The organism is Roseobacter sp. OBYS 0001 (assembly GCF_019654895.1).
In the GTDB taxonomy this organism is placed as follows: domain Bacteria; phylum Pseudomonadota; class Alphaproteobacteria; order Rhodobacterales; family Rhodobacteraceae; genus Roseobacter; species Roseobacter litoralis.
The window spans coordinates 1-105,144 of the sequence record NZ_BPES01000014.1 but is presented as its reverse complement, the minus strand read 5'-3'; the positions used below and the strand labels follow the sequence as shown (position 1 = coordinate 105,144).

Here is a 105,144-nt window from a genome sequence, read left to right as displayed (position 1 = left end):
GGCTTCGACCTCATGCACCAAGGCAAATCAATCAGAGCCGTCGTGGAGTTTTGAGAACAGGGATGGAGTTGGTATCAGAAAACCGGAGTTTTGGCGGCAGCCAGCAAGTCTTCAAGCACCCGTCGAATACATGCGGGTGCGAGATGACATTCGCGGCCTATCTGCCGCCTCAGGCGCAGGACGGACCCGTCCCGGTTTTGTGGTATCTCAGCGGTCTGACCTGCACCCATGAAAACGCGATGACCAAGGGCGGTTTTCAGGAACATGCAGCCAAGAACGGTCTGGCGGTCATCTTTCCCGACACCTCACCGCGCGGCGAAGGCGTAAGTGATGATGAGGCCTATGATCTGGGCCAAGGTGCGGGTTTCTACGTCAATGCGACGCGGGACCCGTGGAAGACCAACTATCGCATGTATGATTATATCGTGAGCGAATTGCGGTCGATCATCGTGGATAATCTGCCGGTGCAGGACAGGCACGGCATCACCGGCCATTCGATGGGCGGGCATGGTGCGATCACGATCGCCATCCGCAACGCAGGCCTGTTTGATTCCCTCTCTGCCTTTGCGCCCATTGCCAATCCGACGCAGTCCGACTGGGGTCGTAAGCAACTCAGCGCGTATCTGGGGGATGACGAAAGCAACTGGGCGGATCATGATGCGACGCTCTTGCTCGAAGAGCACGGCTGGAAGGGTGATTTGCTGGTCGATCAGGGCGCTGCGGATCAGTTTCTTGATCTGCTCAAACCCGAAGCACTCGCTGATATGATGGCCCGGCGGCGTCAACCCGGACAGGTCCGGATGCAGAGCGGTTATGACCATTCATATTTCTTCGTGAACAGTTTCGCGCGGGATCATGTCGCGTGGCACGCGGAGCGACTACACTGACTGTTCGACCAAGGTGAAACCAAGGAAGGTACTATATGCTGAAGAAAATTCTATCCGTCGCCTGCCTGATGGCACTGCCTGCCGCCGGCTTTGCGGATGGACATATCACGGGCGATGCAGCAGCAGGTGAAAAGGTGTTTCGCAAGTGCAAAGCCTGCCATGCCGTTGGTGAGGGGGCTGAGAACAAGATCGGCCCCGCCCTGAACGGCGTTGTTGACGCCGCTGTCGCGGGCAAGCCTGATTTTAAATATTCGGATACGCTGATGGCGATGGCCTCTGAGGGTAAAACATGGACACCCGAGGAACTTGCCGGTTTTCTTGAAAAACCACGCAACTACGCAAAAGGCACCAAGATGGCCTTTGCCGGATTGCGCAAGGAAGAAGACCGTATGAACGTAATTGCATATCTTGCGTCTTTCCCTGCGGAAGGATCGTAAGACACTGAATTTCTTGTGGTGTGGGATAGACCTACTCCACAGGGATAACCCGGTACCCTGACCGTTTCATGGACAGGTGTATCAATCTGGCGGCAATCCTGCCGCATTCTAGGGAGGTACTTTAGATGAGAAAGCTATCGCTTTTGACTTCTGGGATCGCTCTTTGCGCGGCCAGTATGGCTTTTGCAAATGACGATCTAATGACCCAGATGAGTGATTCCAAACAATGGGCCATTCAGACGGGTGACTATAAAAACCAACGCTACTCTGCGCTTGATCAGATCAACACTGAAAACGTCGGTGATCTGCAGGTGGCATGGACATTCTCCACGGGTGTCTTGCGCGGCCATGAAGGCTCGCCTCTGGTGATTGGCGACACGATGTATGTGCATACGCCGTTCCCAAATATCGTTTATGCGCTTGATCTGGCCAACGAAGGTAAAATCCTTTGGAAGTATGAGCCAAAGCAGGATCCGGATGTTATTCCGGTGATGTGCTGTGACACTGTCTATCGCGGTGTGGCCTATGCGGATGGCAAGATCTTCCTGCACCAGGCGGACACGACAGTCGTCGCACTGAACGCCGAAACCGGTGCCGTGGAGTGGTCGGTTGTAAATGGTGATCCGTCCATCGGTGAGACCAACACAGCTACGGTTTTGCCGGTAAAGGACAAAGTGATCGTCGGGATCTCCGGCGGTGAGTTTGGTGTACGCGGTCACACGACAGCCTATGATATGGCAAGCGGCGAACTCGTCTGGCGCGCCTATTCCATGGGGCCGGACAGCGACATACTCGTCGATCCGGAAAACACGACCCACCTTGGGAAGCCAGTTGGTGAGAACTCCGGTACGAACACCTGGGAAGGCGATCAATGGATGATCGGCGGCGGCACCACATGGGGCTGGTTCTCGGCGGATATGGATGAAAACCTGTTCTACTACGGCACAGGTAACCCATCCACATGGAACCCCGCACAGCGCCCGGGTGACAATCGCTGGTCCATGACACTGATGGCACGTGACATCGACACTGGTGTGGCCAAGTGGTTCTACCAGATGACCCCGCACGATGAGTGGGATTATGACGGTGTGAACGAGAACATCCTGACCGAACAGATGATCGACGGTGAAGAGCGCAAACTGCTTACTCACTTTGATCGCAACGGTCTGGGATATACGATGGACCGTGTGACGGGTGAGCTTCTCGTCGCAGAAAAGTTCGATCCAGTTGTTAACTGGACATCGGGTGTGGATATGGACCCAGATTCGGAAACCTACGGGCGCCCGGCAGTAGTGGCTCAATACTCCACGGCGCAAAACGGTGAAGACGTGAACTCCACCGGTATCTGCCCGGCGGCTCTTGGGACTAAAGACCAGCAGCCTTCCGCCTATTCGCCCAGAACGGAAATGTTCTATGTGCCGACGAACCACGTCTGCATGGACTATGAGCCCTTCCGCGTGTCCTATACCGCAGGTCAACCCTATGTCGGTGCGACCCTGTCGATGTACCCTGCCCCTGACAGCCATGGCGGCATGGGTAACTTCATCGCCTGGGACGGCGTCAATGGTGAGATCAAATGGTCAATCCCCGAGAAGTTCTCGGTCTGGTCAGGTGCTCTGGCAACTGCGGGTGACGTGGTGTTCTACGGAACGCTCGAAGGTCATCTGAAAGCTGTCAGCGCTGAAACCGGTGAGGAGCTATACCGCTTCAAGACGCCATCGGGCATCATTGGCAACGTCATGTCCTATGAGCACGACGGCCGTCAGTACATCGGTATCCTATCCGGTGTCGGTGGCTGGGCTGGTATTGGTCTGGCAGCTGGTCTGACAAACCCGAACGATGGTCTGGGTGCTGTGGGCGGCTATGCAGCCCTGAGCGACTATACCGCGCTGGGTGGGCAACTGACCGTATTTGCCCTGCCTAACTAAGAGGTCGCTTGACCTGAAATGAACGAATGGCGCGGCCTTTCACAAGGTCGCGCCACTTCATCAAACCAACGGGTGACAGCGATGTGCTGGCCCAGTGATCACGGGTAAATCTTATGAAAACCACACACTGCATTATTGCACTTTGCCTTGCCGCAGGTCTGCCAATGACCGCCATGGCGGAGGAGCCAGTGGATCCGGCAGTCTATGAAGCGGCCTACAATGAAGACGGCCGATACTTCAACGCCGATGATATCCCGACTTTCAACATAGCCGAAGATGGTACAGTGGACTGGCTGACCTTTTCCGGTTTTCGCCGCTATCACGCGGAATGCCACGTTTGTCATGGTCCGGATGGCGAAGGGTCGACCTATGCACCCGCCGTTAAAAATGCCGCCGTTGACCTTGGCTATGAAGGATTCTTCGACGTGGTCGTGAATGGCCGTAAGAATGGAAACTCCGTCATGCCCCATTTTGGGGAAAACCGGAATGTCATGTGTTACCTTGATGACATATATGTCTATCTGAAGGCGCGTGGAACAGATTCAGTGCCGCGCGGACGTCCGGCCAAGAAGGAAGCTAAATCCGATATGATCCGCGAGGACGAAAATGCCTGCATGGGCTGATAAATACCAGCGCCTGGTTGTGACCCTTCTCCTTGGGTTCTGCCTTGCGGGGTCTGTAGGCGCACAAACGTCTGATCTGGTCTCTAGCAGCGCCTTACGCGTTTGCGCGGACCCCGCAAATTACCCCATGTCGTCGCGTGATGAAGATGGGTTTGAAAACAAGCTGGCCGAGTTTGTCGGCGCCAAGCTCGAACTGCCAGTGCAATACACCTGGTATCCAATGGCCACGGGCTTTGTGCGCAATACTCTGAACGCTAAACAGTGTGATCTGATCATCGGATATGCGCAGGGCCATGAGTTGGTGTTGAATACAAACCACTATTTCACCTCTGTCTACACACTGATCGTCCCTAAGGATGCTGAGATTTCAGATGTGAAAACGCTTGCTGACCCTGTCCTGAAGGGCCGCAAACTAGGTATCATTGCGGGCACGCCACCGTCGGCGCATCTTGCGCGCAATGGTCTGATCGCGAAAGCCAAAGCTTACAATCTGGTGGTGGACCGCCGCCATGAGAGCCCGGCAGTGGACATGCTGGATGATCTCGGCGCAGGTGAGATCGATGGCGCTATTCTGTGGGGACCGCTGGGTGGCCCCTTGGTCAAATCCAGTTATCCCGATTTTAAAGTGATCCCCCTTGTCAGCGAGCAAACGCCGCCGCGCCTGTTTTTTCGGATCACGATGGGCGTGCGTTTGGGCGAAAAGGTGTGGCAGCGCAACCTGAACTCCTTGATCCGCCGCAATCAGGATGAAATCAACAGTTTGCTGGCGGATGCCGGTGTGCCGCTGGTGACTGATCTTGGCACTGAGGTCATGGAGATTTCAAATTGATCAAAGCTTTGCTTGCAGCGACATTAATTTTCGCGTCGCAGCAAGCAGGGGCGCAAACTGTGCCCGAACCGACAGACTATCGCATGGATCACTATCGCAGTCCCATACCTGCAACCCTGCAAGGCGGTACTGTTGTCGGACCCGAAGAGGCGCATGCGTTATGGGTATCGGGGCAGGCGGCCTTCATTGACGTGATGCCGCAACCGCCCAAACCGGCGAACCTGCCGGCGGGAACCATCTGGCGGGACAAACCGCGCATCTCGATCCCCGGTGCGATCTGGGTGCCGAATGTGGGCTATGGTGCGATTGCCGATGTGACCGAAGCCTATTTTCGCGACGCACTCGACGCGGCCACGCAAGGCAATGCAGATCATCCCATCGTTCTGTTTTGTCTGGAAGACTGCTGGATGAGCTGGAACGCCGCGCGCCGTGCGTTGGAGTGGGGGTACACATCCGTTTACTGGTTCCCCGAGGGCACTGACGGCTGGGGCCTGTGGGACTATCCGCTGGAGCGGGTCAAGCCCCGCGACGGCCAGCCCCAAACGCAGTAATTCAGAAGCCCGGCAAGTCCTTGCGCAGATGCGCCACGGTTCCATTCGTATCTGTCATCGTGACATCAACGGACCGCGTGCTTTGCGGGACAGCCAGACCGAGGCGTGGGTTTTCTGACAGTGAGATCGACCCAGTCAGATCGACGTAGCCTGCGCCATCAAGGTCAATTTCGACATTTTCCACGTAACGCATCGGGATGAACAACAGCGAGATCTGATCCCTTTGCATGCCGGAATGTGAGGGATGCGAAATGTCCACGTCCATCCGACCAAGACGCGCAGAGAGGTTTTCTAGCTTGCCCCCACCGACACCCGGCAATGTGCCTGCTATTTCGATGTTCATCTCACCAAGAGACGCCAGCGCGAGTTCGGGATCGGTACCCGGCGGCGCTGCACAAGCGCCAGTGCCTGAGGTTTTCACAAAAGTCTCTGAAACGAACAGCCGACCGTCCGTCGTCTCTGCGATCACATGCATTGGAGTTGGACCGTTTACGCGCATCGTGATGTCAAAGTAAAAGCCGGATTGTGGGGTTTCTAAGTCAAAAATGGCAGAGACGGGCATCGGGTTTTCGTCCAGAACGACCGTCACCTTTGCCAGTTGTGCACCATCTGGTGCCTTGATCTGCGCGGCGAGGTCCGTGCGGGCATCATCCGGAGTTCTGTAAGGGGCGTCGATTGCGATGATGCCGTCGCCATCAAGCATGAAGCGTTCGCCATAAAGCTGGGCCTTTACGGCTTCCCATGCTTCGTTACTTGCCAGCGCAGGGAGCGCCACACAGCACATCAGCGCTGCTGTCAATCCAATACGTTTCATTCAGTTCCTCCCAGAATAAATGTCCCGAATGCACGGGGGCCGTCACAGGTTTCGATGTGTTGTACCACGGAAAGTGCATCCGCGTCGAATACTGTCACTGTATTTTCAAACCAGTTGGCAACAACGACGTGCCGACCATCTGGGGTGGTGTCAATCCCTTCGGGATATTCGCCTGTATTGAGCGTCGCGATATTACTCAGCGTGCCAAGGTCGATGACGCTGAGTGTGTCGGCGTATTGATTGGTCACGAATGCCCGACCCTCGGCAAAAGCCACGCCGTAAGGGCGCGCACCGACCGCGACCGTTTCAATAATCTCGCCGTTTGCGGCATTAATTACGCTGACGTCATCACTGCCCACATTGCCTACAAATAGCCGCCCATCCGGTGCAAAGCGCAGGCCAAAGGGGCGGGTGCCCACATCCACGCGGTGCAAAAGATCAAGCGTTTCAGCATCAAAGACAGAAACCTGATCCGCATCCCTGTCCGCCGAGGCCAGCCAACGCCCGTCATCCGACAGGGCCAACCCGGCGGGGGCCGCGCCGACTTTAAGTTGCGCGACCTGCGTCAGGTCCGTTGCGTCCAGCACCCAGATGCGGGCGTTATACCAATCGGATACGAACAGCCGATTACGCCGGGGGTCATGGGCAACACCGATCGGACCCCCATCCAGAACGACTTGCGCAAGGACTTTGCCCGTCAGCGGATCATGTCGCCTGACCGTTTTGCTGTCCGCGGCAACCGTAAAGGCGGAGTTCGTGCCCACCGCCACTCCGGCTGGTTTACCCGGCACGGTCCAGAGGTGTTGCTGCACGCCTTTCGACAGGTCGAGAACGCTCAGCGCGTCCCCGTTCTGGCACGTGACATAGGCAAGATCACTTGCCGCAACCGGGGTCGCGACAAGCATCAAAACGAGGGTCAGCTCACGAGTCAGGCGCACCGAAGGCCGTCGTCAATGCGTCCAACCCAGCCTGATAGACGGCTGAGACAGCGGCAATGGCCGCCTCATCGTTCAGGTCCTCGGGCGGGTCATTGTTGGGATAGCCTCGGTAAAATGCGCCGCGCCATTCAATCAACGATCCGCCCCCGTCGCGGGCTTTGACCGTCAGGTGGGATGAATAATTGGTGACGGGCAACACCTCGACCAGAACATCGGTGATGCGGTACGAGTAGCTCATTTTCTCAGCGCTGTATTTATACAGGATTTCAGAAATCGTGGGCCCGTCGGCGGCCCCGAGCGACAATACGCGGGTGGCATCTATCTCGTTGCCATTCTCGCCTGTGCTGCTGTGCACTGCCGGATGCCACGACATGTCCTGAAAATCACCAATCCGTGCCCAGACCTCTGCCGGTTCGGCGGCCACCTCAGTGGTCAATGTGATCTTCTGACGGGTTGGACCATGCGCAAGCGCCACTCCCGGCACCAGCGTAGCCGCCAGAGCCATCGCCATAAAACTTCGTTTTTTCATCATTCCTCCGCTACAAAAAATCGGTTCTTCAGGATATACCGCATACCGCGCTGCCAGCTGTCATCGGTGTTGCCTCTGATATCGACCACACCACCTTTCACCATCTCACCGGTGTCGGCATCACGCAGTTGCAGGTTCATGGCCAGGATGAGGTCCGAGACTTTCTGAACCTCCCCGACCAGCGAATAATCCGCGCCAAGGTCCGCCGCGATGCGGGTGTCGCATCCATAGCATTTGGCCACATTGGCGACCCGGTCGATCTGATCGCGTGCGGGTTCTATATCGACGAGCACGTAGCCTTCTTGGGTAAATCGGTCGGCCACCATGGCCTCAAGCGTGGCGATCCGCGCCAGTTCGTCAGGGTTGGTGTCGGACGTGTTCATCTGCAACGATGTATCCAGCAGGGTCAGCCCAAAGAACGCCACTTTTTCCTGTGCCTGAGCACCGGTGGCCGCCAGAAGAGCAAGAATTATCAGTCGCATAGGCACATTCTTAAAAAATAAGAGTCGTGCTTTATGGTGCGACTGCTAGGCTCTTTATCACAACCCGGCCAAAAGTATCGGTTCACGCCGTGCGATAGGCCGGGAACAAAGGGAGGCCCGGATAACAAGCGGGCAAGGGAGGTTCTGGTGCCACGATTGCACATGTCGCTTTTGGCGGCTCTTGCGTTTTTCATGTCGGTCAGCACGGCGCAGGCGATTGATGTCAAAGCAGCCGTTCTGCGCATTGATTACCCGACGCTGCTGCCCATCAGCCGCTATGATCTGCGACCTGATGATCTGGGGTTCGCCGGGGCTGCGCTGGCGGATGAGGACAATGGCACAACCGGCGGATTTCTGGGTCATACCTATGAAACGACACAGGTTGCTGCCACTCCGGAGGAAGCCGATGCCGCCCTTGAAAGAATACTGGCGGAGGGCATCAGGCTCATCGTGGTGCAGGCGCGCAAGGACGATTTGTTGCGTCTGACAGACAAGGCCGCCGAGGCGGGGGCGTTGGTCTTTAACGCCCGTGCTGCTGACACAGCGCTGCGCGATACCGAATGTCGGGGCAATCTGCTGCACACGGCACCGTCTTACGCGATGATGGCGGATGCGGTGGCGCAGTTCGCCGTTTGGAAACGCTGGACAGATTGGTTCCTGATCGCCGGGTCCAACCCGTCGGATGTGCAGTTTGCCGATGCATTCCGCACCTCAGCGCGCAAGTTTGGCGCCAAAATCGTTGAGGATCGCACCTTTGAGGATACCGGCGGGTCGCGCCGCACGGACTCAGGCCACGTTATGGTGCAACGTCAATTGCCCGCTTTCACACAGGATGCGGAAGATCATGATGTGGTGATTGCGGCTGACATGTCTGATTATTTCGCGCGTTTCCTGAGCTATCATCTCTGGACGCCGCGCCCGGTCATGGGGTCAGGCGGGCTTGTGCCGACAACATTCCACGGCGCGCATGAAGCCTATGGCGCAACACAGTTTCAAACCCGCTTTGAGGAACTGACCGGGCGCTATGTCAAACCCGAGGACTACAATGTCTGGCTGGCATTGCGCGTGATCGGCGAGGCGGTGACCCGTGCCAATACGGCCGAACCCGATGGCGTGCGCGACTATGCCAAATCCGACGAATTCGAACTTGCGGCTTTCAAGGGCCAGCGGGTCACGTTTCGCGATTGGAACGGACAGCTGCGCCAGCCCATTTTGCTTTATGATGGAACCATCACGGTCAGCGTCAGCCCACAAGAAGGGTTTTTGCACCAAAGCTCGCCGCTCGACACCATGGGCCTTGATCGCCCTGAATCTCAATGCACCGCTTTTGAATAATAGGAGACACCCATGAAATCTCTGGTCCTTTCCACGGCCTTTCTGGCCCTGATGGCAGCCCCGGCCCTCGCGGGCAAAGCGTTTATCTCAAACGAGCGTGGTAATACGATCACTGTCCTCAATACGGAAACCTGGGAGGTCGAGACCGAGTTTTTTGCAGGCAACCGACCCCGCGGCATCACGGCAAGCCCGGATGGCAAGATCATCTATGTCTGTGCCTCTGATGACAATCTGGTGCGGGTCTTCGATTCAACCACGTACGAGGAACTGCCCAGCTTGCCGTCCGGACCCGACCCGGAATTGTTCATCCTTGAACCCAATGGCGAGCGGCTTTTCATCGCCAATGAGGACGACAATCTGGTGACCGTGACGGATACGAGAACGCGCACTGTTCTGGCCGAAGTCCCCGTCGGGGTGGAACCTGAAGGCATGGGGATGAGCCCGGATGCAAAATTCGTGGTCAATACCTCCGAGACGACCAACATGGCGCATTTCATTTCGACCGAAGACTACAAGATCAAGCACAACGTGCTGGTCGATCAGCGCCCGCGTTATGCGACCTATACCGCAGATGGCACGCGTCTGTTCGTGACCTCTGAGATCGGGGGCACGGTGACGGCGATGGATATCGCAGAGGATGGGGCACCCACGGTCATCGGCAAGATCACTTTCGAGGTCGCAGGGGTTCAGCCGGAATGGCTGCAACCCGTTGGGGCAAAGGTGACATCGGATGGCAAGCGCCTCTTCGTGGCCTTGGGTCCTGCGAACCGTGTGGCGGTTGTCGATGCGCAAAGCCTTGAGGTGCTTGATTACATCCTCGTCGGGCAGCGGGTCTGGCAGCTGTCTTTCACACCAGATGAGAAGTACCTCATCAGCACCAATGGCAATTCCAACGATGTCACGGTGATCGATGTGGCCAGCGAAAAAGCGATAAAATCCATTCAGGTGGGCCAACAGCCATGGGGCGTCGTGACCATTGAGTGATGGTCAACAGAAATTTCGAGGGAGAGAAACGATGAAAAAACTACTGTGTGCCGCAGCCGTGGCAATGATGAGCAGCCCGGTTGTCGCTGCACCGCTCTGCGATGATCTGGGCTTTGCGGGGCTGCTTGCCGCCTGTAACCGGGGCGAAACGATCGAGCTGACACTGGCCTCCGGCCAGCCGCTCGGTGAGGATGTCACGCTGGAATCAGGCGCTTACTACAAACTGCAGATCACGGCGGATGGCTCTGCCGAACTGGCCATCGAGGGGGCGTCGTTCTTTCGCTCCATCTGGATGAACGAGATCGTCATCAACAGTATCGAAATCCGGCCCATGGCCATCGACAGTATCGAGTTTGACAAGGCGGGCGTTGTGGAACTGTCCTTTATCGCCATCAAACCCGGCCGTCATGTCGTGCGTATCCCCGGCTCGACCGGTGATGCGCAGTCCGTCACATTTTCTATTCAATAACCCTGAGGAGACCTGACATGAAAAAGCTTTTTGCATTGACCGCCGCAGTCCTGATCAGCGCACCGGCATTTGCCAGTGAGGGGCCGGATGCCGCGACCGTCGAGAAAATCGAAGCGATGCTGGCAGCCATGGAATGCCAGATGGACCCGGCTGACATCGAAGTCGAAGACGATGGCTACGAGCTTGACGATGTGATCTGCAAGGGGGGCGATCAGTTTGACATTACGTTGGACAAGGACCTCAACGAAACCGGTCGCCGTGCGGAATAGGTTTCGCCTGATTGGGGCGCTTGCCTGCGCCCTTTTCGGTTTTACCGGGCAGGTACTGGCCGAGGACCTGCCCACCCTGCGCGCCGCAGTATTGAAAATCGGGACGGTCAATTGGGAGTTGGCGACAATCAGCGACAACCAACTTGACCGCATAAACGGGTTTGTGCTGGAGGTTCAGCCCTTTGCGGACAATGGTGCCACGCGCATTGCGGTTGAAGGCGGCGAGGCGGATATGGCTGTCGCCGATTGGATTTGGGTCGCACGGCAACGGGCAGCGGGCAAGGATTATGTCTTTATCCCCTATTCCAAGGCCGTGGGCGGCCTGATTGTGCCTGACACAAGTACGGCTGAAACGCTGCAGGACCTGCAAGGCGGCAAAATCGGCATTGCCGGGGGGCCATTGGACAAATCATGGCTGATCCTGCAGGCCTATGCGCAACAGCAATATGGCTTTGATCTGAAGGCTGAGACGGAACAGGTTTTCGGCGCGCCGCCCCTGATTTTTAAATCCGCGCTCAATGATGACTTTGCCGGGGCGATCAATTTCTGGCACTTTCTGGCCAAGGGCAAATCGGCGGGCATGAGAGAGCTGATCTCGGTTCAGAAGGCGGGGGCCGCTTTGGGGTTGGATACCGATACGCCCCTGTTGGGCTATTATGTCAAGGAAAGTTTCCTCGCCGAAAACCCCGATATTGCGCAATCTTTCTTTGAAGCGACGCGCGCGGCCAAGGATATGCTGGCCACGTCTGATGCGGCATGGGAGGCTGTGCGCCCCCGGATGAACGCCAGCACGGATGCCGAATTCGAACAACTCAAGGCTGATTGGATCGCGGGCATTCCGGAACGCGGTCCGGTCAACGGGCAGACCGCCGAAAAGATGCTGGCGCTGATGAAAGACCTAGGCGGTCCGGAGCTTGTCGGCCCGATGACCGCGATGCCACCCGGCCTGTTCGCAGACGTCAAATAGCGCGGTGATGCACAGCGCGCGGCTCACTCCTTTTCTGTCACTGGCCGGGTTACTGGGCATGTGGGTGGTCGCCGCGATGCTGACACAGGATGCGCAAATCCTGCCAACGCCGTGGCAATTGCTGCCGCCTCTGCGTCAGGAATTGGCCTCGGGCGAGTTGTGGACGCATCTGGGCGCGACGATCGTGCGGGTTATCTGGGCTTTTGCGCTGGCGATGTCGCTTGGTACGATCCTCGGTCTGATCATGGGGCGGTCGGTCGCTGTGAACCGCTGGCTTGATCCGTGGCTTGTCGTTTTCCTGAACCTGCCCGCGCTTGTTCTGATTGTGCTGTGCTATCTGTGGATCGGCCTGACAGAGGCGGCGGCCATCACGGCTGTCACGTTGAACAAAGTGCCCAATGTGGCCGTTGTCATCCGCGAAGGTGCACGCGCGCTCGACCCGGATCTTGATGCACTCAGCAAAGTCTATCGGATGTCGTGGTGGACCCGCATGCGCCACGTCGTCTTTCCGCAGCTTGCCCCTTTTGTCGTTGCCGCCTCGCGCTCCGGTCTTGCGGTGATCTGGAAGATCGTTCTGGTCGTCGAATTCCTCGGTCGATCGTCGGGCGTCGGGTTCCAGATCCATCTGTATTTCCAACTCTTCGATGTTGCCATGGTGCTGGTCTATGCGTTCTCCTTTATCACCGTGATGCTGCTGGTGGAGTGGATTTTCCTGCAACCGTTCGAGCGTCATGTGGCGCGGTGGCGCAGCGCATGATCAGCGTCAGCATCAAATCCAAAGTCTATGAGGACAAACCCGTTCTGGGTCAGATCGACTTTGATGTTGCTCGTGGTGAAACGCTGGCGCTGGTGGGCCCCTCCGGGATCGGCAAATCGACCTTGCTGCGTATTTTGGCGGGGATTGATCAGAAATTCGATGGGACGATCAAAAGCTCTTTGTCGCAGGCCATTGTATTTCAGGAACCGACTTTGCTGCTGTGGCGTTCGGTCCTGGATAACCTCTTGATCCTGCATCCAGACCTCAGCGTTGAAGATGGCCGCGCCAGCCTCGAACGGGTCGGCCTTGAGGGCAAAGACACGCTGTTCCCCGGGCAATTGTCGCTGGGCCAACAGCGCAGATTATCGTTGGCCCGTGCCTTCGCGGGCGCGCCGGATGTGTTGATCATGGATGAACCTTTTGTCTCGCTTGATCAGAAAACTGCCGAGAGCATGTTGCGCCTGACCGAAACACTGATTGCCACGCATAAACCGGCGACGGTTTTTGTCACCCACGACGCCCGCGAGGCAGAGCGTCTGGCGGATCGCGTTCTGACGCTGGAGGCGTCACCAAGCGGGGCGCGGCTTTTGCAATAACGCCCCTTGCTAAAGCGTTTCGAGTTGATCTTGGATCACTTGTTCGCTGCCTCTTCCTGCGGTCGAACGCGAAAAGTGATATTCAATGCCTCAAGTTGAACTCGAAAAACTTTAGGAGAGCGAAACCAGGTGGTTGTCAAAGGCCAGTCCGTGGGTGTTTTTTACCCTAAGTTCGTTCATTTCGAGGTCGAACACATTCCCAAACCCGTCGGTGGCAAGGCTGCCGCCTTGCGGAAAGCTGGTGACACCACAGACATCTGTCGCGCGGTGTGTGGCCATCTGCGCGCCTGTTTCATCGAAGGTCAGAACGCATCCACCGCGGGGTGCCGATGCGGCAAAACCACCCTGACCAAGGGTGCAGACGCTGCCGATGTAACCATCGAGCCCATGCGCGGCGCCATCGCTGAACTGCGCAGGCACAAGCTCTCCCGACCCTTTGTGAAAGGCGACAAGAGGGGGTGCTGCAAATGGATCACCTTGCCATTGAAACCCGCAAACGATTGTTCCATCCGCCGTCGCTGCGATGTGGCGCAGTGAGTTCTGATGGATGGCTGCGGGCACTGTCGCGACGTCGATCAACCCACCCGATGGTGAAAATATGCTCAGGTTGGGCTGCATTGTGTCGAGATTCAGTTTTTCGCGACCTGTGTCCGGGTGTGTGCGGATGCCACCATTGGCAACGGCAAGGTTGCCTGATGGGAGTGTCAGAATTTCATGCGGCCCAATCCCGCCCGATGCGAATTCGTCGACACGTTTGTATCTCCCGGCGCGCGCCCAGACGCCAATGCGCCCTTGACCTGAAACGATGTCTTGTTCGGTGGTAAACAGCATCTCACCGTCGGGAGAGAATGCGGCGTGACCGTAGAAATGGTGGTTTGTGGGCGCGGCAATCGTCTGGCGCATGTCGCCGGTTGCGCAATCGACTACCTTGGCAAAGGTGCCTGGCCTGCGGGCGATTGCGACGGCCTCCGCCAGATGGGGATGTGCGGCAGCAGCATGTCCGCGCGCGGGCAGCGGTTGTCTGAATGCAATTTCGCCCGCAGCGGTCAAACCGACGATCAGGAAAGTGCCGTCGGTGGCCATGGCGGCGGTTATCGCAACGGGATTACCCACCGCTGCCCATGTCAGTGACGGCGCGACGGAGGCAAGCGCCATACCTGCCATGAATTGACGGCGCGATGTCATGTTCAATCCCCGTCCAGCGCGTTGAACCCGGCCGAGATACCCAAGGGCGTTCCGATTTCTTCAATCACGGCGACCTGAAGGGTGCGTACGGATTGTTGAAGGGCTTCAATACGGAACCGGGATGCGGGATCTGCCACGCCTGCAAGGGCTGGGTCATCAAGCGCATTGGCGCGGCTGCGCGCCTGTGCAAATGCGGTGCGGGTTTGCGCAAGGTCCGCCGCACCCACATGCATGGCGAGGTCTTCGAGCGCGGTCAGCGACAGGATGATGTGGCGCACGGAGCGTTCAGAACGACGCGCTTCGGCGCGCAGGGGGCGGGGCCGGTCAAAAGTGCCCAAAGGCCGCCCAAGTCGTTGATCATGCAAGAATTCCAGCCCGGTTGAAAGCGCAGTATATAGTGCGCGCTGTGCTTCTTGCGGGGATTGAAAGCGGGCGTTTCCGTCGGCCCCGGCAGATACCATCAGCTTGGCATAGGCGGGCCATGCCTGATTAAGGTTCTCGGATTTCTGCGCAAGGCCCGTGGCGATTGCCCGCGTCAGACGGCAGGCATAGGCCGGATCATCCTGTGGTTCAAAGAGCAGACGTTCAAGTGCTGTGAACCCCTGCGCCGCAACTGAGACCTCGTTGAAGTGCGCGGCATCATCAACGATGCCATCCTGCGCCGCGAACAACCGGGTCAGCGCTTTGCCAGTGCGGTCTTTCGGGTCCGGCCAGAACGCCATGGCGAGCGCCGTGTTTTGATCCTCTATGGGGCCAAACTGGATATGGGCGATGGACACCCAAGCATCATAGGCCGTCGCAAACGCGGGCCGCACCGCATCCGCTGTGCAATCTGCCAGTGCCATGGTCGACAGATCCTCTGTCGCTTCGACAAGCCGGGCGTGACCGGGCAGGATGTGATCAGAAATTGCGCTGCTGACGTCGGCAACAGCAGGCGCGGCAATAAGGGTAAAAATGAGAGCCAGACGCATGAGTTACAGACTTTCCAGAAATTTGATCAGGGCGGCGCGGTCGGCTGACGGCATGTCGATGACCTGCTGTTTGTGCGTTTCGGCTTCACCACCATGCCAGAGCACGGCCTCCAGCAGGGACCGCGCGCGACCGTCATGCAGGAAATAGGTGTGGCCGGAAACTGTTTCGGTCAGGCCAATCCCCCAAAGCGGCGGGGTGCGCCATTCACGCCCGGTTGCGCGTGCTTCGGGGCGATTGTCCGCAAGATCGGGACCCATGTCATGCAGTAACATATCCGTATAGGGCCAGATCAGCTGAAAACTCTGTTCGGGCTGGCTTTCGATGCGATGCGTGACGAATTTAGGCGTGTGGCAGGCGGTGCAGCCCGTGTCATAGAATACCTGTTTGCCGCGCAGAACATCGGGGTCGTCCACGTTTCGGCGTGCGGGAACGCCAAGGTTCGAGGCGTAGAAGGTAACAAGCGCCAAGCCTTCGTCGCTGATTTCTGCATTGTCATGCGCTGACGTGTTGCCATTTGGGGCCGCGCGGCAAGCGTCCTGCGCATTCGTGCATTCGCCGTGCCCGTCCGGAAAGAGCGTTGAGGAGATACCGATATCACCGAGGAACGCCGCCGCAGATTGCTCGCGCACAGAGGGCTGACCCGCCTTGAGCCCGAACCGCCCCAGCATCGGCACGCCATGCGCGCGCGACATGACGATTTGTGCGCGGCCAGAAATGCCATCACCATCTGCGTCGTCCGGGTCGGCAAGGGCGAGAATATCGGCCGCTGGTATCGCATCCAGCAGCCCCAACCCGATCATCTGCGGCGCTATGCGAGGGGACACCATGATATCCGGATGCAACGGGCCATAGCCCGGTTCCGTGATGGTGTATGAGGGCGCACGCAGGCGCGCGGTTTCCCCATCGGAAAGGGCAATCTCAGTCTCGGTATAAGTAATGCTGATCTGGCCTTCACTGGCGTGCCCGGCGACGGAAAAATCCTGAATCTGCTCGCCATAGTTCGGGTCAGGCTGTGTCGCCAGATAGTCCGAAATCGCCTCTGGCGGTGTTCCGCCGGAGATCGAGACGCGCAGCAGCATGGACACGGCGTTGTCTGTCGGGCCCTCGGGCGGGTGGCCGCGCCCGTCTTTCAGGTGGCAGCGCTGGCACGACCGGGCATTATAGAGCGGTCCCAATCCATCTGAGGCCAATGTCGAGGAGGGCGAAGACACCCAGAGCTTTTTGAACAACCCGTTGCCGACCTTGAAATCAAGTTCCTTTTCAAAACTGATGTTGCCGGACGGCTGGCTGAAGGCATTCGAAGTATCGCGTGGACGTACGGTGGCTGCACCGGCTTGATTCGTTTCGAATTGTTCGGGGGCCGTGAAATCGGTTGTGGGTTGCGTGATTTCGGCAATTCGGGCCGTTTCCTGGGTCGTTCGCGGTGTGATCGGCAGGTGTAAATCATGCAGAACTTGATCTGCATCAACCTGAGATGACGCAAAGCAAAGTAAAAGAGTCAGAGTTAGGCTTGTGTAATACTGCATTCCCTATCATTATACTCAGGAATTATGAAATGCGAGTAGATTCTCATCCCGATCCAAGGAGTTTCCCGCGAAGTGTTGCCTTTACACTCTGAAAAGTGGGCGAATGCTGCCCCTGAACAAAAGCTGGAGCCCGAGGCGTTGGGGTTTTTGAACTATCTGCGGTTTGTTGCGATGAACTGTCGTGCAAAACCGCATACGGATTTGTTTGAGGCTTGCGCGCTGTTGCATACGGAACATGACAAAACGCAACAGGCCCATGCCGAAGCGTTGATGCGCTGCCTGAACGAAGCGCTCGGCAAGCCCGCGCGGCTTTATGCACCCGGTGTCTCGGAAATGACATTTGACGAAAGCTGGCTGTTGCAGTTGTGCCTTGCCAGTGCGCGGCAGGATCGCGCCAGCGTTCATTTCCTTGTTCAGTCACGGGTCGCGCGAGAGCACCGCAGGTTGATCACCTTTCTGGTTCACTGGATCACAGGTCGGTTTTCCCGTTTTTAGAATTATTCTAAAAAGCCCTTGCCTTTGCGTCGAGCTTGCCTAAATTATAGCGCAGCAAGCCACGCAAAATGCCAGCCAGCAAATCAATCATCAAAAAAGGAACAAGGGATGACCCAGACCGCCGTTGCGCTAGCCACCGATGCACGTACCGCCATAGCCGAAGCGCTGAACCAATCCGTAGCCGAGACCGCCGTGGCGACGATGCTCGCTCAGAATTTTCACTGGAACGTGACAGGGATGGCCTTTGGCCCGCTGCATGATCTGTTTCAGAAGATGTACGAAGACCATTTCATCGCGCAGGACGATCTTGCAGAGCGTATCAAGGCGTTGGATGCCCATGCTGAAGGCACATTGGCGGGTATGATCAAACGCTCGAAAGTCAAAGAGTTCGAAGGCAAAGCCTCTGACAAAGAGATGATCAAGGTGATGCAGGAGGCGCAGGAAACACTGGCCGCCACGCTCGCTGGTGCCGGGGCCATTGCTGCCGAACATGGCGACACACTGACTGAAGATCTGTGCATCGCTCGTGGTCAGGAGCATGAGAAATTCGCATGGTTCCTGCGCGCGCATCTGGCGTAACGCGCCGGGCGCGCAGGTAACAACGCGTATCGCCCCGACGGGCGATCATCGCACTTAAAAAGGTCAGGCCACGTCCCTTATTGCGGCGATCGGCTTGACCTTTTTCTTGAGGCACTTGCGCAAGTATTTCGGCTTCCAGTGCCTGTATTTCCCCAACAGCGATTGCTGGCCGACAAGCATCTCAACGAATGCCTCGCGGTGTTTGTTTTGCTTGAGCTGCTTGAACAGTGACTTCTGCGCTTTGGTCATCGAACATCCGATACAGTGACCTTCGCGCTTGAATTTACAGACGTCAATGCAGGGGCTTGGGGTCTTACTCATGAGATACCTCGCGAAAGTGACCGGGCAGCAACGGCCCCCCGGTCATGGCTGGGTTTAGAGTTGTCCTACTGAAAAACAGCGTTTGGGTCATCAAGGCTATCAGACCCTTCAAACTCGATCTGATCAACACCAAGAGCGACCACCGCGCGTTCAATAGACCGGGTTTGATCTACCAGTGCATCCACCGCACCCATGATCAAGGCCTCGCCTGCCTCATTTCCGCGTTCCAGCATCATGTCATAGGCAAAGCCAGCCTCGGCAGCGGTTTTCATTTCCGACATCTCAAGCATTGTCTTGTTGAGTTTCGCCGTCAGTTCTGTGTCCACACCTGCGTCTGCGGCGGCAACCAGAGACGAAAGGGACGGTCCGGAAACGATCGTGCCATCAATGCGCGTGTAGCTGCCCAGATAAACATTCCGAATGCCCATCGCATCGTAGAAATGGCTGTTGTGGGTGTTGTCCGCAAAGCAATCGTGCTCTTCTTCGGGGTCGTTCAGCATGAGGCCCAGTTTCATCCGCTCCCCGGCCTGTTCGCCGTAAGAAAGCGAGCCCATCCCCGTCAGGATTGTGGAAATCCCGGCGTTTTCGTCTGCGGTGAGTTGGGTGCGGGCTGCCCCGCCGTCCTGCCATTGCGCGACCATCCAGTCCAGATCGGACACCAGCAGCTCGGTCGCTGCCGACAGATAATCACCGCGGCGGTCGCAGTTCCCGCCCGTGCAGGCGTCGCCAACCGCATAGTCGGTCCATGGACGGTTGCCTGCACCGGGGCCGTGGCCATTCAGGTCCTGACCCCAAAAAAGAAATTCAATGGCATGATAGCCGGTCGCCACATTTGATTCGACCGCGTCGGCCTCATGCAGCGCGCCTTCCAATAGGGCCGGTGTGATCTCTGTTGCGTCCAGTGTTTCGCCCGAAAGCGTGAAGGACGGATTGGCAATCACGTTCAACACCGCATATTCGTTTTCATCCGTGGCGCCGCCATAGGAAGCATCGACATAATCAATCAGACCTTCATCGAGGGGCCAGGCATTTACCTTACCTTCCCAGTCATCGACGATGGCATTGCCGAAACGATAGACTTCGCTCTGCTGATACGGGACACGCGCTTTGATCCATGCCTCTTTAGCGGCCTGCAGGGCTTCGGCGGACGGCGTGGCGATCAGCGTAGCGACAGCCGATTGCAGGGCCTGCGCGGTGGTCAGGCTATCCTCGTATTTCGCGAGCGCGATGTCCGCGTAATTGTCTAGGACCGCGGCTTTATCCGCAAGCGCAGGGGTGGTTGCTAAAAGTGCGCTGCCCAGCGTTGTCGTCAGTATCCGTTTCATTGTTGGCTTTATCCCTTGTTCAGTCAGATTAATGCAGGCGGACGACGTTCTGCGCCGCCTGTGGTTTGGAGTGTGGTGGTCGTCGTCCGATCTTGCGGGCGCACGTGCCGACCTGCCCGGCAAGCAGCGCCACATGTTCAGCCCGAGCAGGCCCCATCAGCAGGGTCGCCACAAGCGCTGCATCGTTCAGATGCCCCTCTGATGCCATTCGGACCAGATTGACAAAGACCGCTTCATCCGCGCCGACGCAGGAACACCCGACCTGATGGCGCACCAATGGGCGATGTGCGGATGAGACGATCGTGCGCACCAGGGTCTCGAACGCATGGCATTCATGGGTCGCATGTTCGCCGGGCAAAGCGTTTCGGTATTCGTTCCAAACCTGCGACTGTCCGGATGATCCTTCGCACCACAGTCGCAGGTTCAGAACGAGGTTGGCTTCCCACGGGTCCATGTCGCTCAGGACGGCAACGGTGGCTGCGCCGCGTTCATTGAGTTCCGGCATCATTTGGTCAAAATCAATTTGCCGGCGCGCGTGATGCGCATGTAGTAGGTTTGACCGTCCAGCACGACACAGGCCTGCACGCCGTTCTTGATCAGCTCGCGCGCATCATATGTGTCCATTTGCGGTGTGATGGTGGTTGCGGACGGGTTGGGTACATCGGTCATGGCATTCATGATGCGCGCTCCAACCGGTCAAAAATGAATTCGATGTTTTGATTGGTCGGGAAAGTATCTGTAAGCACGGTGGCCAGTACTTCGTTCCAGCACGGTTTTTCTAAAGGCTCTTTCGGTTCCATTGGTCGGTCCAAGCGGTTCTTGCCCATGAGGTCTCTCCTGCGATGTGAGGATGTCCGGGCTGCCCGAAACGGGGTGGCTGAGACTCAATAAACTATTGTTGATAGATTTAGTCAGAATAGTCAATCCCGACAAAAACAATCAGGCCTATAAACTGGCAATCTTCCGCGTTACACAGGCATGAAACGAAACATTCTGCGGTCGGGCTTCGAAAAATGGACAAGCAAATTATCAGGGGCATCGCCTTGTTTGTGGCGGCAATTTGCCTTTTGCCGATTGTCGGGGTTATCGCGGCCGCGGCATTCAGCTCTTTCGACACGCTGGGGCAACTCGCGGACACAGTCCTGTGGCGTTACACGTGGACGACGCTTGTGCTGGTCGTCCTTGTGGCCATCGGCAGCATTGTCATCGGGGCGACAACCGCATGGCTGGTTGTGACGTCCGAATTCCGGGGCAGGCGATTCTTTGAGATCGCGCTTGTCGTGCCGCTCGCCTTTCCCGCCTATGTGCTGGCCTATGCCTATACCGATATCCTTGATCATCCGGGCATCGTGCAAACGACGCTGCGCAGTCTGACGGGGTGGGGACCGCGAGACTATTGGTTCCCCGAGATCAGATCATTGGGGGGTGCCGCGCTGATGCTGACGCTTGTGCTGTACCCGTACGTGTATTTGCTGACACGGGCGGGGTTCCGGATGCAGGCGGCAACACCATTCTATGCGGCCCGTTCGCTTGGGTCTTCCCCGCTCAGGGCGTTTCTGCGGGTGTCCTTGCCTATGGCGCGGCCTGCCATCGCGGCGGGCACCCTGCTGGTGGTGATGGAGACGATTGCTGATTTCGGCACCGTGGCGCATTTCAGCGTCCAGACTTTCGCGACCGGTATCTACACCAGTTGGTTCGGCTTGGGGGATCGGGGGGCTGCCGCGCAGTTGGCGCTTGGCCTTTTGGCCTTTGCGCTTCTTGTTGCCATGCTGGAATACATGAACCGTGGCGCTGCGGCCTATGCATCCAAGGGGCGACAGGAACCCTTCGTGCGGTTCGCCCTGACGGGCTATCGCGCTTTTGCGGCACAATTTGCCTGCGCGGTGCCGGTGTTGCTGGGCGTCATCTTGCCGACGATTACCCTGATCCTGATGGGGTTGCGGTCTGAGCAGGACATTTTCAGCCCGCGATACATGCGCTTTATCCAAAGCACGTTGACGCTCGCAAGTATCGCCGCCGTCGTGACGGTTTTCGCGGCGATCCTGCTGGGCACGTTCAACCGTGTGTCGCCGGGGCGCAGTGCGCTGGCCTCTCTGTTTATTGGTCGGCTTGGATATGCCGTGCCGGGGGGTGTCATTGCGATTGGCCTTCTGGTGCCTTTTGCGAATTTCGACAATTGGCTCGACGCCCGGATGGAGGCGTCTTTTGGCATCTCAACCGGTCTTTTGATCTCCGGCTCGATCTGGCTGATGATCGCGGCCTATATGATCCGTTTTCTCGCAGCTGCGATTGGCGCCTACGATAGCGGCCTTGCGACGGTCACGCCGAATGTGGATGCGGCCTCGCGGGTTCTGGGCCGCTCCGCCTGGGGCACGGTGCGCGATATTCACCTGTCGGTTCTGCGACCGAGTATCCTGACCGCGATGCTGATTGTGTTCGTGGATACGGTAAAGGAACTGCCGGCAACGTTGATCCTGCGTCCGTTCAATTATGACACCTTGGCCGTACACGCTTTTCGGCTTGCCTCAGACGAGCGTCTGGAGGGCGCGGCGGTGCCCAGCCTGATGATCGCAGGCATCGGTTTGATCCCGGTCATCATCCTGTGTGCGCAGATCAGCGAGTGGCGCAAGGCACGGGCCTGAAACACGAAAAGGCGCGCCACGAGGGGCGCGCCTTGCTGCTCGACAGAGCTGGATTTATTCCCAGCCGGCTTCGGCCAGAATACGTTGTGCGGCGTCGATATTGTCCGCAATGTCAGACAGGGCAATCGCATCGGCGCGGAATATACCCAAGGCTGCAACCGATGGCGCAAGACCAACACCGGGAACGGCGGGATATTCATCGTTACCAGCCGAGAAATACTGCTGCGCCTGTTCGGATGCGAGATATTCGAGGAATGTAACCGCATTGTCCTTGTTGGGTGCATTCACAGCAATACCACCACCGGAAATATTCATGTGCGCGCCAATATCGTTCTGGTTCGGAAAGACCCAGCCGATCATATCCGCGCTATCTGAAACGCCGGAGACGTCTTTGCGCAGCGCGCGCGAGAAGTAATAGGTGTTGGACATCGCAATGTCGCATTCGCCCGACACGATACCGCGCAACTGGTCGGTATCGCCCCCTTGTGGATCACGCGCGAAGTTGCCCACAACGGCTTTGGCCCACTCGCCTGTCGCCTCTTCACCAAGGTGTGCCACGAGGGCGGCGACGATGTTCTGTGTGTATACGTTTGACGAAGACCGGATGCAGATCTGACCCTCATATTCGGGCTTTGCCAGATCCTGATAGGTTGCAGGCGGGTTTTCTACGTCGTTCTTGTCGTAAAACAGGATGCGCGCGCGCTGCGAGAATGCAAACCACTGGTTGTCATCATCCTGCAGATAGGCAGGCACCTTTGCTTCGAGGATGTCGCTGTCAACGGACTGCAGCAGGCCCAGATCTTTCGCGCGCGTGATGCGCACGGTGTCTACCGTGAGAAACACATCGACCGGCGAATTCGAACCCTCGGCCTCCATTCTGGCGATGAGTTCGTCGGCTTTGCCCTCAATGCGGTTGATGGTGATGCCCGTTGCATCGGTGAACTCCGAATAGAGGCGTTCGTCGGTGTCATAGTGACGTGACGAATACAGATTGAGCTCGCCTTCAGCGATCGCGCCCGTCGCGGTCATGGCGATCGCCAAGGCAAAAAGTGAAGTCTTGGTGGTCATTGGAAACTCCCGGTTTAATCCCTACTGTTTTACTCAATTACAGCAACGCATCAGAAACGCAACCCATTCTGATAGATTTAGTCAGGAATAAATCTCGACGCCTTTTTGCCGGATCCTTGCGTATTTAACAAGCAAAGCGGTGCCATGATGCTGATCTGATCCCGGAAAACACGGAACGCGGTGCGCGCGCGTGCCAATGGTCTTTTTGCCGTGGCCTCGCGCGAGACGTGGAAATTGGCGGGCAGGTCGATGCGGTTTGGGTTGGGTTTGGCGCGGCTTGCGCGTTTCAACGTCTCGACAGCCAGTCCCGTCATAACCATTGCCGCGCCGAGGAACAAAACCATCCAGCGCGTTGGCGCTGGTTGCAGACCTGCGGCGCGAGTGATCAGGTGGCGGCGTCCTCGCGCCCGACCCCAACGCGGGAGCGGTGCGGGCCGTAAAGGCAGGCCAGCCCCAGAATGACGCCGGAAACGGTCGCGATCATGCCCGCGGCACTGACCGCGTTTTGGCTGCCGAACCACAGCGGGCCATAGCCTGCGAACACATACCCCAGCACAGCGGAGAGCGTCGCAAAGGCCACAGACCACCAGACCTGATGCTCCAGCCGGTTGGTCATCAGACGCGCAGCGGCAGGCGGGCAGATGAACATCGCGATCACGATGATCGAGCCGACCGCATCAAAGGCCGCAACCGCCGCAATGGCGGCAGTGATGACAAGGCCGAGCCCGAGGGCGGTGGCAGGAATGCCAAGCGCTTGTGCAAATCCCTCGTCGAAGGTTGCGATCTTGAGCCAGCGCCAGAACACCAGCATCAGCACGATCACCAGCGCGCAGGCCAAAGCCATGCGCGGCAGTTCTGGCGGCAGGTTCGCGAGGGCGGCAGGGTCCAGCAGGCTTTCCCAACCCGTGGCGCGGAACCAGATCAGCGATTCCAGATTGCCCATCAACGCGTGTTCCACATCCAGATGCACGGAGGATGTGTCGGACTGTTCCAGCAGCAACACGCCGCCCGCAAAGAGCGTGGTGAACACGACGCCCATCGCCGCACCCGGCTCGATATTGCCAAGCCGCTTGACCACCTCGATCAGGATCACCGACACAATCGCCGCTCCTGCGGCCCCCAACAGCATCGGGATGGTGCCGAGCGTGCCAGTAATCAGAAACGCGACCACGATGCCCGGCAGCACCACATGGCTGATCGCATCGCCAATCAAGGCCTGACGACGCAGGATCAGGAAATTACCCGGTAGCGCGCATGCAATCGCAGCCAGCGTGCCGATCAGAATTGGTGTCAGCGAGAACTGAACAAAATCTGCACCCATCACTCAAGGCCTCCCACGGAAACCGGCGGACCAAGCCTGCGGTCAAAGTCCTGTATCTCGTCGGGGGTAAATATTTCTTCGATCGGGGTCAGCCCGTCGTAGCGCCCGGTCAGCCCCGCATCCTGATGCACCTCGCGCGCCACGTCCCAGCGGCGTTCATCGCGGGCTACTTTGGCGGCTTGGGCGCGGCCTGTGTCCGTCGGTACGCCATCCGCGCGGATCAGCCCATCCTTTGCCAGCAGGCGCAGGGTATAAGGCTCGCGGATGGGTTCCTGCCGGGACAGGGACAAAAGCCCCTGACGGCGATGCACGCGGCGTTGAAACCTGCGATGCCGGATCACGGCAGCAGCGACCCCGCGCACAGGTGCAAAGATCAATGAAAAGATAAAGACGCTGGCCGCCGTCAGCACGATCAGCGGGCCGGTGGGCATCGCGGGCGCCGATGCAGACAATGCCGCGCCCACATAGCCCGACACCCCGCCCACGGCCCCTGCGATCCAGATGACACGGCCGCTGCGTTCGGTCCAGAAGCGCGCGGTGACAGGGGGGATGATCAGCATTGCCACAATCAGGATCAGGCCGACCAGTTTCAGCCCGATCACCGTGACGGCCATCACAAGACCCATCATCAACAGGTCGATCCGGCGCACGTCATATCCCATGGCGGCGGCGTATTCAGCATCGAAGGCCACCAGAGTCATCGGGCGGCGCATAAGCCATGTCGCGAAGACCGCGAGCGATCCGCCCAAGGCGATGATCACAGCGTCCTGATAAAGCATGCCTGCGGTGGATCCCAGCAGGAACCCTTCCAGCCCCGCCTGACGCCCGGCACTCATGGATTGAACAACGGTCAGCAAGACGATGCCAAACCCGAAGAATACACCCAGAACCGCCCCGATGGCCGCATCCTCGGCCAGTCGGGTGCGTCGGGCGATCCATTCGATCACGAGAAGGCCGATGGTGGCCGTAATAGCAGAGCCGATCAGCAGGCCAATCAGGCTGCGCCCGTCTCCGCCCAGGGCGACCATGACGATAAAGGCCAGCGCGACGCCGGGGAGTGTTGCATGGGCCGTGGCATCCGACACCAATGCGCGTTTCCGCAAGAACAGGAAAGTTCCCGAAGCCCCGGCGGCGAACCCCAGAAGAGTGGCGCCAACTGTAACCAGAGCGGCGTTATACCCTGCATTCAGCAGCAGGGCATCGAAGAGGGGTGTCACGACGCGACCCCTGCCAGTTCCGCCATATGCGTAGCACCCAGACGCCCGCCATAGGTGGCGCTGAGGTTGTCCGGGGTGAAGGTCGTCGCAACCGGCCCCTCGGCAATGCGGCGCACGTTGATCAGAAACACATGGTCGAAATAATCCGCCACGGTAGACAGATCATGATGCACCGCGACCACCGCCTTGCCTTCGGCCTTGAGCAGCTTCAGCACGTCGATGATTGCGCGTTCAGTGGCGGCATCGACGCCCGCAAACGGCTCGTCCAGCAAGTAGAGATCGGCATCCTGCGCCAACGCGCGCGCAAGAAACACACGCTGTTGCTGGCCGCCGGACAGTTGGCCGATCTGGCGATCCGCGAAATCGGCCATGCCAACGCGGTCAAGGCAGTCGCGCGCTTGCGCGGTCATTTTGCCGGATAAGCGGCCAAGGAGTCCGACCTTGCGATAAAGGCCCATCTGCACAACGTCGATTACCGTGGTGGGAAAGTCCCAGTCTACACTGGCGCGTTGGGGCACATAGGCGATCCTGTGGCGGGCCTTTTCGATCGGTGTGCCAAAGATCGACACCTCGCCTGACAGGCGCGGGATGACGCCAAGAGCGGCCTTGAGCAACGTGGATTTCCCCGCGCCGTTTGGGCCGATGATGGCGGACATGGCTTGTGCGGGGAAATCGGCATCAACCGAAAAAACCGCGGGTTTCTCGCCGTAGGATACGGTCAAGCCTCGCACGGCAAGGGGAATTTCGGGCGCAAGCGCGGCCGGGGTCGCAGCCCGTCCGTCTCGTGTTGCAAGTGTTGCCGGGGTGCGCATCGTCAGGGGGGCCCTCAATTCAACAACTCCGACATGCCGCGTTCGGGTGCTTCGCCGCCCAAAGCGCGGGAAATCACGGTGGCATTGTGGTCGATCATGCCCAGATATGTGCCCTTATATGTGCCTGCCTCGCCCATGGCGTCGGAAAACAGCGTGCCGCCGATGGTGACTTCGTGGCCTTCAGCGGCGGCCCCTTCGATCAGGGCGCGGATATTGCGATCCGAGACGGAGCTTTCCACGAAAACCGCGCGAATGTCGCGGGTTACGAGCGTGTCGACCATCTCCTCGATGCGCTGCAATCCGGCCTCGCTCTCGGTGGAGATGCCCTGAATGCCCATCACTTCGAAACCGTAGGCGTTGCCAAAGTAGTTGAATGCATCATGAGCGGATATCAGAACGCGGCTCTCGGCGGGCACCGATGACAGCACCTCGGTGGTGTATCGCGCCAATTCACGCAGTTCTTGCAGATGCGCGTCGGCATGTGCTCGGAACGCGGCCTCGCTTTCGGGCTGCACCTCGATCAGCGCATCGCGCACATTCAGCACCACGCGGGACCACAGGTTGGGGTTCATCCAGACGTGTGGGTCGTATTTGTCGTCGTAATCCTCGTGTCCGATCAGCAGGTTGCGCGGCAGGCTTTCTGCCACTGCCACGACATTGCCACCCTCGGACAGCTCGCGCAGGAAATTCTCCATCTGCGCCTCAAGATACAAGCCATGCCACAGTACCAGATCAGCATTGGCCATGCCCACAATATCAGAGCGTGTCTGGCGATAGGCATGCGGATCCACTCCGGGACCCATCAGCGCGCGCACGTTGACCATATCGCCGCCGACCTCGCGCGCGGCGTCACCGATCATGCCAGTGGTTGTCACCACGTCCAGCTGCTCCTGTGCCATACCCCAGCCTGCGGGCAAAACCATCGTAAAGGCGGTCGCGGCGGCCAATAGGGTTCTCTTGCTAAAGGTCATCATCGGTTTCCTCGGTAGGTATATCCGGCCGGCGGACGGAGTCTGTTAATATCTTGATATTAAGAATCGTTCGCAAAGTCAATGCAGTTGCGAAGCATTCGCAATAAAGGCGCTGTTTTCCCGCTCAGTTGACGCGCCGAAATCGTGATAACAGTGTTTTGCTTGGTGAAGGGGTACACAGGCGGGGATAAGCGCGATGAGGCTGTGCCAATGGCATCCTGCGCGGATGTACGGCCCATACCCCATCGGCCTAAGCCGAAATTGTTTTGTTACCGGGATCTTAGCCCATCTGGTTTGGTTCTGCGGTGCGACTGGTAAACCGCTAGGGCATGGGGCCGTTCTTGAAACGTTGATAGGAGTTCAGAACCAACATGAAGCCGAGCACCCAGATCAATGCCCACATGAAGCGTCCTGGCCAGACCGCATGCGGATCACAAGTTGCCAGAATAAAAAGTGTGCCGATCAACACAACGTTGCCGGACCACACAAGGCCGATCCACATGAACCGGAAGGCCAGTTGATCCGCCAGACCGCTGTAAAAGGACCGCCAGGTCAAAACCCCGACCAGAACGAACAGGGCGATCGCGCCCAGCGTTATTTTGGCACGGTTTGGACACCAGTAGTTGCAGGTGCTCGTGATTACCCCTTCAAAACCTGCCAGAGCGGGCGCAAGCGGTTTGTCGAAGTATTTCGCGATAATCGACGTCATTTCCGCGTTATCGTCGGACAGCGGGTCCAGAACGGGCCAGAACCCGATCCCGGAAAAGTTATCCTTGAAATAGACGACGTCGTCTTCAAATTGCGAAAACTCCTTTGGTGGTGTCGTGTCAAAAGCGTCTTCGTGCGGGGTGCTTTTGACGAACCTGTGCCCGCCCGGCGGGACCACGGGTATGATGCTGCGCAAGATATCGGCGCGCACTGTTCCCCGAAACAGACCTTCTTCCATGCGGACGCGCAGATCCTTTTTTGCATCCGACGTTGGACGCTCCAGAAAGAGGAGAATCTTGTTCACGATCTCCACCGTTTCGCGACTTGTATCCGTTTGGGCATCGGCGTTTTGAAAGGGGTTCAGGCTTGATATCAAGCTGCGTAAAAAGCCCTGATCGCTATTGTTCAGCACCTCGATTTCGTTCGGGACCAGTAATTCATAAAGGTCATCAAAAACGCCCTCTTGCCGTTGCTCTTCAGTTTCGGCCACTACCGGGAAATCGAAAGCGACGTTAAGCGTCGACGTCTCGCGGTCCGGCAACTCCTGATAGACGCGCCGGATGATCGACACCATTGTGCGCATGTTTTCCTTGGTCAGACGGGTGCCCTTGTAATCATGGAAAATGAGGGTGACGCCGTCGGGCCGCATCGGATCAAACAGGGTCGGGATGGCCGCGCGCACATGTTCCAGTTTGCGCCCTTCAACCCGGTTGAAGGCGCCCATTTCGGTTGCGATGTCGTCCACGACATATTCGATGTCAGCGCGGGTCCAATCCATCCAGTCACGCAGATCAAACGCCAGTTCGGCCTTGGCTCTGTATTGATGTGCTGAATTGATGAACTGCCGACGCGCTGCGCGCCATTGACCACGATTGTACAACAGGGCGCGATCGCCGTCGCCCTTGCTGAACTCCAGCCCGTAGAAAGCGATATGATCAACGACGCTGAAATCCACTTTGGTTTGTTGCTTGGGTTCTTCCTCTTCAGCTTCGGGGTCTGCTGGGGGTATTTTGGCGGCAGGTGGCTGCGCCAGCCAAAAGGGGTAAAAACCATAGACCTGCAAATCATCGCTGACGCGTTCAGAAACGCAGTCGCAGTCCTCGATTTCTAGGGGTTCATAGATGCGTGTCACCTGCGGGTCATCAATCGTCTTTTCCGCTTTTTGTACCAGCCGTTCAGTCACAAAGCGCGATAACTCTCCCTTACCGTCCAGTTCGGACACGTTTTCGACGGCTTGCGTGAACAGACGGCGGCTGGGATACGCGACGCCGGTGAGCGGCGCGAGGCGCTCCACCAGACCTTCGGCGGTGGCATCTGCGATGGTGGCCTGAATGAACGGCAATGCGAGGATCTCTTTCTGAAGCGCCTCCGTCAGTGTCCAGTCTGAGGTCACGGAGGGCTCAATGCCTTGAACCTGCGCTTCGACCTTGCGTTCGGCCTGTGCGGTCGCGGCCTCCTCAAGGGCGGCGCGGGCCTGCGCACGCATTAATTCCGGGACCGTCACATCCGACAGCGGCGTGTCCTGCAAGGCCTGCGAAAGCTCCGGGTTGTCGATTGCCGATGCCACCGCCTGATCGGTGGCATCGGTGACCGTCATGCGCGGTGTTGGGTCCGGTTCGGCATCGGTATCCAATTCCAGCAACGCGGTATCTGTGGGGGGCGGCACAGGTTCTGACGCAGCCGCCAGAACATCCGCAGCGGCATCGACTTCAGCATCGATTGCGTCTTTCTGCGCCTCCATCAACGCGGTTTGGATGCGATTGACCAGCCCTGCTTTGGTGGGTTCGCGCACGGTGATCATGCTTTCGACCACCGGCAGCGCGGTTTCAAACGCCGGATTACCCTGCAGTTTATCCGTCACCGAAGGCCGCAGCAAAAAGGAAAGGGGCAGCTTTTCATTCCCGGTGACCAATTTTTCGATCTCATCAAGGATGCAGTCTCCGAGGTCTACGGCCAGCACGGGGCGCAGATCTCGCCACAGGGCTTGTGGGCTGTCATACCCCGGCTTTTCTGCGCGGAACCCTTCAAGGATCGGGGTGAGCGAGACCAGAAAGCTCAGATCGGCGACGTCGTTCTCTTCGAGCGAATAGTAAGTGAGCGTCTCTTCCGTGGTCTGGGGCGAGCAAGGACCACCCGTGTAAGGTGCCGGGACGCCAGCTTGTGCAGCATAGTCCTCAATCAGCTTGATGACAGTGTCCACCGTGCCCACTAATCTGCGCAGCCGGTTTTCAGTCTTTTCCGCGGCGATCCAGGTGATGAAGTCTTTGCTTTCCAGAATACCCATCGCACCCGGGCGTCTGGCTTCGATCTGGCCCAACCGCTCCATACCTTGCTGCCAGGCATCAAGGCCTCCGGCAACGGGCAGAAGTTCACATACCTGAACTTCGGATTTATCACGGAAGATGGTGGTAAGCGTGTTTAAAGCCTGATCTGCATCGGGGATTTGAGAGAGAACACCGCTGGAGGTCGCGCAATCGTAAGTGAGCGCCCGGCGGCCGAGTGCCAGCGTCGTCATCGCCGTTGTGCCCGCAAGCCGCAGGGCCAGTGCAGGATCCGCTTGTGGATCATCCGCTTTGGGCAGGCTCATCGTAAAGAGCCGCGTTGACCAGCCCGGCCAGTTTTGTTGCAGCCGTGCATATTGTATCGTCAGACGCAGCGTTGAACGCACTTCATCCAAGCCGTCCGGCCTTGGCACACCTTCGCATAGAACGCGTAGTCGCTCGCGGGTGTAGCGGCCTAACTTGCCGTCTGCCAAGGCCGGGTTTGGGTCTCTGTAGGCGGTGCGCAGGCCCAACTGGACTTCACGAATATTCGCGGGCGCAAGTTCATCGAGCGATATTTCATCAAAATCCGAACAGGCGGCGACAGCGGCAGATGCCATGCCGACCGTTATCACAAAAAGGGCCATCAAATGACGCAAACTGGTCCTGAGGAGGCTCATGATGTTCGTCCTTCTTTACGCATTTCGGCAGTAATCGCGGATTTTAAGTCTTGTGCAGCGACGGTATCGGCCCCGCGGCGCAAAGCGCTCACAGCAGCATGGCGCACGACATTGGTGATGGCCGCGCCAGACAGGTCATAGTCAATCGCCAGCTGTTTAATATCAATTTCAGGGGCCATCGGCACAGACGCCAATGTATTTTTCCAGAGCTTTTCACGTTCGGGCGCAGTGGGGCGGGCAAACCCGACAGCGCTCTGGAAGCGGCGAAAGAATGCATCATCGATGTTACTGCGCAGGTTGCTGGCAAGGATCACAAGGCTTTCGCATTCCTCGATCCGTTGCAGCAGGTAGGAGACTTCCTGATTGGCATACCGATCATTTGACGAACTGGTGGCAGTGCGCGCGCCAAAAAGCGCGTCGGCCTCGTCAAAGAACAATATCCAATCCCGTTCGGCGGCCATGTCAAATATCAGCCCAAGGTTCTTTTCTGTCTCACCAATGTATTTGGAGACGACCATCGACAAATCGACGCGGTATACATCAAGATTGGTGCGCTGACCCAAAAGAGTTGCGGTGAGTGTCTTGCCAGTGCCGGGCGAGCCGTAAAAAAGCGCTTTGTAGCCGCGTCCGAATTGGCGCTCCAGTCCCCAATCCGCAAGGATTTTATCCCTGTTTTGCAGCCATGCCAGAATGTGATCAAGCTGATCGCGCACCGCTGCGGGCAGGATCAAATCATCCCACGTCAGCTTGGTGCTCAACCGTCGTGCCGGAAAGTTGGGCGCAAAGTCCGGCCGGGGGGGCGTCCCATCGCAAAGCGCGACAACACGGTGCATGGGCAGGTCAAGCCTGCTGACTTGCGACGGTTGGTTCTGGATCAGTGAGACGCCGGCTTGCAGGCGCAGGGCATGGTCGGGTTCGAACAGTCGCATGGCGGCAATGCGCGCCGCGGTATCCGTCCCCGCAATCAGGAATAGCGCCGTTTCCACCGTGGGCACAAAGGCCGCACTTGCATCAGGATGGCCGCCGAACTGAGAAAAAGCGCGGTCAATTGCGGAATTTTTGACGTAGAACGGGTCCAGCACGGCGGAGTTCACATGTGGTGCGATGGCCAGAGCCAGTACCAGACGGGCCTCATGCGACAACCCATGCTGTGAAATCAGATCAGCCAGAACCGTGTCGCTAGTATGAGCAGGCGCACGCGGCATGTCTAAAGGCGTATCAGCCCCCTTGAAGAAGTGTTCGAGCCGTGCGCCAATCACCTGCTCAAGCCATTTGATTTCGGCGGCAATGGCTTGGGCATTCAGTTTTCGCAAAGAGGCGCGGTCATTCCCATCAAGCATCGTGGTCCTCCCTCCATGAGACATGGCAGGGTAGGGGCATCCAGGGCAGGACCAGACGTTGGATGCTCCACGGCAAACCGTCCAACAGCATGTCAAACGGACCCGCTGTGACCCGTAGGTGCGCGCCCGTATCATCAAAACGCAGCGTGCCTGTGCGGCGTAAAAAGGTCTCGCGCAATCCATCCGGAGACGTTGCGCCAAGTTTGCCCCAGCGATCCACGACAGACCGCAAAAGGCCATCCATGAGGACCTGTGCGTCCTCGTCCAGGTCTTGCGGCGCGGGCAGCTTGGCCACTGAATCAAGGCCGAGCAAAACGCGGTGAAACGGGTCAACCACTGGTCCAGCCGTTGTTCCTGCAAGGTAATGCAGAGCGCTCAAAGCCTTGGGATATGCGTCCATCGACAGCGCTTTGCCTTCCCATTCTATTTTCAGCCGTTCAAAGAGGAGCGTGATAAACGGGCTTAGCAAAACGAGGCCCGCGACCTCTGTCACCAAAAGCGTTTCGCTGTCCACTTCAGGCAGTTTTTCCGGCTCTTTTGTTTCGACATGCCGTGTCTGCTGGGGTGCGCGCACCAGCAGTGTTTCGATGGCCGCAAGGGTCTGGTGTCTGAGGTGCGCCTCATCCGTGCTGATCGGGATGCTGAGCCGGGCGGCAACCACGCGCAGCAAGGATTGTCGTTTTTCATAATCTGGCTCGATTTCCTGAGCCACAGCAGCAAGATACCCCGACAGGGATAGGCGCCTGTCTTTGGTTGCGGTTGCCAATCCAAGCTCTGTGCGCAGCACAGCGGTTTTGAGGGCCGTCTCTGCGTCGGGCTGTGCCATGGGCCAAGCGCGCAAAAGCAATTCTGCCGCGTCCGTAAATTGCCTGTTTTCCAGCCCCGCGAGCGCTTTGGCCAAGGCAGAGAGTTTTTCGATCAGTTCCGCATCTGAACGGCCGGTTGATGATTGATCTGTCGTTGAGGCAGTGTCATCGCGTTTTCCGCGCAGTTGGATGCTGTCGTTCCTGGCCGCCGCGGCTTGTGTTTGGTCCGGGCGAGGGCGATCGTTTGCGTGTCGAGGGGGCGCTTTTGCTGAAATCCCCAAAATCCGCTCGGTTTCCGAATGATGAAAACCGGCAAGAAGCATGATGGTTTCTGCCAAACTGCCAGTTCCGGGCACGTGTGTCGCTTCTTCGGGGAGGGCAAGCCCATCGGATGCCTGTCCCGGATCTGATGGCCTCTCGTATCCCTGCGCAGCATTTCCGTTTTCGGCGCGCTCCTCGCGCGCGCTTCGTTCAGGGTTCGGCGCCGTAAGGGTGGTTTCAGTCCTTTGCGCAAGATCTTCGAAGTCGAGCAAATCGCCGTTCAGAAGCGCAATAATCACATGCTGCATCACAAGCTGGGGCGATTTCGCATTCTTTTTCAGTTCTGTAAGATGCTCGACCAGCAGTGTCGCGCTGGGCGGCAAAAGCCGGCGTGCAAGGTCAAACGCATCTATGGTCGTGAGCCGTCCAACTGCTTTTGCAAGCGAGTCAGGGTCTTCTGTGTGCATGGCTCTGATTTTGTCGGAGGCAAGCGTTGTTTTGGCAAGAAGCGGGCGCGTGTCCGGTCCTTCCTCACGTAAAAGCGTGATCAGCGCTCTGAGAGCGCCCAGTTCAGACGCTGCGGAGAAAATGGCATTCGGGCTTTGTATCAGCTTCCGGATGCAAAAGTCCTTGGACGAAACCCCTTGATCGACCCCCAACGCACTGGCGATTTGCGATAGCGCATGTTCGTGGTTGTCATCACCAACCTCCGATGAATCTGCCGCTTTGTAATGGGTGAGCGGCTCTGAACTGACTTCGGGCGATGCACCTCGGTCGCCAAGTGAACGGGCGGCATCCGGTTCAGGTGTTGAGCCAAGCGCAACAGCCGCGTCAGCTTTGGTTTCTGCATCCGGTCGATTGCTTTGATGCCCCTCATCATGATGTGCCTGCGTAACATTTGGCGTTTGATGACCATCTTTTCGGCTGTCTGCGCCATCTGCGTCGGTGGTCGCGGGCGTGTCAGGTATCCGTTGGGCTGCGTTCGCTGTTGTCGCAGCCTTTGCTGCGGTTTGCACGGGTGTGGCGGCCCCTTCCACACCCTCATTAGGCGTTTGTCTGCCTTTGTTTGGGATCGATGCACCCTCGGCCGCGTTTTCTACGGGTTCGACAGGTGGCTCTGCGTCCGTGATAGCCATCTGACTGGCTACCGTCGGTGCCGTTGGTAGCAATGTGTGGCTATGCACAGCCTCTGCAGATCGTCCCGATCCTTCAGCGGACGTTTGCGCGGCGTCGAAAGGCCCTCGCGTATATGTCGTGAACTTGGGATCGAGGAATGGCATCAATCGCTGAAGAAGTGCAAAGGATCGCTCATGAACGATGGTGTCAGGCACACCTTCCTGCAACAGGCTTTGTATCAAGCGTTCTTGGGCCTGAGGTATGCGCGCGCTGGCTGCGCCGGGCCCATTCGGCGCCGCGCCCAGATCATGCGACGCATCCCCCTCTGAAGTCGTCTGCGCTGTGCTCTGTTCATCTGCGAAAGGCAATCGGTCTGACAGAGAGATACGCGGGTCTGCTGTCTGCGGCACCGACGACGCATCCCCCTTCGACGTGTTCTGCCCATCTGCGGAAGGCAACCGGCCCGATTGAGTGACATGCGGGTCCGCCTTCTGCGGCACCAGTGGTTTATCCACCGCGACGGGTTCTGCCCTGTCAGGCAATTGGCGTTCGGTATTTGCAGCGCGGGCGTCCAACCGGGTGAGCGCCTGAGCGACCGTGCGACCCAGTTCATCTGTAAGACGTCGCGCCGAGGTGTCTGCGCCCGTGACGTTGGATGCAGATTGTTCGCGCAAAACATGGATCAACGCCTGCCGCTCATCTGAGTGGCGTTCCAGTCGCGCCAACACCATCTGCAGGGTTTTGTTGTCTGGCGTGGCCTGTGTCCAACTCACAAATGCATCAATCCGGCGCGCAATCTGCTGCTGAGACAACACCGGTTGACCTGTTTCCTTGTCCGAGCGGTCCTGCACTAAGGGCGCGGTATCACGCGGGTCAGCGCCGCGCGGGTGGTTGAGCGTCGGGTTTGTGTCTTCTTCTGATGTTGAGAAATGGGTGGGTGATATTCGGTCGTCGAGCGTATCTGCGGTGACCTCGTGAATGACGGGGCTGGTTGGATTTGCCGGTAGATAGTCCGCCAGCGCATATCGCAACTTGGTTGCAAGGACGTAGCGCACATCTGACCAGACGGGATCCTCGGGCCAGTGGCCCAAGTCTATGTCGATTTGTTCCGCCCGAATTGTAATTCCCTGCCACTGTGGTGAGTCCAGAACATCGGATAGTGCAGGCAGGATTTCGCGTCGAACGGCAGCCAGCAGGGTTTCGGGCGACGAAAGGGGCCCCTTGGGGCTCGTCACATGAAATTCTGCCAGACAGCTGTTGATCCGCGCTGATGCGGGCTTCAGCTGGTCCGTTCGAGCGGGTGTCGCCATCAAGTATCCTGACCCTCCGCTTCCGTGTTGGTGGGCGTATCTAGAAACACCTTCAAGGCGCGCAGGTCTTCGGCTGTTCCGGATTTTGATTTTGCGTACAGCTTTTCGAATTTGGCACAGGTATCAAAGTCCAGCCAGCGCACCCGCACATGAATATGTGCCGGTGCCAGGGTGTTGACCTGCGTTTCAACATAGCTTTGGTAACTCGGCATCGCGCAGCGGGCCGTCCACCCCGGCAAGATCAGATCAGCCATATTGGGGTCGCAATCCTCACCGCAAGCGCGCAGTGTGATATGTTCGATTAACACGGCAGTTTCAGAGCGCCGGTTCAGGTCCCGCCAGGTAGAGCGCAGGTTGACCACGGCCTGCTGAGCATCCTCTTTGCGTTGACGCAAGCCGATCCGGCGCAGTGGGCCGAAACTGCCGGGGTCCAGCAATATCTGGTACTGGCCCGGATAAGGTGCGATTGCAAAGCTGTCAGATTGTGTCAAATGCGCAAAAAGCTCTGCCGTCAGCGCGCCTTCAGCGAGAAACGGTGACAGTGTTTTAAGCGCGTCCTTGTCTAGCAGTTCGTATTTGTCCGATTCAGGGACGATCATATCAAAGGGGCTTGTGGCGGACACGAGTTTGACGTCTTCCGCCGGTGCTTCGCCTGCCAGTGTCGGTCCTTGCGTCAAACTCAAGCCGTAGTCCGTCAATCGTCCGGTCAGCTTGCCATCTTTCGAGATATCCAAATCGCACAGTGTTGCCAATTCGCTCAAAAAACCGCCATCCTTCTTCTTCTCTCTATCCGGACCGGTCGCGCGGGCCGCATGTAATGCCGGCAGGGAAAACAGGTACTTCAGCCGCCATGAGATCTCAAACCGGTGCCTTTCACGGGTGGTATGATAGCAATGCAGGCCGCTGTGCCGTGTGGCCGGCATTTCGCTGCCTTGGAGTGCGATGAGATAGTCAAGCAACGCAACCTGCAAGCGGTGCTTTTTCGCATCATCGTTTTGCGTCTTTGGCTTGGCCTTGAAAATCTCAGGCAGTGTATTCAGATCGTCCACCATGTCGGACAGCAAAGTGTCGATACTGCTGCGATATTCGGCGATCAATGTGGTGGCGTCATTCTCCCTGTAGCCTCGGGCGCGGAAGACGAACGGCAAAAACGCATCCACATGTGATTGTGAGAAAGTCCGGTTGCGCCCGGGTTTCATAACGTCCCAATCTGGTGCGTCAATATGATGATCAGCCTGCGCAATTTCGACGGCTTTGATGCGCACGACTTCTTCTTCAATGCGTTTTGCATTCAGCGCAACGGGCGTTCCGTCGAGCGTCAGTATGATGCCAATCTCTTCGGGAAGCGGCGGCAGCGCATCTGTGGAGATTGTCTGTAGTTCTTCTTCGGGCATCGTTGGCAAGAAAGAGTGAAAGTAGATTTCATGGCTGGGCCTCGAAACATACTCCCTGGTTTTCTTGGGCAATTGCAGGGTCAAATGTTCGATTGTCTGCACGCCCGGCAACTCACGCAGTTTTGCAAGATACGCGCTCAGGTCGACTTGCGTTTCTTTGCTGTCCAGTTTTTGTTCTGTCCGGCTTTGCGGCGGAGTAAGCAGGCGCAGCGGTTCATTCCAGACATCCTGACGCTTTGCCGGTTTTTTGGGTGTTCCGATGCCTTTGAGCAAACGTGCGATGCCGTAGTAGAGATATGCGGCCGTGGTCTCGGGCAATACCTCATTCTTGATCTCAATAGATCCGATCAGCTTGACATAGACGGGTTCGGCGATCGTAAGCCTGCCCAGATCCGTGCACAAGGGTCGCGCGGCTTCAAAAGCTTTTCGCAAGCGTTTTGCGACCGCTTTCTTATCCTTCACATTGTCAGAAGGAATAAGGGTGATATCAAACAGACCCGGACGTTCGGGGTCTGGTTCGGCAACAGTAACGCTTTCCACTTCTTTGCAAGCGCACAGCCACGCGGCCAGATCATCACGGGTTACAGGTGTCGTGTTCAGAACCTTTCGCGGACGGAACAGGCCCAGATTGTGAAAGCAGAAATTATCACGCTGGTTCGTCAGCAGGTCGCGGGTCGGCAGCCCCACCTGATATGCAATTTCACTCAGCGCAAAGCAGGTTTGTTCAAGCAGCGTAACCCCGGGGTCATGCAAGTTATAGTCTGTCCAAATCTTGCCTGAGGCCTCTTGCGCATAGTCCACGGCAACACGGCGCAGATCGGCAAAGTCTTCTAAAGGCTCTGGCGGTTTGGCGCTCATAGCAGGTTCTCATCCCTGTCGTCTTTTTTTCCATGGGCGCCAACCATCGCGCTGTCGAACCAGAGTTTGGTAATATAATACCGCACCAATTTGCCCTCGAATTCAGCGTTGGTCTTCAGTTCAAGAATGTAATGGTGCTCCTTCTCTTTATCCGCGACCCAGCGCAGACAAATGCGATCTGCATAGCTGCCATACATCGCAGTTTGGGTTTTGATAGACCGCCGCCGAAAAAACCAGTTCAGGAACCGATTGCGTGGGTGGTACGCATTCATGGCAATCGCGCGCATGATGGAATAGCGCCCTTTTCCCGGCTCCCCGCCGGTGCCTGCCACCACTTCGAGGATCTGGCAGCCGGTCATGGCTTCGGTGATGGGGTGCCAGCCCCGATCGGCGGGTACGGTTTCGTATTTGGGGGTTGCGACACCAATGCGCCCCTGCATCCGCGCTACACCACCCACATCAAAACGCCATTCCGGCTCCTCTTGATTGATGCCGACCATGCCGTCGCGGGTCATTGTCATATTTGGCGGAAAGGTGTTTTCAGTCTTGCCCGATGAGTTGGCATCCTCGTCAATCTTAAGCCCATCCTGCCCTTCATCCGGGCGAAAATTGAGCACACCATCTTTTTCGCCATGCTCTATGATCCAAGACGGTTTGGGGGTCCCCAGTCCCTGATACAAGCTGAGCACCTTCAGCGAGGATCCGACTGAATTCAGCCGCAGCCCATCCGTGTCGGTTTTCGCAAAGCCGTCATCGACCTGGTTTACGGTACTGTCGATCAGGTCACCGAACTCCTTTGCAGTGGGCAAAGAACCACTGCGAAAGAAGGATTTGAGGGTGGGGCGGTCTTGTTTGGTCACGGGATGGTCCTTTGGCCGACAATCAGCATCTCGCCTAAAGTGAGGCTTCCAATGCCGGCTGCTGTTGGTTGTTCATCTTTGAAATTGGCTATTATCGTTAAACCATGCTCAACTGTAGAAATGGGAAGGCTCCATGGAAAATGAGGCTTCAATACGGGTCCGTACATGCCGCGCCAGTCATTCTTGGTTTGTGCGGTATCCAGCAGACTGAATCGCTTTTCGTCATCGCCAGCCAAATGAAGAACAGAAAAATCAGTTATCTTTTCGATATAGTCCTTTTCAGCAATATGAGCGCGCAGCATCTGGATGTTGAGTGACCATCCAAACCGCTTCATCGAGGCATCAGCCGTCCAGACCGAAAGAAATTTGCGAAGATCACGTCTGAGCAGCTGGGCTATCGCACCGTTTTCCCGCTTCACATTTGCCGTCAGTTTGGCGCGCACCTGAAGCCGTTCAAAGGTCGGGTTTACAACGTCGACGGTGCAAGCCTCGGATGTGAATTGCGAAAGCCATTTCTGAATTGAATTGAGCGTCGTTACGTCAAACAATGCAGGCTGAGGGTTTCGCAAAACGGCGTCATCGGATTGTTTGCGGGCCACCACGAGCGTCATGTGACCCGGTGCAGGCGCGGCGTTTTCCGTTCTCAGATGTGGCAGGCATTTGGCCATCCAGACGTCAGGAAACTCTTCGAGCACCAGCCGTTCCATATCCCACGGCGTGACCCCGCGACGGCGATGACGCAAACGCTCGCCCACGCGCGCTAGGAAAATTTCGCGCGGTTCCGGTGGGCGTGACGTGGTTGGTATCGGGATTTCCTGAATGCTGGTCAGACCCGGCTGCGCCGGTGTGAAACGCCACACACGTGGGGCATCGCTTTTCTTCCAGGTGTCATCCATGCGGCGCGCCCAGACGCCATTCACTTTAGCGGCCGAAAGACTGGGGAAAATCTCGACATTGGGTTGTGTCGCCACTGCCGCGAACCAGACGCCGCCCGCCGGCATTTCAGTAGAGTGCTCTGTCGCATCATCGGGCAGGTCGATGACAACGATCCCGGATCGCATCAAGCCGACGGTTGTGTCAGACGAAATTGCGGTCTCAGGCATCTGCTGCCAGCCGTGCGCCGAAAGATAAAACCATGACAAAGGGTTGCGCGCAGGGACACGCCGCAGGTGTCCCGAAGACGCCAGATTTATCGTCAGTGCGGTTGGCCCGGTTTTATTCGCACCGGTGAGTTGAAAGCAAACCTGCCCGTAGCCGAGCCGTTTGGGGAAAAGTTGTATTCGTTTGTGCATACGCTTGGGGAACACGCTTACGGATCCAAAGGGGCCCGATTGACGGACCTCTTCACCCGCCCGCGCGGTTTCAGGGGCATTGAGTTCGATCATGCCTTCGGCTGTGTAGGAGAGTGAAAATTTGGCAACTTCCGGTATGAAAGGTGCGGGGGGTATCTTGCGTTCGCCCAGTTTCACAAGCCGCGGTCGCATCGCTTCGACCAGAGCCATCGGATAGCGGTCTGTCAGGAAACCACCAGCCGTGCCCGTCAAGGTCATACGGATCATGCCCGCGCGGATGGTCTGGCGCGACTGGTATTCCTGCGCAGACACCGTGCCCGTTGCAGGGATCGAACGCCCCGTTATCTTGCCGGAAAACTCCCATTCAGACTTTAAAGACGCCGATACGCCTTCGCTTTGGAACAGGGGTACGGGTTCGGAACTTACGGTCTTCCAGCCAGCCCCGCTGAGGTAGTCGATGGTCAACTTGGGGTCCGGAATGTCGATGCCGCGTCCGTAGGTGGCATAATGGGTTTCAAACCCGCCGACCGGGTTCGGCATCCCGGACCATTCAAGGCATATGTTGACGCTTTTGACGGGTTTGCGTGCCATTTCAGCGCAACCGACCTGAAACGTGGCCCCCTCAGAGGGGCGCGGTCCAAAGGGCTGGAAGGTTTGATCGGTCACGAGGGGACCGTCATCGGAAAACGCCGCAAGACGTCGCAAGCCAGTGACCTGCGTGCGGATGCTGATGGTTTCGATTGCGTAGGCCTCAAAGAAGGAAACCGGACAAAGACGCGCATCAGTTGCATAGCGCAGGGCAAGGCGGGGCGCATTTTTCGGGCCGGTCAGGGCCGGTGCATTGGCATCATAGCGCATGCTGAGCATGATGCCGCCCTGCGCGCGCTTTTCCCGCAGCGGCAGTATTTGCATGATGTCCGGGCGGCGCGGCCCGTCATCCGTTGTAATCGTCATGGCAAAAGCATCGCCGAGCAGGCTTTGAAACACATCCCTGAGGGGATAGTTGATTTTGCCGTCCAGACGCTGTGAAAAAGCGGCGAAAATCATTGAGTTCTGTTGTTGATCATAGCTCTTGCGCGCAGCGCCATCCGCTTGAATGCCCTCTGGTTCGACGCCGATAAGTTCGCTGCGATACTTCTGGACCAGCCCGAATATCTTGGTCCAGTAATCCCCCTCCGGAAACGGGTGTTTTTCTATCAGCGACAGTGTAACGATGCGGCCCAGCAACACTCGTAGGTGCGCTGGTTTTTCGACCTTGTCCATCAAAACCGAATAGATCAGCGCCATGGATGTCGTCATATAGTGCAAGGTGGCGTATTCAGTAACTTCGCGGGTCAACTCCTCAATCGCATCGGCGCTTTTGAAGTCTTTTCGATCGCCATAAAACGTTGAGATCAGGGTCGGATCTGCTGACAGGGCGAGGCGCACCTCCGGGTCTCGGTACTCAGGGTCGATTTCCTGAGGGCGGCGGCGCAAAACCGGGGTCTTTATAACTTTGGCGTTTAAAGGGTTGGCCTCGTCTTTCCGCTTTTCCTTGAGTGCCTCGATTTCCTCCTTTGTAAACTCATACGACCCCGCAGGCAGGTTTGAATCGCGGCTCATGTGCAGCGACACTTCAATGCGACGCGTCCCTTCGGCAAGGGACAACATGGGAGATGAAATATCCAGCCCGAAATCGGGGTCCTGTTCCATCCCCGAGCCGAACAGGGTCTGCGAATTGGGTTCTGCGTCTATGCTCAAGGTAGCGGCGCGCAGTCCGGTTATGCCGCCCAATGCGCGATTGTAAGAAATGTTGTTGTCTGTTTCGTAGCTGAGCACTTTGATGTCGCTGATAACGGCGGGGCTTGTGGGGACGCCGGTATCCGTTTCGAACTGTTGCACGCTGCCATCTGGCAAAAGCGCTTCAAGCGCCGTTGCTTGTGGCACAAAGCCCGGACGGGGGACGCGGCCTAGATCAAGCAAAACCATTTCAGGGCTGGCCGAGGCCGGGGTCTGTCCGATGATGTCCTGATAATATAGATCCGTATGGCGATCCGGCAGTTTGTTAAACGCGGCATCCACATGTTGAGACGCGCGCAGTTCAGCGATGATCAGTCCCAGACCGGGGTCAATCTCGCCGGAGGCGATACGGGCGTCAAACGCGCCTTGTGCTGAGGCTTGCAGCGATGTGACGGCATTGCGCAGCAACGTGTGTACGCTTCTTAGCCTGTCACGTAAGGCGCGGGCCTCGGCGAGGGGGCCTGCCTGATCGCTGGCCGCCCGAACCGACGGGTGCTTTTTGGCAATCCGCGTCAGCTCCGCCGGCCCTTTGCCATACATGTCCGCCAGCAGGCCGGACAGGTTACGTTCCTTGTTCAGCTGGTCGATCTGCTTCGAAAATGGCACCGGAGATTCAAGTTTGATACGGCGTAACCAATCGGTCAGCTGGTCCGAAAGCTCCCGTGTCAGGCTGAGGGCTTTGGTCGGTTCATATTCCAGCGCTTCGGCAAAGGCAAAACCCGCATCACCGGCCTTGAAGCTCAGGATTTCGGCATAAAGATAGGCGGGTTCGTTCTGAAAAAGCCGCGCCCAGGGACGTGCATATCTGTTCTCCCGCGCCAGCGGCACATCCTCTGCCCCCAGCCTTTTACCTGCCTTGCAGAACGCCTCTGCAAGGCTTTCGTCTCTGACCATAAAGCGGCGCGGAGACAGCGGGCGCGGCAACCTTGCGTCGCTTTGCGAGCCGGGTGTGACGCGAAGCCCGCCCCAGGCCTTCGCCCGTTGGTTTTTTGGGCGCGCGGTATCAGACATCACTTTCCTGCTCTTTCGCTTGGTCGGACAGGAACACGGCTATGATCGTGCCGTTGTCACTTTGGATGACCAGAACCCCGCCAAAGGACTCTGGCGGTGCAGGTCGCTCTGTGGGCGCAAATTGGGAACTTTCAAAAAGCGCGCCAAACGGGGCCGGGTTTCTGTCCGCTTTGAACGGTGCCAGAACAGGCCCATCGCCTGTTTGCACGCCCACAACCCCTTTGCCACTGCTGACAAAGCGCGTTCCGCACAAAAAGAGATTGCTCCATATCAGGCGGTCAAAGGACAGACTTTTATCGAAATCAGTGGCGGAGAAACTGCCACGTTGGGTGGCAAAGCCGGCCTTCATGGTAAATCGCCCAGCTGCTTTGGTCGTGACCAGATCGCCGGCTTCGTCTGGCGCAATAATGCTGAGTTCAACCTTGCCTGTGTAAAGCGTCGCGCCTGACGTCGGAATCTCGCTTACAACAGCACTGGGCCCAACCACCATCGGACCGGTAAAGTTGATTTTATTGATCGCATAGGTCACGTCATACACGTTCGGCAGCTTTCCCGGCTGGCCAAAACCTACGCGCGGTTTGGCCGTCGCTTTCTTGGTGCCAATAAAGGTCGTGCCCCGGATGTCTTCTGTTTCGCGGGGCTGGGATTTATCGTTCAGGTCGATTTCTTCACGCAGACCGTTGCGGTTACTGCGCCCGGCAATCAGCACCGGATCAAAGGCAAGTCCACCTGCCGCTGCTTGGCGCAAGTACCCGCCGGACAGACGGTTCTGAGTCTGTTCAGCCGCGTCGCACGCCTGATCCGGAGCCAGGGCCTGTACTCTTTTCACAGGCTCGTCCTTCAGCCGTTCGGCGATGAAACCGCAGCCCGCAAGGCTAAGGACAACCACGCCGATCGCGGCGCCGGTTCGGATTGAGGATATCTGGGGGAACCTGATCATGTCCTACATCGCCAGCATGGGGGTATCGGCCACCAGAGTGCCCTCATGGATGTAGAACGGGTAAACCATGTTAGAACGCGAATTTGTCTGATCCACAGTATAGTCCAATGACACCCGCATCTTGCCACTCATCCAGTCTGTTGTATCCACGCTGACTTCATGCAGCGTGATGCGCGGTTCGAAAAAGAGAATGGCCTGTCGGATGGCAGTTTCGATTGCGGCTTCTGTTTCTCCATCGTTGGTTTCAAACACATAGTCATGCAGGCGGCAGCCATAAGCAGGCTGCATGATCCGTTCTCCGGGTCGAGTTGCCATCAGAATACACAGGCTTTCTTCGATATCCGGTTCGGATTGAACCATCTGAACCTCGCCGGTTGCCGGGTCAAAGGTGGGTGGGAAATGCCAGCCGCGTCCCAGAAAGCCCGGATCATTCTCCGACATATCAACCTCCTATGATCACTGTTGGTGCGCCAGCGACGATACTGCCACCGTGCGATGTCGTATCGCCCATGCGTGCAGCCGGTTTGCCGCCGATCAATACGGTTGCCGAACCCTTCGCAATCGTCGCAGGGGGGCCGACGCAAATGCAATTGTCCCCCACGACGGCGGCAGGCATCTTGGCGATCAGGACGGTCGCCTCACCCGGTCCCGCAATGATGCCGCCCACATGTGGGACAATGCCTGTCACCATCGGACAGGTCTGCATATCGGTTAGTCTTGCTGCTGGTGGCATTTCCCCCGCCCCCTTTCCAATTGATGTTAGTTTATCATCACCATGGCGCCTTCGATTTTTGTCTGACCGCCCGCCGATACCTCAGCCGTCGCACCGCCAGAGCCGGTAAATCCGATCTGTCCTTCGCAGGTCACGTTTTGCCCGGATATTGTCGCGTCCATTGTGGCCTCAGCCTCTATTTTGCCCGTTGCGGTCAGCGTGATGTCATTGTCTGAGGTCAGCGCGATGCCCGAGCTATCCATGACGATGGCATTGCCGTTCATGTCTTCCATGCTGAAACTGCTCTGCTCGTCATCCATGACCAGTTTGTGACCACCCGGTGTTTCAACGGTAATGATCTTCTTTTCATCATCAAAGATCACCTTCAGTTTTTCGCGCGTCACAATCGTTTTGATTTTGTTTTCTTCGGTTTCTATTTCAGGGCGTTTTGCTTTGTCGTTGTGCAGTGATCCGACGATAATCGGCGCATTGGGGTCCGCGTTCAGAAAGGCGACAATCACCTCGTCATCCACCTCCGGTAGAAACTGGATGCCCGCCCCGTCCGACGCATAGGGTTGCGCATAGCGCGCCCAGACATCCGCACCATCCGCACCTATCATCGGCAGAGAGATCTGAATGCGCTGCTTGCCCAAGGGATCGTCTGTCAGTTGAACGACCTTTCCAATCTGGAGGCCATGGATCGGGGTTGTTATCGCCTCAGCCGCAGGGGCAGCCAGACCAAGGCTGTCGCTGGTCCAGTCAGGCGGCAAGCCCAGCCGGGTCTGCGTGGTCCACTGGCCGGACTCGATTGTGTGAGAGACCGCCGTAACGAGCCCGTTGCCGCCAAAGCGGTTCCCCGTGTTGGAAATTTCAAGAACATCCAACGGCCAGATTTTACCGCAGCCCGGAAAAGAAACCGTACCGGAAACAGCCGCCAGTTCAGACCGCATAACGCGGGCATTGGCCATCTCCTTGAGGTCTGCTGCATCCACTTCGCGTGATGTGCTTATCTTGTGCGCACGATCCCCGAGGTTTTCTGCGAAACTTTTGTACTTGGTTTCTCCAAAACTGAGCTTTGGCTTGTAACTGCTGGGGCCTGACACGCGCTCCTGGCTGGCTTCATCCCATGCGTCCTGTGCGGCCTCTTTGATCGAGCGACTGCTATCCAAAGAGATGTCAAAATCGATAATGTCATTGCCGAAAGTTACCAGCAACGCTGATTCAACCGAACTGTCCGGCTTGGTGACTTTGATTTCTCCGTCTTTGACGGCCAGCACAAAGCCGTTTCGATCGGCCAGCAAGCGGAGAAAGTCCCAGTCGGTCGCGCCGATGCGCAACTGCGTACCTACGCTGGTTTCGACTTTGTCAACGTCACTCGTTAGCCCAGCTTCCGTGATTATCCCTTTCATCACATCGCTATCGTTCATCTCTTCATAAGGTGCCGAACTGCGTGTTTCGGTCAGCTTGAGAGCCTTGTCACGACACATCACTTCCAATCTTGCGCCCTGTTGCGCGTCGAGCCGGGCGCGCTGCGAGATCACAATGCCTGTGAACAGTTTCTGATATCCGGAATCGCCAAACCCTGCGCTGATTTCAATTTTAACACCCAGACCAAACAGATCACTGTCCAATTCTTCGAACTCGTCAATTTCCACAGAGTCGGATTGAATGACAACCGTCGCCTCGGGAATACGGTTGAGTTCATATGTGACGTAAATCGCCTGGATCGACAGATAATCAGGTACTTCGTCACCATCAGCTTTCACTGAAATGGTAAGCGGGCCATCTGAATTGTCTAATGGGCTTGCTGGCATGGCTTTTTATCACCTAATCGGCGGGAAACGAAGCAGTGTGTTTGGCTCCAGATCCCTAAAGCTGTCTAAGTCGTTGAAGGCGGCAATAGTGAGGTATTTGCCCGCGTCCTTGTAAATACGGTAGCAGAGCATCGGGAGAGTATCGCCGCTTTGCACACGCACGACATGGGTCAGATCGGGCGAGCGCCGTTTGGCCTCCAGCGCCTCTTGCGCCGCGGTTCGGGCCTCGATGAAATTCATCGTAATCTTGGCGCGCAAGGCGGTCCCATCGGGATGAAACAACGTATAATCCACGGCCATGTCGGTCAGCCTGCCGAAAAACGCCTTCAGGCCCTTTCCCCAGATGATCTTGACGGCCGTTGGCTCGTGTTCGTCACCGTCATAGTCATAGACGATCTTGCGCAGTTGATCGATCTGCGCGGCAACCGTCTTTCCCTTGGCGTCCGGCACGACGCCTGTCCCATCTACGGTGATCGAAAAACCGATCTTTTCAGGATCAGCCATCGAGTACTTGGGCACTGTGCCCGACTTTCCAACGGGCGCATCCTTGTTGTTTTTGGTGCCGGTATATTGAAGCGAATAGTTGTGCTTATAGCTCTCCGGGTTGATCGTCGCCTGAAATGTGTTCGCCGCCCCGCTTTTGGGTTCGATCTTGCTCGATTTGATCGCACATTTGATGATTTTGAGCTTGGCCACTGATCAACGCTCCCGCGCGCGGCGCGCCGCTTGTTCCAGCTTTTGATCCACTTCGCGCAACACTTCGTGCCTGAGTGCTTCGAACGCATCACTCAGGTCGGGTTGCGCCTGCGCGGTGTCCGGCTCGGCGGGGCCAAAGCGGCCTTTCAAGACCAGCGTTCCAATCTCGACAGCCATCAGGTTTTCCTCTTCAGGGTAGTGTAGGCCAGTTCGATTGTTTCGACGGCCAGTTCATTTTTCATCGCGTCAAATCCTCCTACCGTCCACTTGACCGGATAGGCGTTCCCGATGGACCAGACGGCCACCGGGTCACGCTCTTCATTCAACAACGACACCGTAATGTCCTTGGGTTCGATTGGTTTGGCCAAGTCGTTTTCGATCGTGGCCTTGCACCACTTCACCAGACCGCTGTCCGTTGTCGTCATCCCACGCTTGAGCTTGAGATTGCCCTGTTTGAGAGGCTTGGGCAGTTGGTGAACGAAGCGGTTCTCGCCCCCTTCAACCAACGCTTCGGTCTCGAGGCCGCTTTCAAGGCCGGACACCTCCTGAAACGCCATGTCCGGCACAGCGGGCGTTCCCCCCACGAACATGACCGAAAAATGAAACGCAACAGGCGGGTTAAGCGGATCCATAGGCGTCAGGCGTTCTCGATAACAAAGCCTTCGTGCGCGATCTCGATGCTTTCCACCGCGACCTCATTGCCCTCAGCTTTTAAATCGGTGCCCGTGACCTTGATCGGAAAGGCGTTTTGAACCTTCCACACCATCGTCGGCGCTTGCGCTTCATCCAGCAAAGAAATCGTGATCGCCTTGCGTTTGATCACATTCATCTTAATTTCTGTAAACCAGTCAAACAACGCATTGTCTTTGACGAATACGCCTTTTTTCATGGTGATGTTGCTGTATTTGATCATGCCCGGCATTTTGATCTTGGAGAAAACCGGGTTGTTGCCTGCGCGGTATTCAAGTGCTTCGGACTCGATGTCGAGACCCGAAACCTCCTGAAAAGCCAGTTCCGTGTCGTCCCATTTTACCTGAAAATGGAACTTGGGAAGCGGCCAGATTGCTGTTGTTTGGGCGGAGCCATCATCTGCCATAATTCTTATCCTTCTTTTTCAATTCTTATGATTTCTGCATTTGTTGCTGGAAAGTGATCTCGATGAATTCCGCAGGGCGCGTCACGGCCACCAGCACTGTGATCAGCAATTTGCCTTCCAGAATATCCACCGGCGTCATCGTCTGACCCAGACCGACATGGACACTGAACGCATCCGTTGGCACCGCGCCTGCAAGGCCGCCCGCTTTCCAGACTGACGTCAGGAAGTTTTCGATCATCGACCGGATTGTCACCCATGTCTGCGCCGTATTGGGTTCAAACACATAGGCTTTTGCGGCCAGCCGGATTGATTCCTCGATCATGATCATGGTGCGGCGCACGTTGATATAGCGCCAGTCCAGCGAGTTGCCGTCAAGCGTTCGCGCGCCCCAGACCAATGTCCCTTCGCCCACAAACGGCCGGATCGCATTGATCGATTTGCCTGTTGTCGAAACGTTGAGGTTTTCTTGCTGTGCATGGTCGATATTGACCATCGGTCCCGTCACCCCGGCAACGGACACATTCGCAGGCGCTTTCCAGACGCCACGCGTGTTATCCACTGCCGTGTAGATACCGGCCATCGCCGCAGCCGGTGGCATGGTGTTCATATATTTGGTGATGGCGTTCATGACATCGGTGTAAAGCGGCGCAACGACGCGCATCGTCTTGTCGATTGTCTTAGCGGCTTGATCATCGGTCGCATCGTCTCCGGAAATACCGTCGATGAGGATTTTGATCTCCTTAGGCTTGGACAACTCGCCACCTGCCATCAGTTTATAGCGCACTGAGGTCTCCGCCCGATCGAGTGCCGGGTCCGGTGTGAAGACGATGGCCTCTGTGCCTTTGACTTCCCAGACGCCGATGTCCTTGCGGGTCAGCGTTTTGTCTTTGAACGCGACAACGACAGCGGCCTTCGCGTCCGCAAGTTCCTTGTTCGCCTTCTCTTTCGCCTCATCCGTTGCATTATCCGGAAGGGCCAGGATCGCTTCAGTCGCGCTTTTGACCGCGTCATCCTCATTTTGACGTGCCACCGCGTCGATTTCATCGGCACCAAGCAAGACGACGTTGTCGATCGTTACACCGTCTTCCGCGATAGGAATCGTCACGGGCTTTTTCTTTTTTACATCTGGCAAAGCAAGTACGTCACTGCCGATCATGACAGCGATCTTACGGGCAGATGTCTGAACGCCTTCATTATCGGTGATCACCAGCTCGAAAAAGCCGTCGCCGCCTGACGCGTCGGTGTGCACGTAGCGCACTTTCTGATCGTCGACGTCTTTTTGAGTGAATTCATACGCCGGGTCGGCTTCTTTGAGCGCATCATCGGTTGCATTCTTTGCGGCGACGACGATCTTGCCCTTCATATCCGCGACCAAATCGGCAGCAGCCTCTTTGTCAGTTGCATCCTTGGGAGCGCCGACAACCTTGTATTTCAGCTCTGCGGCGTCTGCCAGATCGTCCGCTGCGTGGATGTCTGACCCTTTGATGACAGATATACCGCCCGCCGTTACGGAGACCGTAAAGTCACCGGATACCACGGCCGTGCCCACTTTCAGGATCTCCGGCACGATTGCCTTGTCCATTTTGACACTGGTTTTCAGCAGCGAAATAAACGTGTTGCGGCTTTTTTTCAGGTTTATGTTTTCAAAGCTGAAGTCGCGCGACTGATAGACAGCGCTGTCGAGCCATGGATAGTAAGCGGCACCATAATCAAGATAGCTGGTGCCAGCATCGTTGCGGAAACATTTGATGGGGTCGCCGCGCGGGCTGCGTTCATCGAGATACCCACCGTGGATGTCCAGAATGGCAAAGCGGTTCTTCATCGTATATCCACAATGCGCCAACATCTGTTGTTGCACCTTGAGCGAATTCTGGCGGTTCAGACGCGTGGTCTCAGGAATGACCAGCATCGTCGGTTCAGGCTCTTTTTCCAGCCGGGTAATGGCTTTGAGCATCGCGCCTGAATCGATCTGATCTTTGTAGGACCCGATCGAAGTGACGTAACATGTGCCGCCCCCATTCAGGAAAAAGGCGCGCATGGCACTATAAAGCGTGAATGCGGTGTTGGTCTGAATAAGTTCGTATTTTACGGGGCCAGCCGGGCCGTCAACGGTGAACACTGCCTGCGGCAGCTCGGCGACTGTCGCCATATCGGCGTCGTCGCCATAAGGCTGTGGGGATGCGCGCTCTTCAAATGGCTTGATGTCAAAAATGGGCTCGGACGCGCCACCGAAGTAGTTGTGAAACTCCGAGATTGAGGTGATCTTCATTGGAGTTTCGTGCAGGGATACGTTCCCGTTCACTGCTTTTTCGGTATAGCCGATAAACGCCGGAACCGCCGTGGCGACCTGTACGACGGAGTTGGGAAAGGCGCTTTTTTCGACAATGTAGACGCCGGGGGTTTTCATGACCATGCTGCGGGTCCTCCTTTAAAAGATCGAGACGTAGATGTCAGATTGAATGATTGCGCCTGTCCCGTCCGGGGCTGGCACAGTAGCGAAAAGTGGCTGCGGCGTGGGCAGCACAGGAATGAGAGTGCGCGGGCCGAAGGGGCCGGGTTTTGACAAGCTGAAGCGCTGTCCGGGCCGTGCGCGCGCTGGCAGAGCATCGCTGGAGCGCAGGACATTCGCGGGCCTGCCATCGGGCAAGGTTGTCACCCCCAAGGGGGCAAATGATACTCTGCCTTCTGAATCCTCGATCATCACTTCGTCATTTCCGGGACCAATCACGTGATAGGCCCAATGCGATGACACGGCTTTGAATGTGACGTGCACTTTGCGATGAACGCCGGGTGTGATGTCTATGATCAACTGCGCCAAGCGCCAGTGACCGGGCGTTTGTGTCGGCATCACCTCTGGTCTGACCGGGTCCAGCGTCGCATGATCCGTGCCCATTGGCAGGTCAATCTGCGGGACCTGCTTCCAGTCCCCACCGGCTGTTACCGTGATCACATCAGCGCTTTGAATATGCAGGTCAATCGCGATCTGCGGTGGCAGCCCGGTTGCATCATCTTCAGCAAGAACAAACCCTTTGGTCCCCTGTTGACGCAACAATAGCCCGTCCTTGTCAAAGCTTCGCTCATCGTTCGGGCGCAGCGTGACTGGGGGCATGTTCGGGGCATAGTATTCATGCTCCATCGTCAACTCGACGAGTACGCCCCACCCCATCAGCCTGCCTCCGCTTTGGCGGAACTTGCGGGTGCACGGATCAGCGGTGTGATGGATTTGACAAGACCTGCGTCTATGATGACGGAGCGGACTTTAAACATGACCGAAGGTACATACCGCCCGCCGAGGTTGCCCCATAACTGGCCAATCTCTTCAACCTTGAGGTTTGCAATATCAATGGATAACTGCGAAATGCCTGCGGGCATTTCAGGTGTGTTTCGAGGTGTCATGACTGAATTGGACTGAAAAAACATCAGCGCCGCAGACACGAGCTTCAGCCCTTCCTCGTAGATCTCGGCATCATGTCCGGAGGCGAGCATAAAGTAGATATCAAGATGGACGGGGGGCGACTGCCCGATTTGAGCAACGCCACGCGTGGTGGTGTTTCTGGGCATGCTGTCCTGTGCAAGGTTGGTCACAAAGATGGTCAGTCGGTTGCGCGCCTCCGCTGTGGGTTTGCCTTCTGCATCATTCAGCGGTCCGATCGTCACAAGATCCTCGGGAACCGAAAAGAGCGCTGACAGGTGCGCGTTCAACCGGTCACAAATGAGCTTGAGCGTCAGATCAATCACAGGGCTGACCCCTGTGTTGCTAACATGGAAACGAAACAGATGTTGCCGCGAGACAAATGGCGAAAATACACCAGCCCACCTTTCTAGGAAATTTGACGTAGCGTAACCTGAAGTTGTCTAAAAGCAACCAAACTCTCGTAAATTTTGACTTTTTTACGGGAGCGGAATTTTCCCATGCAACTCTTGGGCGCATTTCTTGGACGAGGTACCAGAGGTCTTAAATCGTCTGACATAAAAATAATGACGTGATATTAGATAGATAAGCAATCGTCTGACATTTTTGATACCCGTTTGCCCTACTGCCCGACTTGCACGCTTGGCGGTCACGCTCGAAAATATCATCACGACAGCGCAAGGGGGCGTATCGGTATTCGAGAAGTGTGCAACAGACGCCAGGACGACGGATTCCAGATCAATTTCGGTGCTGGAACCTCCTTATGGAAAGCACCACGAACGTACCTGATCTACGAGAATTAAACGACGTGGGAGCGGGTGGGGCGAGCAGCCGTTTTCTGCTCAGAATATGGTGACGCCGGTCGCTCGATGTTCCGATATTTCCAGCTTACAGGCTGTCAGCAAGATGCCTCGGCGTAAATCCCATATCCCCACCGGGGTGGGCATAGCGGCGTCAGAATTGCATCGAACCTTCTCGCAAGGCTATTGTGTAAAAGCCAGCTTTCAGGGAGAACACTCTCGCACCCGATCCGGCGGAGGTTAAAGCCTGCCGCCGCAAGTTCCTGCACCAGTTTTTCGGGATCGAATAGCTGGTAATTCAATACAACGTTCTGGCCATCACCTGTTTGTCGCGTATAGCGCACCAACCCACAGCCTTCCTTGTTCATGGCTTGTTCAGCGCGAAATCGGCGGGCTCTGTTCGGTACTGATATCAACAGCCTGCCAGTCTCAGGTTTGAGGGCGTGGCGCATGCGCAGCAAGGCATCCGCGCGTGCTCTTTCATCCGTAATATGACCGAGAACGCCAAACAGGCAGAGCACCAGATCCATTTTCCCAAACGCTTGCGTATGGTCTGAAATGTCAGTGTCTGCAGGGCCGAGAATGTGCAAGTCGTGCCATCCGGCCTGCGCTGCACGCTCACGGATTGTGTCCAACGCGGCCGGGCTCACATCGAAACCAGCGGCACGCGCAACGCGCCCTTGTAGTCGCATCAAATAGCGCCCACTTCCGCAGCCGAAATCAAGAACGGCAGAGCCTGCATGCAAAAACTGCTCAATCCGCTGCCACATAATCCGGTTGGGGCTTGGATACCGCAGGTCGTAAAGGCCAGATGAAAAGTAGAGCTGGTAGGATGCCTGCGTCGTTGCGTCGACCTTGGTGACTGACTGAATCTTGGATGATGGAGGCTTTTTCCCCTGCGCTGTCAATTTGGTGACACGCTGCCTGTGCCGAGCTCATCTTCGATACTCTTGCGCCAGTTCCTGTTGCGCATCTCACGGATCAGTGCGCGGTCAATATCGCGTCGCATGCTTTGCGGCACCGAAGCGCGCGAAATACCCCAGCCGTATGGTTCATTGCGGTATACGGTCGGCAAGACCGAGATTTTATCGCCGTAAGTGTCCTGACGGCTCAGATAAGTGAGTGCAATCCAATCACCAAGGACTCCGTCCACCTCGCCTTTGGCAAGCAGATTTGCGGCCTTGGGCCAGCTCGACACCAGTGTCACATGCCCCTTCAGCGCGGGGTCTTTGTCAACGGATATATCTTCGCGTTCTGGGTCTTCGGGTCGGCAGGTGAGTTGGGCAACGCGTTTTTTCAGTGCTTCGGCCTCTGCAGAATTCGGGTCTGCCTCCTGAAGGCGCTTGCGATATTCGACCAAAAGCAGGTTTTGTGACGTCGAGCAGTCGAGTGTCGCAATCGACATTTCAGTAAGCGATTGTGCCGCAACCTTTTGTTGTCCACCGACAGAGCCGACAAAAGCGGATGTCAGAACCCCGAGCAACGTCGCTGACAAGGCCGTTCCAACCACTGCCAAGAAAATCTCCAGAACTTTTGCCATGGCTGTGCTGTATCCATCGCCAACACCGCGCAGGCCAATTGTGCGAATAATCGATTCAAGGATCGAACGCAGCCACACGGAAGCGGACGTGTGCTCGCCGTCTGCATTTTTGGCAAACAACAGCCAGCGGATCAGGAAGGCCATCAACAGATTGAAGCTCAGGAAAAGCAGTACGGCGCGCGCGACAGTTGGATGAAAGACTGTTTCTGATACGATATCCTTGGCTTGGGAGAAGTCGATCGCGTTTGACGGGGGCAATGCCAAGGCAATGCCGGAAGACAGGTATTGCTGGGAGAAATCATACGATAGCATCCGCTCGGACGTGATGGTGAGCGGTGCAATCACAATGTCGATGCGACCACTTACCAGCCCGATTTCCTGGCCATCAATGGTGTTACAGGGCACGAAACTAACGTTTGGCGCAACGGATCTGCCTTCTGCATCGAGGACGGACAACGAGCGTTCTACATTTCGCCACAGATCATATGCAAAGCCAGCAGGTGCACCATCCGCCTTGAAGTAAGAAAACGGCCTTGCGTCATCACGCATCGCCACGATGATATCCCCTTCCGGTCGGACATCGGGACAGGCATGGGCAATTGGCGCAAAGGTTCCAATCGCGCAGGACAGTATCAGGACAAACAGGACGGCGCGGGTCATCGCTGGCTTCTTCTCATTGTATTACTGTTATGAATGCAACTGTTTAAACGTGTGTAAATGCAATATACCTCAACCCTAGGTCACTTTTGCGTCTCAAGGCAAGAAAACAATTCTGGGTAGAATCCCGGTTGAAGAAAGTGCCGGGCAGAGGGGTCAACTCCACTTAAATTAACTGCTTAGAAAGTTTTCTGGCGTCAAGCTGTCGAAAACGATCATCATCTCGACGCATCGCCACGTTCTGAGCTGCAGGCGTGCAAGTTCCTGCATTTATCATTTATCTTGTCATGCGCGCGCAGCGTGTGGTCGCGTGAAACACATAGGTGTTTTTTCTATCATTACGTGTTATTGAACTACGATCGAAAGGAACGCAAATGGCTCAGATATTCGCGTCGGAACGTACAAACACAGCTTCAACCGCATCGAAGTCGGGCGCTGCTGCGTCACCTCACAGCATACCCGAGAAGTCGCTGGCAGCGTTGCAGCGAAAAGCTGATAAAAGCAGTGCAACTGCGTATTTATCAGGCTTCCAAGGACAGTCTATCCAACGGATAGAAGAGGAAGAAATGCTTCAAGGTAAGGCGGTTCAAAGGATAGAAGAGGAAGAGATGCTGCAGGGTAAGGCAATGCAGCGAATAGAAGATGAGGAAATGCTTCAAGGCAAGGCGATCCAGCTTCAAGACAAGAGCGCTGTCTCCGAGGGTGGTCTGCCTGTACAGCTTCAGGAAGGCATTCAGCAATTGTCCGGAACTGACATTGGCGGTGTGAATGTACACTATAATTCGTCGGCACCGGCGGCCGTGAACGCCCATGCTTTCGCACAGGGAAATGACATACATCTGGCGAGTGGGCAGGAGCGGCATTTACCGCATGAAGCCTGGCACATCGTGCAGCAAAAACAGGGTCGAGTGAGCCCAACGACATCCGTTGCAGGAACCCCAGTCAACGACGATCCGGGTCTTGAGGCGGAAGCTGACGTCATGGGGGCGAAGGCAAGCCAGTTTGTCGCGCGCGACAGAAGCCTTTGATCTTGTAATTGTGATAAATAGGCCCGTGCCGTTCAATGTGCGTCCGTCAAGACGCTGTATGAAGGTGCTATTGGGTTAAGAAAACTCAGTCTTATTTGCTACGCCCGACAGGTGTGCAAACCTCCGTAGGAATAGATGCAGCTTCAAGTGCATTGGTTTTTTAGAGTGCATACCCGAATTTCTGTGCCGTTCTTATTTTATGTCACCCAACCGGTCGCGCTGTACGGCGATAGACGCGACGCCATCTAGCTTTGTGTCATACCCGTCCTTAATAAATTCGCGAAGTTGATCAAAGTCCATTGGACGTGCAAAGTAGTAACCTTGAAATGTGTCACATCCCAGATCGCGCATGATTGCGGCATGTTCGGCGGTTTCAATGCCCTCCGCGGTTACTGAAATCCCAAGCGCTTTACCAATCTCGACCATACTTTTGATCAGTGTGCGAGCAGATGCACTTTCCGTAACAGGTGCCACGAGAACGCGATCGAGTTTCATAATGTCCGGATTGAGCGCTTTTAGCCCGACAACTGATGCGTGGCCTGATCCAAAATCATCAACTTCAATGGTAAAGCCCATGTCGCGCAGCTCTGAAATGCGCGCCTGAAACCCCGAAGCATCCTCTTCTATGAGGACACTTTCAAGGACCTCAAGCGATACTCGTGTGTTTCCAATTTTGACCTGGCCTGCAAGATAATCAATCACAGGATTCATCAGCTGATGCATACCAACGTTGAAAGAAATCTTTGGAATGCGCAGGCCATCTTCGTTTAGGATGCGCATACAATCGAGACCATATGCAAAGACCTGACGGTCAATATCAGACAAAATGCGCAGCTGTTCAGCGACTTTCAAGAACTCGTTCGGTGGAAGAATGCCACGCGTCGGATGCCACCAGCGAACGAGGGCTTCCACACCAACCAACTCTTCAGTAAGCGCATCGATTTGTGGTTGAAAAAATGCAATAAACTCTCCGCGCGCAATTCCTTGTTCTATCTCCGAGGATAGTTTTCTTTTTGCCAAAACAGCATGGTGCACATCGGGAGTGTACAGGGTTGTCGTGTTCCGGCCGGTATCTTTGGCGACGTAAAGGGCAGCGTCGGCACTTTTAAGAAGATCTTCATTCCCGACCAAACCTTCGGATGCTGTGGCAATCCCAAAGCTGGCCCCAATCCTGCAAGTCTTACCTTCAAAGACCATGTCAGTCCCGAGTTGAACCCGCAGCTTTTCTGTCAAGGCTTTTGCTTTGTCCGTATTGCCATCGACCGCAAGCAGTATGACGAATTCGTCGCCTCCAACCCGTGCTGCCAAATCGTTTGGTCCGATAGATCGCCGTAAGCAATTCGCGACTTCAACCAAAACAAAATCTCCGGCAGCATGCCCGAGGGTATCATTAACATTTTTGAAGTGGTCCAGATCTACCCGAATAAGGGTGCGTGCCGCGGCCGAATTGCATACCTCAGACTCCAGCACCTCATCAAGGTAACGGCGATTTGGTAGTGCCGTCAAAGGGTCGTGTCGAGCTTGATGCTCTGTTTCACGCTTGGCTTCAGAGATCGTATGTTGTGCTTCTTTCGCTTCCGTTACATCCGTTGCGATTGCTGTAAATCTAAGCTCTCCGGTACGCAGAGAAATCAACGGTGCTATGCTTAGTTTGATCCAATAGCGCGACCCGTCCTTATGGTAGTTGATAATTTCTGTCTGTACGGGACGACGCGCTTGCACAGCTTGTCTGATTTCGTTGCGCGCCTCTTTGTTGGTTTCTGGTCCCTGTAGGAGTTGTCTTGGTGTTTGACCCACCGCCTCCTCGACCGAGAACCCGGTCATTGTTGTGAACGCTCGATTGACCCAGATTATTCGCGTGTTCTCATCGGTAACGGTGACGCTCTCTGATGCCATTTCGGCAATCTGCGCCAGCTCTTCTAATTCTCCTTGCTTCTCGGCAAGCAGGTTTTGTGACTCTAGTAGATCTTTATGAGGTCGTACGATGGCGCGCATGCCTGAGAAGGCCATCAATGCAAACGGTAGCAGCAAGGCAACCATTGCGACTGAAATTGCAGTGAGAACGAGATCAAGACCAATTGATTCAAAGACACTGCGATCTGTTTGGGCTGCTACGAAAAAGCTATGATCGGGGATTTGAACATCAATGATCTCGCCGCCATTAGTCCAAGACGCCCATTGGTCTTTTTGAAAAGGCGTGAGCAGCATTGTAACAAGGACATCATCTGCACTGCTGAGAACCGCTGTTAGGTCCATATGCGACTCATAAACAAGTAAGCCTGCCACTGCATTCTCGTAGAGCAGCGGAATGGAAATTTGGAAATGCGCTTCGAATTTTGAATCACCGGGGCGATACAAGACGCGTGGAAGGAGCGCGCGTCTGCCCGCGACCATCTCAGCAAGCCCTTCTTTACCTTCGACTTTGAGAAACGGTGAGCCGGCCGAAAGTGTCGGTCGATTAAAAAGCACACGTCCTAGGCTATCGAAAAGCCGTACATTTGTAAGGTCTGACAGCCGCGTTTTCGTATCCTGTTCCAGACCGGTTTCACCAGAAGCAAATGCAATAGTGTTTTGATCAGAACTCACAGCACGTCCATTGGCCATTACATCGTCCAAAAGGCCCGCGATAACATTTGCTTTCGTTTCTAAATGAACTCTCTTTGCGCCGTTCTGCATGTCGTGAAGAACCGGCGCTGACGCGAACCAAACAGCTGCGGCAACGGTGACAATTGAAGCCAGATAGCCAGCGACCGTAAGTCTCAAAAAACGAGCTGTGAAGCCATACCTGACCATTACTTTACTTTCTACAACGTAGATCTGACCAAAGTCTGTTTCAGCCGACTGTCTTGACGACAAATTCAGATGAACCGAATTCTCGTAGTGCGAGCGATTTCCAGCTTTGTTCTTCTTGCAAAACCACTGTGGCTAAACATGCTGAACTAACCCTGAATCCGAGTTGAGAATTCACACTACTGGTTAATCTGAAATTACCGCGTTCATAAGCGACGTTGCGAGCGCCGCCCTTAACGGGAGCGTCGCAAATCTGACACGCGCCACACCTCCAAATTCAGTGTCGCCGATCACGATTGGGGTAAGGGCCGACTGCGGCAGGGCTATTTGTCTGATACGCAATTGGAGGTCGAGCAGGTGTTTGGTCTTCGCGATATCGTACATTCAATACAGTGCTTGACTGCACCACACCCCGCACCAAGGTACTAGAAACAGGCCTAGCGGACAATAAATTCTGCATGTAATGCGCCTGCGGCCTTTATGCTTTTAAGTATATCAATCATATCCCTTGGCGAAACACCCAGAGCGTTTAGACCCGCGATAACCTCTGACAGCGATGTGCCATCAGGGACTTCGGCCAAACCTATTCCGGGCTCTTCTTCCAACTCTGCGCGAGTCCTCGGTACAACGACCGTTTCGCCCTCAGCAAAAGGATTTGGCTGTATTGCGATTGGTGCCTCTTGAATTCGCAGCGTCAGGTTGCCTTGCGAGACCGCCACCCTCGATATTCGGACATCTTCGCCCATTACAATTGTACCTGATCGTTGATCTACGACCACACGGGCTTTCCGTTCTGGCTCTACCGAAATATTCTCTATCCGGCCAAGAGCGTGCGCGACTGAGATCATTTCGGTGCTATCTACGTTCAAGCTCACCGTTCCTGAGTCGAGCATGAGTGCGACTGGACGTCCGAAATCATTGTTTATGGCCGCCTCAATGCGTGCGGCGGTAGTGAAGTCCGCATCTCTCAAGGCTAATCGCAGTTCGCTCAAGCTGGACAGGTCAAAATCAATCTCGCGTTCTACGCGCGCTCCTGAAGGGATAACACCCGATGTGGGTACACCTTGCGTAACGTTTGCGCCGTCTCCCTCAGCGGTTGCGCCACCAGCAATAATCGTGCCTTGTGCAACGGCGTATATCTGTCCGTCTGCCGCGTTCATTGGCGTCATGATTAAGGTCCCACCCAGCAGACTACTTGCATCGCCGATCGCCGAGACGGTGACATCAATTTGACTGCCCCCACGCGCGAATGGTGGCAACGCAGCCGTTACAAAAACAGCTGCCACATTCTTAGGCCTGAATTGTTCTCCGCTGACGTTTACGCCCAGTCGTTCCAAAATATTTGACATTATTTCTTCGGTGAATGGTGCATTTCGCAAGCCATCGCCCGATCCGTTCAGGCCCACCACCAGTCCATATCCGACCAGGTCATTTCCTCTTACGCCGTCAAACTCGACAAGATCCTTAATACGCACAGGACCAGCATGGGCCGTGCTGACAATTGAAAAAGCCAGCATCATCAATAGGATCAAGTACTTCATAGGAAGTTCACCAGTGACAGCTGAGAGCTTCGGACTGTTACAGAGTAAAGCGCTTGGAGCTGGAACTGTACATTCTCCAGTTGAGTTGCTGTTTCAAACGGATCAGCCAGCAAAAGAGCGTTTCGTGCTACTTCAGTACTGGTTTCTTCCGCCTGATTTCGTGACGCGATCATTTCGATACGCGCTTCGGTGAAGCCGATACGTGAACGCAAATCGGTCAACTGGTCCTGGTTCGACTGGAGGCCGAGGCCGGCAGTTCTAAACAGCTCTGATTGTTGCGGTACTGTTAGCCCAAGGGCTGGATCATCCGCCAACGCGGACACAGCGGCATTCATCAAGAGGTTCTTCAGGGCCGGATCATTCGCCCTGACGTCTAATGAGATACGTTCCGTTTCGGAAAGGGAAAAAGGTGCCAATGCAGTTGCGGAGCCTGTGTAAATCAAGGCATCGAAACCCGCCGGATCAGCAAACCAATTCTCAGCAGCTGTCATGATGTCATCGGGCGTGGTCTGACCAGCCAACGCAATGCGCAGTTCGGTGAGGAGCGTTTCGGCGCTTTCAAGAGGTACTTGGTCTGTTGCTGCACCCGCAAACAGGCTCTTGCCTGCAATGTCCGCATTGAGGGAATTCAGAATCCCTTCAAGTTGCGTTTTTGCATTTTCCGAAGGGCTGCCTGCGATGACACCGACAGGCCCGCCACCCGCAAGGATCAGATCCAGCCCGAGCTGGCCACTGAAGTCTTGGACACGGTCGAGAGAGGACTGCATGGCACCAGTAAGATATTTGGCTTCGCTGTTTGCGACAGAGTACCCATTCAACGTCTCCAAAGACCTCTCCAAACCAGAAAGGTAATTGTGATTGCCAGCTAGAACCTCCTTGATATCGCTGACTTGACCGCTGGACAGCTCTTCGGTGAGCTTGGTCATGTCTTGGCGAAGAGCGACACTGCGCCGCTGCATCATGAAAGCTTGGGATAAATCGCCTAAAGAGACTGAACTCACCTGTTATATCCTCAAAATAGTTTGCATCATTTCGTCTGCGGCTTCGATCATTCTGACGTTTGCGGCGTAAGCCTGTTCGACAATTAGAAGTCGCTGCAACTCTTGGTCGCTGTCCACACCATTGGCCAAGATCTGCTGTGTCAACTCATCAAACTGAGACGACGCAAAGCTCAGTGACTGCTCTGCTCTGCTCCGATCGGACCCGACCTGCGAGGTCAACGTCGAGATCAGGTTCATGGCTGAAAACGCCCCGGCGCCAAATTCACCTGATGCGGGAGTACGTTTTGCGGTCAAAGTATCTGACAGAGATTGAATAAGCCGTGCATCACCAACATCGCCCGGGGTCACGGCATTAACGCCATCTCTGATGCGCCAGGACTCTCCGCCTTGCCGCTCGTCGACGTCAGCATTTATGCCCAACCGTGCAGAAAGACCGACTTCATTCAATGGGTCAAATGCTACACCAGCATCGGTGAAAATCCCGGGATCACCCGCAGCTAGACTTGGATCAACGGCAGGGTCCTGAAAACGTTCGACTAGGTCTCTGGCAAAGGCGTCCAATTGCGTCTGAGCGGATGTACCCAGTTCATCTCGGATCTCGAATTGCGCACCCAAGGTTCCGCCACCCAAGGTGCCTCTGGCGCTATCCGTTCTGACAGGGTAGCCATTGACACTAAGCCCTGACAAAGTCCCATTGCCCAGCGTCATGAATGGTGTGACTTGATTAACCGCATTGAATTCGATTTCGGCAACGCCGCCGTCGAGCAGAATTGCACCACCTGTTGAGTAGAGCGCGATCTGCCCATTGTCCCGTGGTACCAAGCGTACTGGGACAATTGCGCTTATCTCATCGACAATCGCCTGGCGGCTGTCAAAGAGTGCTGAGGCATCGCTCCCTGTTGATATGGTTCGTGTAATTTGCGAATTGAGTTCTTTGACGTTCTGTAAAGATGTATTCAGGCGATCGATTTGCACTTGGATTGAACGGTCTGCATCACTGCGCGCTTGCTGGACTCCGTCCGACGCAGCTGAGATCAGATTTGCGATATCCCGAGCGGCATCAACGACCCCGTTCAATCGCTCCGGCGCGTCGGGCCTGCTGGCCGCAGTAATGAGCGTTGTTTCAAATTCAGCCATGCGCCCGGCCAGTGAATCAGCCTGGTCAGGAGTGCCAAGGAGGTTTTCAAAGTCGTTTAGAAACTTGGTCCGGTCGGTTGCATTGCCAAAACTTGCGTCTGCTAACCTCAGATCCGCCAACAAACTTGGGTCGACACTGCGCATGACACCGTCAATAGCCACGCCCCCAAGCTGTGACGAAGAGAGAGACAAATTTCGTACGCCGTAGCCCGGAGTCATGGCATTCGCAAGGTTTGCCGATATGACTTCTGACGTCCGTCCTGCTGCGCGCAGGCCGGTCATCGCGTTGGAAAGTGCTCCTGAAATTGACATCTCGGCCTCTCTAGGTTGCTAAATTGCTAAAAGTTACTGAGGGTTAACGTTTGATATTGGTTGTTTCCTGGAGCATTTCATCAACAGTCTGAATGACCTTCGCATTCGAAGAATAGGCTCGTTGGGTTTTGATCATATCGGTCAATTCGCCAGCAACATCTGTTGTGGATTCCTCGCGTGCAAATGACACAATATCACCAGTCGGCCCGTCACCCGCATTCCAAAGAAAGAACGCGCCACTTTGTCTGGAGGGAAGGTACGTTTGGCTGTCAAAGGCCTGAAGCCCATTTGGATTAGGCACATTAATCAACGGAATCTGATAAATTGTCCTGATCTCACCGGTGTCAAATGACGCGCGCACAAACCCATTGGGGTCAACGTCAACACCGACAAAGTTGCCAATTGCTGATCCGTCTTTTGTAACCGAGATCGGTGCGAAGCTGTAGGAAAGCTGGGATAAGCCCTCGGTATCACCAAGCGCGCCGATGTCGACTTCGATCGGGCCTGCTGCCACGTTGATTGTGATTAGGCCTGTCGTATCACTGTAAGCGGGACTTGCACCTATTGGTGTCACATCAAAAAGGGAACCGCCACCCGTCCGAGAGTCGTTGAACTCCAAAGTGTACGAACCAATGGAAACGGCCGGATTGACAGAATCAAACATCTCCATCGTCCAGGTGTTGGTCGCAGGGTTGCCCGGCGCTGGCACGTCTGGCGTAAAGGTGATGCTAACGCTCTGCGAGGTGCCGAGGTTGTCGAAATACTCAACAGAAATTTGCTCAGTGAGACCGGCTGAATCCGCCTCTGTTTCCGTAGCCGGGAGGTTTATGCCCAAAGACATGGAGGTCGTCGGGTTTCCAGCGAGTTGCCCAGTGGCAATACGAACTGGTTCCAGCCCGTCAGCTGTATCGCGCGGATATACAGGAATTGACCCGTCTGCTGCAGCGGGCCACCCCATCAGCACGAGACCAGATTGCGATGTCAAATACCCTTCAGCATCCGTGCGAAACGAGCCGGTGGTTGTCAGAAACATTGGGGCGTCGGCACCTGCGGTCTGGACCTGTGCTGATTGTGCCACTGGCAGCATGCCACCCCCACGCACTGCGAGGTCAGTAGAGTTTGACGTCGAGACCAGCGTGCCGCGCTCATCGATCAGGCGTTGCGTATTCGCCCGCACACCCCCGGCAGCATATGACCCGCCACCCGAGGAGAGGACCATCGACTCAAAGTCAGTTTGCACCCGCTTGTATCCAAAGGTCGACGAGTTTGCGATATTGTCCGAGATGGACGCCAATCGCTGCGAATTGGTCTGCAAACCTGCAACGCCTGCATTGAGCGAAGATGAAATCGACATGGGCACGCCTTTCTGATGTGATAATCCGTTCTTGGTATCATCAGATAGCGGCTTGGGCTTAACACTGAGCTAACATATAAAATGCGCCCTATTTCTGCCATTATTCACGAAGGAGCACGATTTCCACTCTGCTGTTGCGTGTTGCCATTGGGTTCAGGTGCACCGGCTCGCGATCCGCATGACCCGTGACACGGTGCATTCTTTCTGGCTCAAGACCATTTTCCTGCAACATAAGCCGTGTGCGTGTCGCGCGATCCGTCGACACGTCCCACACAGGGTTTTGTGCGACAACGATTGGACGTGATGGCACATGAGCCCCGATAGCGATGTTGTTCGTTGCAGCGAAAGCAACGCTTGCTACCAGTTCGACGAGCTGTGTCATCAAGGGCGTTGGATCATCGGAGTTTGGTTGGAATAGCGGCAGGCCATCCAGAGCAAACAGTTCAATGACCAGACCTTCATCCGTGATTCGGGTCACGATGTGTTCAAGTGCATTTTCCATGACGGTCGATTCACCACCGCGGCCCATAAGCTCTTCGATGAGGGCCTGGAGTTCTTCGTCGGATGAATCCTGTTCGCCACCGTCAGAATCGTTACCACTCTCTCCGCTGGCGGCTTTCTTGCGGGTCGCGTGCTGTGATGTCGCGCCGAGCCCGTTTTGCGGCAAGGTTTCTTCAGAGAAGATACTGTCGCCACCAAACGCCCCGTCGCCGCCGCCGGAGATCCGATTGATCGGAATCGTCGGCGCAAAATAATCCGCGAGGCCCGCGCGTTGTTGTTCAGTCGTTGCATTCAACAGCCACATCATCATGAAAAAGGCCATCATCGCAGTCACGAAGTCCGCGTAAGCGACCTTCCAGGCGCCACCATGGTGACCACCTCCTACGACTTTTTTCTTTTTCTTGATGATGACTGGTGCCAGATTACTCTGCGCAGCCATGTCTCCACCACTCTTTAGTTCACCCAGAGCCAGCAATACACTGAAAGATGTTTCAGTTCGCTTAACGTCGAAAACGTTTGACTGGGTTTTGGGGTGAGTGTTGGGTTACGGGTCGCACTCACGCGGGAGAGGGCGGCGGCTTTATCCTGTCTCACAACCTTAAAAACAAAAGGCCTGTGCATTAAACAGGTCAGGAATCAGCCCTCTTTCTGGCGAGTTCGATTTGTTTCTGACGTTCGCGAAATCGTGCTTTATCCTCCGGTGACGTCGTTTCAAAACATTTATGACAGCTGACACCTTCCTCATATTCAGGTCGGTTTTTGTCGTCCGGCAGGATTGGTTGACGGCACCCGTGACACAAAAGATGCGGCCCTTCTTCAAGGCCGTGGCCCACACTGACGCGATTGTCGAATACAAAGCAGGCACCGTTCCAACTGCTTTCTTCCTGCGGGATGTCTTCGAGATACTTGAGAATACCACCTTTCAGGTGAAACACATCCTCAACTCCCTGACCAAGCAGGTAGTTGGTGGATTTTTCACATCTGATACCACCCGTGCAGAACATCGCGATCTTTTTATTGTGAAAGCGGTGCTTGTTGGCCTCCCACCAGGCAGGAAACTCGCCAAAGCTTCGGGTCTTGGGGTCAATCGCGCCTGAGAACGTGCCGATTTCGACCTCATAATCGTTGCGGGTGTCGATCACCGCGACATCGGGTTGCGCGATCAGCGCATTCCAATCCGCCGGGGTCACATAATGCCCCGTTTGCGCACGCGGATCGACATCCGGCTGCTTCATCGTCACGATTTCACGCTTGATGCGGACCTTCATCTTGCCAAAATTTGCCCGCTCGCTTTGTGCTTCTTTCCACTCAAGACCGGCACATCCGGGCAGAGCCTTCAGGTGTGCAATAACCGCATCAACCCCGGCGCGCGATCCTGTTATCGTGCCATTGATGCCCTCGGGTGCAAGCAACAACGTGCCGGTCACGCCTTGTGCGTTGCAAAGGTCCAGCAAGGCAGGCTTCAGGGCCGCCGGGTTGTCAAAGCGGGTGAAATGATAGAGTGCGGCAATAATAAACATGGGCGAGGGGATACGCCTGCGCGCCCTCTCAGGCAAGAGTGTTGTGGCGCATCACCGCCGTCGGCATTGACGGGCTGCACACAGGCGCTTAGCCATATTCCAGACGGGAGAAAAACGCATGACCCACGCTTTGATTGTCATCGATGTTCAGCTTGATTTCTGTCCGGGTGGCGCACTTGCCGTTCCAGATGGGGATGGGATAGTCACGGGCATCAACTCACTTATGCAGCAGGCGGATGCCGTTGTGCTGACACAGGATTGGCATCCGGCGGGTCATTCCTCTTTTGCCTCGTCGCACACGGGGCAGGCGCCCTACGACCTGATCGACATGGACTATGGCCCGCAAGTGTTGTGGCCGGACCATTGTGTGCAGGGTTCTGACGGCGCGCGGTTCCATCCTGATTTGCAAAGTGACGCCGCAGATTTGATCCTGCGCAAAGGGCATAATCCGGCCATAGACAGCTATTCCGCGTTTTTTGAAAATGATCACAAAACGCCAACAGGGCTTGAAGGCTACCTGCGCAGCCGAGGGATTGAAAAACTGACGCTGGTCGGGCTGGCGTTCGATTTTTGCGTGAATTATTCGGCGATCGATGCCGCCAAACTGAAATTCGACGTCACAGTGCGCGAAGACCTGTGCCGCGCGATTGACCTTGATGGATCGCGTGATGCGGCGCATCAAGCGATGCAAAATGCGGGTGTGCGTCTGGAGACAGCGAATGGTTGATATCGCAACCCGCGTCTGGAACCACAAATGGAAAATCGACCCGATTGTACGCTCGTTGATCGACACGGATTTTTACAAGCTTCTGATGTGTCAGTCGGTTTTCCGCAATAAACGCGATACGCGCGTGACCTTCAGCCTGATCAACAGATCCACACATATCCCCCTTGCCGAACTCATTGATGAGGGGGAGTTGCGCGAACAGCTGGATCATATTCGCTCACTTTCCCTGTCGCGCGGGGAAAGCACATGGCTGCGCGGCAATACCTTCTACGGCAAACGTCAGATGTTTCGTTCGGATTTTATGGAATGGTTCGAAAACCTTCGTCTTCCGGCTTATCACCTCGAACGCAAAGGCGATCAGTTTGAGCTGACATTCGAAGGCAGCTGGCCCGAGGTCATGCTCTGGGAAATTCCGGCTTTGGCAGTGCTGATGGAACTGCGCGGGCGCGCGGTACTTGATCAGATGGACAGGTTTGAGCTGCAAGTACTGTATGCGCGGGCAATGACGCGGGTTTGGGAAAAAATAGAAGGTTTGCGCGACATTCCCGGCTTGTCGATTGCTGATTTTGGCACGCGTCGGCGTCATAGCTACCTGTGGCAAGACTGGTGCGTTCAAGCGATGCGGGAAGGTCTTGGCGCGTCGTTCACCGGCACATCCAACTGCAAGATCGCCATGAACCGCGAATTGGAAGCAATCGGAACCAATGCGCATGAATTGCCGATGGTTTACGCCGCCCTCGCGGAGGGTGACAGCGCTTTGGCGCAAGCACCCTATGACGTCCTGTCTGACTGGCACGATGAGCACGAAGGCAACCTGCGCATCATCCTGCCGGACACCTTCGGCACCAGCGGATTTCTGGAAAAAGCGCCGGATTGGCTGGCCGGATGGACAGGGATCAGAGTGGATAGCGGGGACCCTGTGCAAGCCGCCGAAGACGCGATCGCCTGGTGGCGCTCAAGAGGTGAAGACCCGAGCAAAAAGCGGGTGATTTTCAGTGATGGTCTGGATGTGGAAAAGATCCGCAGCCTGCACCACCAGTTTTCGGGGCGGGTGCAACCATCCTTTGGGTGGGGAACTCTCTTGACGAATGACTTCCGAAATCTGGTGCCGCAAGACAGCCTTGCGCCATTCTCACTGGTTTGCAAAGCCATCGAGGCAAATGGGCGCCCCACCGTGAAACTGTCCGATAATCCAAACAAGGCGATGGGCCCCGCCTCGGAAATCGAACGCTATAAGCGCGTGTTCGACGTTGGTGCACAACGCGCGCAGGACGTGATCGTTTAAAGGATGTACCCCGTTGCCTGCGGGTTCACAGCACACCTGCTCTCTGACAGCCGCATTTTCAGGGTTCATCACAAGCATGCAGTCACGCCGTCTGATCTGGCATGTTTATAATCCTGTCGTTCATGGGGTGTAGTGTGGTTCCGGTGGCTACGATTTTCGCGCGTGGATAAATATGATCTGAACCTTCTGGCAGCACCAGGTGCAGTTCCTTGGCGCTACGGCGGATACCCACACCTGATTTTTTCGCAACCTTGTAAAGGTTGATGACCACGGTGGACTTTGACCAACCGGTTTCTGTTTCCAGCGCCTCTACACAGCACCCGTGTCCAAGAGCATCAATCAGATAGGCTGCAACCGTGCCATCATCGGGCAGGTTGACCTGCGAAAAATGCGCTGCCGGGTCGACGAGCATGCGGTCTGTATTGCGACGGTTCAAAGCATTCAGCCTGCGCGCTCTGGCCAGATTTACAGTCATTTTTGATCCTCACTTTTTAAAAAACTGAGCAGCTCTCTGCTCTTACTGGTTACTCTTTAGGATTTTTTACGCATGCACCTGATGGGTTTTGCAGGTGGACTCAACCTGCTGGCGGCGCCTGTTGAAAAAGGTTTTCATGGTGCGATTGCAATCGGGCTTTCGTGCCACGACGGCTGGTTGTAAGCGTCGAAGACTTGTGGAACTGTCATTTCCAAGATGATTAATCGCTGGAACAACACCACTGACGCAGTTGAAACAACCGCTTTTTACGCAGCCAATCACGCCGTAAGCGGTCGTCAGAAAGGTCCAGGCCCACATGTACAAACTCCAAAGCGTTGCCCCACCCAGATTTTGTACGGTACGGCGATCATCAATCCCGCCGCATTGAGATAAAGTTTATACAAGTTGTTATTGAATTTCAAATTTTGGTGTTTTCCGTCACCGGAGCGGAAACATTGATTAAAATTTGACTGGATTACGCATGGGGTGGGGGTGTTTTATTCAGACACTTCTTGCCAAATCGCTCTTAATGGTCTGATATAAATCATGAAATTCACCCTTGAAAATGTGGCGTTCAGTATCGGGCCTTCATGTGAGTTCTGAGCTGAAAATCCGAATCGCAACCCAGTTATAGGTGTTTGCCGAGTGTCTTATGAGGTGCTTTGGTCAATGCCCTGCCTCCCGAAACCTCCCTCTCTTCAATTTAGAGTTTGCTCACCCTTTCGAAGGAACAAACCGACGTGCAAGACCCGTAATAACCGAAGTCCAGATTACCGGGATGATCAAAGAACAAGAAACCGGGCTGCCGACGGCGCAAATGCGCCGCAGGAACGGTCTCAGCCAGGAGGCGTCCAACAGGCTCAAGTCGCAGAATGGTGGCATGAAGGATGCCGATGCGGCAAAGTTACTTGCTATCACCGATGAATAAGCGCAGCTGGAGCGTTCGCTGGCGGATACGAAGTTGGACTACGTTGTACTCAAGAAACCACTGGAAAAAGTGACAACGTCAAAAATCGACGAGCAGCGGCCGTGGCCCTGCCTCTAAGTCATCCACACAAGGCCCGTCTGTATGAAAAGTAGGTCGGCAAACTGATTGAAACCCTGAATGTGCCTGAGCATCGTGCTGAGGCGGCTCATGTGGTTCGATCCTCGGTTGAGATGATTGCTATGACACCATCCGTAGGCGAAAACCGTCTGGTATCTGATCTTCACGGCGAATTGGTGGGCAGTCTTGGAATGGCCGCCAAGGAACAAGTTCATCCACAACTGACCGATTTGACGATTACGGCACAAAAAGCCGTGATTGATGGGTTTTAAAACGAACAAAGACGTCCCGAAGGACGCCTTGCAAGTTAGTTTGGTTGCGGGAGGGCGCAACTCACGATTCCTACAATTACAGGAAAGCGCGGTCCCGAGGCTAGTAGCGTAAAAGAGAGCCAGCGCTTCGGGCGATAGAGTATTTCGAACTTATCTTAGCTATCACACCAGCGCTGTGCCGTTGGAACGCGTTCAATGGATACACCGCTCTCCGCCTGCTTCAGGATCGCCATGATCTACGCATCGCTGTACTTTGATTTTTTCATCAGAATCTCTTCATTCATCATTCGAGAAAATTCTACTTTCAGACACCCCTAGATTTCGGGGGTATTACCTCCCCTAACCGCGCTGCTCGCTGATGCTTCGACTGGGTCCTCTTCCATCGGTACTGTCGAAAATTAACCTACTGCGTCAGACTACGCACCTAACACAAGGCTAGCCTTTCTTACGAACTCACCGTTTATAGTGGCCGACCCCTCTCTTCAGCTCACCGCTCAAAACTCGTCCTGCTTCAGATTGTCAAACTTGAAGCTTGGTATTGCAAGAGGGCGGGTGTGTTGAAACCAACCAAACATACGTTACCTGCTGACCGCTAATCGTGACGGTGTCTCTATCTACCACTCGAATGGCCCCCGCAATAATCATCCCTGCGTTTCGAGGGCTTTATTGCAACGGCACTAGACGCCAAAAATCGCTTGTAGGTCTGTCACGAGTGTCGTTAGAAATCCTGCCGCTTTGGTCAACTTGTCCAAGGTCATCTTTGTCTTTTGCAGAGTTGTAATGAACTTGTGCGCCTTATCGGCCGCGTCTCGCAACGCTTTGCGCGACTTCCTGAGTTCATCAGGCGTTGTCAGTTGATCAGCTATCAGGGACAGTGCCGTGTCGTGATCCTTGGACATGGCATCAAGCGTGTTCTTGTAGCCGTTTGCCGTCGCCGTGTCCCCCTTGATCTTAGCCTTCAGCATCTCTTGTTCAGCCAAGCTGGCAACCTTGGAATAGTGAGTTCGGAGAATGCGAACCGTGTCCATCAGTTTGTCGAAACCGTCGTGGTTTGAAATGGTCATGATTTAACCTCCGGTGTTTTTTGGTTATTCAATTGCAGATACAGCGTCGACCAGCGCGCGGATGCGCGATGTGGCCTCTGCCAGCTGTTCCAAATCGCCGGGCGTCTTTAACGCTTCAACGATCGCACTGTGGGCAACACCAATGTCGGCGTATCGACGAAAAGACGCGCTGCGGTCCGCGACTGACATACTGGCAAACCGGTTTTCGATCTTCTTGAGACTTTCCGGATTACCAACAATTTGATCATCAATCCCATCGATGAACACTTGGTTCTGTGCGTCCAGTTGTTCACTTTCAGTGTTGAATTCCAAGATCGCAAGTTGAACGGATGCTTGACGGACAAACGCTTCCGCGTCTTCGACAATCCCTTTCAACAGCCTGTAGCGATAGGTTTCTAGGGCCTCGGTGGCAATCGTGGAAATGAAGGTCGCACGCGCAGCGCGGCGCTTCTTCACCTCGGTCCCATTCACCTTTTCCGCGCGGGAGATTGCGTCATCCAGACCAGTGAATGCGGTGTATGCAGCGGCGGCTGATGTGCCGATGTCCGTTGGTTCTGTTGCTTTGGACAGTGCTGCGATCTGTTGCGCATACGTCAACAAATCTTGTTTCAACAGCCAACCAAGCTGCTCTTTAAGCAAGGCCGTATTTGATGTTTGGATGACTTGCGCTGCGTCGCTCTGAACTGCCTCTGGGTCAAAAATGCTCGCAACAGCGACCAGCTCGTCGGTTGCACTGTCCAACACTTGCGGGATGATTTGACACGTCTGATCGAAAGACGCGGTCTCAAGATCGGGACGCACATAGTCACATGCCCCCCGGTCATTCGTTGCATATACAACCCGAGCCGCTGCAAAGTCTTGCCTGCGAGCTTCGTTCACGCGCTCCGGCAGCGTCTTCGCGCTTGCTGTGGCGTTGTCGGCAGCGACAATCCCTGAAACTGCGTCTCCAAAAGCGTCGATACTTGGGGTGATTGGCGCAGTCGAGCAACCGGCCACAAGTGCAAAACATATAACAGCCAAAGCAAATTTTCGATTAAACATTTTTTTTCCTGACTTCTGATATCTCTGAAGTGATCATGACGAGGCGGTATGGGGCCAGTCTTCCCTGTCTCGCTACTTGGTCGGGTTGAATGATGCTTTGTATGAGCTAAATCCAAGCGACTTTCGAACGTCGAGCATTTCTGGCACTGAACAAAAGCTATATAATTCAATAATAGACTCATGGGCCGTGGCCATCGGTGCCGCTAACGGGGAATGAGCAGTAGTAAAGGTCAACTCGGCGCATTTGATCTTCCGTCACAGCCGACAGACTAGTTTTGTGCTGTGACCAAAACTGCTCACTGGTTTGTGCGCCTATAGGCGTGAAACTGAACCGCATTGAGGTTTCGGGGAAGTGTTTAAGTAGGACTTCACGAACGTTCTCGGCACGCCTTTCTGCTAGGTTAAGGTTAGCAGTCGCTGGCCCAGTCGGGTCTGTGTGACCGCGCAAGATGACGAGATCGCCACCTTCGATACCGTTCACAAATTTTTTCAGGACCTCTAGGTTCTCATTCGTATGAGGTGCCTCAAGCATATCGTGTGAGCCTACGCGAAAATGAACGCTGGGTTCAAACTGCCGACAGCTTTGTGAACCGTTCACGTTGGATTGCTTCAGTGCTATCTGGAAGGGTTGTTCCAAAGCACTTTCGAAAGCACCGCGCACGCCGGTAATGTCCTCGATGGTAAGGTCTGCATAAAAAGATCCGATATGGCGCACGTCCCGTGCCAGGTCTTTTTCGAATGCGACAGCATTTTCAATCCGCAACTGTGTTGGTAAGCGCAAAGGCGAGGCTTCGCCGGGAGCGTTGAGCAAGTCCATCAGATTTTTCTCACGACTCTCAAATGGATCTGCGTCGAGCGTAAGGCGGCTGGGTATCGGTAGCCGGCCTTGGGTGTCTGACCCACTTAAAGCAGCCGCCAACCCCAAGTTGGTTGTGCGGAAGGGTTCATTGTCGAGCTCTAGGCGTGCATTTATACTGATCGGCCCGTTGCCGTCTGGGAATAGAAGGTTGCGTAACCGGTCAGGGTCAAGCGTTTCAGCTGGGATTAGGTTCGGTTGCACATTCAACGAGACTGGCGCTTGCAGCTCTGCGGTGAGTTCGCTCAAATTCTCATGTGCCTTGTCAACGGCTCTGTTTAGGTTTCCAACCCTTTCTAACAGTTCTTCTATCTGAGTTGTCTGGGGTAAGTTCCTAATGAAAACTGAACCATCTGCAAAACCGCTAAGCTTTGTAGAGATTTGGGCAATGTGCTGAGTGTTCTGTGCCATGCAGTAGACGGCGAAAGCGAAAAGATCGATGTCCTTAGAATGATCAGTCAAAGCCGCCATCGTCCCACAGATATGAGGGCTAACACTGATGGGCTCCGTTCTATCGGTCATGATAGTACTCACGAGTGCTGCGGTGCGAACGTCGCCCCAGGCAGCCTGATTTTTCTCATGTTGGGATGAGACAAGATGGTTGAATTTTTGTGCAATTCGCCGGTCATTATCATCAGGAAACGTCTGAGGTTCCATGCGCTGCAAAGGGCCTAATGTAGCAAAAGCGGCAATAAGACTAAGGATCGCAGCAGATCTGCGTTGGGACTGAAGGGTTTTCTCTTTCGCCCTGTTCACTTCGGATTCGTAAACTCGGTTGATGCGGGTCTCCAGATGCTCCACGTTAGGCAGCGCATTTGTAACGGGGTGCGCTTGGTTGAATTCTTTGAATTGCAGGGCGAGCGATGATATTTCGTTCAACGCGTTTTTCACCTTGCTTTCCTCATTGAAAATACGCTTGGCACCTTCCAGCTCGGCCACAGATTGTTGCAAAAAACCAAGCCCGACGATTGGAAGGAGCCATACGACCTTAATCAGCGTTTGTGTGTAGTGCACGATTTCTTCGTTTGCTGTCAGTAAAGGGGCGAGTGGCTTGCCAAGGCTTTTCAATGAGGCAAACCATGGTGTGCCAAAGTCCCAATACGGCTCCCCGAAAACGAGCATAAGATAAACTGCTATCAGGCCTGATACAGGCAGGAATGCTTGGCCCCAATGCGTGTAGAACGTGCGGATGATCGTTTCTCTGAACCAATTCTGATCGCTTTGTTGTTTTATGTAGCTTGCCAGGAATCCCGTCGCCAACCAAATGAGGACACTCCCAAGAGCAAAGAGGCAGGAGAAGAACATCAGTTGCCGTCTTGATAGCGCCCAGCCGGTATCTGCGCCATTTTGCCAAGCGAGAAGTCCCGGTAAGAAGACAATGCTCACACCAAAAAGGCCATAGAGAGTGATCGCCAAGACCTGGATGCGAAAGAAACGGTTAAGTGGATGTGTGACCCGTATCATGCCGCGGCCCCCCGTTGGGGTCTTACGTCATCGACGAGCAGAGAGAGACCATCTTCGATCACCATGGGATACCGTTGGCCAAGGGCTGCAAGGGGTGACATCTGTGCTGTGCGTGATTGGAGCGGCCCGTGAAAACGGACAGTCTGCTGCAGGTCTACTGCTTCTGGGTTGCGCAGATGCCGCATGAGGCCTTGGAGAGTTTTAGCGGTCGAGCGGCGTCCGGTCGGAGTGCGTACCTCGCAAAGTTCGACCGGGCGAAGGAAGGTGGGTGGCACTGTTATGCGGTGGTCAGCAGCCAAGTCAATGAGAGGGACGCGTCTGTCATACGGGACATGAAGCACGTTGCGCGCGCTTTCGGCAATAAGCATGGCGATGTGCGCAACAGGCATCCCCTGCAAGTCGCGAATGTGAATGGCCAGCAGGCCATCATCATACCAGATGAGGTCAATTTCGCGTTTGTCAGTGGCTTGCTCCAGCCAACGCTTCGTTAACGTCCAGCCTTGTCCTATTTCCGCAAGGGACATGTAAGCTCCTTGCATTCTACCTTTCTGACGAATGCTGGATCCAACTTTTGATCGCTTTATCTCAAGCACTTCGTCCCTGAAATCGCGCATGGTCAGATCGCGGTCGGCATCGTCCATTGCCGTGCTAAGCTTAAGCTCTACTTCGCGGTGTTTTTTTTGATGGTAGTGCTTGGTGTAGCTGGGGGTGGCAGCCCAATCCAAGAATAAAGATGACCCAAATTCGTGAGACTCTTCTGCTGCATCAGCAGCAATTGAATCAGTTTTGGGTTCGATTTTCGTTGTGGGATACCACCGTCGTAGCTGCGGCAGGGCGCTGTCAGCGGATTGAACCGGGGCAAAATAAATACCCTCAGGCTCAACAAAGGCGGTGAGCGTTCCCTTGAGCAACTCGGTTTGCACCAGTTTGAGATCGTCAGGTAAAAGTTCTCCATATCTTTCGAGTGTTGGGCTTGGGCCAAGGATCGCGTCGCGGAAGTCGTGGGAGGCTTTCTGGCTCGCCTGACCTTCTTCGTATCCTTCGCGGTATTCCTTCGTAAACTGGCGCGCGCGCTTGGTGATATCTTTGGTTAGTTTTGCCTTCACCTTTTCCCGAAGATCTGACTGCGCAGCAGCTTCTATCCGGGCCTTTGCAACTGCCAAAACGTCATCAAGCTGACTTTCAGCGGACGCATGCCAGAAGGTAATCCTCTCGATCAAAGGTTTCGCTTCAGCCGTAAGCTGGCCAAGGTCGTTACGGGCTTTGTCGGCAATAGCTGCCAGATAAAGCAAAGCTGCATCCCGGATTCTTGCCAGCTCTAGATCGTTTGCATCAATACGTTCTTCTACAACCCTAAGCAGAGCGATAAGCTCAACGCCTAGTTCGTTTTCGTCTCCCCAAAACGCGCTTATTGGGTTTGGGTCGACTTGCTCCGGGTCTTTTGACAGTTCCAAGTTGTTGAGCCACTTCATTGCCCAAGCTTTCAGAATGTCCTCCCTCAAGGACACCCCACTAGTCTTTTGAGGTTTCGTAAGTACCGCATGCGCAGTCTTGTGAGCTGCCATGGCATCTCGTTCAGCCTCATTTGCAGTTTGGTTGGCCGATTCTATAGCCTTCTTTACGATGACATGCGCCGGCGATGCGGTGAACGTCCGTTCGATGCTCCCGATGAGGATACTAACGAGTTTCATAGCGAAGAACTCTGTCCAGCTGCGGAGAATTTTTGTCAGTGAGGTATAATGCGGGCAATTCTGAGCTACCGGACAAAGAAGCGGCGAATTGCATAAATAGAAAGTTCATCGTTGAAATCCTTTGAATTGAGACGTTGGCCAGCGCGGCGTTATAAGTCCTCCGCTGTCCAACGTCAGGGAGTGGGAGGCCTCCCTATGAGCGCTGAATTTCGACAATCTCTTCACTGCTGCCAGGCGGAGCAAGATAACCTGCAATGAGCGTGATTATGACCGTCAACGCACCCGTCACGTCGGTGGGAATTGCGGGACCCTCACCGAGGCCATACAACCACACCAAAATCTGAACGATGGCTGCGGCGATGACGGCGGCTGTTACCTTTTGTGCTGGCGCATTTGAGTTCATGCGGCGCAACGTTCCGCGGTCTCTGGCCACAGGGATGGCAGCGGTTGATTTGTTTGATGAGATGTCGCTCATGTGCCTTTTCCAATTGGATTGATGTCATCGACGAAACGCAGCAGATCAGCCATTGTAAATGTATCGGGATTGCTGGATGGAAGTTCAGGCGTCCAGTTTTTGCGCTGCCAAAGGAATGAATTGTGGTCGCCATGAACCAGTCCAAGGAAGGTTTCGGCGATGATTGTTGACCCGACCGGGCCAAGACGAACACCACCGTGGATCACCTCTGCTTCTTTCAGGACGTAGAACCAAAGTGGCGTGTCACTGTTTAATCCGTGCTTTTTGGCAATTGTACCGGCTGGTCCCGTCGCCACTTCTTCAGGGGTGAGTGACTTGACGCCGATTGCATTGGCCACAGCCTGCCCTGATGGCAAACCTAACTGCGATCCGCGTCGCAAATTGCGAAATGCCAGTATCGCCTCTGGCCTGCGTTCGCCCGGAAGATTGGCGAGCATCGGCGCCAGTTTAGTATCAATAAGGCGCGTCGCATTGGGTGAAAGATCAGGATCAAGGTCGTAGAAGCGACGCCAATCGATAATCCAGTTACCTGGCAATCCTGGAAGTTTGCCTCCGGGTATCCCTGGCGTCGGTAAGGTGCTTGGATCATCAACAAGTTCTCCGACGATAGCCCCTGACTTTCCGGTGAAACCGAACAGCAAAGCCAAGCTGGCAGGGGTCAGTCCACCTTCACGGAACACGCGATTGAAATCGTATTGCTCTCGTATCATTGAGTGACCAAGCCGATATGCCGCTGCAGAAAACTCGGCAGGCATGAAAGGAGTCTTCTCGAAACGATAGAAGCGACGGCCCTTGTGCATGATCTTGCGGACCAAACCGGGCTCCGTTAGGCGTTCCACAAAATCAAAGAGCACGATCCATTGATAATGCCATGTTACGATTCGGCGTGCTTCCTGAAATTGTTCTGCACCGTTTAGCTCAGGACGCTGCACGGACAGATGATCGATGACTTTATTATGAAACTTCAGAAAGGCCAAATGAGTTTGGGCAATTGCAAGGTTTTCGTCGTTTCTTTCGTCGCCAATGACAGCTCTACCCACTTGGTTCCGCGGTAAATCGTTGGGCAGCGCACTGTCGAGACCCTCGTTAGGTGAAGGCATGGTCTTACCAATCAGAAATTTGTTGGTCGGTCCGTAGGGCGGTACGCTTATGCGAGCGTATAGCTGCGGGTCAATTCCCTGGCTTTGCCCGTAAAGGGAATCCAAGTCCAATGCAGGCGTTCTGAAATTTCTAGTTGCCGTAGGATCAGCCATCTGATCTGAAAGCGGAGTCGTATCGAGCGTAATGTCGTGATCGACGAATTGCCCAAGGTAGGTAAAACCTGCCGGGATATTCCGGTTATCACCGCTGGGATTGCTTGGCGGGTTGTCGACCATGGCTTCCGCGAGTTCAATCAGGGGGGCATCGTCTACTATTAAAGCCGGCAAATCACCAAACATGCGCCCAAACTTACCGGGATCTCCATTGGCGGCGATCCCATTAAGGGTGGCAGTGGTCAGTGCGCGTGTGGAAGTACCATGCGACTGTGTCAAAGTGGCTTTAGGTTTATCAAGCACCACCTCTCCATCAAGGCCGCTCGATCTAGTAATATCTTCTGGGCTCATTTGTATTCCCTCCAAGTTGAACAGCTACAAAGCTAGTTGTAGGCCGTTACAGGAGCGGTAAATCTTCACCATCGGAGTGGAGTTAACAGTCGCAGATGCAAGTGTAAGCCGAATTTCTTCAGGTATTTGAATGCCAAGACCACGATAAGGTTTGCACCTGAGAGAAAGGTCCGTGTTCCCCATCACAGCGGATAACCTGCTTCGTTAACGTTAATTTAACGCTTAGATCACGCGCGTTCAGGCAGGATCGCAGCAGCTTACCGAATCAGAGCAAGAAACGTGTCAGGGTTTAACTCGATGGAAAAAAGTGCCTCGTTGTCCAGTAACTTGGGCCTTCCGATGTTTGCATATTCTGCATCGCCATCGTCGTGGTGCGCGAATTCTAAACCCGACGACTGCATTCTGGCATCGGAAATTCCCTCGGATGTTGACAGAATTCTTAGAAGGGGCTCCACTACAACGTGTATTGATGACTGTAAGAGTGAGGGTTTGGAGAAAAGATATTCATCAGGAGCACAAATTGAAGCAAACCATTCTGGTTCGACTTTTAGAGTCAAAATCTGGGGGTCGTTTGACCTACAAAGATCTGATGGGCGGTCCATCAGGCCCACGGTGCGAAAGGCATGTGGCCTTCTCGCTATTCTAGCGCTTAGCAACGGGCACAGACAATCGCGCAAATGGTTGCAGACACAATTGTGGTCAGACAGCTCTGCAGCGCAGGGGGCAGGAAGCCTGCGTCAGGAGTTAGCCCGGCTGAAACGTTTGTTGGGCGACGCAATCGGTTCGGACAGCATAGATATTTGGCTCGCCTCCGAACGCTTTATATTTGACCATGAAGTAGACGCTCCACCACAAGGTGTCGAGCTTCTACAGGGTATCGACATTGAAGACGAGGCATTTGAAGACTGGCTGCGCGAACAGCGGCAATTAAACAGTCGATCGTACAACAGCGCTCGTGACGACGAGGATATACCAGCCTCCACGGTCTCGTTTGTGCAAAGATCGCCACGCGAGTTTGTTGGACGCCATCATAGAAAACACTGCACAGTAATCTTTGACACATCGGCGAAGGGAGACCTTGATGCAGATGTAGCAGCGATGTTTTTTTCAGAACAACTGCATCGGAGCCTTGACCAGTACGACGTGTTCTCTTGCGTGTCGCACAGCCACAATAATACAGACGGAAGGAACGGTCAGACGCCGATTGATCGCCTAGCCGTCATCGTACGGATTAACGCTTTTGCCTATGGAAATGAGGTCTGCATAGGCGTTGCACTGGACAGTGGCGCTCAAGGGCGACGTCTTGACTTCAAAAGCGCCATAGTTTCGCCTGGAATTTCGCAACTACGCTCTTCCATAAAAATTGGCGGTTTGGTGCGGCATACAGTGGAGACTCTTCTCGACAATCTAGAGTTCGAAGCGTTGCCGGCCGGAGCCACTGCCGAAGCGTTGATGCTAGCCAATCAGGCTCGTAAACTGACTTTCAAACTGGACAAGCAAAGTCTCTTGATTGCAGAGGATTTGCTCTCTCGGGCTTACGAGCTTGATCCGCGCGGGCAATACATTGCATGGCGTGGCTTCTTGCGGAACACTGCCTTTTTCCAGCATCGCGACGCTAACATTTTTGAGGAAGCCTATGCCTCAGACGTACTGACGCTTGAGGCGCTGCATCAAGCGCCCAACAACGCCATCGTGCAGGCGTTCTCTTCGCAAATCGATTACATCAATCAGGGCAATCTGGCAGAACCGATGCACAAGGCCGAACGCGCGGTCGCACTTGACCCGACCGACCCACTGGCTCGGGCACTGTTGTCGAACGCCTTGATCGTGAACGGTCATCTGAACGAAGGCTATGAGGTGGCGTTGCAGGCCATCGTCCTGTCATCGGGCGGGCGCTATGAGTTTTATTTCCATCACTTCGCCTGCATGGCCGCGACCGCGGCGCACAATTACGAAACCGCGCTGTCACACGCGCGAGCTAGCACCAACAGCATGCCGCATTTCGTATCCCCGCGCCGCTATGAGGTGGCCTTGGCAAACCACCTAGGCGACCAGCAGGGCGTCGATCACGCGGTCGGAGCCATGCGCCTTGTAGAGCCTGAATTCGAATTACAATCGCTGCTGGACCCGACCTATCCGGTCAACACACTGCGGCGTCTACCGATCATTGAGACGGTTCAATAGGTATGAGACTTGGGCCCACTTTGAGGGGCATTAACCTGGGGGAAGAATAATGGCTGACAGCAAAGATGAAAAAATCCTGAAGCTGGGAGAGCAAGAAATTGAAGAACTGAAGAATGCTATCAAGCTCCCCAAGGGGCTATGGGCATATTCCAACGATGCGTTTTATGGATCACTCGCGAAAGGTCTTGACGAACTAAAGAAACACTTTCGCGATGTAGGTGGTGGTGATGTTTTCCTAACTCCCACTTCTTCTGGAACCGCCAGCATCCAGGTTGCTCTAGGTGCTTTGAAAATTCCGGCTGGCAGCGAAGTCATCGTGACACCCATCACGGACCCTGGAAGCGTCAACCCAATCATCTTTCACAACGCGATCCCTGTGTTCGCAGATGTAGACCCTCGTTCCGGCCTCATCACCCCGGAAACCGTCAAGGCCAAGCTGACCCACCGCACACGTGCAGTCATCGCGGTTCACCTGACAGGTTCTGCGGTCGATGTGCCCGGCATTCGCGCCATGCTGGATGAAGAAGGGCACGGGAAAGTCCTGATCATCGAAGACGTGGCGCAGGGGCTTGGAGCGTCACTGGACGGCAAACCTTTGGGCACCTTGGGGGACGCTGGTTGCTTCAGTCTGAACCATTGGAAACATATTACAACCGGCGAAGGCGGTTTTGTTCTGACGAAAGACAAACGCAGCTTTTACAGTTGCATGAGCTTTGCTGATAAGCACCGCGATCGGTTAAACTCCCCCTATCCTGAAGACGGGATATTCAAGGGTTTCGGCCATAGCATGAGGCTCAGCCAACTGGACGGGGCAATGCTGCTGGCGCAAGTTCCAAAGCTGGAGCGCATGGCAGAAGCGCGGCGCAGATTTGGTTTGGCTCTAGACGCCGAGATACGGAAACAAACCGACCTCGTTCCTCAAACGCATTTGACCAACGCTGACCCATCTTTCTTTGGGTACATGTTTGCGACTCCGACAGAAGTACCGAAATTCAAGTCCCCAGCATTCAAGGAAAAGATGAAGGAAAGACTTGGTGCACTTGGGTTCCGTTGGAACGGGTCTTCTTACAACTACTATGACTTGCCAATTTTTGAGTACGATGCCTTCAAAACCCGAAACTTTGGTGCCGCCGAAGCAATTGACCCGCGAACCAAATGCCCGATCTGGCCCGCAGAAATTGTAAGCGAGATGGCCTTTGGCAAGATCGATGCGAAAGGCAAGGACTTCTTCGACTACACGCACGAAAAGTGGACCGACTGCCCAAACGCGAAAAGCTACCTTAAGCGCAGTTTTTGGATCAGCATGAATGAAACAAGTAAAGAAGAAGACGCTGCAAAAATCGCTAAGGTTCTTGCAGAAATGTTCCAGCCTTAAACCAAGTTAATACGCTCAGGTACAAACTCCAGATTGCGGGGCTTCACATGATCACCACTTCTATTCTGGCGTCAAACGCGGCTCGGTTTTTGCCATGTTTTGTGGCGATCATCGTGGCCGCCAGCCTTTGGCCGGCCGACCCTGCTCTAGCGGATGCACATGCGGCGGACACCGAACAGACCTGCAATCAAGACGCCATCGTACCGGACCGTCAGAGACTCCATACAATGACAGAGAAGGAGTTCGTCGACGCGGCAGCGATCGAGTTCAATCGGTGCCACCGCTATGTCTCTCCCACCGAAGGGATTCCATCGACGTTTCGGCCGAACTTGAACTTTCCAAGCGTCGCGCCAACGCCCGGCAAAGACGATCAGCCATGGAAAGAGTTCCACCCCATCGACCAGCCCGAGTTGTATCTGGACGCATTGCTTAGCTACGTGATGAAGGAATGCGGGGCGGATCATATCGACTGGAACGGAACCAAATGCGGTTGGTTCCACGCGCCCTGGATGCACGAACTGCGCGAACCAATGCGCGGGGTGACGCGGGAACGCAGCTCTCGGCTTGGGGAGTTGCATCCCAGCCAGACGGCGCGCACGCAGAACTGGGCTGTGGGCATGTACAATGACGTCGGCGGTTACGCCTTTCACCAGATCTGGGGCGAAAATCCGGCGTTTCCCAAGACGAACGACTTTGCCTTTGCCGATGGCACCGTCGCGGTAAAGCTGCTGTTCTCAACCGCCACGCCGGAACAGGCGCCTTACCTGCGTTTCGCCAAAACGTGGGACATTCACAACGGTGAAGAGATTGTGACTGCTCGGCTTATCCAGCTGGATATTCTGGTGAAGGACAACAGGCTGAAGGACAATACATACGTCGGTGCCCAATCTTCCGTGTCCAATGCTGACGGCGATAGCGCGGAGGCTGAGGCCGAAAGACTCAAAATCATCGAGATCAATCAGGACCTGACCGGTTGGGCCATGGGCAGCTATCTGTACAACGGCGCGATAGAAACAGCACCGCGCTGTGACCATTTGCATGAGGACGACAAGACGTTGGTTGAGCCCTGCGAGCAAGCGCGCTGGCGCGAGCGGCTGGTCCCCATCGGGCTGCAATGGGGCAATGATCCGGGCATGTTCGATCCCGAAATCAATCAGGAGAAAGTGGTCCAGCATTGGCTGAATGACCAAGTCACGACCATGTTTGCCGCGGGTCGCGCTATGAGCGGCCACCCGGCCTATCTAGGCTTTGAAGGGCGGATGAATGGTCCCGTCGACAACTATCGGTCCACCTGCTTGGCCTGCCACGCCCGCGCGGTGGATTTTGGCAGATATGAAGAAGACCGTCTGAAGTATGTGCCGTTTGTGCCGCCCGACATGGGCAAAACTGGTGAGGACCGTAATGCACAGCTGCTTCGCTTCTTTCGTAACCTCAATTCGGATGATCCTCTGGCCCTAAATGATGAATCGGATCAGCCTTTCGTGACGGGGACCCAAAGCTTGGATTATTCCCTGCAAGCCGCGGATGGCCTGAACTTGTTTCGCAAATGGGTCGAATCCGTTCCGCTGCCGGTTGGGGTCAAGAGAAAGACATACAACTTCGAGCCGGATTATGGCCCTTACGATGAGGTGCCCGGAGACCTGAATTTGGTCGCTTGGAACATCGCAAACCTGCATCACGAAACCGATGTTGCGCTGCGTAATGGCTCGGCCAGGCGGCTGGAGATGGACTACGCCAATCTTCGAAAGGTCGCCGATGAATTGAAAGGGCATGTCTACGCCTTGCAAGAGATCGGGTCGCCCGCCGCGCTGGCCCGCGTTCTAGACCCAAGCGAATATCACTTCGTGATGTCGAGCCGTTATGAGCCGGGCGACGAATTCCACCCGCCAAGCGAACGGGACATTTATACAGCCTTCGCTTTTTACAAGGCCGTGTTTCCCGAACCGCCAAAAGTCTCAACCCTGGACGCGCTCAGCTTGCCGCATCTAGCCTATGACCGCAGGAGAGATGCCGCTGACAGCCGCCCGACACGAGCTGGATTGGTTGTTGAGTTTCACCACAACGGCCACGATATCGCGCTGTTGAATGTTCATCTGAAGTCGTCATGCAACCGTGACGATCTAGCAGACATCAACGAAGACCACGCTGGTGAAAACAACCAAATGCCGCATATTCCCTATGCGTGCCGCACGATGACTGCCCAACTTGAGATCATCGAAAACTGGGTCGAGATGCAAATGGGTTTGGGTAAGAAGGTCATGGTCATGGGGGACTTTAACCGTCAACTTAACGTCACCGGTGATGCCTTTTGGAACGATCTAAATGATGGTCGCCCACGAGATTTGGTGAAGGGACCGCCCAACGTCAACGAACTTTGCTGGGATCGCCACCCCGCCTACAAACATCATTACGTAGATTTCATCTTAGCAGACAGCGCCCTGCTGAGCGCGGAAGAGGCAGAAGGTATCTCCAGGCCGGGCTATCAGAGCTATCTGAACGAGGACGTGATGAAAGCATACCTCAAGAAGCAGGACGCGAACCGTCTGAGCGATCATTGTCCCGTGGTACTCCAATTGCGCGGTAACTAGAGACAGAACGGGACTGGCTGAGATGCTGGCAAATGCCGATGAATCGCCGCTCCTGCTGCATCCGCACACAGCGCATGTCTGTCAGGATCGGGTCAGCAAGCTGTGCGAGAACCTGCAGCGCGAGGAGAACCGTGCACCAGCGATCGAAGTGCTGCGGTCGCTGGCCGAGCAAGTAACGCTCGTGCCTGACAATGGGGAATTAGCGATCATCCTTCGCGGGAATCTAGGAGCGACTCAGCGCTTTGCGTTAGGAAAGAAAAACCCCGACTTCCTTTCGGAGACCGAGGCGCTAGGCAAGTTGCTATCGCAAGCATTGTTGGTTGCGGGGGTGCGAACTAAACGCCTCTCACCAGATGCAGCTAACGACTGCGAGGCATTGGTTGCGGGAGTAGGATTTGAACCTACGACCTTCAGGTTATGAGCCTGACGAGCTACCGGGCTGCTCCATCCCGCGCCAATGTTCGTCTACCTATGTCACCGATCCAAAAGGTGCAATACCATCTTCACAAATTCTTTGAGGTTATTTTCCCTCACGTTCATTTGCTGAATTGTACGCGTTTGACTGCGACCAGATTTCTTCCACCCATTTTGCGGGGCGTGCATATTGGCGTAGTGATTTGAGCTTGTTGCTCGATTTCAATGCGCGCTTCACATGGGCGAGCGGGGGCAGATGAGGGGTTCTGCGGTTGTACTGACCGGCGATGGCATCCGGGGGATTCATGGCACCGGCGAAAATCACGACACGTGTTCCCTTTGGGGGGCGCGGGTCGAGGAAATAGTTGAATGGGAACCTTGGAATGCACTCAATTCTGAAATGTCGAACCCATTTCACGGGCCAGAATTTGACCCCATTGGGCGCATTCTTGGTCACAAAATGCTGCTCAAACCGATACTTGTCTGCGACCGCTTGCGGGTCGGACGCAAATTGTGCCTGCAGAGGTGCCAATGCGCCAACGGGCATCCGGTAGATTGATGTCTGGCCAAGCTTTTGCAGCGGTTTTGCTGCATTGCGCGCAAGCACCACATCGTCGGGCGATCCGAATTCAAAAAACGGATCAAGGGAGCCGGTAATCGTCACATCCAGATCAACAAAAAGAAAAGGACCCGAGAGGTCCCCCAGCACCGGCGCCCAGAGCCGCGATTTGGGCCACTGGCCAATCGTGTTTTCTGGCATGAACCCGGGCATTTCCGGCAGATCAAAGCAGTCAACCGCCGGATTAACGCCATCGCTTGTGTCGGTAAATGCCACGAAACGAAACGGAGGCGTGATGTTGGCATCCACCATTTCATAGAGGCGGTTTATGTAGGGTGCACCATATTTGGTGCCCCAGTTGATGCAGACGATGACCTTATCCATGCCAACAGCGCTAACAGCGCACCCGTTGTTCATCAAGCCTCATTTCCTTGGGGCGGGTTCGCCCTACTCGGCAGGCTCCGTTTCCTTGCCGGGGAATGTCCGATAGACGAGGGGGGCGTCGACTTGTGCTGCATGGGTGTCCGCCTGCGCCTGCAACGCGCCGTGATGGGGCGATTTGATGCAAACGGGATCGGTCGCAGATGCATCGCCGACAATGGCCAGCGCCTGACACCGGCAGCCGCCAAAATCTATGGTCTTGCGCTCGCAGCTTTGGCAGGGCTCCGCCATCCACTCGGTGCCACGATAGGCGTTGAACGCCTCTCCCTTGTACCAAATGTCACCTAGCGATTTGTCCTGCACACGATCAAAGGTGAGATGCGGGATGGATTGCGCCGCATGGCAAGGCAGAACCTGTCCATCCGGGATCACGTTGAAACCGGATGTCCCCCAGCCGCCCATGCATCGCTTGGGATAGTCTTCGTGATAATCGGCGGGCACATAGTCGATAACCAACGTGCCTTTCAGTTGCTTGCGGGCCTCTGCTACAATGCGGTTTGCCTCTTGTGCCTGCGCACGCGTGGGCATCAAGGCGTCGCGGTTTTTCAGCGCCCAGCCATGAAACTGGACGGTCGCCACTTCGATCCGGCGCGCGCCCATTTCTTGCGCCATCTCAAGCGCGCGGGGCAGCTGGTGCAGATTGCGACGGTGCAGAACGGCGTTGAGCGTCAGCGGAAAGCCGATCGCGCCGATCCATTCGGCAACCTGCATCTTGCGCTTGAAGCCACCGTTATAGCCGCCAATCTCGTCAGCCATTTCAGGGTTTGTCCCCTGCAGCGACAGTTGAACATGATCAAGCCCCGCCGCATCCAGTTCGCCGAGGCGCTTTTGCGTCAGGCCGATGCCCGAGGTGATCAGGTTTGTATAAAGACCCGCTTCGCGCGCTGCGATCACAAGCTCGGTCAGGTCACGGCGTGACGCAGGCTCCCCCCCCGACAGGTGCAGCTGCAGCACGCCCAGATCTGCCGCTTCGCGGAAAACGCGCGCCCATGTTTGCGTATCAAGTTCGGCATTCTGCCGGGTCAATTCAACGGGGTTTGAGCAATAAGGACAGGACAAGGGACAGCGGTGCGTCAGCTCTGCCAGCATGGCGATCGGTGCAGGTGGTTTCATTCAGACACGTCCAGAAAGCGACGGTTGCGCAAGGCGTCCAGAAAGCCCGCGCTATCCTTTTGGATTTGGTCCTGAGGCGCATCATAGCGGTCCGCCAATACGCTGGTGATTTCGCCAAAGCTGCGTGTACCATCCACTTCGTTCAGGATCGCATGGCCCACCGCATCGAGAGTTATCGCACGTTCAGGCGCCAAAAGGACCCATGCATCCCGCACACGATCATGGTGCAGGCGCACGCCGCGCGGCAAGCAGGGGATATCGGTGTTCATCATTTCATGATGCCTTTTGCAGTAATAACCCGTCGCCGGGCAGCCAAGCGCCGGGTGGCACACGCGCGGGCGCAACATAGGCCCCCCAAAGCGCGTCGAGTTGCGACCAGAGCACATCTGTCTTGAAGGTCAGGGCAGCCGCCGCCGCGTCCTGTTTTTCGGCCGTATCTGCCTGATCCAGAACCCAGGCCAGACCAAAGGCCACGTCTTTTGGTGCTTCCTTCAGGCGGTTCTTGAAATAGGACAGCGAACTGTCATCTGCAAAATCGTAGTTCTTGAGCAGCCCCTGAATGCGGTTTGCATGTATCTTGGGCGCAAAGAGTTCGGTGAGCGATGCCGCGACTGCCTCGAGCAATGTTTTTTCGCGCACATAGCGCACATAGGCATCCACCGCGAACTTCGTCGCCGGCAACACGCCCTCACAAGATGCGACATAATCGGGGTCAAGGCCGACCGCCTGCGCCAGCCGCAGCCAGCGCTTGATGCCGCCCTCGTTGTCGTCCGTGCCGTCGTGATCCTCAATGCGCGAGCGCCATTGACGGCGCAGGGCAGGGTCCTCGACCCGGCTCATGAAAGCTGCATCCTTCATGGGGATTGAATGCTGGTAATAGTACCGGTTGATCACCCATGCGCGGACCTGATCAGGTGTGCAGCCGCCTCCATGCAACAGATCGTGGAACGGGTGCAGGTCGTGATATCGTTCCGCGCCAATCTGGCGAAGGCGGGCTTCGAACTCTTCTCTGGATTGGGTCATGTCAGGTGATCTCCATGCCGTCTTGCCCGATAATCCACCCTGCGGCCTCGGCCTTGGCCTTCTCGGCAGAGGTTGGGCGAAGTACGGGGTTGGTGTTGTTCATGTGTACAAAGATCTTTTTGCCGATTGTAAGCCCTTCGAAAGCTGCGATGGATCCATCAGGGCCGCTCATCGACATATGGCCCATCCGCTTGCCGGTCTTTTGGCCCAGATTGGCGCGGACCATCTCGTCATCCTGCCACAGGGTGCCATCGAAAAACAGCCAATCCGCCCCTTCCAACCGCGCGCGCAAATCGTCGTTCAGCATGGCGCAGCCGGGGATGTAGAATGCGGTTTTTGACGCGCTCTCCAGTTTTACGCCCACGGTCTGATCGCCGATGAGGTCTGTTTGCACTGTCTCCCCCTCGAGATATAGGGGGACTTTTCCGGGCGCTGGGAAGAGCGTTGCAATCAGCCCTGGCGCCAGTTCAAAAGCTGCATCCAATGCAATGGTTTCGCGCGCAACTACACTGCTGTTAAGAGCGTCAAACATCGGGTTTTGGGCCAGTACATCATGTATCCCGGCAGTGGCAAACAAACTGAACGGCTGCATCTCGCGTAGGGTCAGCAAACCTGCCACATGATCAATGTCGCCATTAGTCACCAGCACTGACCGCAGCGGCAGTTCCCGCAACCCGCTTGGATGTAAGGCGGCACAATCGGCCATCTGATGTCTGATGTCAGGCGATGCATTCAGGATCGCCCAGTTTTCGCCGTCAGCGGTTACTGCAACAGACGATTGCGACTGCGCCGGAATTTCGCCGGTACGCGCAAGATTGCAATTGTCGCATCCGCAGTTCCATTGAGGCAAACCACCACCTGCGGCGGCCCCAAGGATATGCGCGCGGAAAGTCATTATGTCTGCCCGCGCGCTATATGTTTAGAACAAGTCGTCGCGGTCGTCGTGACGATCTTCGTTCTCTGGTCCGTACATGTTGATTTCCATGCCGCATTCGATTTCGCGGATGATTGGTTTCGTCCAAGCCATGGGGGTCTCCTCCACTGATTTATCGTCTTATCCTGACAGAGGATTCCGGTTTGCGCGACTCTTAATTTATAAGAGCATATACGACTTTAATCGGTATTAGAGCTCGCTGATCTGCGGTGCTGGACCCTCAAGAATAAATCCTTGGTTGCGTAGTGTTTTGATTTCAAAGTGAAAGTTGTAGTTCTTCAGCTTTTTGCGCAAATACCCGATATACACATCAACCACATTCTCGTTACTTGACCCTTCGGCGGCCCAGAGCGTGTCAAAGATCGCCCCGCGCGACAATGGCGTCCCGGAATGTCGGGCCAAAAGGTCCAAAAGCGCAAATTCGCGCTCCGTCAAGGTGACGCTGGCGCAGTCGTTTTTCAGCTCACGGGTGCGGCGTACCAAAAGCGGGGGCAGGGGGCGGTGCTGAGCGGAACGATGCTCCTGCACACGCAGGCGGGCGACCAACTCATCAAAGTTGAATGGCTTGACAACATAGTCGTCGGCCCCTGCTTCAAGCCCGGCGGCGCGGTGTTCCACATCTGACAATGCGGACAGCATCAGGATTGGCATGCTGACGCCAGAGGCGCGGGCCATGCGCACCAGATCGATCCCGCTGTCCGCGCCCAGCATTACATCAACGATAGCGCCGTCATACACCCCGGTTCGCAGCCTGCTCAATGCCCGGTCCGCCCGGTTTTCAGCATCTGTTTCATATCCATGCAAGGCAAGTCCCCGCGACAGGGCGGAGGTGATTTCCGGGTCGTCGTCGATGATCAACAAAGCGCTCATATGCGTTATACTAAGTGTTGGCGCGCGGCAGGCAAACCGCGATTTTCGTCCCGGGTGCATCGCCAAGTGCCTGATCGACAGGCACGGGGCTTGTCAGCGTTATACTGCCGTTTTGTTCGGTGATCACCCAGTGCGCGAGGGCAAGTCCGACCCCAAAGCCTTCGTTCGCTGTTGCTGAGCTGCCCTGTGAAAAACGATCAAACACATGCGCCTGATCCTGGGCGGGAATGCCGCCGCCATTGTCGGTGACGCTGACGCCGGCGCAGGTCTTTTCCAGCTCTGATGAAACATGGATCATACGCCCCGCGCGGGCATGGCGAATACTGTTGCGCATCAGGCTCACAAGGACCTGACGTATCCAGTTGCGGTCACAATAAACGGCAACGTCCGGCATCGCGTCAATCGTCAGTGTCATGCCTGCATTATCCACCTCCGCCTGAACCTCTACGGCCACGTCTTCTGTGAGTTCACCAAGAGTGACCCTGTCCGGATCCAGCGCCAGTTGCCCCGTGTCCGACCGGGCGAGCCTAAGCAGATCATCAATGCGGCGGTTGAGGCGTGCGGCGCGCGCTTCGATCGTGGCAAAGGCGGCTGCCGGGTCGGGGCTGCCTGTTTTGCCGATCTGCGCCTCCATCAGAATAACGGTCAGAGGCGTGCGCAGCTCATGGCTTATGTCAGCGAAAAAGCGACGGCGTTTGTCGTCAATCTCTTCGAGGGCATCATTGGCCGAACGCAGTGCTTCCGTGCGCTCAGCGATCGTATCATTCAGACGGTCCCATTGGGCTTGCACGTCATCGCGCCGCGCAATCAGGGCAGCGGCCATACGGTTGGTCTCGGCAGACAGCTGGCCGATCTCATCGAGGCGCGAGACTGGCAGCGCAACATCGAATTTGCCTTGCCCTATCTGTGTGGCGGCTCTGCGCAGGCGGTCCAGCCGGTTGAATTGCGGTCGGATGAGACCGAAGTAGAAAGCAGCGACCGCAAGCACGGTACCCGCAACAATTGCCAGCGCGATTCGAGTCAGTTGCAGGCGCAGATCGCCGATACCACTCATGATATTGTTGCGAAACAGCAGTTCGGTATTCACCGCCTGACTTAGCAAGGGGTCCAATCCTGAGGCAAAGGTGTCGATGTGCGTCCGCAGCCGGTTCGTATCATTGGTGTCATCTTCCAATCCGTTCAGCGTAGAGCCGAGGAGCGCCTCCATGCGCGCAAGGCCAAGAGATTGAGTGCCATAGCGTGACTGTGCGTCGATCCCTAGGGCGCGCGCTGCAAACACCGCCTGTTCAACGTCGCGGTGCAACTGCGTGAAGGTGCGGCGCAACTGGTCTGCCACCGGGGCGATGCGATCCCTGCGAATTTCCGGGGTCAAGCCGGTCTGGACGGCTTCGCTGGCGACTACCAGAAATGTCGCCGCTTGTGTCGACAAGCTGGCATAGCGGGCCACGCGCGTTTCCGACGCCACCGCTGCGTCGAGCCGTTGTGCAACCTCATTCAGCCCCAGATAAAGCGTGAGCGCTGTCAGGATGGTGCCCGCGCTCAAAAGAGCCGCGCCAGCCGCGAGCCGAAATTTCAACGATAGTGTGGATGCTTTGGTCGTTCTCATTTTGCTGCAGCTGCAAAGCAATTAGGTGTCGCGGGTTTGTTATGCCAGAAATTTGGGCATTTGATCAGGTTTTTGACGTGCGGATGCTGCCTTAACGTCGAATTTACCGACTTTAGTCTAGGTTTGAGACGTGTGCGGGAGGACGAAAAGAAGCAGATTACAGGAAAGTCAGAGCTATGATTGAACTTTTGTTTGTTGCATGCCTTGCGACAGCACCGGACCAATGTCGCGAACGCAGTCTCGTATTCACCGATGTCACACCAATGCAGTGTTTGATGGGTGCACAGCCCGAACTTGCCAAATGGGCGGCGTCCCACCCCAATCAAGATATCAAAAGCTGGCGATGTCGCGCTGTTTCTTTCGCTGAACGCGAGATCTGAGCACATCCCGCTTATCCTTTGCGCTTCATCATGCCGCGCGCTGGGTCATATCCCCAAGCAGCAACAACCCCCAGAACCAGTGTGCTGGCTAGTACCCACGCCAGCGCCGTCAGGTTTAGCTGGAGGTAGAGCAAAAAGCGAATGAGCTCTACCACATGGGTAAAGGGATTGATGGCGCAGATGTCGCGCAGCAGCGGTGAGCTTTCCCCCATTTTCCAAAGTGGGTAAAGCGCGGATGATAAAAAGAACATCGGGAATATCACAAAGTTCATCACGCCAGCAAAGTTTTCAAGCTGCGAAATAAAGCTTGAAAGCACCAATCCCAAAGCGCCCAACATCAGCCCGCCCAAGATCAGCCCGGGCAATACGGCGACATATCCAAGCGGGGGCATCGTGATGCCAAAGAGCGCTGCAATGCCTAAAAACGCATAGACCTGCAGCACGGAAATGGTCGTCGCGCCAAACAGCCTGCAAAAGAGTAACCACCATCGTGGAAACGGGCTGGTCAACAAAAGCCGCATGGACCCCATTTCGCGGTCATAAACCAGACTGAGCGAGCTTTGCATGCCATTAAAAAGCAGCACCATCGCGCACAAGCCCGGCACGATGTAGGTCTCATAAGTGATATAGGTTTGATAGGGTGGGATAATGGACAAGCCCAACGCCGCGCGGAACCCGGCTGCAAAGATCAGCAGCCAGACCAACGGCCGCACGAGAGCGGCGAAAAACCGTTCGCGCTGGTGTACAAACCGCAAAAATTCGCGCCCGACGATCGCCCGCGTCACGCCCCAGAACCCATTCATGCCTTTGCCCCTGTTTGTGACAAAAACCAATCAGATAAAGGTGTGTGGCCTCGTATATCGCCAGTCGTTCCCGACTCTATGATCTTGCCTTTGTGCAATACCAGCAACGCATCGGTGTCGCGCACTTCATCAGTCAGATGGGTTGTCCAAAGAACGCACAGGCCCTGATCCGCGAGGTCATGAACATGCTCTGTAATGCTCTGGCGCGCGGCGGCGTCCAATCCAACCGTTGGCTCATCCAGCAGTAAGACTGCCGGTTGGTGCAGCAAGGCCCGGGCCAGTTCCATGCGCCGTCGGTGCCCGCCATTCAGCGCATGGACCTTTTCATCGCCGCGCGCGCGCATGTCCAACCTGTCCAGCGCCTCATCGATCCGGCCGGGTACCTCGGTACGTGGCAACCCGTGCAAAGCCGCAAAATAGCTCATGTTCTGGCGCACGCTTAAATTCAAGTCGAGCGTGGGTTGCTGAAATACGACACCCAGTTCGGCCAGCGCACGGCGCGGGGTCGCGCGCAGATCATGCCCCGCAATCGAAATGTCGCCGTGCGGCGCCACCAATAGACGTGTCAGCAAAGAGATCAGCGTCGACTTTCCAGCGCCATTTGGCCCAAGCAGAGCGCAGAACCGACCGGGCTCCACCGTGAAAGAGACCTTGTCCAGCGCCGTTTTCGCCCCATAGGTAAAGCTGAGGTCCTGCACCGACAGCCCCAGCGTCATGGAGTGTTGCCGCCGTCACCTGTCACAAACATACCTTTTTCCCCGATGACCCACTGTTGGTGCAACTTTGCTATGAAATGACACACACAACAAGGACCGTGCGACACGACTTTTGTCTGTACGCCCGGAACTGCAGACGCGTTTGCGTTTTGAAGAGCGCGCAATCCAGAGACAGGGCACATGATGTGATCCGGGTGGTTGTCATTGAGCCCGCAGTAGCGATCGCAACTTATAAATAGCCTGTGGTCGCATCCAATGTACCTGTGCTGCGGATACATTCGGCAAGCGGCTTGGCCAGCGTTTCCCGCTGCACGGTCGACACGTCGGGAAGCGTTGCGCCGTGTAAGCTGCGCAACGCTTGTTTTTGTACTGTCCAGCCCGATTGAGGGCGATCACTTTGGTCAGGCGTTTGAAATTTGCTTTGCTTTTTCAACCAGAACTTCCGCCTGACGAATGGAGGCATAATCAATCAAACGACCATCAAGGCTCACCGCGCCCTTGCCGTCGGCCTCTGCTTGCGCCATCGCTTCCAGAATGCGCTGTGCTTTGGTGATTTCGGCGTCAGACGGGCTCATCACTTCGTTGGCGAGTGCGATTTGACTGGGATGGATCGCCCATTTGCCCTCGCAGCCCAGTACCGCTGCCCGGTAGGCAGCCGCTTTGTACCCGTCGGGGTCTTTGAAATCACCGAAAGGGCCATCAATCGGGCGCAATCCGTTTGCGCGCGCCGCCACAACCATGCGCGCAAGAGCATAGTGCCACATATCCCCCCAATGCGTTTGCCGGTTACCCTCGGCGTCGGGGTCTGTCAGAACGGAGTAATCCTCGTTCACGCCCCCGATGATCGTCGTGCGCGCGCGCGTGGATGCGGCATAGTCTGCCACGCCGAAATGCAGGCTTTCGTTGCGCTTTGATGCACCGGCAATTTCTGTGACGTTCTGCATGCCAAGTGCGGTTTCGATAATGTGTTCGAAACCGATGCGTTTTGAATAGCCTTTTGCGTCCTCGATTTGGGTGACCATCATGTCGACGGCATAGACGTCCGCAGCGGTTCCCACCTTCGGGATCATGATCAGATCGAGCCGCTCTCCGGCCTGTTCAACAACGTCGACCACATCGCGATACATGTAGTGCGTGTCCAGACCATTGATCCGAATCGACATCGATTTCGTGCCCCAGTCGATCTCGTTCAGGCCCTTGATGATGTTCTTGCGCGCTTGTTCTTTTTCATCCGGTGCAACGGCGTCTTCCAGATCCAGAAAGATGACATCAACGTCTGATTGTGCTGCTTTTTCAAACATTTGCGGCTGACTTCCCGGGACGGCAAGTTCGGAGCGATTCAGGCGGGCTTGCGCCTGATCAACAGGATGGAATGACATGGGATGTATCCTTTCTGGATGGTAATATTGTTGCGCCAGATAGGTTTCCTGAGACTGATTATGTCAAGCAGAGTTTCGGTCTATTTCGGTATACCGTCGTCCTGATCCCGCTCCAGCGCCAGCCGAGAAGAGTAGTAAAAAGCAATCGCCTGTGCCCGGTTTTTGACGGACAGTTTTTCGTACAGATTGGTCAGGTGAAACTTTACCGTATTCGTTGAAATCGACAGCTCTTTCGCCAACTCTCTATTGGTCAACCCTTTGGACAAAGCGTCCAGTGTCGCGCGTTCCTTGCGGGACAACAGGTGAATTGGGTCTGATTGTAGTTCGCGTACGTCGAGAAACGGAAAAACCATTTTGCCCGCGGCAACATCGACGCAGGTATCCAGCAATGTTTCAGCCGGGGATGAGCGCGATGCGAAAGCAGCCGCACCTGCGGTCATAGCGAGCCGGGGCAGATCGCCGGTATCATCGGCATAGACGATGATGCGCGGCGCGTTTTCCTGATCGCGCAAAACCTCAATCAGCTTTGCGCCACCCAAGGCAGGCAAGCTCCAGTTGATAATCCCGATTTGCACGGGGACCCGCATCACCGTCCCCAGAAAGCCCTCAGCCGTGGCGGTGGTCGCTACGAGAGAGAATCGCGGATCCCGGTCGATTACCTCTGACAAGGCTGACAAAACGAGCGGATTACTGTCAGCGAGCATAACGTCAATTGGTTTGCGATCTTGGTTAACGGCTTGATTCATCTTCTATAATCCAAGTTTACTACCCATTTTGGTGGGTTAAATTTTGGTATACGATGGTATTTTTATACCTTTGGGTGGGGTTTTTCCCACCCATTTAGATACCTAAAAGCAGGAGTAAGGTGCGTTGTGGCAATTGTCCACGCGATTATGTTGCATCAACGCCAATCGAGCCGTGATCGCTGCTCGCCATAATTTTCGGAGGACCTATGACCATTTTCCCGCAACTCGAAATCCCTGAGACAATCGCAGCCGGCCCGGGTCCTGGCAATACGGATGCGCGGGTTCTCGCACGCTTTGCCGGAGCGGGATTGGCCGACCACATGCATCCTGACGTCCTGCGCGGCATGGTCGAATGCAAACAGATGTTGCGTGATGTGATGGGCACCAAGAACGTGCACACCTTCGGCGTCGCCGGCACAGGTTGGTCGGGCCTTGACGTGATGTTCAGCGGGGTAATGCCCGGCGATACTGTTGTAATGTTCGTGAACGGTACTTTCTCGGGCATCGATGGGCTGACGGTCCGGATGAAAGCGGCAACAGCCGAAGAGCTTGCAGCGAACCCCAGCGATCCCAAACCGGCTAGCGTTACGATTATCGAAGTGCCGCACGGCCAGTCCGTGACCGGCGAGATTGTAGACAAGGCGCTGTCCGAGCACAAACCGCAGTGGGCAGCGATGGCGCATTGGGAAACCGGGTCAGGTCGGGTCAATGACATTCAGGGTTTCTCGGATGCCTGTGAGGCGCATGGCGCCATGGGACTGGTCGACGCGGTATCGTCCTTGGGCGTCGAAGACTTTCGCATCGATGATTACCCCGGCGTACATGGCTGGGCGTCCTGCCCGCAAAAGGGCATTTGTTGCCTGCCATTGACCTACGCACCCGTATCCTTTTCCGACCAATTCATTGAGCAGTTGAAGAAGACAGGTACGCGCACATTCGTACACCACCCGATCATGGAAGCGCGTCACTGGGGCATTGTGGACGGTAAGGACGTCGAAAAAGGCACCTACCACCGCACTCATTCGGCCTATGCCGTTGCTGCTTTCCACGAGGCACTGCGCATTACGCTGCAGCAGACTGTTGCGCAACGTGCCAAGGATTACATCTATCACGAGGCGGCACTTCGTGCGGCACTTACCGAAATGGGGTGTGAGATCACGTCCAACATGCCGTCGCTGATCGTGCTCAACCTGCCAGCCGAGATGGCAGGGCGCGAGATGGAGCTGGTGCAGCATTGCCGGGCACAGAATTTCGGCATCTGGCCGACATTGTCTGAGCCTGTGCAAGTGCGGATCGGTATCCTGAACCTGCTCAACCAGCAGGCCATTTCAGGCATCGTCGACAAGTTCGGGCAAGCCATGCGCGATCTCGGTGCAAGCTTTGATCAGGATGCGGTCTCGGCTGCACTCAGCCATCACTACGGACAGGCAATCGCCGCAGAATAATACCGTCATCCACGTCTTCTGGGAGGAGCGACCATGGATATCCACGAGTACCAAGCGAAAGAAGTTCTTGCAAATTTTGGGGTCACTGTGCCGGACGGCGCACTGGCATACAGTCCGGAACAGGCAACCTACCGTGCACGCGAACTCGGCGGAGAACGATGGGTTGTGAAGGCCCAGATTCACGCCGGCGGGCGCGGCAAGGCGGGCGGTGTCAAGGTCTGTTCCAATGACATCGAAATCCAGAAAGCGTCCGAAGGGATGTTCGGTCAAAAGATGATCACGCATCAAACCGGTCCCGAAGGCAAAGGTATCTACCGCGTGTACGTCGAGGCTGCGGTACCGATAGATCGCGAGATCTATCTGGGGTTTGTGCTCGATCGTACAACGCAGCGTGTCATGATCGTCGCAAGCGCCGAAGGCGGCATGGAAATTGAGGAAATCTCAGAGAAACGCCCCGAAAGCATTGTGCGGGCCATCGTGGAACCTGCGGTGGGCCTGCGCGAATTCCAGTGTCGGCAGATCGCATTTAAACTGGGCGTGGACGCAGGGTTGATTCAGCAGATGGTGCGCACGCTGCAAGGGTGTTACCGGGCCTTCACCGAGCTGGATGCGACAATGGTCGAGATTAACCCATTGGTGATCACGACGGACAACCGCGTGATCGCGTTGGACGCCAAGATGACCTTTGACGACAACGCATTGTTCCGTCACCCCCAGATCAGCGAGTTGCGCGATAAGTCTCAGGAAGACCCGCGCGAAAGCCGCGCCGCGGACAGAGGTCTGTCCTATGTCGGGCTGGACGGAAACATTGGCTGCATCGTGAATGGTGCCGGTCTTGCAATGGCGACGATGGATACGATCAAACTTGCTGGCGGTGAACCTGCAAACTTTCTGGACATCGGCGGTGGAGCCACACCAGAGCGTGTTGCCAAAGCTTTCCGTCTGGTTTTGTCAGACAAAAGTGTGCAGGCAATCTTGGTTAATATTTTTGCCGGTATCAATCGCTGCGATTGGGTTGCCGAAGGTGTCGTGCAAGCCATTAAAGAAGTGCAGGTGGATGTGCCTGTAATTGTTCGGCTTGCCGGAACCAATGTGGAGGAGGGGCAGAAAATACTTGCCCAATCCGGCCTGCCGATCATCCGTGCAGCGACATTGAACGAAGCCGCCGAACGCGCTGTGGGCGCATGGAAAAATGACCTCTCACAGGGCACAAAAATGAGGGCTGCATCATGAGTATCCTGCTGGATCGCGACACAAAAGTTATCATTCAGGGCATTACAGGCAAGATGGCCCGTTTCCATACCAAGGACATGCTCGAATACGGCACCCGCGTTGTCGGTGGCGTAGTTCCGGGCAAAGGCGGTGAAACAGTCGAAGGTGTGCCTGTGTTTGACACCGTAGAAGAGGCGGTCGCGCAGACCGGGGCCGAGGCATCGCTGGTTTTTGTGCCGCCGCCTTTTGCGGCTGACAGCATTATGGAAGCCGCAGATGCGGGGATCCAGTATTGCGTTTGCATAACGGACGGTATCCCCGCGCAGGACATGATCCGGGTGAAGCGCTATATGTACCGTTACCCAAAAGAGCGCCGCATGGTGCTGACCGGGCCAAACTGTGCTGGCACGATCAGCCCGGGCAAGGCGCTGCTGGGGATCATGCCGGGGCACATTTACCTGCAGGGCAACGTGGGTATCGTGGGCCGGTCGGGCACCCTAGGCTATGAGGCTGCAGCGCAGCTGAAAGAACGCGGCATCGGTGTGTCCACATCGGTCGGGATCGGCGGGGATCCAATCAACGGGTCGTCCTTCAAAGACATCCTGCAGCGTTTCGAAGAAGACGAAGACACCCATATTATCGCAATGATTGGTGAAATTGGCGGGCCACAAGAGGCAGAAGCGGCGGAGTACATCCGCGCGCACATCACCAAGCCCGTTGTGGCCTATGTCGCAGGTCTGACCGCACCCAAAGGGCGCACGATGGGCCACGCGGGCGCCATCATCTCGGCCTTTGGGGAAAGTGCGTCTGAAAAGGTCGAAATCCTCTCAGCCGCAGGTGTGACCGTTGCTGAAAATCCGGCGGTCATTGGCGAGACGATTGCAAAAGTGATGGAGGCCGCATGATGGTTAAGCCAAGCGTACTCGTCACACGTCGGTGGCCCAAGATTGTTGAGCACCACCTGTCAGAGAAATACAATGTGCAGCTTAATCGGACGGATCGGCCCCTCACCTCTGAAGAGTTTCGCGAGGCGATCGCCAGGTATGACGCCGTTTTACCGACCGTTACCGACAAGATCCGGGCCGACGCACTTGATGCCCCTAACGTCCAAACGAAAATTCTGGCCAACTACGGGGTTGGCTACACACATATTGATGTGGATGTCGCAAAGACCCAAGGGATTGCCATCACTAACACGCCAGATGTTTTGTCCGAATGCACGGCCGATCTGGCCATGACGCTGATGCTCATGGCGGCGCGACGTGCCGGCGAAGGCGAACGCGAGTTGCGCGCTGGTGACTGGTCTGGCTGGCGTCCAACGCATCTGGTCGGCACCAAAGTGTCCGGCAAGGTGCTGGGCATCGTGGGCTTCGGACGCATTGGTCAAGAGATGGCACGTCGTGCGCATCATGGCTTTGGCATGCAGATCGTGGTTTTTAACCGCTCAAAAATAGCGCCTGAGGTACTGGCGCAGTTCAACGCGCAGCAGGTCGCAACGCTGGATGAGTTGATGCCGCTGTGTGATTTCGTATCGCTGCACTGCCCCGGTGGCGAAGAAAACCGTCATATGATCAACTCAAAGCGGTTGAACCTGATGAAGGAAGACGCATTCCTGATCAATACCGCGCGTGGTGAAGTCGTGAATGAACTCGCGCTGGCGCAAGCCTTGATGTTTGATACCATTGGCGGTGCCGCTCTGGACGTGTTTGACGGGGAACCACGGATCAACCCAACGCTGGCGCAATGCGACAATCTGGTGATGCTGCCACATTTGGGAAGCGCCACACGCGAGGCCCGCGAGGCGATGGGGTTTCGTGTGCTGGACAACCTTGCCGACTTCTTTGACGGACGTCCGCCACGCGACCGCGTCGCCTAACTTAACAACCTTTTGCATCTGACACTAATTGGAGGCGACAATGAACGCGCTTGACCGAAACACTTCTACATTCTTTACTTCCAGCCTTGCACAAACAGACCCTGAAATCGCATCTGCGGTTGCCTTGGAATTGAAACGCCAGCGCGATGAAATCGAACTGATCGCGTCAGAAAACATCGTTAGTCAGGCCGTGATTGAGGCGCAGGGCTCTGTCATGACGAACAAATACGCCGAAGGGTATCCGGGGCGTCGGTATTATGGCGGATGCCAGCATGTGGATGTGGCGGAAAACCTTGCGATTGAGCGGGCGTGCAAACTTTTTGGATGTGATTTTGCCAATGTGCAGCCGAATTCAGGCAGTCAAGCCAACCAAGGCGTGTTTCAGGCGCTTTTGAAACCGGGTGACACGATCCTCGGGATGAGCCTCGACGCGGGTGGTCATTTGACCCACGGGGCTGCCCCAAACCAATCCGGAAAATGGTTCAACGCCGTTCAATACGGTGTGCGAAAAGACACGCTGGACGTCGACTATGACCAACTTGAGGCATTGGCGTTGGAGCATAAGCCACAGATGATCATTGCCGGGGGATCGGCCATTCCCCGCACTCTGGATTTCGCACGCTTCCGCGAGATTGCAGACAAGGTTGGTGCCTATTTGCTTGCTGATATCGCGCATTATGCCGGGTTGATTGCGACCGGGCATTACCCATCGCCATTCCCACATGTACATGTCGCGACGACGACGACGCATAAAACACTCCGCGGTCCCCGTGGCGGCATGATAATGACCAATGACGAGGCAATCGCGAAAAAGGTGAATTCTGCGATTTTCCCCGGCATTCAGGGCGGTCCATTGATGCACGTTATCGCGGCCAAAGCCGTCGCCTTTGGTGAAGCGCTGCAACCTGACTTTGAGCGCTATCAAGCACAGGTCATCAAAAATGCTCAGGCCATGGCAGATGAGTTGATCAAAGGCGGCCTCGACATCGTGACGGGCGGAACTGACACCCATCTGATGCTGGTCGATCTGCGGCCGAAAGGGGTCAAGGGCAACGTAGCGGAAAAAGCGCTTGGCCGGGCGCATATCACCTGCAACAAAAACGGCATTCCGTTTGATACCGAAAAGCCGATGATCACTAGCGGTCTGCGGTTAGGATCACCCGCAGGAACAACGCGTGGATTCTCTGAAACAGAGTTCCGGCAGATTGCAGGCTGGATTGTCGAGGTGGTGGATGGCCTCGCGCGCCACGGTGCAGAAGAGAACGGCGAAGTCGAGGACAATGTCCGGTCGCGCGTGCAAACCCTTTGTGACGCCTTTCCAATCTACTGATCACACGAATGAAAAGCGGATGCGCGGGATGTAATATCCCGCGCATCCGCTAACCTGCACGGCAAGTGATGCCGTTGAAAATGATGGCTATCCATTTTGTGCTATATGTGACGAGACGGTGACACAGGCAAACAGCGTGCTGCACTGTAGTTCCTCTGGCAATTTACGTGTCTTCGCGACCGTTAGAATTGGCGCCGGATAAAGCAGCCTCTGACATAACCGAAAACTGCGGCCCTCGCGTTTGGCACAATTTCTCAATTGCGACGCCATCTCGTGGCTCTGCTTTGCCTGAGAGAATTCAGAGTGAGCAATTAACCACAAACAAATATCAACGTATTTGTTTAAATTTTTTTATAATATGAAAGGAAGACAGTTAGATTATCGAAATGGTTTGGAATCCTCATGGCCGCTACTCCAGAACATGCAGCACGCGTACTTGGACTTGACGAAACAGCAAGCATGGATGACGTGCGGCGCGCACGTCGTGAATTTGCCATGAAGTATCACCCTGATCGCCGTCCTGATGTCACCACATCAAACCGTCACATGGCGCGCGTCAATGCAGCCGCCGACACGCTGATCGCTCATATCCGAGACAAAGCAAAGCTAGCATCCAAGGCGCGGCAGCCACAATATACAGACTTTTCGAACAGTCGTGCATCCAAGTCGAAAAACCGGGGTCGGACTGTCAATGCTCAAGGTTCAACTGCAGCAAAGCCCGACCTGCAGACAGATATATCATCCACTGAACGTGGGTCGCGGACAGTCGCGTTGAGACAGCCCCTGGCAGCCCTTTTGGTTGCCGAACGCTCTGGGCGCGACAATGATTTAATCCGCCTTGCCGCAAGGTCCTACCGCACTGTTTTGCAGCAAATCACCCAGCCTGACCGAGGGCCGACCGTGGATGCACGTGCGCTGCGTTTTAAAACCGCAGTTTAAAGTTTCGAACCGCTTTCAATCAAAGTCGAGGCGAAATGACCAAATCTTTTTTTGTGCGGTAATGTGTTCTGAGCCAAAAAAAAAGCTTATAATAAACAAACGTTATTGGTTGTGATCACATCCGCTATACTGATGTTGCGCGGTGACATGATATCATCAAAGGTGAGATTGTTGTCTACAGTGTTAAGCAATGAATATGCTCCGGGTGCGAATCCAATCAGATAATGCAAATACTCCAGCGCATTGACCCGCTGCGAAACAAGCTTGGTGTCTCCGCCCCGGGAAACCGCGGGATCTGGACCTTATTGGCCCCTTAGCATTTCAAAACCACTACGCCTCAGAGGGTGTCGTTTACAAAACTGTACGTGTCGAGGGTTAGAGCTGCTCCTTTGATGTTGCTTGCAACTGCAAAGTAGATTGACAACGCACAGCGCGGCATGATCCCGAGAGAGGACTGAGACGGCATACGATTTTCGCGAGGATGCGCCGCGTATTGCATTGGCCAGCAGTCGCAACGCAATTTCGATGAGAGGGACGCAAGCAGGTGGCATGCGATCTGGGTGTCTGCAACGTGGCGCCGAACCAATGGATCACGGCGCATTTAGAGACAGAGGTAGTGTCCAAGGACGACACAAATCTCATCCTGTAGAAAGACGGCCTTTGACACAAGGACCGCATTTTCATCAGCAGCCGGAGATCTTAAAAAAAAGGCGATGGTATCTGTGGCGAGCTAAAAGCGGTGATGCTTTAGTTCATTGCGGGACGCCGATCTGCGGTTCCTGTTGGCCGGATGTCCCGCGTGATGGACGTTGGTCTACGTGGTTTGCGCACGTTCTGCCAGTCGACGACAACGGTCTGATCTGGTCACGCTGACGCACTTCAATGACCAACCGCGCGTCGACTTGGCCAGTTATGGTAGACCACGGAAGACGGGAGAACTGAAAGAGATCGGCTTGAATGTCGGGCCAAACCAAAGGTGGCGGGTCACATCATCTGTTTCTGGACCAACGAGGGATAGTGACATGTGGCTGTGACCCTTGGCCTGCCCGAAGCTAGGAGACCCTGAAACCAGTAAGCCATGGTTAGACAGCAGTGATCCCCCCCTTTTGAACGGGTCCATCGTTATGTTTAGGAAACACAGGATCACAAACGGCAAACAAGCGATCCAAGCCCAAAGATAAGGCAGGTTGAAGTTCTGATGGGGCAAGGCATGCCGCGTCTGGATGCGATAAGACAAATAGGCGTCGTTGAGCAAACTTATTATCGCTGGCGCAAGCAATATGGCTAAACGGGCACAGAACAACTGAAGGAGTTCAAGCATCTTCAGAAAGAGAATGAGAACCTGAGACGGGCGATTTCGGATCTGACGCTCGATAAACTCATTCTGACGGAAGCAGCGAGGGGAAACTTCTGAGCCCCGCCGGCCGCCGTGCCTGCATCAAGCATGTGCGCAGCCAGTACAGAGCATCGGAGCGCAGAGCCTGCCGGGTACTGGGGCAACACCAGTCTACACAGAGGCGAGTTCCGAAAGGACGCCCGGACGAGGACAAGCGGGTTGCCGACATGATCGAGCTGGCCCGGCAATATGGTCGCTACGGCTATCGCAGGATCGCTGCTTTGCTCAGAGAAGCACCGATCATCATTGAAGAATGGAGGAAGCACTACAACACAAAGAGACCGCACAGTGCATTGGGCTACCGCCCACCAGCGCCAGAGGCCATCGTTCCGATGGACCAAAGGCCAATCATGCACTAACTTTCAAATTGCACCACTCAAGTGGGGCCGCTCAGCAGAATACGGCAAAAGAGCGATTATTTGCTCTCTTTGTGTTGCAGCCCGATCAATCGTATCGTTCATCTATCCGACGGTATGTGTTGGACGACTACGGACAGGTCTAAAACTCATATAACCTCTCCCCACTCAGCGTGACAGGATTCCCGTACGGAAGGCAACTTTGAGCACTCGTGGTCGTTTGAGGCGGAGCCCGGATAATCCCCCTGTCTCTCTATTTACAGATTGATAAGTGGTGAGATCGCGTTGCTCGTGTCCTGAGATACAACTTCTCTTATTCATTTTTGAGAATCTGCGTGTTGATTTCTGGCCCTATGCGACCTGCTTTTGCCACGTCATTTTGACCATGAATTCTTCGGGTGTAAGACTTCTCAATGAACAATTTGGTCGGTTTTGGTTATGGCTTGCCTTCGATTTTCAGATCTCTGATCTTGCGTCTGTGAGCGACGAGAAACGGGCTTCGTTCAGGCAAGTCTCTTGGAAAATACTGTTGTAACTCTTGACGAAAGCGTTGTGTATTGGCTTGCGATGGGGAGATATTGTGCCAATTGACTCTGGTTCTCTTTACGCCATTTGAGGACTGCCGAATATATCTCTTCCGCCCGGCTATCGCAGGCAATTGCCTATGAAGAACCGCGGATGCGAATGATCGTCGCCGTCGCCGTCGCCGTCGCCGTCGCCGTCGCCGTCGCCAGCCCGCGCGTAAGCGGTACGCCGGACGGCGATGTGTCTTGTAAAAGTGATGAACACTCTTGGCTGAAACTGTCCAAGACGGCCAGTCCAGAGAAATGACGCCAATCTGTGAAAGCGTCCGGAACTAAATGCCGGGCGCCAACACTCGTTGATTGCTCCACGCGTGGCCGCCGCGCGTCATGTGCCTAATGCGCGCTTGCGACCATTGTGCTTTCGCCGATGGAGACCTTTTCTTGCGGTAAAATCGCTTCAGCCTCTTCCGGTTCATGCGAATGCGCCGGCGTTCAACCGGTATTTCCTTGATAGCCTCTTACATATTGACCTGCTCCCCTGAAAAGTCCGGTGTTTTGAGTTAGCCTGTTCTCCAAGTAA

95 protein-coding genes, 1 tRNA gene and 2 pseudogenes are annotated in these 105,144 nt (G+C 55.5%); 32 read left to right on the top strand and 66 right to left on the bottom strand.

The features are described from left to right. Window positions 1-62: 62 nt before the first annotated feature. The 6 genes from fghA to K5Q35_RS19610 all read left to right on the top strand — a co-directional run bounded on the left by fghA (window position 63) and on the right by K5Q35_RS19610 (window position 5,255). Window positions 63-887, top strand: coding sequence for an S-formylglutathione hydrolase (gene fghA / locus K5Q35_RS19635; protein ID WP_013963568.1), 825 nt, complete (start codon window positions 63-65; stop codon window positions 885-887). A gap of 35 nt (window positions 888-922) precedes the next feature. Then, window positions 923-1,324, top strand: coding sequence for a cytochrome c family protein (locus tag K5Q35_RS19630; protein ID WP_013963567.1), 402 nt, complete (start codon window positions 923-925; stop codon window positions 1,322-1,324). Window positions 1,325-1,449: 125 nt separating this feature from the next. Further along, entirely contained in the window at window positions 1,450-3,252 is a 1,803-nt protein-coding gene (gene xoxF5, locus K5Q35_RS19625) for a lanthanide-dependent methanol dehydrogenase XoxF5 (RefSeq protein ID WP_013963566.1), read from the top strand. Window positions 3,253-3,365: 113 nt separating this feature from the next. After that, window positions 3,366-3,875, top strand: a complete 510-nt coding sequence (locus K5Q35_RS19620) for a c-type cytochrome, methanol metabolism-related (protein WP_220801057.1) — start codon at window positions 3,366-3,368, stop codon at window positions 3,873-3,875. Beyond that, window positions 3,859-4,704, top strand: a complete 846-nt coding sequence (locus tag K5Q35_RS19615; RefSeq protein WP_220801056.1) for a substrate-binding domain-containing protein — start codon at window positions 3,859-3,861, stop codon at window positions 4,702-4,704. The genes K5Q35_RS19620 and K5Q35_RS19615 overlap by 17 nt, the downstream gene beginning before the upstream one ends. Next, window positions 4,701-5,255, top strand: coding sequence for a PQQ-dependent catabolism-associated CXXCW motif protein (locus K5Q35_RS19610; RefSeq protein WP_220801055.1), 555 nt, complete (start codon window positions 4,701-4,703; stop codon window positions 5,253-5,255). The genes K5Q35_RS19615 and K5Q35_RS19610 overlap by 4 nt, the downstream gene beginning before the upstream one ends. A gap of 1 nt (window position 5,256) precedes the next feature. On the opposite strand, the gene K5Q35_RS19605 is transcribed toward K5Q35_RS19610, so the two are convergent. From K5Q35_RS19605 to K5Q35_RS19590, 4 genes are read right to left on the bottom strand one after another with little or no spacing between them, the layout of a single operon-like run. Further along, on the bottom strand, window positions 5,257-6,069 hold the full coding sequence (locus tag K5Q35_RS19605; RefSeq protein WP_013963562.1) for a quinoprotein dehydrogenase-associated SoxYZ-like carrier: 813 nt from the start codon (window positions 6,067-6,069) through the stop codon (window positions 5,257-5,259). Next, window positions 6,066-7,007 (bottom strand): YncE family protein, encoded by a 942-nt coding sequence (locus tag K5Q35_RS19600; protein WP_220801054.1) that lies wholly within the window; start codon window positions 7,005-7,007, stop codon window positions 6,066-6,068. The genes K5Q35_RS19605 and K5Q35_RS19600 overlap by 4 nt, the downstream gene beginning before the upstream one ends. Further along, window positions 6,991-7,536, bottom strand: coding sequence for an SRPBCC family protein (locus K5Q35_RS19595; RefSeq protein ID WP_013963560.1), 546 nt, complete (start codon window positions 7,534-7,536; stop codon window positions 6,991-6,993). Before K5Q35_RS19595 ends, K5Q35_RS19600 begins: the two co-directional genes overlap by 17 nt. After that, the gene (locus K5Q35_RS19590; RefSeq protein WP_220801053.1) at window positions 7,536-8,018 is read right to left on the bottom strand and encodes a DUF3280 domain-containing protein; all 483 of its coding nucleotides are present in this window, start codon (window positions 8,016-8,018) and stop codon (window positions 7,536-7,538) included. The genes K5Q35_RS19595 and K5Q35_RS19590 overlap by 1 nt, the downstream gene beginning before the upstream one ends. Before the next feature lie 162 nt (window positions 8,019-8,180). Here K5Q35_RS19590 and K5Q35_RS19585 point away from each other — a divergent pair, with 162 nt between their 5' ends. Genes K5Q35_RS19585 through K5Q35_RS19555 form a run of 7 tightly spaced genes read left to right on the top strand, consistent with a single transcriptional unit; the run spans window position 8,181 to window position 13,395 of the window. Beyond that, window positions 8,181-9,353 (top strand): ABC transporter substrate-binding protein, encoded by a 1,173-nt coding sequence (locus tag K5Q35_RS19585; protein WP_220801064.1) that lies wholly within the window; start codon window positions 8,181-8,183, stop codon window positions 9,351-9,353. Between the two features lie 12 nt (window positions 9,354-9,365). After that, on the top strand, window positions 9,366-10,337 hold the full coding sequence (locus K5Q35_RS19580) for a PQQ-dependent catabolism-associated beta-propeller protein (protein ID WP_220801052.1): 972 nt from the start codon (window positions 9,366-9,368) through the stop codon (window positions 10,335-10,337). Window positions 10,338-10,368: 31 nt separating this feature from the next. Further along, window positions 10,369-10,806: a hypothetical protein gene (locus K5Q35_RS19575; RefSeq protein ID WP_013963556.1), complete on the top strand. Its 438-nt coding sequence runs from the start codon at window positions 10,369-10,371 to the stop codon at window positions 10,804-10,806. A 17-nt stretch (window positions 10,807-10,823) separates the two neighbouring features. Then, window positions 10,824-11,075, top strand: a complete 252-nt coding sequence (locus K5Q35_RS19570) for a PepSY domain-containing protein (protein WP_220801051.1) — start codon at window positions 10,824-10,826, stop codon at window positions 11,073-11,075. Window positions 11,076-11,082: 7 nt separating this feature from the next. Then, a complete protein-coding gene (locus K5Q35_RS19565; RefSeq protein WP_220801063.1) occupies window positions 11,083-12,042 on the top strand; it encodes an ABC transporter substrate-binding protein in 960 nt (319 codons plus the stop codon). Between the two features lie 7 nt (window positions 12,043-12,049). Then, window positions 12,050-12,799, top strand: coding sequence for an ABC transporter permease (locus K5Q35_RS19560; RefSeq protein WP_220801050.1), 750 nt, complete (start codon window positions 12,050-12,052; stop codon window positions 12,797-12,799). Next, window positions 12,796-13,395, top strand: a complete 600-nt coding sequence (locus K5Q35_RS19555; RefSeq protein WP_220801049.1) for an ABC transporter ATP-binding protein — start codon at window positions 12,796-12,798, stop codon at window positions 13,393-13,395. Before K5Q35_RS19560 ends, K5Q35_RS19555 begins: the two co-directional genes overlap by 4 nt. Window positions 13,396-13,506: 111 nt before the next feature. Here the strand turns inward: K5Q35_RS19555 and K5Q35_RS19550 are convergent, their stop codons facing one another. From K5Q35_RS19550 to K5Q35_RS19540, 3 genes are read right to left on the bottom strand one after another with little or no spacing between them, the layout of a single operon-like run. After that, window positions 13,507-14,580 (bottom strand): DUF1513 domain-containing protein, encoded by a 1,074-nt coding sequence (locus K5Q35_RS19550; protein WP_220801048.1) that lies wholly within the window; start codon window positions 14,578-14,580, stop codon window positions 13,507-13,509. A 2-nt stretch (window positions 14,581-14,582) separates the two neighbouring features. Beyond that, complete coding sequence (locus K5Q35_RS19545) at window positions 14,583-15,551, bottom strand: imelysin family protein (protein WP_220801047.1); 969 nt, start codon at window positions 15,549-15,551, stop codon at window positions 14,583-14,585. 3 nt (window positions 15,552-15,554) lie between these two features. Beyond that, window positions 15,555-17,078, bottom strand: a complete 1,524-nt coding sequence (locus K5Q35_RS19540) for a di-heme oxidoredictase family protein (protein WP_220801046.1) — start codon at window positions 17,076-17,078, stop codon at window positions 15,555-15,557. A 72-nt stretch (window positions 17,079-17,150) separates the two neighbouring features. Here K5Q35_RS19540 and K5Q35_RS19535 point away from each other — a divergent pair, with 72 nt between their 5' ends. Further along, window positions 17,151-17,573, top strand: coding sequence for a hypothetical protein (locus tag K5Q35_RS19535; RefSeq protein ID WP_259650605.1), 423 nt, complete (start codon window positions 17,151-17,153; stop codon window positions 17,571-17,573). A 108-nt stretch (window positions 17,574-17,681) separates the two neighbouring features. Then, on the top strand, window positions 17,682-18,152 hold the full coding sequence (locus tag K5Q35_RS19530) for a Dps family protein (protein WP_013963547.1): 471 nt from the start codon (window positions 17,682-17,684) through the stop codon (window positions 18,150-18,152). A gap of 63 nt (window positions 18,153-18,215) precedes the next feature. Here K5Q35_RS19530 and K5Q35_RS19525 read toward each other — a convergent pair whose 3' ends face one another. From K5Q35_RS19525 to K5Q35_RS19505, 5 genes are all read right to left on the bottom strand, one after another. Continuing rightward, entirely contained in the window at window positions 18,216-18,473 is a 258-nt protein-coding gene (locus tag K5Q35_RS19525; RefSeq protein ID WP_220801045.1) for a DUF1289 domain-containing protein, read from the bottom strand. 65 nt (window positions 18,474-18,538) lie between these two features. Beyond that, window positions 18,539-19,798, bottom strand: coding sequence for an imelysin family protein (locus tag K5Q35_RS19520; RefSeq protein ID WP_220801044.1), 1,260 nt, complete (start codon window positions 19,796-19,798; stop codon window positions 18,539-18,541). Window positions 19,799-19,826: 28 nt separating this feature from the next. Further along, a complete protein-coding gene (locus tag K5Q35_RS19515; RefSeq protein ID WP_245538085.1) occupies window positions 19,827-20,303 on the bottom strand; it encodes a hypothetical protein in 477 nt (158 codons plus the stop codon). Next, window positions 20,303-20,476, bottom strand: coding sequence for a hemin uptake protein HemP (hemP, locus tag K5Q35_RS19510; protein ID WP_013963544.1), 174 nt, complete (start codon window positions 20,474-20,476; stop codon window positions 20,303-20,305). Before hemP ends, K5Q35_RS19515 begins: the two co-directional genes overlap by 1 nt. Then, complete coding sequence (locus K5Q35_RS19505) at window positions 20,473-20,625, bottom strand: hypothetical protein (protein ID WP_158308170.1); 153 nt, start codon at window positions 20,623-20,625, stop codon at window positions 20,473-20,475. The genes hemP and K5Q35_RS19505 overlap by 4 nt, the downstream gene beginning before the upstream one ends. 186 nt (window positions 20,626-20,811) lie before the next feature. Between K5Q35_RS19505 and K5Q35_RS19500 the strand changes: the two genes are divergently transcribed. Continuing rightward, window positions 20,812-22,440 (top strand): iron ABC transporter permease, encoded by a 1,629-nt coding sequence (locus K5Q35_RS19500; RefSeq protein ID WP_220801043.1) that lies wholly within the window; start codon window positions 20,812-20,814, stop codon window positions 22,438-22,440. Between the two features lie 54 nt (window positions 22,441-22,494). Here the strand turns inward: K5Q35_RS19500 and K5Q35_RS19495 are convergent, their stop codons facing one another. The 25 genes from K5Q35_RS19495 to K5Q35_RS19375 form a co-directional block, all read right to left on the bottom strand. Next, complete coding sequence (locus K5Q35_RS19495) at window positions 22,495-23,508, bottom strand: extracellular solute-binding protein (RefSeq protein WP_220801042.1); 1,014 nt, start codon at window positions 23,506-23,508, stop codon at window positions 22,495-22,497. Window positions 23,509-23,585: 77 nt separating this feature from the next. After that, entirely contained in the window at window positions 23,586-23,822 is a 237-nt protein-coding gene (locus K5Q35_RS19490; RefSeq protein WP_220801041.1) for a hypothetical protein, read from the bottom strand. A 71-nt stretch (window positions 23,823-23,893) separates the two neighbouring features. Beyond that, window positions 23,894-24,829: a metal ABC transporter permease gene (locus tag K5Q35_RS19485; protein ID WP_220801040.1), complete on the bottom strand. Its 936-nt coding sequence runs from the start codon at window positions 24,827-24,829 to the stop codon at window positions 23,894-23,896. Then, a complete protein-coding gene (locus K5Q35_RS19480) occupies window positions 24,829-26,046 on the bottom strand; it encodes a metal ABC transporter permease (RefSeq protein ID WP_013963539.1) in 1,218 nt (405 codons plus the stop codon). Before K5Q35_RS19480 ends, K5Q35_RS19485 begins: the two co-directional genes overlap by 1 nt. Further along, window positions 26,043-26,858 (bottom strand): metal ABC transporter ATP-binding protein, encoded by an 816-nt coding sequence (locus K5Q35_RS19475; RefSeq protein ID WP_013963538.1) that lies wholly within the window; start codon window positions 26,856-26,858, stop codon window positions 26,043-26,045. Before K5Q35_RS19475 ends, K5Q35_RS19480 begins: the two co-directional genes overlap by 4 nt. 14 nt (window positions 26,859-26,872) lie before the next feature. Further along, window positions 26,873-27,829: a metal ABC transporter solute-binding protein, Zn/Mn family gene (locus K5Q35_RS19470; RefSeq protein WP_220801039.1), complete on the bottom strand. Its 957-nt coding sequence runs from the start codon at window positions 27,827-27,829 to the stop codon at window positions 26,873-26,875. A 322-nt stretch (window positions 27,830-28,151) separates the two neighbouring features. Next, window positions 28,152-31,478, bottom strand: coding sequence for a hypothetical protein (locus K5Q35_RS19465; RefSeq protein ID WP_220801038.1), 3,327 nt, complete (start codon window positions 31,476-31,478; stop codon window positions 28,152-28,154). Then, a complete protein-coding gene (locus K5Q35_RS19460) occupies window positions 31,475-32,818 on the bottom strand; it encodes an ATP-binding protein (protein ID WP_220801037.1) in 1,344 nt (447 codons plus the stop codon). The genes K5Q35_RS19465 and K5Q35_RS19460 overlap by 4 nt, the downstream gene beginning before the upstream one ends. Further along, on the bottom strand, window positions 32,811-36,311 hold the full coding sequence (locus K5Q35_RS19455; protein ID WP_220801036.1) for a contractile injection system tape measure protein: 3,501 nt from the start codon (window positions 36,309-36,311) through the stop codon (window positions 32,811-32,813). The genes K5Q35_RS19460 and K5Q35_RS19455 overlap by 8 nt, the downstream gene beginning before the upstream one ends. Beyond that, on the bottom strand, window positions 36,311-38,563 hold the full coding sequence (locus tag K5Q35_RS19450) for a hypothetical protein (RefSeq protein ID WP_220801035.1): 2,253 nt from the start codon (window positions 38,561-38,563) through the stop codon (window positions 36,311-36,313). The genes K5Q35_RS19455 and K5Q35_RS19450 overlap by 1 nt, the downstream gene beginning before the upstream one ends. After that, entirely contained in the window at window positions 38,560-39,423 is an 864-nt protein-coding gene (locus tag K5Q35_RS19445) for a hypothetical protein (protein ID WP_220801034.1), read from the bottom strand. Before K5Q35_RS19445 ends, K5Q35_RS19450 begins: the two co-directional genes overlap by 4 nt. Further along, entirely contained in the window at window positions 39,420-43,505 is a 4,086-nt protein-coding gene (locus K5Q35_RS19440; protein WP_220801033.1) for a hypothetical protein, read from the bottom strand. The genes K5Q35_RS19445 and K5Q35_RS19440 overlap by 4 nt, the downstream gene beginning before the upstream one ends. Further along, window positions 43,498-44,445 carry a hypothetical protein gene (locus tag K5Q35_RS19435; RefSeq protein WP_220801032.1) on the bottom strand — a complete coding sequence of 316 codons (948 nt, stop codon included), beginning with the start codon at window positions 44,443-44,445 and terminating at the stop codon, window positions 43,498-43,500. Before K5Q35_RS19435 ends, K5Q35_RS19440 begins: the two co-directional genes overlap by 8 nt. Before the next feature lie 3 nt (window positions 44,446-44,448). Next, on the bottom strand, window positions 44,449-44,886 hold the full coding sequence (locus K5Q35_RS19430) for a GPW/gp25 family protein (protein ID WP_220801031.1): 438 nt from the start codon (window positions 44,884-44,886) through the stop codon (window positions 44,449-44,451). A 1-nt stretch (window position 44,887) separates the two neighbouring features. Next, complete coding sequence (locus K5Q35_RS19425; RefSeq protein ID WP_044025425.1) at window positions 44,888-45,178, bottom strand: PAAR domain-containing protein; 291 nt, start codon at window positions 45,176-45,178, stop codon at window positions 44,888-44,890. A 26-nt stretch (window positions 45,179-45,204) separates the two neighbouring features. Beyond that, window positions 45,205-46,971, bottom strand: coding sequence for a phage baseplate assembly protein V (locus K5Q35_RS19420; RefSeq protein WP_220801030.1), 1,767 nt, complete (start codon window positions 46,969-46,971; stop codon window positions 45,205-45,207). A 9-nt stretch (window positions 46,972-46,980) separates the two neighbouring features. Then, on the bottom strand, window positions 46,981-47,667 hold the full coding sequence (locus K5Q35_RS19415; protein ID WP_013963526.1) for a hypothetical protein: 687 nt from the start codon (window positions 47,665-47,667) through the stop codon (window positions 46,981-46,983). A gap of 3 nt (window positions 47,668-47,670) precedes the next feature. After that, window positions 47,671-47,844: a hypothetical protein gene (locus K5Q35_RS19410; RefSeq protein ID WP_013963525.1), complete on the bottom strand. Its 174-nt coding sequence runs from the start codon at window positions 47,842-47,844 to the stop codon at window positions 47,671-47,673. Continuing rightward, window positions 47,844-48,299 carry a phage tail protein gene (locus K5Q35_RS19405; protein WP_013963524.1) on the bottom strand — a complete coding sequence of 152 codons (456 nt, stop codon included), beginning with the start codon at window positions 48,297-48,299 and terminating at the stop codon, window positions 47,844-47,846. The genes K5Q35_RS19410 and K5Q35_RS19405 overlap by 1 nt, the downstream gene beginning before the upstream one ends. A gap of 5 nt (window positions 48,300-48,304) precedes the next feature. Continuing rightward, window positions 48,305-48,763, bottom strand: a complete 459-nt coding sequence (locus K5Q35_RS19400) for a phage tail protein (protein ID WP_013963523.1) — start codon at window positions 48,761-48,763, stop codon at window positions 48,305-48,307. A 25-nt stretch (window positions 48,764-48,788) separates the two neighbouring features. Beyond that, on the bottom strand, window positions 48,789-51,176 hold the full coding sequence (locus K5Q35_RS19395; RefSeq protein ID WP_220801029.1) for a phage tail sheath C-terminal domain-containing protein: 2,388 nt from the start codon (window positions 51,174-51,176) through the stop codon (window positions 48,789-48,791). Window positions 51,177-51,191: 15 nt separating this feature from the next. After that, a complete protein-coding gene (locus K5Q35_RS19390) occupies window positions 51,192-51,929 on the bottom strand; it encodes a hypothetical protein (protein WP_220801028.1) in 738 nt (245 codons plus the stop codon). Next, window positions 51,929-52,501 carry a DUF4255 domain-containing protein gene (locus K5Q35_RS19385; RefSeq protein ID WP_220801027.1) on the bottom strand — a complete coding sequence of 191 codons (573 nt, stop codon included), beginning with the start codon at window positions 52,499-52,501 and terminating at the stop codon, window positions 51,929-51,931. Before K5Q35_RS19385 ends, K5Q35_RS19390 begins: the two co-directional genes overlap by 1 nt. Before the next feature lie 572 nt (window positions 52,502-53,073). Continuing rightward, on the bottom strand, window positions 53,074-53,745 hold the full coding sequence (locus K5Q35_RS19380) for a bifunctional 2-polyprenyl-6-hydroxyphenol methylase/3-demethylubiquinol 3-O-methyltransferase UbiG (protein WP_220801061.1): 672 nt from the start codon (window positions 53,743-53,745) through the stop codon (window positions 53,074-53,076). Window positions 53,746-53,879: 134 nt separating this feature from the next. Beyond that, window positions 53,880-55,175 (bottom strand): transporter substrate-binding domain-containing protein, encoded by a 1,296-nt coding sequence (locus K5Q35_RS19375; RefSeq protein ID WP_013963518.1) that lies wholly within the window; start codon window positions 55,173-55,175, stop codon window positions 53,880-53,882. 371 nt (window positions 55,176-55,546) lie between these two features. On the opposite strand from K5Q35_RS19375, the gene K5Q35_RS19370 reads away from it, so the two are divergent. Continuing rightward, a complete protein-coding gene (locus K5Q35_RS19370) occupies window positions 55,547-56,200 on the top strand; it encodes a DUF4157 domain-containing protein (protein ID WP_220801026.1) in 654 nt (217 codons plus the stop codon). 192 nt (window positions 56,201-56,392) lie between these two features. Here K5Q35_RS19370 and K5Q35_RS19365 read toward each other — a convergent pair whose 3' ends face one another. The 7 genes from K5Q35_RS19365 to K5Q35_RS19335 all read right to left on the bottom strand — a co-directional run bounded on the left by K5Q35_RS19365 (window position 56,393) and on the right by K5Q35_RS19335 (window position 66,356). Next, on the bottom strand, window positions 56,393-58,993 hold the full coding sequence (locus tag K5Q35_RS19365; protein ID WP_220801025.1) for a bifunctional diguanylate cyclase/phosphodiesterase: 2,601 nt from the start codon (window positions 58,991-58,993) through the stop codon (window positions 56,393-56,395). 434 nt (window positions 58,994-59,427) lie between these two features. Beyond that, window positions 59,428-60,531, bottom strand: coding sequence for a flagellar basal body P-ring protein FlgI (locus tag K5Q35_RS19360; protein WP_013963514.1), 1,104 nt, complete (start codon window positions 60,529-60,531; stop codon window positions 59,428-59,430). Next, window positions 60,528-61,532 carry a flagellin gene (locus K5Q35_RS19355; protein WP_220801024.1) on the bottom strand — a complete coding sequence of 335 codons (1,005 nt, stop codon included), beginning with the start codon at window positions 61,530-61,532 and terminating at the stop codon, window positions 60,528-60,530. Before K5Q35_RS19355 ends, K5Q35_RS19360 begins: the two co-directional genes overlap by 4 nt. A gap of 3 nt (window positions 61,533-61,535) precedes the next feature. Then, complete coding sequence (flgK, locus tag K5Q35_RS19350) at window positions 61,536-62,981, bottom strand: flagellar hook-associated protein FlgK (protein ID WP_220801023.1); 1,446 nt, start codon at window positions 62,979-62,981, stop codon at window positions 61,536-61,538. A gap of 43 nt (window positions 62,982-63,024) precedes the next feature. Further along, window positions 63,025-64,335: a flagellar hook protein FlgE gene (locus K5Q35_RS19345; protein ID WP_013963511.1), complete on the bottom strand. Its 1,311-nt coding sequence runs from the start codon at window positions 64,333-64,335 to the stop codon at window positions 63,025-63,027. A gap of 100 nt (window positions 64,336-64,435) precedes the next feature. Further along, on the bottom strand, window positions 64,436-65,275 hold the full coding sequence (locus K5Q35_RS19340) for a flagellar motor protein MotB (RefSeq protein ID WP_220801060.1): 840 nt from the start codon (window positions 65,273-65,275) through the stop codon (window positions 64,436-64,438). Window positions 65,276-65,465: 190 nt separating this feature from the next. Then, the gene (locus tag K5Q35_RS19335; protein WP_220801022.1) at window positions 65,466-66,356 is read right to left on the bottom strand and encodes a rhodanese-related sulfurtransferase; all 891 of its coding nucleotides are present in this window, start codon (window positions 66,354-66,356) and stop codon (window positions 65,466-65,468) included. 118 nt (window positions 66,357-66,474) lie between these two features. Here K5Q35_RS19335 and pncA point away from each other — a divergent pair, with 118 nt between their 5' ends. Both pncA and pncB read left to right on the top strand, forming a co-directional pair. Further along, complete coding sequence (pncA, locus tag K5Q35_RS19330; RefSeq protein ID WP_220801021.1) at window positions 66,475-67,083, top strand: bifunctional nicotinamidase/pyrazinamidase; 609 nt, start codon at window positions 66,475-66,477, stop codon at window positions 67,081-67,083. Next, the gene (gene pncB, locus K5Q35_RS19325) at window positions 67,076-68,368 is read left to right on the top strand and encodes a nicotinate phosphoribosyltransferase (RefSeq protein WP_013963507.1); all 1,293 of its coding nucleotides are present in this window, start codon (window positions 67,076-67,078) and stop codon (window positions 68,366-68,368) included. Before pncA ends, pncB begins: the two co-directional genes overlap by 8 nt. Before the next feature lie 82 nt (window positions 68,369-68,450). On the opposite strand, the gene K5Q35_RS19320 is transcribed toward pncB, so the two are convergent. Next, entirely contained in the window at window positions 68,451-68,843 is a 393-nt protein-coding gene (locus K5Q35_RS19320) for a hypothetical protein (RefSeq protein ID WP_220801020.1), read from the bottom strand. Window positions 68,844-69,621: 778 nt separating this feature from the next. On the opposite strand from K5Q35_RS19320, the pseudogene K5Q35_RS19315 reads away from it, so the two are divergent. Next, a pseudogene (locus tag K5Q35_RS19315) lies at window positions 69,622-69,768 on the top strand (IS3 family transposase); the annotation flags it as partial. Between the two features lie 242 nt (window positions 69,769-70,010). After that, entirely contained in the window at window positions 70,011-70,160 is a 150-nt protein-coding gene (locus K5Q35_RS19310; RefSeq protein WP_220801019.1) for a hypothetical protein, read from the top strand. A 677-nt stretch (window positions 70,161-70,837) separates the two neighbouring features. Here K5Q35_RS19310 and K5Q35_RS19305 read toward each other — a convergent pair. The 6 genes from K5Q35_RS19305 to K5Q35_RS19280 all read right to left on the bottom strand — a co-directional run bounded on the left by K5Q35_RS19305 (window position 70,838) and on the right by K5Q35_RS19280 (window position 78,355). Continuing rightward, the gene (locus K5Q35_RS19305) at window positions 70,838-71,224 is read right to left on the bottom strand and encodes a hypothetical protein (protein WP_220801018.1); all 387 of its coding nucleotides are present in this window, start codon (window positions 71,222-71,224) and stop codon (window positions 70,838-70,840) included. Between the two features lie 24 nt (window positions 71,225-71,248). Continuing rightward, a complete protein-coding gene (locus tag K5Q35_RS19300) occupies window positions 71,249-72,265 on the bottom strand; it encodes a hypothetical protein (protein WP_220801017.1) in 1,017 nt (338 codons plus the stop codon). Window positions 72,266-72,443: 178 nt separating this feature from the next. Next, complete coding sequence (locus K5Q35_RS19295; RefSeq protein WP_220801016.1) at window positions 72,444-74,585, bottom strand: OmpA family protein; 2,142 nt, start codon at window positions 74,583-74,585, stop codon at window positions 72,444-72,446. Next, window positions 74,582-76,276 (bottom strand): hypothetical protein, encoded by a 1,695-nt coding sequence (locus tag K5Q35_RS19290; protein ID WP_220801015.1) that lies wholly within the window; start codon window positions 76,274-76,276, stop codon window positions 74,582-74,584. The genes K5Q35_RS19295 and K5Q35_RS19290 overlap by 4 nt, the downstream gene beginning before the upstream one ends. A 193-nt stretch (window positions 76,277-76,469) precedes the next feature. Then, complete coding sequence (locus K5Q35_RS19285; RefSeq protein ID WP_220801014.1) at window positions 76,470-76,751, bottom strand: hypothetical protein; 282 nt, start codon at window positions 76,749-76,751, stop codon at window positions 76,470-76,472. Further along, window positions 76,748-78,355: a heme peroxidase family protein gene (locus tag K5Q35_RS19280; protein WP_220801013.1), complete on the bottom strand. Its 1,608-nt coding sequence runs from the start codon at window positions 78,353-78,355 to the stop codon at window positions 76,748-76,750. The genes K5Q35_RS19285 and K5Q35_RS19280 overlap by 4 nt, the downstream gene beginning before the upstream one ends. 765 nt (window positions 78,356-79,120) lie before the next feature. Between K5Q35_RS19280 and K5Q35_RS19275 the strand changes: the two genes are divergently transcribed. Genes K5Q35_RS19275 through K5Q35_RS19265 form a run of 3 tightly spaced genes read left to right on the top strand, consistent with a single transcriptional unit; the run spans window position 79,121 to window position 84,502 of the window. Next, window positions 79,121-80,539 carry a hypothetical protein gene (locus tag K5Q35_RS19275; protein ID WP_220801012.1) on the top strand — a complete coding sequence of 473 codons (1,419 nt, stop codon included), beginning with the start codon at window positions 79,121-79,123 and terminating at the stop codon, window positions 80,537-80,539. A 49-nt stretch (window positions 80,540-80,588) separates the two neighbouring features. After that, window positions 80,589-81,914: a DegT/DnrJ/EryC1/StrS family aminotransferase gene (locus tag K5Q35_RS19270; RefSeq protein WP_220801011.1), complete on the top strand. Its 1,326-nt coding sequence runs from the start codon at window positions 80,589-80,591 to the stop codon at window positions 81,912-81,914. 47 nt (window positions 81,915-81,961) lie between these two features. After that, a complete protein-coding gene (locus tag K5Q35_RS19265) occupies window positions 81,962-84,502 on the top strand; it encodes a hypothetical protein (RefSeq protein ID WP_220801010.1) in 2,541 nt (846 codons plus the stop codon). A 377-nt stretch (window positions 84,503-84,879) separates the two neighbouring features. Here the strand turns inward: K5Q35_RS19265 and K5Q35_RS19260 are convergent. The 14 genes from K5Q35_RS19260 to K5Q35_RS19195 form a co-directional block, all read right to left on the bottom strand. After that, window positions 84,880-84,956, bottom strand: a tRNA-Met gene (locus tag K5Q35_RS19260). A 66-nt stretch (window positions 84,957-85,022) separates the two neighbouring features. After that, window positions 85,023-85,859, bottom strand: a complete 837-nt coding sequence (locus tag K5Q35_RS19255) for a hypothetical protein (RefSeq protein ID WP_044025734.1) — start codon at window positions 85,857-85,859, stop codon at window positions 85,023-85,025. A 63-nt stretch (window positions 85,860-85,922) separates the two neighbouring features. Then, window positions 85,923-87,029 (bottom strand): pyrroloquinoline quinone biosynthesis protein PqqE, encoded by a 1,107-nt coding sequence (pqqE, locus tag K5Q35_RS19250; protein ID WP_220801009.1) that lies wholly within the window; start codon window positions 87,027-87,029, stop codon window positions 85,923-85,925. Further along, window positions 87,026-87,301 carry a pyrroloquinoline quinone biosynthesis peptide chaperone PqqD gene (pqqD, locus tag K5Q35_RS19245; protein ID WP_013963496.1) on the bottom strand — a complete coding sequence of 92 codons (276 nt, stop codon included), beginning with the start codon at window positions 87,299-87,301 and terminating at the stop codon, window positions 87,026-87,028. The genes pqqE and pqqD overlap by 4 nt, the downstream gene beginning before the upstream one ends. A 1-nt stretch (window position 87,302) precedes the next feature. After that, window positions 87,303-88,052, bottom strand: a complete 750-nt coding sequence (pqqC, locus tag K5Q35_RS19240) for a pyrroloquinoline-quinone synthase PqqC (RefSeq protein ID WP_013963495.1) — start codon at window positions 88,050-88,052, stop codon at window positions 87,303-87,305. Window position 88,053: 1 nt separating this feature from the next. Then, on the bottom strand, window positions 88,054-88,947 hold the full coding sequence (pqqB, locus tag K5Q35_RS19235; protein ID WP_220801008.1) for a pyrroloquinoline quinone biosynthesis protein PqqB: 894 nt from the start codon (window positions 88,945-88,947) through the stop codon (window positions 88,054-88,056). A gap of 24 nt (window positions 88,948-88,971) precedes the next feature. Beyond that, window positions 88,972-89,079, bottom strand: a complete 108-nt coding sequence (pqqA, locus tag K5Q35_RS19230; protein WP_011567425.1) for a pyrroloquinoline quinone precursor peptide PqqA — start codon at window positions 89,077-89,079, stop codon at window positions 88,972-88,974. A 96-nt stretch (window positions 89,080-89,175) separates the two neighbouring features. Continuing rightward, window positions 89,176-89,856: a response regulator transcription factor gene (locus tag K5Q35_RS19225; protein WP_220801007.1), complete on the bottom strand. Its 681-nt coding sequence runs from the start codon at window positions 89,854-89,856 to the stop codon at window positions 89,176-89,178. Window positions 89,857-89,866: 10 nt separating this feature from the next. Beyond that, on the bottom strand, window positions 89,867-91,462 hold the full coding sequence (locus tag K5Q35_RS19220) for a HAMP domain-containing sensor histidine kinase (RefSeq protein ID WP_220801006.1): 1,596 nt from the start codon (window positions 91,460-91,462) through the stop codon (window positions 89,867-89,869). 391 nt (window positions 91,463-91,853) lie between these two features. Continuing rightward, the gene (locus K5Q35_RS19215) at window positions 91,854-92,645 is read right to left on the bottom strand and encodes an ABC transporter permease (RefSeq protein WP_013963490.1); all 792 of its coding nucleotides are present in this window, start codon (window positions 92,643-92,645) and stop codon (window positions 91,854-91,856) included. Beyond that, on the bottom strand, window positions 92,642-93,361 hold the full coding sequence (locus K5Q35_RS19210; protein WP_220801005.1) for an ABC transporter ATP-binding protein: 720 nt from the start codon (window positions 93,359-93,361) through the stop codon (window positions 92,642-92,644). Before K5Q35_RS19210 ends, K5Q35_RS19215 begins: the two co-directional genes overlap by 4 nt. A gap of 229 nt (window positions 93,362-93,590) precedes the next feature. Then, window positions 93,591-93,794: a hypothetical protein gene (locus tag K5Q35_RS19205; protein ID WP_220801004.1), complete on the bottom strand. Its 204-nt coding sequence runs from the start codon at window positions 93,792-93,794 to the stop codon at window positions 93,591-93,593. Beyond that, window positions 93,763-94,740, bottom strand: a complete 978-nt coding sequence (locus K5Q35_RS19200; protein ID WP_013963487.1) for a CoA ester lyase — start codon at window positions 94,738-94,740, stop codon at window positions 93,763-93,765. The genes K5Q35_RS19205 and K5Q35_RS19200 overlap by 32 nt, the downstream gene beginning before the upstream one ends. A gap of 80 nt (window positions 94,741-94,820) precedes the next feature. After that, a complete protein-coding gene (locus K5Q35_RS19195) occupies window positions 94,821-95,486 on the bottom strand; it encodes a response regulator transcription factor (protein WP_013963486.1) in 666 nt (221 codons plus the stop codon). Between the two features lie 206 nt (window positions 95,487-95,692). Here K5Q35_RS19195 and K5Q35_RS19190 point away from each other — a divergent pair, with 206 nt between their 5' ends. The 7 genes and pseudogenes from K5Q35_RS19190 to K5Q35_RS19160 form a co-directional block, all read left to right on the top strand. Next, window positions 95,693-96,931, top strand: coding sequence for an aminotransferase class V-fold PLP-dependent enzyme (locus K5Q35_RS19190; RefSeq protein ID WP_220801003.1), 1,239 nt, complete (start codon window positions 95,693-95,695; stop codon window positions 96,929-96,931). A gap of 33 nt (window positions 96,932-96,964) precedes the next feature. Continuing rightward, a complete protein-coding gene (locus K5Q35_RS19185) occupies window positions 96,965-98,164 on the top strand; it encodes a malate--CoA ligase subunit beta (RefSeq protein WP_013963484.1) in 1,200 nt (399 codons plus the stop codon). Beyond that, a complete protein-coding gene (sucD, locus tag K5Q35_RS19180; RefSeq protein WP_220801002.1) occupies window positions 98,161-99,048 on the top strand; it encodes a succinate--CoA ligase subunit alpha in 888 nt (295 codons plus the stop codon). Before K5Q35_RS19185 ends, sucD begins: the two co-directional genes overlap by 4 nt. Then, window positions 99,048-100,019 (top strand): D-glycerate dehydrogenase, encoded by a 972-nt coding sequence (locus tag K5Q35_RS19175; protein ID WP_220801059.1) that lies wholly within the window; start codon window positions 99,048-99,050, stop codon window positions 100,017-100,019. Before sucD ends, K5Q35_RS19175 begins: the two co-directional genes overlap by 1 nt. A 40-nt stretch (window positions 100,020-100,059) precedes the next feature. Further along, complete coding sequence (gene glyA / locus K5Q35_RS19170) at window positions 100,060-101,349, top strand: serine hydroxymethyltransferase (RefSeq protein WP_220801001.1); 1,290 nt, start codon at window positions 100,060-100,062, stop codon at window positions 101,347-101,349. A gap of 402 nt (window positions 101,350-101,751) precedes the next feature. After that, window positions 101,752-102,288 carry a DnaJ domain-containing protein gene (locus K5Q35_RS19165; protein WP_220801000.1) on the top strand — a complete coding sequence of 179 codons (537 nt, stop codon included), beginning with the start codon at window positions 101,752-101,754 and terminating at the stop codon, window positions 102,286-102,288. Window positions 102,289-103,465: 1,177 nt separating this feature from the next. Further along, window positions 103,466-103,965: pseudogene (locus tag K5Q35_RS19160) on the top strand (transposase); the annotation flags it as partial. A gap of 531 nt (window positions 103,966-104,496) precedes the next feature. Here the strand turns inward: K5Q35_RS19160 and K5Q35_RS22970 are convergent. Beyond that, window positions 104,497-104,598 carry a hypothetical protein gene (locus tag K5Q35_RS22970; RefSeq protein ID WP_374758666.1) on the bottom strand — a complete coding sequence of 34 codons (102 nt, stop codon included), beginning with the start codon at window positions 104,596-104,598 and terminating at the stop codon, window positions 104,497-104,499. A 120-nt stretch (window positions 104,599-104,718) separates the two neighbouring features. Here K5Q35_RS22970 and K5Q35_RS19150 point away from each other — a divergent pair, with 120 nt between their 5' ends. Continuing rightward, window positions 104,719-104,871 carry a hypothetical protein gene (locus K5Q35_RS19150; RefSeq protein ID WP_220800999.1) on the top strand — a complete coding sequence of 51 codons (153 nt, stop codon included), beginning with the start codon at window positions 104,719-104,721 and terminating at the stop codon, window positions 104,869-104,871. Window positions 104,872-105,144 lie beyond the last annotated feature (273 nt).

Coding starts and splice junctions, on each gene's coding strand:
- K5Q35_RS19190 (WP_220801003.1), top strand. CDS start 95,693: ATGACCATTTTCCCGCAACTCGAAATCCCTGAGACAATCGCAGCCGGC.
- K5Q35_RS19575 (WP_013963556.1), top strand. CDS start 10,369: ATGAAAAAACTACTGTGTGCCGCAGCCGTGGCAATGATGAGCAGCCCG.
- K5Q35_RS19455 (WP_220801036.1), bottom strand. CDS start 36,311: ATGGCGACACCCGCTCGAACGGACCAGCTGAAGCCCGCATCAGCGCGG.
- K5Q35_RS19475 (WP_013963538.1), bottom strand. CDS start 26,858: ATGCGCACCCCGGCAACACTTGCAACACGAGACGGACGGGCTGCGACC.
- K5Q35_RS19515 (WP_245538085.1), bottom strand. CDS start 20,303: ATGCCGGAACTCAATGAACGCGGCGCAGCCACCGTTGCCGTCCTGAGC.
- pqqA (WP_011567425.1), bottom strand. CDS start 89,079: ATGGCTTGGACGAAACCAATCATCCGCGAAATCGAATGCGGCATGGAA.
- K5Q35_RS19370 (WP_220801026.1), top strand. CDS start 55,547: ATGGCTCAGATATTCGCGTCGGAACGTACAAACACAGCTTCAACCGCA.
- K5Q35_RS19215 (WP_013963490.1), bottom strand. CDS start 92,645: ATGAATGGGTTCTGGGGCGTGACGCGGGCGATCGTCGGGCGCGAATTT.
- K5Q35_RS19585 (WP_220801064.1), top strand. CDS start 8,181: ATGTCGCTTTTGGCGGCTCTTGCGTTTTTCATGTCGGTCAGCACGGCG.
- K5Q35_RS19255 (WP_044025734.1), bottom strand. CDS start 85,859: ATGGATAAGGTCATCGTCTGCATCAACTGGGGCACCAAATATGGTGCA.
- K5Q35_RS19435 (WP_220801032.1), bottom strand. CDS start 44,445: ATGATCAGGTTCCCCCAGATATCCTCAATCCGAACCGGCGCCGCGATC.
- K5Q35_RS19400 (WP_013963523.1), bottom strand. CDS start 48,763: ATGGCAGATGATGGCTCCGCCCAAACAACAGCAATCTGGCCGCTTCCC.
- K5Q35_RS19280 (WP_220801013.1), bottom strand. CDS start 78,355: ATGAGCCCAGAAGATATTACTAGATCGAGCGGCCTTGATGGAGAGGTG.
- pqqD (WP_013963496.1), bottom strand. CDS start 87,301: ATGATGAACACCGATATCCCCTGCTTGCCGCGCGGCGTGCGCCTGCAC.
- K5Q35_RS19360 (WP_013963514.1), bottom strand. CDS start 60,531: ATGAAGTACTTGATCCTATTGATGATGCTGGCTTTTTCAATTGTCAGC.
- K5Q35_RS19595 (WP_013963560.1), bottom strand. CDS start 7,536: ATGAAAAAACGAAGTTTTATGGCGATGGCTCTGGCGGCTACGCTGGTG.
- pncB (WP_013963507.1), top strand. CDS start 67,076: ATGGTTGATATCGCAACCCGCGTCTGGAACCACAAATGGAAAATCGAC.
- K5Q35_RS19310 (WP_220801019.1), top strand. CDS start 70,011: ATGACACCATCCGTAGGCGAAAACCGTCTGGTATCTGATCTTCACGGC.
- K5Q35_RS19265 (WP_220801010.1), top strand. CDS start 81,962: ATGATCACCACTTCTATTCTGGCGTCAAACGCGGCTCGGTTTTTGCCA.
- K5Q35_RS19270 (WP_220801011.1), top strand. CDS start 80,589: ATGGCTGACAGCAAAGATGAAAAAATCCTGAAGCTGGGAGAGCAAGAA.
- K5Q35_RS19485 (WP_220801040.1), bottom strand. CDS start 24,829: ATGGGTGCAGATTTTGTTCAGTTCTCGCTGACACCAATTCTGATCGGC.
- K5Q35_RS19220 (WP_220801006.1), bottom strand. CDS start 91,462: ATGAGAACGACCAAAGCATCCACACTATCGTTGAAATTTCGGCTCGCG.
- K5Q35_RS19520 (WP_220801044.1), bottom strand. CDS start 19,798: ATGAAACGGATACTGACGACAACGCTGGGCAGCGCACTTTTAGCAACC.
- K5Q35_RS19395 (WP_220801029.1), bottom strand. CDS start 51,176: ATGGTCATGAAAACCCCCGGCGTCTACATTGTCGAAAAAAGCGCCTTT.
- K5Q35_RS19405 (WP_013963524.1), bottom strand. CDS start 48,299: ATGGATCCGCTTAACCCGCCTGTTGCGTTTCATTTTTCGGTCATGTTC.
- K5Q35_RS19200 (WP_013963487.1), bottom strand. CDS start 94,740: ATGTCATTCCATCCTGTTGATCAGGCGCAAGCCCGCCTGAATCGCTCC.
- K5Q35_RS19150 (WP_220800999.1), top strand. CDS start 104,719: ATGCGAATGATCGTCGCCGTCGCCGTCGCCGTCGCCGTCGCCGTCGCC.
- sucD (WP_220801002.1), top strand. CDS start 98,161: ATGAGTATCCTGCTGGATCGCGACACAAAAGTTATCATTCAGGGCATT.
- K5Q35_RS19495 (WP_220801042.1), bottom strand. CDS start 23,508: ATGACCACCAAGACTTCACTTTTTGCCTTGGCGATCGCCATGACCGCG.
- K5Q35_RS19195 (WP_013963486.1), bottom strand. CDS start 95,486: ATGAATCAAGCCGTTAACCAAGATCGCAAACCAATTGACGTTATGCTC.
- pncA (WP_220801021.1), top strand. CDS start 66,475: ATGACCCACGCTTTGATTGTCATCGATGTTCAGCTTGATTTCTGTCCG.
- K5Q35_RS19390 (WP_220801028.1), bottom strand. CDS start 51,929: ATGGGGTGGGGCGTACTCGTCGAGTTGACGATGGAGCATGAATACTAT.
- K5Q35_RS19590 (WP_220801053.1), bottom strand. CDS start 8,018: ATGCGACTGATAATTCTTGCTCTTCTGGCGGCCACCGGTGCTCAGGCA.
- K5Q35_RS19425 (WP_044025425.1), bottom strand. CDS start 45,178: ATGCCACCAGCAGCAAGACTAACCGATATGCAGACCTGTCCGATGGTG.
- K5Q35_RS19505 (WP_158308170.1), bottom strand. CDS start 20,625: ATGGGCAAGAACCGCTTGGACCGACCAATGGAACCGAAAGAGCCTTTA.
- K5Q35_RS19285 (WP_220801014.1), bottom strand. CDS start 76,751: ATGAGCGACATCTCATCAAACAAATCAACCGCTGCCATCCCTGTGGCC.
- K5Q35_RS19225 (WP_220801007.1), bottom strand. CDS start 89,856: ATGAGCGCTTTGTTGATCATCGACGACGACCCGGAAATCACCTCCGCC.
- K5Q35_RS19375 (WP_013963518.1), bottom strand. CDS start 55,175: ATGACCCGCGCCGTCCTGTTTGTCCTGATACTGTCCTGCGCGATTGGA.
- K5Q35_RS19630 (WP_013963567.1), top strand. CDS start 923: ATGCTGAAGAAAATTCTATCCGTCGCCTGCCTGATGGCACTGCCTGCC.
- K5Q35_RS19570 (WP_220801051.1), top strand. CDS start 10,824: ATGAAAAAGCTTTTTGCATTGACCGCCGCAGTCCTGATCAGCGCACCG.
- K5Q35_RS19460 (WP_220801037.1), bottom strand. CDS start 32,818: ATGCTTGATGGGAATGACCGCGCCTCTTTGCGAAAACTGAATGCCCAA.
- K5Q35_RS19540 (WP_220801046.1), bottom strand. CDS start 17,078: ATGCAGTATTACACAAGCCTAACTCTGACTCTTTTACTTTGCTTTGCG.
- pqqB (WP_220801008.1), bottom strand. CDS start 88,947: ATGACTTTCCGCGCGCATATCCTTGGGGCCGCCGCAGGTGGTGGTTTG.
- K5Q35_RS19450 (WP_220801035.1), bottom strand. CDS start 38,563: ATGAGCGCCAAACCGCCAGAGCCTTTAGAAGACTTTGCCGATCTGCGC.
- K5Q35_RS19175 (WP_220801059.1), top strand. CDS start 99,048: ATGGTTAAGCCAAGCGTACTCGTCACACGTCGGTGGCCCAAGATTGTT.
- K5Q35_RS19290 (WP_220801015.1), bottom strand. CDS start 76,276: ATGAAACTCGTTAGTATCCTCATCGGGAGCATCGAACGGACGTTCACC.
- K5Q35_RS19420 (WP_220801030.1), bottom strand. CDS start 46,971: ATGCCAGCAAGCCCATTAGACAATTCAGATGGCCCGCTTACCATTTCA.
- K5Q35_RS19185 (WP_013963484.1), top strand. CDS start 96,965: ATGGATATCCACGAGTACCAAGCGAAAGAAGTTCTTGCAAATTTTGGG.
- K5Q35_RS19605 (WP_013963562.1), bottom strand. CDS start 6,069: ATGAAACGTATTGGATTGACAGCAGCGCTGATGTGCTGTGTGGCGCTC.
- K5Q35_RS19545 (WP_220801047.1), bottom strand. CDS start 15,551: ATGCGTCTGGCTCTCATTTTTACCCTTATTGCCGCGCCTGCTGTTGCC.
- K5Q35_RS19295 (WP_220801016.1), bottom strand. CDS start 74,585: ATGATACGGGTCACACATCCACTTAACCGTTTCTTTCGCATCCAGGTC.
- pqqE (WP_220801009.1), bottom strand. CDS start 87,029: ATGAAACCACCTGCACCGATCGCCATGCTGGCAGAGCTGACGCACCGC.
- K5Q35_RS19345 (WP_013963511.1), bottom strand. CDS start 64,335: ATGTCGATTTCATCTTCGCTCAATGCAGGCGTTGCAGGTTTGCAGACC.
- K5Q35_RS19470 (WP_220801039.1), bottom strand. CDS start 27,829: ATGACCTTTAGCAAGAGAACCCTATTGGCCGCCGCGACCGCCTTTACG.
- K5Q35_RS19300 (WP_220801017.1), bottom strand. CDS start 72,265: ATGTTTAATCGAAAATTTGCTTTGGCTGTTATATGTTTTGCACTTGTG.
- K5Q35_RS19210 (WP_220801005.1), bottom strand. CDS start 93,361: ATGACGCTGGGGCTGTCGGTGCAGGACCTCAGCTTTACCTATGGGGCG.
- K5Q35_RS19430 (WP_220801031.1), bottom strand. CDS start 44,886: ATGTCGGAGAATGATCCGGGCTTTCTGGGACGCGGCTGGCATTTCCCA.
- K5Q35_RS19500 (WP_220801043.1), top strand. CDS start 20,812: ATGGACAAGCAAATTATCAGGGGCATCGCCTTGTTTGTGGCGGCAATT.
- K5Q35_RS19165 (WP_220801000.1), top strand. CDS start 101,752: ATGGCCGCTACTCCAGAACATGCAGCACGCGTACTTGGACTTGACGAA.
- xoxF5 (WP_013963566.1), top strand. CDS start 1,450: ATGAGAAAGCTATCGCTTTTGACTTCTGGGATCGCTCTTTGCGCGGCC.
- K5Q35_RS19335 (WP_220801022.1), bottom strand. CDS start 66,356: ATGTTTATTATTGCCGCACTCTATCATTTCACCCGCTTTGACAACCCG.
- K5Q35_RS19320 (WP_220801020.1), bottom strand. CDS start 68,843: ATGACTGTAAATCTGGCCAGAGCGCGCAGGCTGAATGCTTTGAACCGT.
- K5Q35_RS19555 (WP_220801049.1), top strand. CDS start 12,796: ATGATCAGCGTCAGCATCAAATCCAAAGTCTATGAGGACAAACCCGTT.
- K5Q35_RS19490 (WP_220801041.1), bottom strand. CDS start 23,822: ATGACGGGACTGGCTGTCGAGACGTTGAAACGCGCAAGCCGCGCCAAA.
- K5Q35_RS19530 (WP_013963547.1), top strand. CDS start 17,682: ATGACCCAGACCGCCGTTGCGCTAGCCACCGATGCACGTACCGCCATA.
- K5Q35_RS19550 (WP_220801048.1), bottom strand. CDS start 14,580: ATGACATCGCGCCGTCAATTCATGGCAGGTATGGCGCTTGCCTCCGTC.
- K5Q35_RS19465 (WP_220801038.1), bottom strand. CDS start 31,478: ATGAGCCTCCTCAGGACCAGTTTGCGTCATTTGATGGCCCTTTTTGTG.
- K5Q35_RS19305 (WP_220801018.1), bottom strand. CDS start 71,224: ATGACCATTTCAAACCACGACGGTTTCGACAAACTGATGGACACGGTT.
- flgK (WP_220801023.1), bottom strand. CDS start 62,981: ATGTCAATTTCAGGAGCACTTTCCAACGCGATGACCGGCCTGCGCGCA.
- K5Q35_RS19580 (WP_220801052.1), top strand. CDS start 9,366: ATGAAATCTCTGGTCCTTTCCACGGCCTTTCTGGCCCTGATGGCAGCC.
- K5Q35_RS19525 (WP_220801045.1), bottom strand. CDS start 18,473: ATGAGTAAGACCCCAAGCCCCTGCATTGACGTCTGTAAATTCAAGCGC.
- K5Q35_RS19440 (WP_220801033.1), bottom strand. CDS start 43,505: ATGTCTGATACCGCGCGCCCAAAAAACCAACGGGCGAAGGCCTGGGGC.
- K5Q35_RS19560 (WP_220801050.1), top strand. CDS start 12,050: ATGCACAGCGCGCGGCTCACTCCTTTTCTGTCACTGGCCGGGTTACTG.
- K5Q35_RS19380 (WP_220801061.1), bottom strand. CDS start 53,745: ATGTGGCAGCGGATTGAGCAGTTTTTGCATGCAGGCTCTGCCGTTCTT.
- glyA (WP_220801001.1), top strand. CDS start 100,060: ATGAACGCGCTTGACCGAAACACTTCTACATTCTTTACTTCCAGCCTT.
- hemP (WP_013963544.1), bottom strand. CDS start 20,476: ATGAATGCCATGACCGATGTACCCAACCCGTCCGCAACCACCATCACA.
- K5Q35_RS19340 (WP_220801060.1), bottom strand. CDS start 65,275: ATGGCTGCGCAGAGTAATCTGGCACCAGTCATCATCAAGAAAAAGAAA.
- fghA (WP_013963568.1), top strand. CDS start 63: ATGGAGTTGGTATCAGAAAACCGGAGTTTTGGCGGCAGCCAGCAAGTC.
- K5Q35_RS19410 (WP_013963525.1), bottom strand. CDS start 47,844: ATGGCTGTCGAGATTGGAACGCTGGTCTTGAAAGGCCGCTTTGGCCCC.
- K5Q35_RS19615 (WP_220801056.1), top strand. CDS start 3,859: ATGCCTGCATGGGCTGATAAATACCAGCGCCTGGTTGTGACCCTTCTC.
- pqqC (WP_013963495.1), bottom strand. CDS start 88,052: ATGACCCAATCCAGAGAAGAGTTCGAAGCCCGCCTTCGCCAGATTGGC.
- K5Q35_RS19620 (WP_220801057.1), top strand. CDS start 3,366: ATGAAAACCACACACTGCATTATTGCACTTTGCCTTGCCGCAGGTCTG.
- K5Q35_RS19365 (WP_220801025.1), bottom strand. CDS start 58,993: ATGGTCAGGTATGGCTTCACAGCTCGTTTTTTGAGACTTACGGTCGCT.